General features: G+C 72.7%; 99 protein-coding genes and 4 pseudogenes (1 of these 103 running past the window's edge). 54 read left to right on the top strand and 49 right to left on the bottom strand.

What is annotated here, in order from left to right; genetic code table 11:
* From OV079_RS46790 to OV079_RS46775, 4 genes are all read right to left on the bottom strand, one after another.
* A protein-coding gene (locus tag OV079_RS46790) for a mucoidy inhibitor MuiA family protein (RefSeq protein ID WP_267776504.1) crosses the window boundary here: on the bottom strand, positions 1 to 1381 show its 5' portion. Its footprint begins 899 nt before the window's first position; the window shows 1381 of its 2280 coding nt (coding positions 1-1381); it begins with the start codon at positions 1379 to 1381; its stop codon lies beyond the left edge, outside the window.
* Positions 1382 to 1579: 198 nt separating this feature from the next.
* Positions 1580 to 3733 (bottom strand): catalase, encoded by a 2154-nt coding sequence (locus OV079_RS46785; RefSeq protein ID WP_267776503.1) that lies wholly within the window; start codon positions 3731 to 3733, stop codon positions 1580 to 1582.
* A 183-nt stretch (positions 3734 to 3916) separates the two neighbouring features.
* The gene (locus OV079_RS46780; RefSeq protein WP_420829457.1) at positions 3917 to 4975 is read right to left on the bottom strand and encodes an agmatine deiminase family protein; all 1059 of its coding nucleotides are present in this window, start codon (positions 4973 to 4975) and stop codon (positions 3917 to 3919) included.
* A gap of 38 nt (positions 4976 to 5013) precedes the next feature.
* The gene (locus OV079_RS46775; RefSeq protein ID WP_267776500.1) at positions 5014 to 5427 is read right to left on the bottom strand and encodes a molybdopterin-dependent oxidoreductase; all 414 of its coding nucleotides are present in this window, start codon (positions 5425 to 5427) and stop codon (positions 5014 to 5016) included.
* Positions 5428 to 5550: 123 nt separating this feature from the next.
* Here OV079_RS46775 and OV079_RS46770 point away from each other — a divergent pair, with 123 nt between their 5' ends.
* Positions 5551 to 6219 carry a hypothetical protein gene (locus OV079_RS46770; protein ID WP_267776498.1) on the top strand — a complete coding sequence of 223 codons (669 nt, stop codon included), beginning with the start codon at positions 5551 to 5553 and terminating at the stop codon, positions 6217 to 6219.
* On the opposite strand, the gene OV079_RS46765 is transcribed toward OV079_RS46770, so the two are convergent.
* Complete coding sequence (locus OV079_RS46765; RefSeq protein WP_267776497.1) at positions 6216 to 6554, bottom strand: hypothetical protein; 339 nt, start codon at positions 6552 to 6554, stop codon at positions 6216 to 6218. The genes OV079_RS46770 and OV079_RS46765 overlap by 4 nt on opposite strands.
* Positions 6555 to 6675: 121 nt before the next feature.
* On the opposite strand from OV079_RS46765, the gene OV079_RS46760 reads away from it, so the two are divergent.
* The 3 genes from OV079_RS46760 to OV079_RS46750 all read left to right on the top strand — a co-directional run bounded on the left by OV079_RS46760 (position 6676) and on the right by OV079_RS46750 (position 12688).
* Positions 6676 to 8826 carry a hypothetical protein gene (locus OV079_RS46760; protein WP_267776495.1) on the top strand — a complete coding sequence of 717 codons (2151 nt, stop codon included), beginning with the start codon at positions 6676 to 6678 and terminating at the stop codon, positions 8824 to 8826.
* A gap of 278 nt (positions 8827 to 9104) precedes the next feature.
* Positions 9105 to 11252: a TolB-like translocation protein gene (locus tag OV079_RS46755; protein ID WP_267776493.1), complete on the top strand. Its 2148-nt coding sequence runs from the start codon at positions 9105 to 9107 to the stop codon at positions 11250 to 11252.
* 230 nt (positions 11253 to 11482) lie between these two features.
* Positions 11483 to 12688: a cytochrome P450 gene (locus OV079_RS46750; RefSeq protein WP_267776491.1), complete on the top strand. Its 1206-nt coding sequence runs from the start codon at positions 11483 to 11485 to the stop codon at positions 12686 to 12688.
* 355 nt (positions 12689 to 13043) lie between these two features.
* Here the strand turns inward: OV079_RS46750 and OV079_RS46745 are convergent, their stop codons facing one another.
* Together OV079_RS46745 and OV079_RS46740 are read right to left on the bottom strand one after the other, a co-directional pair.
* A complete protein-coding gene (locus tag OV079_RS46745) occupies positions 13044 to 13892 on the bottom strand; it encodes an MYXO-CTERM sorting domain-containing protein (RefSeq protein ID WP_267776489.1) in 849 nt (282 codons plus the stop codon).
* A gap of 206 nt (positions 13893 to 14098) precedes the next feature.
* Entirely contained in the window at positions 14099 to 15082 is a 984-nt protein-coding gene (locus OV079_RS46740; RefSeq protein ID WP_267776488.1) for a hypothetical protein, read from the bottom strand.
* A 492-nt stretch (positions 15083 to 15574) separates the two neighbouring features.
* Between OV079_RS46740 and OV079_RS46735 the strand changes: the two genes are divergently transcribed.
* From OV079_RS46735 to OV079_RS46725, 3 genes are all read left to right on the top strand, one after another.
* Complete coding sequence (locus OV079_RS46735) at positions 15575 to 16759, top strand: vWA domain-containing protein (RefSeq protein WP_267776486.1); 1185 nt, start codon at positions 15575 to 15577, stop codon at positions 16757 to 16759.
* Positions 16760 to 17175: 416 nt separating this feature from the next.
* Complete coding sequence (locus tag OV079_RS56810; RefSeq protein WP_267776484.1) at positions 17176 to 17748, top strand: OmpA family protein; 573 nt, start codon at positions 17176 to 17178, stop codon at positions 17746 to 17748.
* Positions 17749 to 17818: 70 nt separating this feature from the next.
* Positions 17819 to 18661, top strand: a complete 843-nt coding sequence (locus OV079_RS46725) for a BON domain-containing protein (protein ID WP_267776483.1) — start codon at positions 17819 to 17821, stop codon at positions 18659 to 18661.
* A gap of 57 nt (positions 18662 to 18718) precedes the next feature.
* Here the strand turns inward: OV079_RS46725 and OV079_RS46720 are convergent, their stop codons facing one another.
* Positions 18719 to 19573, bottom strand: a complete 855-nt coding sequence (locus OV079_RS46720) for a PQQ-binding-like beta-propeller repeat protein (protein WP_267776482.1) — start codon at positions 19571 to 19573, stop codon at positions 18719 to 18721.
* Positions 19516 to 20133 carry a DUF4215 domain-containing protein gene (locus tag OV079_RS46715; protein ID WP_267776481.1) on the bottom strand — a complete coding sequence of 206 codons (618 nt, stop codon included), beginning with the start codon at positions 20131 to 20133 and terminating at the stop codon, positions 19516 to 19518. Before OV079_RS46715 ends, OV079_RS46720 begins: the two co-directional genes overlap by 58 nt.
* Before the next feature lie 286 nt (positions 20134 to 20419).
* On the opposite strand from OV079_RS46715, the gene OV079_RS46710 reads away from it, so the two are divergent.
* Positions 20420 to 22486: a cation:proton antiporter domain-containing protein gene (locus OV079_RS46710; protein ID WP_267776479.1), complete on the top strand. Its 2067-nt coding sequence runs from the start codon at positions 20420 to 20422 to the stop codon at positions 22484 to 22486.
* 20 nt (positions 22487 to 22506) lie between these two features.
* Here OV079_RS46710 and OV079_RS56805 read toward each other — a convergent pair whose 3' ends face one another.
* Positions 22507 to 24405, bottom strand: coding sequence for an IgGFc-binding protein (locus tag OV079_RS56805; protein WP_267776478.1), 1899 nt, complete (start codon positions 24403 to 24405; stop codon positions 22507 to 22509).
* A gap of 256 nt (positions 24406 to 24661) precedes the next feature.
* On the opposite strand from OV079_RS56805, the gene OV079_RS56800 reads away from it, so the two are divergent.
* The 4 genes from OV079_RS56800 to OV079_RS46685 are packed head-to-tail and all read left to right on the top strand — an operon-like array spanning position 24662 to position 28424.
* Positions 24662 to 25753 (top strand): hypothetical protein, encoded by a 1092-nt coding sequence (locus OV079_RS56800; RefSeq protein WP_267776477.1) that lies wholly within the window; start codon positions 24662 to 24664, stop codon positions 25751 to 25753.
* Entirely contained in the window at positions 25740 to 26348 is a 609-nt protein-coding gene (locus tag OV079_RS56795) for an RNA polymerase sigma factor (RefSeq protein ID WP_420829591.1), read from the top strand. Before OV079_RS56800 ends, OV079_RS56795 begins: the two co-directional genes overlap by 14 nt.
* Positions 26332 to 27087: a tetratricopeptide repeat protein gene (locus OV079_RS46690; RefSeq protein ID WP_267776473.1), complete on the top strand. Its 756-nt coding sequence runs from the start codon at positions 26332 to 26334 to the stop codon at positions 27085 to 27087. The genes OV079_RS56795 and OV079_RS46690 overlap by 17 nt, the downstream gene beginning before the upstream one ends.
* 8 nt (positions 27088 to 27095) lie before the next feature.
* Positions 27096 to 28424, top strand: a complete 1329-nt coding sequence (locus OV079_RS46685; protein ID WP_267776472.1) for a hypothetical protein — start codon at positions 27096 to 27098, stop codon at positions 28422 to 28424.
* A 16-nt stretch (positions 28425 to 28440) separates the two neighbouring features.
* Here the strand turns inward: OV079_RS46685 and OV079_RS46680 are convergent, their stop codons facing one another.
* The 4 genes from OV079_RS46680 to OV079_RS46665 form a co-directional block, all read right to left on the bottom strand.
* Positions 28441 to 28566: a hypothetical protein gene (locus OV079_RS46680; RefSeq protein ID WP_267776471.1), complete on the bottom strand. Its 126-nt coding sequence runs from the start codon at positions 28564 to 28566 to the stop codon at positions 28441 to 28443.
* Positions 28567 to 28659: 93 nt separating this feature from the next.
* Positions 28660 to 29778, bottom strand: coding sequence for a hypothetical protein (locus OV079_RS46675; RefSeq protein WP_267776469.1), 1119 nt, complete (start codon positions 29776 to 29778; stop codon positions 28660 to 28662).
* On the bottom strand, positions 29775 to 30761 hold the full coding sequence (locus tag OV079_RS46670) for a cache domain-containing protein (RefSeq protein WP_267776468.1): 987 nt from the start codon (positions 30759 to 30761) through the stop codon (positions 29775 to 29777). Before OV079_RS46670 ends, OV079_RS46675 begins: the two co-directional genes overlap by 4 nt.
* A gap of 157 nt (positions 30762 to 30918) precedes the next feature.
* Positions 30919 to 31590: a nucleoside phosphorylase gene (locus tag OV079_RS46665; protein WP_267776466.1), complete on the bottom strand. Its 672-nt coding sequence runs from the start codon at positions 31588 to 31590 to the stop codon at positions 30919 to 30921.
* Between OV079_RS46665 and OV079_RS46660 the strand changes: the two genes are divergently transcribed.
* The gene (locus OV079_RS46660; protein WP_267776465.1) at positions 31580 to 31780 is read left to right on the top strand and encodes a hypothetical protein; all 201 of its coding nucleotides are present in this window, start codon (positions 31580 to 31582) and stop codon (positions 31778 to 31780) included. The genes OV079_RS46665 and OV079_RS46660 overlap by 11 nt on opposite strands.
* Here the strand turns inward: OV079_RS46660 and deoC are convergent.
* Both deoC and OV079_RS46650 read right to left on the bottom strand, forming a co-directional pair.
* Positions 31765 to 32478, bottom strand: a complete 714-nt coding sequence (gene deoC / locus OV079_RS46655; protein WP_267776464.1) for a deoxyribose-phosphate aldolase — start codon at positions 32476 to 32478, stop codon at positions 31765 to 31767. The genes OV079_RS46660 and deoC overlap by 16 nt on opposite strands.
* 5 nt (positions 32479 to 32483) lie before the next feature.
* Positions 32484 to 32894: a hypothetical protein gene (locus OV079_RS46650; protein WP_267776463.1), complete on the bottom strand. Its 411-nt coding sequence runs from the start codon at positions 32892 to 32894 to the stop codon at positions 32484 to 32486.
* A 275-nt stretch (positions 32895 to 33169) separates the two neighbouring features.
* Here OV079_RS46650 and OV079_RS46645 point away from each other — a divergent pair, with 275 nt between their 5' ends.
* Positions 33170 to 33415, top strand: coding sequence for a hypothetical protein (locus tag OV079_RS46645; RefSeq protein WP_267776462.1), 246 nt, complete (start codon positions 33170 to 33172; stop codon positions 33413 to 33415).
* Between the two features lie 70 nt (positions 33416 to 33485).
* On the opposite strand, the gene OV079_RS46640 is transcribed toward OV079_RS46645, so the two are convergent.
* Entirely contained in the window at positions 33486 to 34469 is a 984-nt protein-coding gene (locus OV079_RS46640) for a hypothetical protein (RefSeq protein WP_267776461.1), read from the bottom strand.
* A gap of 172 nt (positions 34470 to 34641) precedes the next feature.
* Here OV079_RS46640 and OV079_RS46635 point away from each other — a divergent pair, with 172 nt between their 5' ends.
* The 3 genes from OV079_RS46635 (at position 34642) to OV079_RS46625 (ending at position 37304) form a co-directional block, all read left to right on the top strand.
* The gene (locus OV079_RS46635) at positions 34642 to 36012 is read left to right on the top strand and encodes a tetratricopeptide repeat protein (protein WP_267776460.1); all 1371 of its coding nucleotides are present in this window, start codon (positions 34642 to 34644) and stop codon (positions 36010 to 36012) included.
* A gap of 37 nt (positions 36013 to 36049) precedes the next feature.
* Complete coding sequence (locus OV079_RS46630; RefSeq protein ID WP_267776458.1) at positions 36050 to 36622, top strand: hypothetical protein; 573 nt, start codon at positions 36050 to 36052, stop codon at positions 36620 to 36622.
* A gap of 88 nt (positions 36623 to 36710) precedes the next feature.
* Complete coding sequence (locus OV079_RS46625; protein ID WP_267776456.1) at positions 36711 to 37304, top strand: hypothetical protein; 594 nt, start codon at positions 36711 to 36713, stop codon at positions 37302 to 37304.
* 157 nt (positions 37305 to 37461) lie between these two features.
* On the opposite strand, the gene OV079_RS46620 is transcribed toward OV079_RS46625, so the two are convergent.
* The gene (locus OV079_RS46620) at positions 37462 to 38214 is read right to left on the bottom strand and encodes a hypothetical protein (RefSeq protein ID WP_267776455.1); all 753 of its coding nucleotides are present in this window, start codon (positions 38212 to 38214) and stop codon (positions 37462 to 37464) included.
* Positions 38215 to 38540: 326 nt separating this feature from the next.
* On the opposite strand from OV079_RS46620, the gene OV079_RS46615 reads away from it, so the two are divergent.
* From OV079_RS46615 to OV079_RS46580, 8 genes are all read left to right on the top strand, one after another.
* The gene (locus tag OV079_RS46615; RefSeq protein ID WP_267776454.1) at positions 38541 to 41711 is read left to right on the top strand and encodes a VIT domain-containing protein; all 3171 of its coding nucleotides are present in this window, start codon (positions 38541 to 38543) and stop codon (positions 41709 to 41711) included.
* Between the two features lie 375 nt (positions 41712 to 42086).
* Complete coding sequence (locus OV079_RS46610; RefSeq protein WP_267776452.1) at positions 42087 to 42398, top strand: hypothetical protein; 312 nt, start codon at positions 42087 to 42089, stop codon at positions 42396 to 42398.
* A gap of 31 nt (positions 42399 to 42429) precedes the next feature.
* A complete protein-coding gene (locus OV079_RS46605) occupies positions 42430 to 43377 on the top strand; it encodes a tetratricopeptide repeat protein (protein WP_267776450.1) in 948 nt (315 codons plus the stop codon).
* 668 nt (positions 43378 to 44045) lie between these two features.
* A complete protein-coding gene (locus tag OV079_RS46600; RefSeq protein WP_267776448.1) occupies positions 44046 to 45104 on the top strand; it encodes a prolipoprotein diacylglyceryl transferase in 1059 nt (352 codons plus the stop codon).
* Positions 45105 to 45492: 388 nt separating this feature from the next.
* Positions 45493 to 47022 (top strand): hypothetical protein, encoded by a 1530-nt coding sequence (locus OV079_RS46595; protein WP_267776446.1) that lies wholly within the window; start codon positions 45493 to 45495, stop codon positions 47020 to 47022.
* Positions 47023 to 47046: 24 nt separating this feature from the next.
* On the top strand, positions 47047 to 48573 hold the full coding sequence (locus OV079_RS46590; protein ID WP_267776444.1) for a hypothetical protein: 1527 nt from the start codon (positions 47047 to 47049) through the stop codon (positions 48571 to 48573).
* 592 nt (positions 48574 to 49165) lie between these two features.
* Positions 49166 to 50056: a hypothetical protein gene (locus OV079_RS46585; protein WP_267776442.1), complete on the top strand. Its 891-nt coding sequence runs from the start codon at positions 49166 to 49168 to the stop codon at positions 50054 to 50056.
* 535 nt (positions 50057 to 50591) lie between these two features.
* Positions 50592 to 52274 carry a peptide chain release factor 3 gene (locus OV079_RS46580; RefSeq protein ID WP_267776441.1) on the top strand — a complete coding sequence of 561 codons (1683 nt, stop codon included), beginning with the start codon at positions 50592 to 50594 and terminating at the stop codon, positions 52272 to 52274.
* Positions 52275 to 52700: 426 nt separating this feature from the next.
* On the opposite strand, the gene OV079_RS46575 is transcribed toward OV079_RS46580, so the two are convergent.
* Complete coding sequence (locus OV079_RS46575; protein WP_267776440.1) at positions 52701 to 53093, bottom strand: hypothetical protein; 393 nt, start codon at positions 53091 to 53093, stop codon at positions 52701 to 52703.
* On the opposite strand from OV079_RS46575, the gene OV079_RS46570 reads away from it, so the two are divergent.
* The 3 genes from OV079_RS46570 to OV079_RS46560 all read left to right on the top strand — a co-directional run bounded on the left by OV079_RS46570 (position 53073) and on the right by OV079_RS46560 (position 56754).
* Positions 53073 to 55610 carry a serine/threonine-protein kinase gene (locus tag OV079_RS46570; protein ID WP_267776439.1) on the top strand — a complete coding sequence of 846 codons (2538 nt, stop codon included), beginning with the start codon at positions 53073 to 53075 and terminating at the stop codon, positions 55608 to 55610. The two genes, OV079_RS46575 and OV079_RS46570, sit on opposite strands and share 21 nt — an antisense overlap.
* Positions 55611 to 55682: 72 nt before the next feature.
* Positions 55683 to 56150 (top strand): hypothetical protein, encoded by a 468-nt coding sequence (locus OV079_RS46565; RefSeq protein ID WP_267776437.1) that lies wholly within the window; start codon positions 55683 to 55685, stop codon positions 56148 to 56150.
* Positions 56151 to 56244: 94 nt separating this feature from the next.
* Positions 56245 to 56754 (top strand): SRPBCC family protein, encoded by a 510-nt coding sequence (locus OV079_RS46560; RefSeq protein WP_267776435.1) that lies wholly within the window; start codon positions 56245 to 56247, stop codon positions 56752 to 56754.
* A 251-nt stretch (positions 56755 to 57005) separates the two neighbouring features.
* On the opposite strand, the gene OV079_RS46555 is transcribed toward OV079_RS46560, so the two are convergent.
* The 3 genes from OV079_RS46555 to OV079_RS46545 are packed head-to-tail and all read right to left on the bottom strand — an operon-like array spanning position 57006 to position 58712.
* Positions 57006 to 57305 carry a toll/interleukin-1 receptor domain-containing protein gene (locus OV079_RS46555; RefSeq protein WP_267776433.1) on the bottom strand — a complete coding sequence of 100 codons (300 nt, stop codon included), beginning with the start codon at positions 57303 to 57305 and terminating at the stop codon, positions 57006 to 57008.
* The gene (locus OV079_RS46550; protein WP_267776432.1) at positions 57298 to 57747 is read right to left on the bottom strand and encodes a hypothetical protein; all 450 of its coding nucleotides are present in this window, start codon (positions 57745 to 57747) and stop codon (positions 57298 to 57300) included. Before OV079_RS46550 ends, OV079_RS46555 begins: the two co-directional genes overlap by 8 nt.
* A 20-nt stretch (positions 57748 to 57767) precedes the next feature.
* On the bottom strand, positions 57768 to 58712 hold the full coding sequence (locus OV079_RS46545) for a S1 family peptidase (RefSeq protein WP_267776430.1): 945 nt from the start codon (positions 58710 to 58712) through the stop codon (positions 57768 to 57770).
* 118 nt (positions 58713 to 58830) lie between these two features.
* On the opposite strand from OV079_RS46545, the gene OV079_RS46540 reads away from it, so the two are divergent.
* From OV079_RS46540 to OV079_RS46525, 4 genes are all read left to right on the top strand, one after another.
* A complete protein-coding gene (locus tag OV079_RS46540) occupies positions 58831 to 59307 on the top strand; it encodes a redoxin domain-containing protein (RefSeq protein WP_267776429.1) in 477 nt (158 codons plus the stop codon).
* Positions 59308 to 60035: 728 nt separating this feature from the next.
* A complete protein-coding gene (locus OV079_RS46535) occupies positions 60036 to 61538 on the top strand; it encodes a hypothetical protein (protein ID WP_267776428.1) in 1503 nt (500 codons plus the stop codon).
* 418 nt (positions 61539 to 61956) lie between these two features.
* Entirely contained in the window at positions 61957 to 63522 is a 1566-nt protein-coding gene (locus OV079_RS46530; RefSeq protein WP_267776426.1) for a DUF4215 domain-containing protein, read from the top strand.
* Positions 63523 to 63547: 25 nt separating this feature from the next.
* Positions 63548 to 64564, top strand: a complete 1017-nt coding sequence (locus OV079_RS46525; protein WP_267776425.1) for a bestrophin family protein — start codon at positions 63548 to 63550, stop codon at positions 64562 to 64564.
* 38 nt (positions 64565 to 64602) lie between these two features.
* Here OV079_RS46525 and OV079_RS46520 read toward each other — a convergent pair whose 3' ends face one another.
* A complete protein-coding gene (locus OV079_RS46520; RefSeq protein WP_267776424.1) occupies positions 64603 to 65022 on the bottom strand; it encodes a hypothetical protein in 420 nt (139 codons plus the stop codon).
* A gap of 379 nt (positions 65023 to 65401) precedes the next feature.
* A complete protein-coding gene (locus tag OV079_RS46515) occupies positions 65402 to 66451 on the bottom strand; it encodes a hypothetical protein (RefSeq protein WP_267776422.1) in 1050 nt (349 codons plus the stop codon).
* A gap of 275 nt (positions 66452 to 66726) precedes the next feature.
* On the opposite strand from OV079_RS46515, the gene OV079_RS46510 reads away from it, so the two are divergent.
* Positions 66727 to 66879: a DUF1328 domain-containing protein gene (locus tag OV079_RS46510; RefSeq protein ID WP_267704343.1), complete on the top strand. Its 153-nt coding sequence runs from the start codon at positions 66727 to 66729 to the stop codon at positions 66877 to 66879.
* A gap of 272 nt (positions 66880 to 67151) precedes the next feature.
* Here OV079_RS46510 and OV079_RS46505 read toward each other — a convergent pair whose 3' ends face one another.
* Together OV079_RS46505 and OV079_RS46500 are read right to left on the bottom strand one after the other, a co-directional pair.
* Complete coding sequence (locus tag OV079_RS46505; protein ID WP_267776420.1) at positions 67152 to 67610, bottom strand: carboxymuconolactone decarboxylase family protein; 459 nt, start codon at positions 67608 to 67610, stop codon at positions 67152 to 67154.
* Positions 67607 to 69314, bottom strand: a pseudogene (locus OV079_RS46500) (glutamine--tRNA ligase/YqeY domain fusion protein). Before OV079_RS46500 ends, OV079_RS46505 begins: the two are co-directional and overlap by 4 nt.
* A gap of 109 nt (positions 69315 to 69423) precedes the next feature.
* Here OV079_RS46500 and OV079_RS46495 point away from each other — a divergent pair.
* Complete coding sequence (locus tag OV079_RS46495; protein ID WP_267776418.1) at positions 69424 to 70050, top strand: hypothetical protein; 627 nt, start codon at positions 69424 to 69426, stop codon at positions 70048 to 70050.
* A gap of 110 nt (positions 70051 to 70160) precedes the next feature.
* Here the strand turns inward: OV079_RS46495 and OV079_RS46490 are convergent, their stop codons facing one another.
* Positions 70161 to 70676: a hypothetical protein gene (locus tag OV079_RS46490; RefSeq protein ID WP_267776416.1), complete on the bottom strand. Its 516-nt coding sequence runs from the start codon at positions 70674 to 70676 to the stop codon at positions 70161 to 70163.
* 1112 nt (positions 70677 to 71788) lie between these two features.
* On the opposite strand from OV079_RS46490, the gene OV079_RS46485 reads away from it, so the two are divergent.
* The 3 genes from OV079_RS46485 (at position 71789) to OV079_RS46475 (ending at position 74453) form a co-directional block, all read left to right on the top strand.
* On the top strand, positions 71789 to 72796 hold the full coding sequence (locus OV079_RS46485; RefSeq protein WP_267776414.1) for a cytochrome P450: 1008 nt from the start codon (positions 71789 to 71791) through the stop codon (positions 72794 to 72796).
* Positions 72797 to 73371: 575 nt separating this feature from the next.
* Positions 73372 to 73893 (top strand): hypothetical protein, encoded by a 522-nt coding sequence (locus tag OV079_RS46480; protein ID WP_267776413.1) that lies wholly within the window; start codon positions 73372 to 73374, stop codon positions 73891 to 73893.
* A gap of 74 nt (positions 73894 to 73967) precedes the next feature.
* On the top strand, positions 73968 to 74453 hold the full coding sequence (locus OV079_RS46475) for a GNAT family N-acetyltransferase (protein ID WP_267776412.1): 486 nt from the start codon (positions 73968 to 73970) through the stop codon (positions 74451 to 74453).
* A gap of 22 nt (positions 74454 to 74475) precedes the next feature.
* On the opposite strand, the gene OV079_RS46470 is transcribed toward OV079_RS46475, so the two are convergent.
* From OV079_RS46470 to rpsT, 6 genes are all read right to left on the bottom strand, one after another.
* Positions 74476 to 74805 (bottom strand): SCP2 sterol-binding domain-containing protein, encoded by a 330-nt coding sequence (locus OV079_RS46470; protein WP_267776411.1) that lies wholly within the window; start codon positions 74803 to 74805, stop codon positions 74476 to 74478.
* A 707-nt stretch (positions 74806 to 75512) separates the two neighbouring features.
* A complete protein-coding gene (locus OV079_RS46465) occupies positions 75513 to 77840 on the bottom strand; it encodes a serine protein kinase PrkA (RefSeq protein ID WP_267776410.1) in 2328 nt (775 codons plus the stop codon).
* Between the two features lie 142 nt (positions 77841 to 77982).
* Positions 77983 to 78531: a hypothetical protein gene (locus OV079_RS46460; protein WP_267776409.1), complete on the bottom strand. Its 549-nt coding sequence runs from the start codon at positions 78529 to 78531 to the stop codon at positions 77983 to 77985.
* 10 nt (positions 78532 to 78541) lie between these two features.
* Complete coding sequence (locus tag OV079_RS46455; RefSeq protein WP_267776407.1) at positions 78542 to 81265, bottom strand: carboxypeptidase-like regulatory domain-containing protein; 2724 nt, start codon at positions 81263 to 81265, stop codon at positions 78542 to 78544.
* The gene (locus OV079_RS46450) at positions 81265 to 81672 is read right to left on the bottom strand and encodes a RidA family protein (protein WP_267776406.1); all 408 of its coding nucleotides are present in this window, start codon (positions 81670 to 81672) and stop codon (positions 81265 to 81267) included. The genes OV079_RS46455 and OV079_RS46450 overlap by 1 nt, the downstream gene beginning before the upstream one ends.
* Before the next feature lie 150 nt (positions 81673 to 81822).
* Positions 81823 to 82104: a 30S ribosomal protein S20 gene (rpsT, locus tag OV079_RS46445; protein WP_267776404.1), complete on the bottom strand. Its 282-nt coding sequence runs from the start codon at positions 82102 to 82104 to the stop codon at positions 81823 to 81825.
* Positions 82105 to 82309: 205 nt separating this feature from the next.
* Here rpsT and OV079_RS56790 point away from each other — a divergent pair, with 205 nt between their 5' ends.
* From OV079_RS56790 to OV079_RS55140, 4 genes and pseudogenes are all read left to right on the top strand, one after another.
* Positions 82310 to 83140, top strand: coding sequence for a peptidylprolyl isomerase (locus OV079_RS56790; RefSeq protein ID WP_267776403.1), 831 nt, complete (start codon positions 82310 to 82312; stop codon positions 83138 to 83140).
* 371 nt (positions 83141 to 83511) lie between these two features.
* Positions 83512 to 83817 (top strand): antibiotic biosynthesis monooxygenase, encoded by a 306-nt coding sequence (locus OV079_RS56785; protein WP_267776402.1) that lies wholly within the window; start codon positions 83512 to 83514, stop codon positions 83815 to 83817.
* Positions 83730 to 84281: pseudogene (locus OV079_RS59735) on the top strand (iron-containing alcohol dehydrogenase); the annotation flags it as partial. The gene OV079_RS56785 and the pseudogene OV079_RS59735, both read left to right, overlap by 88 nt.
* Before the next feature lie 173 nt (positions 84282 to 84454).
* On the top strand, positions 84455 to 84973 hold the full coding sequence (locus OV079_RS55140) for a dehydroquinate synthase/iron-containing alcohol dehydrogenase family protein (RefSeq protein ID WP_338089013.1): 519 nt from the start codon (positions 84455 to 84457) through the stop codon (positions 84971 to 84973).
* A 333-nt stretch (positions 84974 to 85306) separates the two neighbouring features.
* Here OV079_RS55140 and OV079_RS46425 read toward each other — a convergent pair whose 3' ends face one another.
* From OV079_RS46425 to OV079_RS46410, 4 genes are all read right to left on the bottom strand, one after another.
* Entirely contained in the window at positions 85307 to 86236 is a 930-nt protein-coding gene (locus OV079_RS46425) for a PA14 domain-containing protein (RefSeq protein WP_267776400.1), read from the bottom strand.
* Positions 86233 to 87276, bottom strand: coding sequence for a hypothetical protein (locus OV079_RS46420; protein ID WP_267776398.1), 1044 nt, complete (start codon positions 87274 to 87276; stop codon positions 86233 to 86235). Before OV079_RS46420 ends, OV079_RS46425 begins: the two co-directional genes overlap by 4 nt.
* On the bottom strand, positions 87258 to 87905 hold the full coding sequence (locus tag OV079_RS46415; RefSeq protein ID WP_267776397.1) for a glycosyltransferase family 39 protein: 648 nt from the start codon (positions 87903 to 87905) through the stop codon (positions 87258 to 87260). Before OV079_RS46415 ends, OV079_RS46420 begins: the two co-directional genes overlap by 19 nt.
* Positions 87906 to 88677: 772 nt before the next feature.
* A complete protein-coding gene (locus tag OV079_RS46410; RefSeq protein ID WP_267776396.1) occupies positions 88678 to 89265 on the bottom strand; it encodes a hypothetical protein in 588 nt (195 codons plus the stop codon).
* Between the two features lie 122 nt (positions 89266 to 89387).
* On the opposite strand from OV079_RS46410, the gene OV079_RS46405 reads away from it, so the two are divergent.
* A complete protein-coding gene (locus OV079_RS46405) occupies positions 89388 to 89561 on the top strand; it encodes a hypothetical protein (protein WP_267776394.1) in 174 nt (57 codons plus the stop codon).
* Between the two features lie 75 nt (positions 89562 to 89636).
* Here OV079_RS46405 and OV079_RS46400 read toward each other — a convergent pair whose 3' ends face one another.
* The 5 genes from OV079_RS46400 to crtI all read right to left on the bottom strand — a co-directional run bounded on the left by OV079_RS46400 (position 89637) and on the right by crtI (position 94144).
* Positions 89637 to 90107 (bottom strand): hypothetical protein, encoded by a 471-nt coding sequence (locus tag OV079_RS46400; protein ID WP_267776393.1) that lies wholly within the window; start codon positions 90105 to 90107, stop codon positions 89637 to 89639.
* A 10-nt stretch (positions 90108 to 90117) separates the two neighbouring features.
* Positions 90118 to 90837, bottom strand: a complete 720-nt coding sequence (locus tag OV079_RS46395) for a class I SAM-dependent methyltransferase (protein WP_267776392.1) — start codon at positions 90835 to 90837, stop codon at positions 90118 to 90120.
* 74 nt (positions 90838 to 90911) lie between these two features.
* Complete coding sequence (locus OV079_RS46390) at positions 90912 to 91616, bottom strand: HAD family hydrolase (RefSeq protein ID WP_267776390.1); 705 nt, start codon at positions 91614 to 91616, stop codon at positions 90912 to 90914.
* 105 nt (positions 91617 to 91721) lie between these two features.
* Positions 91722 to 92714 carry a phytoene/squalene synthase family protein gene (locus OV079_RS46385; protein WP_267776389.1) on the bottom strand — a complete coding sequence of 331 codons (993 nt, stop codon included), beginning with the start codon at positions 92712 to 92714 and terminating at the stop codon, positions 91722 to 91724.
* Positions 92711 to 94144: a phytoene desaturase family protein gene (gene crtI / locus OV079_RS46380; protein ID WP_267776388.1), complete on the bottom strand. Its 1434-nt coding sequence runs from the start codon at positions 94142 to 94144 to the stop codon at positions 92711 to 92713. Before crtI ends, OV079_RS46385 begins: the two co-directional genes overlap by 4 nt.
* 159 nt (positions 94145 to 94303) lie before the next feature.
* Here crtI and OV079_RS46375 point away from each other — a divergent pair, with 159 nt between their 5' ends.
* Positions 94304 to 94891, top strand: a complete 588-nt coding sequence (locus OV079_RS46375; RefSeq protein ID WP_267776387.1) for a Uma2 family endonuclease — start codon at positions 94304 to 94306, stop codon at positions 94889 to 94891.
* Positions 94892 to 95182: 291 nt separating this feature from the next.
* Here the strand turns inward: OV079_RS46375 and OV079_RS46365 are convergent.
* Positions 95183 to 99780, bottom strand: a pseudogene (locus OV079_RS46365) (Lhr family helicase).
* A gap of 129 nt (positions 99781 to 99909) precedes the next feature.
* Between OV079_RS46365 and OV079_RS59730 the strand changes: the two are divergent.
* The 4 genes and pseudogenes from OV079_RS59730 to OV079_RS46350 all read left to right on the top strand — a co-directional run.
* A pseudogene (locus OV079_RS59730) lies at positions 99910 to 100035 on the top strand (AAA family ATPase); the annotation flags it as partial.
* Between the two features lie 194 nt (positions 100036 to 100229).
* Positions 100230 to 100757: a hypothetical protein gene (locus OV079_RS46360; protein ID WP_267776384.1), complete on the top strand. Its 528-nt coding sequence runs from the start codon at positions 100230 to 100232 to the stop codon at positions 100755 to 100757.
* Positions 100711 to 101001: an AAA family ATPase gene (locus OV079_RS46355; protein ID WP_267776383.1), complete on the top strand. Its 291-nt coding sequence runs from the start codon at positions 100711 to 100713 to the stop codon at positions 100999 to 101001. Before OV079_RS46360 ends, OV079_RS46355 begins: the two co-directional genes overlap by 47 nt.
* The gene (locus tag OV079_RS46350; RefSeq protein WP_267776381.1) at positions 100998 to 101531 is read left to right on the top strand and encodes a hypothetical protein; all 534 of its coding nucleotides are present in this window, start codon (positions 100998 to 101000) and stop codon (positions 101529 to 101531) included. The genes OV079_RS46355 and OV079_RS46350 overlap by 4 nt, the downstream gene beginning before the upstream one ends.
* 118 nt (positions 101532 to 101649) lie before the next feature.
* On the opposite strand, the gene OV079_RS46345 is transcribed toward OV079_RS46350, so the two are convergent.
* Positions 101650 to 103179 (bottom strand): hypothetical protein, encoded by a 1530-nt coding sequence (locus tag OV079_RS46345; RefSeq protein WP_267776379.1) that lies wholly within the window; start codon positions 103177 to 103179, stop codon positions 101650 to 101652.
* A 623-nt stretch (positions 103180 to 103802) separates the two neighbouring features.
* Between OV079_RS46345 and OV079_RS46340 the strand changes: the two genes are divergently transcribed.
* Both OV079_RS46340 and OV079_RS46335 read left to right on the top strand, forming a co-directional pair.
* Complete coding sequence (locus tag OV079_RS46340; RefSeq protein WP_267776378.1) at positions 103803 to 104321, top strand: hypothetical protein; 519 nt, start codon at positions 103803 to 103805, stop codon at positions 104319 to 104321.
* Between the two features lie 1464 nt (positions 104322 to 105785).
* A complete protein-coding gene (locus OV079_RS46335; RefSeq protein WP_267776377.1) occupies positions 105786 to 106700 on the top strand; it encodes an NAD(P)/FAD-dependent oxidoreductase in 915 nt (304 codons plus the stop codon).
* A gap of 315 nt (positions 106701 to 107015) precedes the next feature.
* On the opposite strand, the gene OV079_RS46330 is transcribed toward OV079_RS46335, so the two are convergent.
* Positions 107016 to 107849 (bottom strand): helix-turn-helix transcriptional regulator, encoded by an 834-nt coding sequence (locus OV079_RS46330; RefSeq protein WP_267776376.1) that lies wholly within the window; start codon positions 107847 to 107849, stop codon positions 107016 to 107018.
* Positions 107850 to 108399: 550 nt separating this feature from the next.
* On the opposite strand from OV079_RS46330, the gene OV079_RS46325 reads away from it, so the two are divergent.
* A complete protein-coding gene (locus OV079_RS46325; protein ID WP_267776375.1) occupies positions 108400 to 109743 on the top strand; it encodes a hypothetical protein in 1344 nt (447 codons plus the stop codon).
* The gene (locus OV079_RS46320) at positions 109740 to 109928 is read left to right on the top strand and encodes a hypothetical protein (RefSeq protein ID WP_267776374.1); all 189 of its coding nucleotides are present in this window, start codon (positions 109740 to 109742) and stop codon (positions 109926 to 109928) included. The genes OV079_RS46325 and OV079_RS46320 overlap by 4 nt, the downstream gene beginning before the upstream one ends.
* A gap of 92 nt (positions 109929 to 110020) precedes the next feature.
* Here OV079_RS46320 and OV079_RS46315 read toward each other — a convergent pair whose 3' ends face one another.
* Positions 110021 to 110596: a hypothetical protein gene (locus OV079_RS46315; protein ID WP_267776373.1), complete on the bottom strand. Its 576-nt coding sequence runs from the start codon at positions 110594 to 110596 to the stop codon at positions 110021 to 110023.
* A 125-nt stretch (positions 110597 to 110721) separates the two neighbouring features.
* Between OV079_RS46315 and OV079_RS46310 the strand changes: the two genes are divergently transcribed.
* A complete protein-coding gene (locus OV079_RS46310; protein WP_267776372.1) occupies positions 110722 to 110853 on the top strand; it encodes a hypothetical protein in 132 nt (43 codons plus the stop codon).
* A gap of 259 nt (positions 110854 to 111112) precedes the next feature.
* Here OV079_RS46310 and OV079_RS46305 read toward each other — a convergent pair whose 3' ends face one another.
* Positions 111113 to 112009 (bottom strand): sigma-54-dependent transcriptional regulator, encoded by an 897-nt coding sequence (locus OV079_RS46305; RefSeq protein WP_267776371.1) that lies wholly within the window; start codon positions 112007 to 112009, stop codon positions 111113 to 111115.
* On the opposite strand from OV079_RS46305, the gene OV079_RS46300 reads away from it, so the two are divergent.
* Both OV079_RS46300 and OV079_RS46295 read left to right on the top strand, forming a co-directional pair.
* A complete protein-coding gene (locus tag OV079_RS46300) occupies positions 111961 to 112356 on the top strand; it encodes a hypothetical protein (protein ID WP_267778902.1) in 396 nt (131 codons plus the stop codon). The genes OV079_RS46305 and OV079_RS46300 overlap by 49 nt on opposite strands.
* Positions 112357 to 112377: 21 nt before the next feature.
* The gene (locus tag OV079_RS46295; protein ID WP_267776370.1) at positions 112378 to 112506 is read left to right on the top strand and encodes a hypothetical protein; all 129 of its coding nucleotides are present in this window, start codon (positions 112378 to 112380) and stop codon (positions 112504 to 112506) included.
* Positions 112507 to 113649: 1143 nt separating this feature from the next.
* Here OV079_RS46295 and OV079_RS46290 read toward each other — a convergent pair.
* Positions 113650 to 114153 (bottom strand): hypothetical protein, encoded by a 504-nt coding sequence (locus OV079_RS46290; RefSeq protein ID WP_267776369.1) that lies wholly within the window; start codon positions 114151 to 114153, stop codon positions 113650 to 113652.
* Between the two features lie 407 nt (positions 114154 to 114560).
* Positions 114561 to 115160, bottom strand: a complete 600-nt coding sequence (locus OV079_RS46285) for a hypothetical protein (RefSeq protein WP_267776368.1) — start codon at positions 115158 to 115160, stop codon at positions 114561 to 114563.
* Positions 115161 to 115343: the final 183 nt, after the last annotated feature.

Below are 115343 nucleotides of genomic sequence, written 5' to 3'. Positions count from 1 at the left end.
CGGGGTGGGCCAGACCGCCGCGCGGCGCCCCGCCTCCCCCGCCCTCGGGCCCGCCGAACAGGCTGCCGACCGCGCCCGCCAGCGCCCCGCCGAAGCCGCTGCTCTTGCGCTCGCCCGCGAAGGTCATCATCTGCGGCGCCGCGGCCGACGGCGGCGGCGGCGGTGCGGGCGGCGGGGCCGAGCGCATCGGCGGCGCCGTCGGTCGCGCGGCGCCGAGCCGGTCCATCTGCGGGCCCCCCGGCGCCGGCGGTTGGTTGCGCGCCTGCTCGAGCTGCTGCCGCAACGACAGGAGCACCTCCGACTGCTTCGGGCTCACCGTCCCGCTCTGCGTCACCGTCCCCGGCATGTCGGCGGCCGCGCCGTCGATCTCGCCCGAGACCTCGTAGTCGGTCCACTCGTCGCTCGGCGCCGGCTCGGGCGTCGGCTTGCGCTGCCGCGGCCCGCCGCCGGCGAGGAAGCGATCGTAGTCGGCGTACAGCTCGCCCGCGCCGGCCGGCGGCGCTCGCCAGCCGCGGCGCTGCACGGGAGGTTGCCGACGACCGATCCGCAGCGCCTGCATCTCCGGCAGCTCGACCCATCGCTGGGCGTCCGCGGTCGCCAGAGTGAGGCGCACGCCGGTCCAGTCCTCGCCGGTGTCCTGGGCCACCACCGCCCGCACCGCCACGGTCGCCCGGGCCATGTCGCGGGTCAGGCTCACCGCGTAGGCCGGGGCCCAGCGGGCGCCGGGCACCATGTACTCGAGGATCACGCGCACCGGCGTCAGCGGCACCTCGTGCGCGCGCAGGCTGATGAGCGCCGCCTTGCGCAGCTCGTGCGGCTTGGCCTGGCGCGCCTTCGAGGCCGCCTTGCGCCGGGCCTCGAGGTGCTCGCGGCGCTCCTCGGCCTGGCGCTGCTCGCCGCGGAGCTGTTGCAGCTGCACGTCGAGCGTAGCGAGCTGCTGCTGCTGAAACTCGATCAGCGACAGCCTCGCGCTCGTCGGCGACTGCAGCGGCGGTTGCCCGCGCTTGTTGGCCGGGCGCTCGTACACCTGCAGCCGCTCGATGCGGGCCCGCTGGGCCTCGAGGTGCGCGCGGCGGTCGGCCAGCGAGCGGACCTCGCGGCGGGCCTGTTTGAGCTCGGCGTCGTCGGGCGGCGGCAGGGCCGGGTCGGGCACCGCCAGGTCGAGCGCGATCCGCAGGTCCAGCGCCACCGGCAGCTCGCCGCCCTCGCCCTCGACGCGCACCCGCACCGAGCCGTCGTCGAGGCTGAGCGGCAGACCGAGCAGCTTGACCTGCGGCGGCACCGGCTGCGCCGCCAGCAAGATCGCCGAGCGACAGACCAGCGCGCCCTGGCGATACACCGTGACCGAGTCGATCCGCGAGGTCAGGACGGGGACGTTCATACGCCGGCGGATTATGCCCGCGTCTCGGACGGCCAGCGCCGGCAAGCCGACGCCCCGCCCCGGGTCGCAGTAAATCGCCGTTTCACGCGGTTCCACGGGCGCCGCGAGCAATCGCCGCAGCGCGTCGTGACGCCTCCGCGCGCGGAGGCACGCGGGCGAGCGCGAGCCGCAGCGCGGCCGCGCTCGTCCGCGGGGCGATCACGCCGGCACGCGCCCGACGTTCTTGCGGTCGAAGAAGCGGTGGGCCGCGATCGCCTTGACGAACTGCTGCGCCACCTGCTGCGCGTCGGCCGGCTTGCGCGAGCCGAGCACACCTGGCTCTTTGAGCAGGTCGCTCTCCGACCCGCCGGGCGGCACGATCCCGCTGGCGAGCAGGACGTCGAGGCCGTCGCCGGTGGCCGCGAGCGGCTTGTAGTGGGCGAACGCCTCGGCGACGAAGTGGAGCGCCACGCCCTCCTTCTTCAGCGCCGCCGCGCTGTCGGCCCCGCCGGGCACGTAGACCGCGTCGTAGAACACCGACGCCGCGGTCTTGAGCGACTTCTGCGGCGCGAGCGGCTTGCCGTCGCTGCGCTTGACCGGGGCCATCGACGGCGCGATCACCTCGACCAGCGCGCCGCCGGCGGTGAGCGCCGCCTTGATCGCGTCGACCTGCGCGCCGTCGACCCCGTCGGCCACCAGCACCGCGATCTGGCGGGTCTGGATGGTGTCCTTGACGGTATTGGCCATGCTGAGCTCGGGCGCCTTGACGTTGTCGTAGTCCTGGCGCAGGCCCGGCGGCGACGTCACGCCGTACTTGGCCCACTCGGCCTTGAGGCGCTTCATCGCCGACGCGGGGTCGTCGACGGTGAGGCCGAGGTTCACGGCCACGCGCTCGGCCAGCTGCACGTCGACCTGGGTCAGCACGTCGACCATCCGTTTCCGCACCGCCACCGCGTTGACCATGCTGAGCTCGAAGCTGAACGCGTCGACGATGTGCTGCTTCTCGGGCTCCGACTGGTTGCGCCAGAACAGCTCGGCCTGGCCGAAGTGGTCGCCGAACCGCGGGCTGCGCTCGCGGACCTTCTTGCCCTCCACCTTCACCGGGTGGGTGTTGAAGCCCTTGGCGCCGGCCTGGAACGGGCAGCCCTTCGCCAGCGAGTTCGGCGAGTACGCGACCGGCCCCTTGTTGACCATGTGGCGCATGTGCCCGTCGCGCTGGTTGTTGACGATCGCGTTGTCCGGGCGGTTGATCGGCAGCTCGTGGAAGTTCGGGCTGCCGAGGCGGCTCAGCTGGGTGTCGAGGTACGAGAACAGCCGGCCCTGCAGCAGCGGGTCCTCGGAGAAGTCGATGCCCGGCACCATGTGCGACGGGCAGAACGCGACCTGCTCGGTCTCGGCGAAGAAGTTGTCGGGGTTGCGGTCGAGCACCAGGCGGCCGACCTTCTGCAGCGGCACCTGCTGCTCCGGCCACACCTTGGTCGCGTCGAGCACGTCGAACGGGAACTGGCCCTCCTCGCCCTCGGGGATGGTCTGGATGGCGAATTCCCACTCGGGGTACTGGCCGCGCTCGATCGCCTGCCACAGGTCGAGGCGGTGGTAGTCGGGGTTCTTGCCGCCGATCTTCTGCGCCTCGTCCCACACCACCGAGTGCACGCCGAGCTTCGGCTTCCAGTGGAACTTGACGAAGTGGGCCTTGCCGTCCTCGTCGATCAGGCGGTACGTGTTGACGCCGAAGCCCTCGATCATGCGCAGGCTGCGGGGGATCGCCCGATCCGACATCACCCACATCAACATGTGCATGCTCTCGGGGGTCAGCGACGCGAAGTCCCAGAACGTGTCGTGGGCCGACGCCGCCTGCGGGATCTCGTTGTCCTGCTCCGGCTTCACCGCGTGGATGACGTCGGGGAACTTGATCGCGTCCTGAATGAAGAAGACCGGGATGTTGTTGCCGACGAGGTCGAAGATGCCGTCCTCGGTGTAGAACTTGACCGCGAAGCCGCGCACGTCGCGGGCCAGGTCGGACGAGCCGCGCGAGCCGGCCACCGTCGAGAAGCGGACGAACACCTTCGTCTTCTGCCCGACCTTGCGCAGGAACTTGGCGCTCGTCAGCTTCTTCAGCGAGTTCGTCACCTCGAAGTAGCCGTGGGCTCCTTCGCCGCGGGCGTGGACCACCCGCTCGGGGATCCGCTCGTGGTCGAAGTGGAAGATCTTCTCGCGCAGGATGAAGTCTTCGAGCAGCGTCGGGCCGCGCGTGCCGCCCTTCAGCGAGTTGTTGTCGTCGCCGACGGCGACGCCCTGATTGGTCGTCAGGTCGGGGCAATTGCCGGGGCCACGCGGCGCCTCATCCTTCTCGTTGCGATCGTCCGTCGACATCTCGTCCTCCCTTGGGCCGTCGGTGTCAGCGACGCGACGGCCGCCCTCCTTAGCACCCTCGTCGATCGGTGCAACCGCGCCCGCCGCGAACGACGCCCGCCGACGCGTCCGCCGGGGCTCCGCGGGGCCGCGCGCAGTCGACCCCGGACCACCGCGACGTCCTGCGACCTGTCCTTCAGGACATCAACCGGCGGTGCCGGGGCCGAGGCACAGCGGCCGCGGCAGTTGCATGGTCAGGCAGTGCAGGCTGCCGCCCTGCTCGATGAGCGGCAGGCAGTCGACGCCGACCACCTCGCGCCCTGGAAATACCCCGGCGAGGCGCGACAGCGCCTCTGTGTCGGCCGGGTCGTCATAGGTGGGCACCAGCACCGCGCCGTCGATCACCAGGAAGTTGGCGTAGGTCGCGGGCAAGCGGCGCCCGCCGAGGCCGAAGCGCGGGCGCGGCCACGGCAGCGGCACCAACTCGTAGGGCTCCCCGCTCGGGGTGCGCAGCGCGGCCAGCTCGGCGGCCATCGCCTGCAGCTCCTCCCAGTGCGAGTCGGCGGTGTCGGTGCAGCTCTGGTACGCGATCGTGCGGGCGTCGCAGAAGCGGGCCAGGGTGTCGATGTGGCCGTCGGTGTCGTCGCCCTCGAGCCAGCCGCGGCGCAGCCACAGCACCCGGTGGGCGCCGAGGTGGCGGCGCAGCGCCGCCTCGATCGCCGGCGCGTCGAGCCCGCTGCGGTGGTCGGACAGCAGGCAGCGCTCGGTCGTGAGGATCGTGCCCTCGCCGTCCGACTCGACGCTGCCGCCCTCGAGCACCAGCGGCACGATCTCGAGCGGCGCGGCGGCGAAGGCCCCGAGCGCGTGCAGGCGCTGCGGGATCACGTCGTCGCGGCTCGCCGCGAACTTGTCGCCCCAGCCGTTGAACACGAAGTCGAGGACCCGCGGCGCCCCGTCGACCATCACCGTCAGCGGCCCGTGGTCGCGGGCCCAGGTGTCGTCGCTCGGCGCCGCGTGCAGCAGCGCGCGCGCGTCGTCGACCCCGGCGCGGCGCAGCAGCTCGCGCACGTGGGCGGCCAGCGCCGCGTCGTGGCACGCGATCACCGCCACCTCGCGCAGCGCGATCTGCCGCGCGATCTCGACGAACACCGGCTCGACCTGGCGCAGCGTCGGCCCCCAGTCGCTGTCCGCGTGCGGCCACGTCAGCAGCACCCCTGCCTGCGGCGCCCACTCGGCAGGCAGCACACGTGTCTCTTCAACCATGTCCCTTCGCCCCTGTCCCTTAAAACATGTCTCTTCGCTCAGGGCGCCGCCGCCGGCGCCGCCCGCAGCGCGATCACCTGCCGGACCGACAGCCCCGGCGAGTCGGGCACCACCAGCCGCAGCGGCCCCTCGCCCGGCGGCAGCCCGAGCGCGACGATCACGTCGTCGCGCCCCACCGTGGCCGCGTTCACCGTCTTCTTGTAGCCGTCGGCGCCGACCACCTCGACGTCGACCCCGGCCGGCACCCCTGCCGCCAGCAGCGCCTCGCGCAGGCGCGGCCCCGCGTAATGCTTGTCCCCGACCGTGACCTCCGTCTGCGGCAGCTCGGCCAGGCGAGCGGCCGGCAGCGACTCGGAGCGCGACGCCGTCTGGACCTCGAGCGCCCCGGCCGGCGCGGCGGAGCAGGCGGACACGGCGAGCGCGGCGGCGAGGACGAGCGACGGGCGGGGCATACCCGCGAGCATATCCGCGCCCCGTGCGGCCCACAAGGTGCAAGTCCGGCCGGGATCATCACCTGGTCTTGGGGACAGGTCGCCGCGCTTGTCGGTGCGGGGGCGGCGTGACACCCTGGCGCGGTGCGGCGGCTCGGGCGCATCCTCGCGGTGGAAGACCTGCTGTGGGCCGGTTGGCTGGCGGTCTTGCGGCCCGCCAGCGGCGGGTCGTTCCTCGAGGGCGGGTGGGTCAGCGGCTTCCTGGTGCTGGCGGCGGCGGGCTTCTGGGCCGCGGCGCTGCTCGGCGAACGCGGGCAGGCGCGGCGGACCGGCGGGCCGTTGCTGATGAGCCTGGGCCTGTGCGCGATCATGATCGACGCCGGCCTGAAGCAGGTCGGGGCGCCGATCGGGCTGCGGATGGCGCACACGATCGCGGTGGTCGTCCTCGGCGCGGGGGCGGCGTGGCAGCATCAGGCGACCCGCGGCGGGGCCTGGCTGGACGCGCCGCGGTGGCTGCGGCGGGCGCTGTCATGGCCGTTCGTGATGGTCCTGGCCGACATGTTCTCGGGGATGCTCGAGGCGCTGGCGGCCCCGAAGGCGTGGTCGAGCGGCTGGACGGGCGAACAATGCTTCTCGCTCGGGTTCGTGTTCCTGGTCGCGCTGCCGGTCGTCTTCGCGTTCTTCGTGGTCGCTCCGCGGACGACCGTATGTCCTGATGTTCATGTCACGACCGCCACATGGTCGCTGCGCTACCTGTGGGCGGTCGCGACCGCGTTGTTCGGGACCCTGGTGCTGGGGCCGCTGGTCGCCTAGTCGACGCGCTCGATCGCCGTGCAGTCGCTCGTCACCTGCGCCTTCTGCTTGCCCTGGATCGGCTGGTAGGTCGCCAGCAGCTCGCCGTCCTTGCCGAGCAAGAAGAGCTGTTCCGCGCCGCCGGTGATCGTCTCGCGGGCAGCGTTGAGCAGGAGGACCTTGCGCCCGCTGCCCGCCGCGGCACCGACCTCGACGGTGACGTCGTTGCCGCAGGCGTTGAAGATCGACACGTGGAACTCGGTGGCCGCGGACGACGGCGGCGCGCTCGTGGTGCTCGGCTTGTCACAACCGACGACACACAGCAGCAACACGGGGATGATCGGGGCCAGTCGCATGGGTAGATCCTCTCGCTGCACACTCTATCAATTCATGGCGCCGCGCGTACACCTGTCCTGCTGCGCCCGCCCACCGCGAGCCCCCTTGACGAGCGGCGCACGCCCGCGTCTCTTGAGCGGCATGCATTCGTTACGGACCGTCGTACCTCGTCTGTCGCTCCTTCTGTGTCTTCCGGTGGTCGCCTGCGGCGACTCGAGCGGCAACGTCACCGACTCGGGCCCCGGCACCACCGCAGGCCCCACCAGCACCGCCACCGATCCGTCCGCCACCGGCCCCACCACCGCGGGCCCCACCACCGATAGCCCGCCCACCTCGACCACCACGCTCGGCACCGACACCGCGACCGGCACCGAGACCTCGCCCGGCACCGACACCTCGCCCGGCACCGACACCTCGCCCGGCACCGACAGCACCGACGGCACCGTCACCGACACCAGCGCGACCCAGACCAACACCGGCACCGACACCGGCGACGGCCTCCTCGACATCAACCCCAAGGACGTCACCCTCGAGATCATCGACGGCGCGATCGTCACTCAGCCCTACACCGCCACCTACAACGGCGTCGACGTCACCGGCGACGTCGCGTGGAGCTACAACAAGCCCGAGATCGGCGAGATCCAGCTCAACGCCGAATTCGTGCCCACGGGCACCCTCGGCGGCACCGGCACCCTCAAGGCCACCTACCAGGCCTCCCAGGCCGAGACCTCCGTCTCCGTCAAGATCATCAAGAAGCTCGACCCCGGCGGTCTCGAGCCCGGGTGGGGCAACCCCGTCGGGCCCGACCCGTCGATGACGATCGTCTACCCCTACAACGAGACGGTCTTCCCGCTCAAGGTCGCCGCCCCGGTCGTCCAGTGGAACAACGTCCAGAACGGCGACCAGTACAAGCTGCACATCAGCGAGCAGTTCTACGACTACACCATCTACTTCACCACCAACACGCCGGCCCGTCACCTCATCGACGCCGCCGAGTGGATCGCCATCAGCGAGTCCGGTCAGGGCGCCCAGAGCGACCCGATCAGCTTCGAGCTGCAGCGCAAGAGCGGCAACAACGTCTACGAGGCGGTCAAGCAGACCTGGCGCATGGCCCAGGCGCGCCTGCCCGGCCGCGTCTACTACTGGGAGCTGCCAGGAGATTGTGGCGGCAACGCCAACGGCCGCGTCCTCAGCATCAAACCGCAGGAGGCCCAGGCCAACGAGTTCTTCCAGCCCGGCTTCTGCTGGGGCTGTCACACCGTCAGCCGCGACGGCCGTACCGTCGCCGCGGTCGCCGACAACGGCAACATCCCGTTCCCGACCTTCACCATCGACGTGTCGCAGGAGCCGAGCGTCTACGCCAACATCCAGCCCAACCCCGGCCTCGGCGGCACCTTCAGCGCCTTCAACCACGACGGCACCAAGCTGCTGCAGTCCAACGACCCGATCGACGCCATCAACTCCGTGCTGCGGGTGATCGACGCCATGAACGGGTCGATCCTCAACGCCAACGTGCTGCAGCCCGGCTGCGGCGAGCCGGCCTGGTCGCCCGACGGCCTCAAGATCGCCGCCACCTGCGGCTACGAGGACGCCGGCTGGACCTTCGACGCCAACCAGGCCAACCTCGTCGTCGCCGACGTCAACCCCGACGGCATCACCGTCTCCAACCAGAAGGTCATCGTACCCAAGGGCGGCGAGGCCGGTCGCCCGGCCTACCCGAACTTCTCGCCCGGCAACGAGTGGATCGTGTTCGGCCGCCCGACCCAGGGCTCGCGCTCGACCGGCAGCGGCAAGCTGTTCCTCGTCGGCACCGAGGGCAACGACCTCGTCACCCTCGAGAAGGCCAGCTCGGACAACAAGAGCTTCAACCCGACCTTCGCGCCCCTGCGCGCCGGCGGCTACTTCTGGGTCGTATTCATGTCTCGCCGCGACTACGGCAACACCCTGGTCGGCGCCAACCGCCAGCAGCTGTGGATCACCGCCATCAACGATCCGCCGAACGCCGGCGGCGATCCCTCCAACCCGCCGTTCTACGTCCGCGGCCAGGAGGACTGCGCCCTGTCCGAGAACGCCTACTTCGCCCCCGACCCCTGCATCGAGGAGCCCAACAAGGTGTGCGAGTCGGGCATCGACTGCTGCTCGGGCCACTGCATCCAGATGGGCGAGATCAAGGTCTGCGGCGAGAAGGGCCCCTGCTCCGAGGCCGGCAACGCCTGCGAGTCCGACGCCGACTGCTGCGAGCCCGGCACCCCGTGCGTCGACGGCTACTGCCAGCAGATCTTCCCGCAGTGACGTGATATGTCCTTCGGGACATATCACCTGAGCGACCGCCGGTGCGCCCCGCGCCGGCGGTCGCTTCTGATACGCATTTTCAACACTACGATGATTTCGCGCCCGCCCCGCGATCGAGGGGACGCCACTGCCGAAGGCAGGGGATCCGCTCGTCCGCAATGTCGGCCGTCGCGCCGTCGCGCGCGTGCGGGCGGTTTGGGACTTGCACCGGGCACCCTGCCCCCGACAACGGCCGACATCGCTTGACGGCCGGCCGGCATCCGCGTCTCTTGAGCGGCATGCATTCGTTACGGACCGTCGTACCTCGTCTGTCGCTCCTTCTGTGTCTTCCGGTGGTCGCCTGCGGCGACTCGAGCGGCAACGTCACCGACTCGGGCCCCGGCACCACCGCAGGCCCCACCAGCACCGCCACCGATCCGTCCGCCACCGGCCCCACCACCGCGGGCCCCACCACCGATAGCCCGCCCACCTCGACCACCACGCTCGGCACCGACACCGCGACCGGCACCGAGACCTCGCCCGGCACCGAGACCTCGCCCGGCACCGACACCTCGCCCGGCACCGACAGCACCGACGGCACCGTCACCGACACCAGCGCCACCCAGACCAACACCGGCACCGACACCGGCGACGGCCTCCTCGACATCAACCCCAAGGACGTCACCCTCGAGATCATCGACGGCGCGATCGTCACTCAGCCCTACACCGCCACCTACAACGGCGTCGACGTCACCGGCGACGTCGCGTGGAGCTACAACAAGCCCGAGATCGGCGAGATCCAGCTCAACGCCGAATTCGTGCCCACGGGCACCCTCGGCGGCACCGGCACCCTCAAGGCCACCTACCAGGCCTCCCAGGCCGAGACCTCCGTCTCCGTCAAGATCATCAAGAAGCTCGACCCCGGCGGTCTCGAGCCCGGGTGGGGCAACCCCGTCGGGCCCGACCCGTCGATGACGATCGTCTACCCGTACAACGAGACGGTCTTCCCGCTCAAGGTCGCCGCCCCCGTCGTCCAGTGGAACAACGTCCAGAACGGCGACCAGTACAAGCTGCACATCAGCGAGCAGTTCTACGACTACACGATCTACTTCACCACCAACACGCCGGCTCGTCACCTCATCGACGCCGCCGAGTGGATCGCCATCAGCGAGTCCGGTCAGGGCGCCCAGAGCGACCCGATCAGCTTCACGCTCCAGCGCAAGAGCGGCGGCAACCTCTACGAGTCGGTCAACCAGACGTGGCGCATGGCCCAGGCGCGCCTGCCCGGCCGCGTCTACTACTGGGAGCTGCCCGGCCAGTGCGGCGGCAACGCCAACGGCCGCGTGCTCAGCATCAAGCCCAGCGAGGCCCAGGCCAACGAGTTCTTCCAGCCCGGTGGTTGCTGGGGCTGTCACACCGTCAGCCGCGACGGCCGCACCGTCGCCGCGGTGCGCGACAACGGCTCGCCGTTCCCGACCTTCACGATCGACGTGTCGCAGGAGCCGGCCGTCTACGGCAACATCCAGCCGAACCCCGGCCTCGGCGGCACCTTCAGCGCCTTCAACCAGGACGGCACCAAGCTGCTGCAGTCCAACGACCCGGCCAACGCGGTCAGCTCGCTGCTGCGGGTGATCGACACCATGAACGGCGCGATCCTCAACCCCAACGTGCTGCAGACCGGCTGTGGTGAGCCGGCCTGGTCGCCCGACGGCACGAAGATCGCGGCCACCTGCGGCTACCCGGGCGGCGGCTGGACCTTCGACCAGAACCAGGCCGACCTCGTGGTCGCCGACGTCAACCCCGACGGCATCACGGTCTCCAACCAGAAGATCATCGTGCCCAAGGGCAACGACGTCGGGCGCCCGGCCTACCCGAACTTCTCGCCCGGCAACGAGTGGATCGTGTTCGGTCGCCCGACCCAGGGCTCGCGCTCGACCGGCAACGGCAAGCTGTTCCTGGTCGGCGTCGAGGGCAACGACCAGGTCATGCTCGAGAAGGCCAGCTCGGACAACAAGAGCTTCAACCCGACCTTCGCGCCCCTGCGCGCCGGCGGCTACTTCTGGGTCGTCTTCATGTCCCGCCGCGACTACGGCAACACCCTGGTCGGCGCCAACCGCCAGCAGCTGTGGATCACCGCCATCAACGATCCGCCGAACGCCGGCACCGACCCGTCCAACCCGCCGTTCTACGTGCGCGGCCAGGAGGACTGCGCCCTGTCCGAGAACGCCTACTTCGCCCCCGACCCCTGCATCGAGGAGCCCAACAAGGTGTGCGAGTCGGGCATCGACTGCTGCTCGGGTCACTGCATCCAGATGGGCGAGGTCAAGGTCTGCGGCGAGAAGGGCCCCTGCTCCGAGGCCGGCAACGCCTGCGAGTCCGACGCCGACTGCTGCGAGCCCGGCACCCCGTGCATCGACGGCTACTGCCAGCAGGTCTTCCCGCAGTGACGTGACCTGTCCTTCGGGACACGTGCTACGATAACCGGCCCGCCGGCGCCCACGCGCCGGCGGGCTCGCTGTTTGGCCGCGTCGTCTCGACGCCGCGACGGACCTCGCATCCCGGACGACATCCGCCGTGAAGGTCGTCTCCGGAGACGCCGATCTCGATCCGCCGCCGATCGAAAGCGCGCCCGGCCGCCGGTCCCTGCGCGCGGCGAACTCCGCTAACCTCGGAGGTCATGCACGATCCGCTCGGCCTGTACGCCCCCGAGAACCGCGCCGACCCCTACCCCGTGCTCGCGCGGCTGCGCCGCGAGGCGCCGCTGTACTTCGCCGGCAACGAGGGCGCGGGCTCGTTCCTCGTCACCCGCTACGCCGACGTCGCGGCCGGCTTCCGCGACGCCCGCCTGTCGGCCAGCCGCGCCGAGGCGATGGCCAAGCGCCTGCCGCCCGAGGTGCGCGAGTGGGTGGCGCCGGTGACAAGCAACCTGGCGCACTGGATCTTGCTGCGCGACCCGCCGGACCACACGCGCCTGCGCAGCCTGCTCAACCAGGCGTTCACGCCGCGCTTGATCGAGGCGTGGCGGCCGCGGATCCAGCAGATCCTGGGCGAGCTGCTGGGGGCGATCGAGCCGGGCGAGGTGGACCTGATGGCGGCGCTCGCGGGCCCGCTGCCGGTGCTCGTGATCGGCGACATGCTCGGCCTGCCGCCCGAAGATCGTCACCGCCTCAAGGCCTGCTCCGACGCGATCGCCGGCTTCTTCGGCGCCACGGTCATGAGCCAGGCGCTGCTCGCCAGCGCCCGCGCGGCGATCCTCGAGCTCGAGGATTACTTCCGCAAGGCGCTGGCCGAGCGGCGCCAGACCCCGCGCCAGGAGCTGCTCTCGGCCCTCGCGGCCGCCGAGGAGCAGGGCTCGGTGCTCAGCGAGCAGGAGCTGCTGTCGACCTGCACGGCGCTGCTGTTCGGCGGCCACGAGACCACCACCAACCTGATCGCCAACACCGTCTACACCCTGCTGCGCTTCCCCGACCAGCTGCAGCGGCTGCGCGAAGAACCTGGCCTTTTGGCCAGCACCATCGAGGAGGTCCTGCGCTTCGAGTGCCCCGTCTCGCGCATGGGCCGGGTCGCCCGCGTCGACTTCGAGTGGCACGGCCAGCAGGTCAAGGCCGGCGACCGCCTGTTCCTGTCGTTCGCCGCCGCCAACCGCGACGAGTCGCAGTTCCCCGAACCCGACCGCTTCGACATCGCCCGCGCCGACAACCGCCACCTCGGCTTCTCCACCGGCCCGCACTACTGCATCGGCGCCGCCCTCGGCCGCCTCGAGGCCCGCCTCGCCCTCGAGGCTTTATTGAACTTTCCGCGCTGGGAGCTGCGCGAGCAGCCGGCCTGGCTCGACAACCTCACCGTCCGCGGGCCCAAGAGCCTGCGCGTCGCCCTGGGCTGACGGGCACCGGATGTCCCTCGGGACATCTGCGCAGGACACGCGCGTCGCCGGCTCGCGGCCGCGCCCCTGGAGCGCCACGGGGGCCGGCGATCGACGCATGTCCCTTCGGACACGCGATGCTCCTGCTCGTCACATGTCCCTTCGGACACGTCCATTCGGACACGCGCTGACCCTCGCTCGTCACATATCCCTTCGGACATGCGATGACCCTCGCTCGTCACATGTCCCTCGGACACGCGCTGACCCTCGCTCGTCACATGCCCCCTCGGACACGCCGTACCTCCGCGCCCGCGGATGTCCCTTCGGACGGTCAACCGGACCACCCACCGCATGTCCCTTCGGACATGCGAGCCCCTCACGCTCGCCGGCGCCGCCGCCAGGCCAGCGCCGCGAGCAGCAGCCCCGCGCCGCCGGGGCCCTCACCCCCGCCACGGCAGCCGCAGCCGGCCTCGCTGCCGTCCTGCGCCCCGTCGCCCGTGCTCGCCCCGTCGCTCGCGCCTGCGCTCGTGCTCGTGCTCGTCGCGTCGCCGGTGGTCCCCGCGCCGGTCGTCGGCGCCTCGCCGGTGCTCGTGGTCGTCTCCGGCGCGCCGGTGCTCGTCTCCACGGTGGTGGCAGGCAGCCCCGTGCTCGTCGCCTCGGCGGTCGTCGACTCACCGCCCGTGTCGTCCGTGCTCGTCCCCGGCGCGTCCGTCGTCGCGCCGGTCGTCGTCTCCTCGCCGCCCGTCGTCTCCTCGCCGACCGGCGCCGGCGGCTCGTAGGTGCTGCCGGGCTCGACCAATGTGAGGACCATGCGGACCTCGGTCGGCATGTACAGCGCCGCGGTCTCGGGCCCGACGTTGTCGGCCGACGGCTTGCCGTTCATCGTGTCCTTGAGGATGCACGCGAACTTGTTGACGCCCTGCGTCCAGTCGACGAACTCGCCCGGCGGCGACCAGAACTGCGCGAACGTCGACTCCCACTCGTAGACCCCGATCTCGGTGTAGGTCGGCGACTGCAGCGTGCACGCGTAGGTCGGGTTGGCCTCGAAGCACACCTGGAACTTGGTCTCCTGCGCCGTCGGCTTGCTCAGCACCTCGAGGTGGACCCACACCGAGCCCTGCGTCCAGTCGATCGGGCTCGTCCAGTCCTCGGGCACCTCGATCCCCGGCGTCACGCGGTAGTGCGAATCGGCCAGATCGGGCGCGTGCACCCACGTCTCGTCCATCACCACCATTGCCCCGCCCGCGCCTCCCAGCCCGCTCCCGCGACGCATGCCCCGAGCGCGAGCGCCAGTCCCTTCGTGTTCATGCGCGCCGATCATCGGCCTCGCCGCGCCCTCGCCACGGCGATCGCCGTGCGACCGGACGGGGCCGCGCCCGTGACGCGTGGGGGCGGCGATCGACTGGGCGACCGCCGGACCTGCAGGCGCGCTCACTTGCGCTTGTAGGTCAGCGCGTACTTGAGCGGGTTGTCCAGCCGCGACGACGTGATCGTCACGCTCATCGTCAGCTTGTCGCCCGAGTCGTCGAGCGTGAACACGCTGCGCCGCCCGCCGTCGTCGGCCTTGAACTCCATCACCAGGCGCCCCTTGACGATCGAGAACGCGACGGTCAGCGGCGAGCCGTCGTCGGCGGTCCACGCCACCGCCGGACCGCCGAGCGTCCCCGAGATCGTGCGCCCGGCCGCGAAGGTCGCCGTCACCTTGGTGCCCTCGACCACGAACGAAATCTGCTCGCGGATCGGGTTGGCCGCGGTGAGCCGCTTGCGGCCGATGCCGCGGATCAGCGCGTTCAGCTGCGCCACGGTCGTCTCGATCGCGTCGGTCAGTTGCTGCCGCTGCGCCTCGCCGCCCGCGTAGCGGAACGTGCCCGCGAAGCGGTTCTGCTCCGGCTGGGCCGGCGCCGCCGGGGCCGGCGCGGGCGTCGGCGTGGCCACCGGCGCGGGCGTCGGCGGGGCCGCGGGCGTCGGCGCCGGGCTGTCCGCAGGGACAGGTGGCTCGGGCGCCGCCGGCGTCGGTGACTTGTCCTTCGGGACAGGTTGCGGCTCGGCAGTCGGCTTGACCTTCTTCGCCGTCGCCGCCTTCTCGCCCTCCGCCTTGGCCTCCGGTCGGGTCTCCGCGACCGCGCTCGCCGGCGCCGCTTCGGCGGGCACTGCATCGACCGGAGCCCCCGCCTCCCCCGCTCCCGCGACGCCCGGCTCGACCGGCGCCGCCGCGGGCTCGGCCGGCGCGACCACCGGCTCGGCCTTGGCCTCCGCGGCCTTCACCTCCGCCTTCGCGTCCCCGGCCTTCGCGTCGTCCGCAAACGGATCGTCGAACTCCTCGGGCACCGCCGGCGCCGGCGGCGGAGGTGCCTCGTCACCGCAGCCCACCACGAAGACGGTCGCGCACAACAAGGCCCTGCGGAGCTTGAGCATCGCCCGCACCATACCAACGAATCGGCGCCCCCGTCGCCCGCCCTGGGGCCCGGGGTGGGCCCTAGTACACCCGGCCCGAAGTTCTCCGAGGGATGGGGCGACGCCGAACTTCGGGGCTCCCGTCGCGCAGCCGTGAAGGCTGACGAAGCGGCCATCGAGCAACCCTTGGAGAACTTCGGGTCGGCTGTAGTGGCGCCCCGTCGTCGCCGCGAAGTCTCGCTGCGCCAGCCAAGTTCGAGTCCCCGCGCGCAGGTCGAGCACCGCCTCGTGCGCGAGCAGGCCGCTCGCGCGGCGAGGCGGACGGCGTCGACGCGGCGCACGCTCTGCTCCCGGCTGCTCGCCGAAGCTATCGCGCTCTTCTACCGCCTGCCGGGCCCGGGCCCGAGCACGCGAAGGTCTTCGCTCGCGCGCCCGCCCGGGCTCCGGTCAAGGTTGTGTAAAAGCCCACGCCCGCCTGCGGCGACCCACCCGACTCGCGCGTAGCGTGCAGGCATGCGTCACCGCCCCATGGAAGTCTTCGCCGCCAGCGCCATCGCCGTCTGCTGCCTCGCCCTGGCGATTCATTCCACGATCCGCAGCCCCGCCGAGGTCGTCCCGGCGCCCGAAGTGGCGACGGCCCCGACGAAGGTCCAGTCGCCCTTGCAGGCGCCCGCGGCCGCGCGTCCCCGCATCGACGTCGTGTTCGTCCTCGACACCACCGGCAGCATGTCGGGCCTCATCGAGGGCGCGAAGCAGAAGATCTGGGCGATCGCCAACCGCCTCGCCTCGGGCGAGCCGCGGCCCGACCTGCGGATCGGCCTCGTCGCCTATCGCGACCTCGGGGACGATTACGTCACGAAGCGGTTCGACTTCTCGAGCGACATGGACGCCGTCTACGCCGAGCTGCTCGGCTACGAGGTCGGCGGCGGCGGTGACCATGCCGAGCACGTCGGCCGCGGCCTCGAGGACGCCCTCGACCGCATGCAGTGGAGCGACGGCGACAAGGTCTTGAAGTTGGTCTTCCTGGTCGGCGACGCCCCGCCGCACGACGATTACCAGGACTCGCCGACCACCGCCGAGCTGGCCAGGCGGGCCGCCCAGCGCGGGATCCTCGTCAACACCGTGCAGTGCGGCGTCTCGCCCGAGGCCGAGACCGCGTGGCGGGCGATCGCCGCCGCCACCAACGGCGAGTACAGCCAGATCGCCCAGAACGGCGGCGTCGTCGCCGTCGCCACCCCCTACGACGGCCGCCTGCAAGAGCTCAACAATCAGCTCTCGGCCACCGTGCTGACCTGGGGCAGCCACGGCGACAAGCTCAACGCCCAGGTCAAGCTCGGCAACCGCATGGCCATGTCCGCCAGCGCCGCCGCCGAGGCCGCGAGCTACAGCGCCAAGATCGGGCGCATGAACAGCGAGGACCTGCTCGGCGCGCTCGACGGCGGCCAGGCGCTGACCGACATCCCGAGCGATCAGCTGCCCGACGTCATGCAGACCATGTCGCCCGCGCAGCAGGCCGCGCACGTCGCCGACATGCGCCGGCAGCGGTCGGCCCTGAACGAGCAGATCCGCGAGCTCTCGGCCCAGCGCGACGCCTTCCTCCGCGACGCCGAGGAGGCCGCCGGCGCCGGCGACGGCTTCGACGCCACCGTCACCGACACCCTGCGCCGCCAGGCCGGCGCGCTCGGGGTCGCCTATTGACGTGGTCGCATGCCTCGAAGGACATGCCCCGAAGGCCATCCGACCTCCACCGCGCGAAGCGGCCGCGGCGGGCGGGGCGTTCGGCCCATGCCTCGAAGGACATGCCCCGAAGGCCATCCGTCTTCCACCGCGCGAAGCGGCCGCGGCGGGCAGGGCGTTCGGCCCATGCCTCGAAGGACATGCCCCGAAGGCCATCCGGCCTCCACCGCGCGAAGCGGCCGCGGCGGGCGGGCGTCCGGCTCATGCCCCGAAGGACATGCCCCGAAAGCCATCCGGTCCCCGCCGCGCCACGCGCAGCCGGAGCGGGCGAGCGGGCGCAGGTCGGGGCGGGCGCGTCCTGTCGCTGCGCCTCAGCACGCCCGGGCTTGACGGCGGGGCGCGCTCGCCAATCCTGCGGGGTCATGAGAGCCGTCCACGTGTCCCTCTGTGTTTTCCTCGCGTCTGCGGCGGGCTGCCACAAGACCTCGGCCGACCGCCCCGTCGAGCACCCGGGCGACGTCGCCGAGCGCGTCGACGAGGCGCTGATCGCCGAGGCCGAGGAGCGCGAGGCGTTGCCGCCGGCGGCCGCTGTCGAGGCCGAGCCTGCGGGCGAGCGGCGGGTCGAGATCACCGGCGTCTTCATCGACGTCCCGCTCGCCACGGCCTGCGGGATCCCGCTGTCGCCCGAGGCCTACATGGAGTTCGATTCGGCCGCGCCCGAGCCCGAGGACAACCTCCTGCTGCGGCGCGTCGCCGAGTGCCTCACCACCGGCCCGCTGCGCGAGCGCAAGGTCGAGCTGCGCGGCCACACGGCGGCGGGCCGCGACGAGTACAGCGACAAGGTCGGCATGTCGCGCGCCGAGTCGGTCAGCGATTTCCTCGCCACGCAGGGCGTCGACCCCGAGAGCATCGTCGTCCGCCCCGCCGGTGAGGCCGGCGCTGCGCCCGAGGCCCCGAGTGATTGGCCCTACGAGCGCCGCGTCGACGTCGTCTTGCTGCCGGTCGACTGACGTCGCGCGGAGCGCCGCCGCTTGCCCGCGCCCTGACCATGCACAAGACTTGGAGCGCGGAGGAAATCCGATGACCCGGCGCAGACAAGCAATCGACGAAGGATTCCGGCATAACGGCGATTTCGGCCAGGGGCCGCGATTCCCCGGCGGATTCGCCGAATCCAGAGTACCCCTCGCCGACGCCTCGTATCAGGGCTACGGCGCGTACGCCACGCTCGACGGCACCCGCGTCGACGAGTCGGAGTACGCCGAGCTCGACTATACCGGAGAGGAGCTCGAGGCCGAGCTGACCTCGCCGGACCACAGCGGACGCGGCCCGCGCGGCTACCGTCGCTCGGACGAGTCGATCCGCGACGACCTGCACGTCATTCTCACCGCGCACGACGAGATCGACGCCAGCCACGTCGAGGTGTTGGTCGAGCGCGGCGAGGTGCTCCTGCGCGGCGACGTCCGGCGCCGCGCGACCAAGCGCCTCATCGAGGACATCGCCTACCAGATCGCCGGTGTCCGCGACGTCACCAACCTGCTGCGGATCGGTCCGCCTGCCCCGGCGCCGGCGCCCGAGCGCTTCGCCGACGACAGCGTCGAGGCCAAGCCCCGCAGCACCCGCAAGGACGACCACCCTTCCCGCCGCGACGCGTGGATCAGCGAGCACCTGCGCGACCGCGGCACCGTCCAGGACGAGGTCGAGCGCGCCATGGATCGCCGCGACCTGCGGAGCCACGCCTACACCGGCCCGCGCGACACCTCGGCCGAGGAGCGCATCACCGCCCCCGAGCGGCCGCTCATCGTCCCCGACCCCCGCTGGCCCGCGCCCACGCCGGCCGACGAGGACGTCGAGCTCGACAACAAGGACCTCGACGCCGAGACGCTCACGCTCGAGACCATCGACGAGGACGCGGCAGAGTCCTGACCTGTCCGTGAGGGCATGCCCGATCGGGCATGTCCTCACGCGCAGGTCCGCGCGGCCTCACGGCCCGTACTTGCGGACCCACACGTCGCTGTTGAGGTCGGGCGCCACCGTCACGGTGCCGGTCACGACCACCCCGCCGTCGGGCGTGAACGCCACGTCGGTCGCCGCGTCGACCCCGCCGTTCATGCCCGCGACGACGTCGGTCCACACCACCTCGCCGTCGGCGTCGTAGCGGCGGATCCACAGGTCCACGTCGTCCTCGCCCACGGCCGTGCCGCCGGCCGCGACGAAGCCCTCGCCCGCGACCGCAGCGATCGCCGCGGCGTCGTCGCTCCGGCCGAACTCGCCCGCGAAGGTGTCCGTCCACAGCACCTGCCCGCCGGCCTCGTACTTGCGCAGCCACGCGTCGGCGAAGCCCCCGCCCGTCTCGACGCGGCCCGCTACGTACACCACCCCGTCGAGGTCGACCGCGACGTCGAGCGCCCAGTCGTTGCCGCCCGTCCCGCCGTCGACCTTGTCCATCCACCCGGGCGCGCCATCGGGTCCGTACTGAAGGACGAGGATGTCGAACCCCTGCGCGGCCGTCGACTCGCGCCCGACCGCGTACACGTTGCCCGCGCCGTCGACCGTCACGCCGCCGAGGCTGTCGAGCCCGCCGTTTTCGCCGACGTGGACGCGCGACCAAATCTCGCCGCCGTTCTCGTCGTACTTGCGCACGAAGCCGTTGGTGTCTTGGGCCTGCTTGATGTTACCGGCCACCACCGGGTCGTCGCCGGCCATCGCCACCGCCGCGCCGGCGATCGGCGCGTCGTCGGTGAACTGCCACACCAGCTGTCCGGTCGGCGTACACTTGCTCAGCCAGAACAGCCCCGGCTGCCCCTGCGCGACCGTCTGCCGACCGACCGCGACCATGAACCCGGTCGGCTCGGCGGCCAGCCGGATCGCCGAGTCGGCGGCGTTGACTCCGCCGTCGTACTGCTGCGTCCACTGGCTGAGCCCTCCGGGGTCGAATTCTGGATCAGCGCGTCGGGCCCGGCCGCCATGTCGACCACGCTGGCGGCGATGTAGATCTCGCCGGCCGCGTCCACCGCGATCCCGCCGGCGAGGTCCTCGCCGTTCTTGGTGCCCTCGACGATCACCGTCCAGCACACCTGCCCCGGCTCGACCTGTCCTTTGGTACAGGCGTTGGTGCAGCAGTCGTCGTCGATCTGGTTGCCGTCGTCGCACGCCTCGTCGCCGGCCACGACCCCGTCGCCGCACACCGGCACGGCCGGCTCGGTGGTTGTGGTGGTAGTGGTAGTGACAGGCGGGTCGATCGTCGGATCGATCGTCGTGGTGGTCGTGGTGGTCGGCCCGGCGGTGATGGTGCCGGCCGTCGTCTCCTCGGTCGTGCTCCCGGTGGCGCCGCCCGGCGACGCGGGCTGACAGGCGAGCAGCAGAGCGACGATCGCAGCACGAGCAGACGAGGTCATGGTCGCCGACTTTAGACCACGCCTTTCACCCGCGAAAGCCGGCCTGCTCGCGCGTTCGCGCATTTACGCGCGAGCCCTCGCGACGACCCCCCTGCGGCGGGCTCAGCAGGTCGCTCGTTCGGCCTGCACCGCGACACGCACCCGCTTCCACGATCGGCCCGAAGTCCGCCGCCTGCGCGCCCGCTGGGCCGCCTCGCAAACGGCGGCCCGTGCTTCGCGGCGCTCCGCGTTGCGCCCCGGGCGGCGCGCTCGCCGGGCTCGCGGCGCTATACCTCGCCACCTTTTCATGGCCGGCGACGTCGTCCATTACATTCAGGACCTCAGCATCATCCTGGCGACCGCGGCGGTCACCAGCATGCTGTCGCAGCGGCTCAAGCAGCCGCCCGTCCTCGGCTACGTGCTCGCGGGCGTGCTGATCGGCCCGTACGTGCCCGGCATCCAGGTCGCCCGCGACACCGGCCTGCTGACCCACGACCTCTCGGAGTTCGGGGTCATCATGCTGATGTTCAGCATCGGCCTCGAGTTCAACCTGCGGAAGATCGCCCGCATCGGCCCCGCCGCCGGCCTCACCGCCCTGTTCGAGGTCGCGCTGATGATGACGCTCGGCTTCGGCTGCGCGCGCCTGTTCGGCTGGGACCGGATCGACAGCCTGTTCGTCGCCGCCTGCATCTCGAGCTCGTCGACCATGATCGCCGCCAAGGCGTTCGAGGAGCACCGCCAGCGCGCGGACTTCGTCGACCTCGCGTTCGCGATCCTCGTGTTCGACGACATCTTCACGATCCTGGTGTTCGCGCTGCTGACCGCGGTCGCCGGCGGCAGCGGCCTGTCGGCCGGCGACTTCGCCTGGTCCGTGGGCCAGCTCATCGCCTTCTTGCTCGCCCTGCTGGCGCTCGGCCTGCTGGTGATCCCGCGCTTCATCCGCCGCGCCGCCGCCCACGAGCGTCCCGAGACCCTGCTGATCGCCAGCGTCGCCGTCTGCTTCATCATGACCTCGCTGGCCGCCGCCGCCGGCTACTCGATCGCGCTGGGCGCCTTCGTGGCCGGCATGCTGGTGTCGGAGTCGGGCGAGGGCCACAAGCTCGAGCCGCAGGTGCAGCCGCTGCGCAACATCTTCGGCGCGGTGTTCTTCGTGTCGGTCGGCATGCAGTCCGACCCGCTCGAGATCGTCACCCAGTGGCCGCTCGTGCTCGCGCTGACGGCCGTGGTCGTGGTCGGCAAGGTCGTCGGCGTGTCGACCGGCGCGTTCCTCACCGGCAACGGCCTCACCAACGCCGTGCGCGCCGGCCTCGGCTGCGCCCAGAACGGCGAGTTCTCGTTCATCATCGCCGCCTTCGCCATCGCCGCCGGGATCTTGGAGCCGAACATGTTCCCGGTGGTGGTCGGCGTGTCGCTGCTGACGCAGATCAGCACGCCGTGGCTGGTGCGCCGCTCGGAGCGGCTCGCCGGCGCGCTGCAGCGGTGGTTGCCCGGCCGGCTGCAGACGTTCGTCGACTTCTACGAGTCGTGGATCGAGCAGCTCCGCACGGCGCCGCGCGCGGTGACTGTGTGGAGCCGGGTGCGCCGCTCGGTGATCCTGCTGGTGGTCGACGCGGCGCTGCTGATGGCCACCGCCGCGGGCTCGAGCCTGATCCACTGGGACGTGGTCAAGTTCTTCGCCGACCGCTTCCACCTGCCGCCGTCCTTCGTCGACGTCGTGTGGGTCACGCTGTCGCTGGTGGTCGTCAGCCTGTTCTTCCTCGGCGTGCTGCGCCACCTGCGGGCCGTCGCGCGCACCCTGGCGCGCGTCGTCGTGCCGGCCCACGCCGACGACGGCCCCGACCTCGGCGCCGCGCCGCGCCGCGCCCTCACCGTCGCCCTCGAGGTCGCGCTCAGCCTCGCCGTCAGCGGCCCGCTGGTCGCCATCGCCCAGCCGTTCGTGCCGCTCAGCACGATCCTGTTCGTGCTCGGCCTCATCGCCGTCGTCCTCCTCTACGACGGCTGGCGCAGCCTCGCCAACCTGCAGGGCCACGTGCGCGCCGGCACCGAGCTCATCGTCGCCATGCTGGCCAAGCAGAGCCACGAGGGCGACGAGGTGGACGAGGACCGGTCGCTGCCCGGCGCGCGCGACCTGCTGCCCGGCTTCCCCGACCTCGCGCCGCTGCGCCTCGACCCCGGCGACTTCGCCATCGGCCACACGCTCGCCGAGCTGCAGCTGCGCCAGCGCTCCGGCGCGACCGTGATGGCCGTCCACCGCCGCTCGACGCCCGACACCTCGCCGGCCCCGTACGCCCCGCTCGTGCAGGGCGACGTGCTCGCGCTCGCCGGCACCCCCGAGGCGATCGTCCGCGCGCGCGAGATCTTAGAGCGCGGGTGAACCTCCGGATCGCGCCGCGATCACTGCGGCAAGATCTCGACGTCGTTGATCGCCTTGAGCGCCGCGCCGGCCGGGTACGCGTACGACACGTACGTGGTGACGAAGTTCTGGGTCGCGGGCGAGCCCCAGCCCCACACCGTCACGCCGAACGGGTTGGTGCTCGAGATCTCGTGGCGCCCGTTGGAGCAGCCGCCGACGTCCTGGAAGTTGCCGGTGACCAGGTCGACGCGGGTGTATTGATATTGGTCGGTGAGCGGCTGCCAGCCGCCCAGCGCCCCGGCGCAGCTCAGGTTGACGTCGGCGAACACCCCGTCTTTCTGCGCGCGCACCACCACGAGGTTGGTCTCGGAGTAGGTCGGGTCGGTGAAGAACACGTACTTGTCGAGGTACTGGGCCGACGGCACGACGTTGACCCACTCGGGGTCGCCGATGCCGTTGAAGCTCTCCCCGCCGGTCATGTACGCCGCCAGGTAGAACGGGTGGTCGGCGTCCTGACTCTTGACGGTGTAGCCGCCGCTCGAGGTGAACTCGACGACCTGTCCCAAAGACAAGGTGTCGGGCGCGCCCGCCGGCTTGCTCGGCGTCCACGTCAGCTGGGTCCCGTCGACCATGCCGACCACGCGCCACGGCGGCGACTCCTCCTGCCCGGTGCGGTTGCGGTAGCGGACCGCCGCGTACTCGTTGCCGAGCGCCTTGACCGGCGGGATCTGCTGGTGCGCCCCGTCGCACGCATACGCGCCGGTCGGCACGCTCAGGCAGCTCGCGCCGCCGAACATGCCGATGCGCTTGTTCGCCGCCACCGCCGAGCCGGTCAGCTCCTGCACCTGCTGCAGCTGGATCGTCTCGCCGCGGTTGAGCGTGTACGTGATCGGGGTGCCGGCCGGGCCGCCCTGGACCCCGTTGCCGCCGACCACCGCGACCTTCGGGTCGATGGTCACCTCGGTCCCGTCCTCGTCGGCCACGAGCGCCACCAGCGGGTTGCCGTCGCTCACCACCGCGCTCTTCTGGTAGGCGTTGACGGTGATGTAGTTGGTGTCCCAGACGCTGGTCGGCAGCAGCAGCGTCGCCGACGTCGCCGCCACCGAGCCGCCGCCGTACGGGAGCATCTGGTAGGCCGCGACCGGGCGGTCGGTGCGGATGTTGAACGCGTTGCCGCGGCCGGTCCCGACCACCTGGGTCTCGACCGGCAAGCCGCCGCCGGGCACCGGACAGTTCGGGAAGCTACCTGGCCCGCGGGACAGGAAGAGGATCGCCACCTCGCCGACCGGCAGGCCGGCCATGGCGTCGTAGGGGCTGTAGACGATGTTGGCGCCCTGGCCCTGGGGGATGCGCGCGAAGTTGGCGACGGGCAGCTGCTGGCCGTCGTACTCGACCTCGATGTGGACCGGCTCGTTCCAGGTGTTGGCGACGAAGGCGGCGAAGCAGGTGCCGCTGGCCTCGGCGATCAGCTCGGTCTTGACCGACCAGAAGTCGCAGCCCTCGCTGCCCTTCAGCAGCTCGGCGGCCTCGCACGGCGTCATCGGCGTGCAGGCCCCGTCGACGCAGTAGTTGCCCGGCGCGCACACCTCGACCGGCACGCCGAGGCACTCGACCGACTGCAGGTCGTCCGAACACTCGAGCTGCTGGCACGGCGGGTCGCCGGTGGTGTTGGTGGTGTCGGTGGTCGAGTCGGTGTCGACCATCATCGTCGTGCTGCTGTCGGTCGTCGTCGCGCTGACGGTCCCCGGCTCGGTCGGCGACGTCGCCGTCCCCTCGCTGTCGGTGCCGTCGGTGGTGCTCTGCGTCCCGGAGTTCGAGCCGTTCGACGTCTCGGTCGTGGTCGGGGTGTCGGTGGTGGTCCCCTCGCTGGCGCTCACACCCGAGGTCAGCGTCGTCGGCAGCGAGGTCGACGGCATCGTCGCCGTCACCGTCGCAGTCACCGCGGAGCCATCGTCACCGCAACCCATCAGCGGAACCACCAGCAGGGCCGCACACACACCCGAAAATCGAATCGAATCAGCCATGCCCGCACAGTAGAGGAAGCCCGGCCCCGCTGTCGACCGGGCCCGCGCCCCCGCGACCTGTCTTTTTCGCCATGTCGTCCCGGGCACCCCGGCGGGCGGGTGTCCGCGGCTCGGACCTGCTCGCCGGCCAGGGCCGTGCAGACGGCCGCGGGACTCGTTACTCTCCGGCCTGGTGCCAGCCCACCTCCTCGCCCTCGCCCTCGCGGCCGCGTTCGCGCCCGCGGGCCTCGACCTCGAGTGGCAGGCCCCCGAGGGCTGCCCCGTGACCGCTGACGTCGCGGCCACGACCTCCAGGTTGCTCGGCCGGCCGCTGGACGCCGGGGGCCCGGGAGAGCGCGTCCGCGCCCGCGGCGTCGTCACTCGTGAGGCCCGCGGCTTCCACCTCGACCTCGAGCTGCAGAGCCCCGCCGGCCGCGACCGTCGCAGCCTCCGCGATCGCCGCTGCCAGGTGCTGGCCGACGCGGCCGCCGAGATCTTCGCCACCGCGGTCGACCCCAGCCTGGCCGTCGGCGTCCCGCCGGCGCTGCCGCCCGAGCCCGATGGGACATGGCGCGAAGGACCTGCTCCTTCGGACATGACCCAAGTGACATCCACGCCCTCGGCCGCGCCCGCACCTGTCGCCACGCCCGCCCCTGCCCGCGCCCCCGCCCCTCTCGCCGCCGACGACCCGCTCGCCTCGCCCGCGCCCGCCCGCGTCGCCGCCGACGACCCGCTCGATGTCCCCGCGCCCGCTCCCGCTCCGCCGCCCGACCCCTCGCGCGCCTCGCTGCGCCTCGCCGGCGTGTTCGACCAGGGCAGCTTGCCCGGCCCCACCGGCGGCCTCGGCCTCGCGCTCGGCGTCATGCGCCGCGGCTTCCGCGTCGAGCTCGGCTTCGCCGGCCTGGTCCCGCGCGAGGCCCGGCCCGACCCCGCGCAGCCGCCCGGCGCCCGCCTGTCCTTGTGGACAGCCACGCTCCGCGCCTGCGGCGTCGCCGGCCTGCGGCCGCGGCTCGAGCTGGCCGGTTGCGGCGGCGTCGAGGTCGGGGCGCTGCTCGGCGCCGGCTTCGGGGTCGAGGCCGCGCGCACGCGCACAGCCGTGGGTCGCGGTGGTGGTCGGGCCCGAGCTGGCGGTCCCGGTCGCCCGGCGGCTCGCGGTCACCCTCGGCGTCGACGCCCAGGTCCCGGTGGTGCGCCCGCAGTTCGTCCTGGACGGCGTCGGACCGGTGTTCCGCGCCCATCCTGCCGCCTTCCGCGCCGTCCTCGGCGTCCAGCTGAGATTCCGTGACGGACCGGGAGCCCGGCGGCCAATCCCCGCTCGACATGCCTCCGCTCGCCGCGCGGTCCGGTCCTTCGGGGTCGCCCCCGAGTTCGCCGTCGTCTTCCGCGAACACCACGACTTCGTGTGGCGGATCCTCCGCTACTTCGGCGTCCCTGCCGAGGCCGTCGACGACAAGGTCCAGGACGTCTTCCTGGTCGTCTACCGCCGCTGGGACGACTTCGACCGCCGCAGCTCGATGCGCAGCTGGCTCTACGGCATCGCCCGTCGCGTCGCCGCCGACCTGCGCCGCGGCACCGCGCGCGCCGAGCGGAAGCTGCGGGCCGTGCCCGATCCGCCGCCCGCGGTCGAGCCCGACCAGGCGCTCGCGCAGGCCGAGGCCGCCGCGTTCGTCGAGCGCTTCCTCGCCACCCTCGACGACGACAAGCGCGAGGTGTTCGTCCTCGCCGAGCTCGAGTTCCTCACCGCGCCCGAGATCGCCGCCGCCACCGGCGCCAACACCAACACCGTCTACTCGCGACTTCGTGCCGCGCGCGCCCTGTTCGATCGCGCGGTGCGACGCTTCGCCCCCGAACTGCGGAGGACCCATGGCCAGCCACGATGACGACTCGCGCGACGTCCTGCTCGCCTATCGCGCGCGGCACGCCCCGCCGGCTCGCAGCGCCGCCGACAACTGGCAGCAGCTCCTGCGCCGCATCGACGCCGGCGAGCCCGCGCCCGCGCTCGGCCCCGTCGAGGCGCCCGCGCGGACCGGGTCGTCGTCCGCGCGCACGTGGGCGTTCGGCCTGCTCGCCGCCGCCGCCGCCGCGCTGCTCGCCGCACGCCTCGTCTGGCCCGACAGCTTCTCGGCCCGCGGACGCGACGCGGGTGCGGCCGCGCCCTACCAGCACCAGCCCGACGCCCGCCCGCAGGCGGTCGAGGTCGCGGGCCCGCCCTCCGCGGCCGCGTCTCGACCTGTCCCTTCGGACATCTCTCCGGAGCCGCCCGCGCCGGTCCCCGCGCTGCAGCGACCTGTCTCTCCGTCCATGCCCGAAAAGACAGGTCCGGAGGCGGACCTGGCGCGCGAGCTCGCCGCGGTCCGCGCCGCCGCCCAGGCCGTGCGCGACGGCGACGGCGCGACCGCCCTGCGCCGCGCCGACGAGTACCTCTCGGCCCACCCGCGCGGCTCGCTGGTCCCGGAGGCGCGGCTGCGGCGGCTCGAGGCGCTGTGCCTGCTGGGGCGCGGCGACGAGGCGCGCCGCGAGGCCGACGCCTTCCTCGCCGACTACCCCCAATCACCGCTGCGCGAGCGAGCGGCCGCGGCCTGCAAATCGTCGCACGATTCGGGCGAGCCGCGGCCATAGCCCGGCCGATGACACGCCTGCCCCTCACCCTCTCCTTGCTCCTCCCCCTCGTCGCCGCGTGCGAGCTCAAGGGCATCACGCTCACCGGCGGCCCCCCCGACGAGGAGACCACCGGCGGCGGCAGCTCCGGCAACTCGAGCGTCGACCCGAGCGCGACCACGGCGATCGACCCGACCGACGATCCCACCTCTGACACGACCGACGGCACCACCGGCGAGCCGCCCCCGGTGCCCGCGGTCGACATCCTGTTCGTCATCGACAACTCCGGCAGCATGGCGCGGCACCAGAGCCTGCTCGCCTCGAGCATGCCCGCCCTGCTCTCGGACCTCGACGGCGCCGACCTGCGGATCGCCGTCACCACCACCGACACCGGCAACCCGCGCTGCCCGAACGCGCAGACCCTCCCCGAGGGCGGCAAGTTCGTCCTGCGCAGCTGCATCGACGCCGCCGCCGAGGGCGAGTTCGAGTTCAACGGCCAGGACTTCTCGACCGCCTGCACCAACAAGTGCTCGTTCACCGGTGTGGACTTCACGATCACGCCGACGATTACGGCCGTCGACCCCGAGCCGAAGCCCCGCGCGTGGATCGAGCGCACCGGCGGCGACCGCAACATCCCCATCGACCTGGTCGACGCGCTGGCGTGCGCGCTGCCGCAGGGCGTCAAGGGCTGCGGCTTCGAGTCGCCGCTGCAGGCGATGTACATGGCGCTGGCGCTGTCGAGCTCGCCCGACAGTCCCACCAACTACGGCTTTTTGCGCCCCGAGGCCGACCTGCGCATCATCATCGTCACCGACGAGGCCGACTGCAGCTACGCCCCGGAGTTCGACGACATCTTCACCAGCAACAAAGTGTTCTGGGAGAACCCCGACCGCCCCGACGCCACCAGCGCCGTCTGCTTCAACGCCGGCGTGAAGTGCGAGGGCGCCGGCCCGAACTACGCGAGCTGCGAGTCCGAGGACTTCGCCGACGACGGCTCGCCCACCGCCGATCCCGCGCAGGCGGTGCTGCACCCGGTGTCGAACTACGTGCAGGTGCTGCAAGACATCCAAGCCGGCAAGACCGGCGGCGCCACGGTGCGCCTGTTCGCCGTCGCCGGCGTACCGGTCGGCTTCGAAAGCGGCAACGTCCCGCTGACCTACGCCGACGACCCCGACCCCGCGCAGCAGGAGCTGTTCGGCATCGGCCCCGGATGCGTCGTCCCCACCGACGAGACCGTCATCGCCATCCCGCCGACCCGCCTGCTCAGCGTCGCCGAGGCGCTCGGCACCCCACAAGTCTTCTCGATCTGCGAGGGCAGCTACGACGCCGCCATGATCGCCGCCGGCGCCGCGCCGTGATCGGCCCGCGCCGGGCTCAAGGCCCGGCAGGGCTCACCCCGAGCGCCACGCTGGACAGGTACCACAGGCCGTCGTCCGCGGGGTCGGGGCTGTCGGTCCGCGCGAAGTAGACGCCGCCGTTGACGTACCGCAGACGACGCATTTGGAGTTCGTCAGGCTAGCAAGCCGAGACGCCCCCGGCCAGTCATCTCGCGCCTGCCGCGTCGCAAGCCGCGATGCCGGCGTCACGAACGTCCTATCCATAGAACACGCGCACCGTGACGACGAAGAACAGCGCGAAGCTGACGGGCCAATAGGCCAGCTTCGGCAGGAGCACGTCGCGGTAGGCGATCAGGCGCGGGTGCGGCCCGGGCGTCGCGGTGATGAAGACCACCACGGACACCGCGAGGATCATGAAGTACGCCACGAAATAGAAGTACTCGAGGTAGAGTATCTGCGGCGTCGACACTTCCTCGCGGATCCGCAGGTGCCCGACCAGGGCCACGAACAGCAGCGCCGCGTTGGTCGCGTAGGCGGCCGAGCTGGTGAAGCCGTGGTGCTCGGCCTTCTCCCGGTCGAGGCTGGCGGTCATCAGCACGCCGAACAGCAGCGTGGCGACGATCATCAGCGGCAGCAGGTTCGAGACGAACGCGTCGGTGAAGTTGCGCGTCAGCCGGACCTCGAACCCGAGCTCCGGCGCCTCGCCCTCGGCGGCGAACCCGGGCAGCCCGAAGCCGGTCCGGCGCTCGGTGGTCGCCAGCGAGAACTCGCTGGTCTCCACCGTCCACCCCGGCACCTGCATTCTGTCCCTGAGGCCAGGTTGCAGCGCGGGGAACATCGCATGGTACGCGGAGAAGTTCGGCACCAGCACCACGTCCTCGGTCGGGTCGGCGTGCCACATGCGCAGGACCACGCGGCGCTCGTCGATGGGGAACTTCGCGTAGTCGACCCGGCGGTACAGCGTCGTGCGGAAGTACCAGCCGATCACCTCGCCGCGCGGCGTGTCGACCCGCCAGGCCCGCCGCATCACGTCGTCGTCGACCGGCACCGCGTCGGGGAACACCACCCCGCACTTCAGCTTGCGCGGCGCCGACGGCGGGTAGAGCTGCCAGATGTGCCCGGTCAGGATCACGTCGTGCGGCCCCGGGAACACGATCGCCTGCAGCTCGATCCCCGTCTCGATCCGCACCGGCGGTGGCAGCCCTGCCCGGCCGGTCCGCTGCGTCAGCGCAGCGACGAAGCGGTCGACCGAGTCGGGGTCGAACACCGGCGTCGCGCGCGACGGGTCGACGCCCTCCAGCTCCAGCCGCCACACGAACACCACCCCGAACGCGAACGGAAGCGTCGCCGCGATCGCCAGCCACCACGGGCTCATCGTCGACCTCCCGCCAGCAGCAGCCCTCCGGTCGCGGTCAGCGTCGCCAGCACGGCGACGACGATGTCGATCTGTCGCCGCCGCAGCGACGGCTCGGCCGCGACGATGTCGTCGCGCAGGATCACCGCCACCAGCGAACCGCCCGAGGCCGGGATCGGCGCCTGGATCATCACCGCCTCGCGCCCGGTCAGCGGATCGGTGGCCTGCAGGCTGCCGGTCGCGCCGTCGGCGGCGCGCCGCCCGACCTCGCGCAGCCGCGGATCACCTGTCTCTTCGGCCATCTCATCGGGCGTCCTGGCCGCGCGCACCCAGTCGACCTTCGGGTGCGACAGCGACCGGCCCTCGCGCGACAGCACCCAGGTGTAGCCGAAGCGCCCGGCGGGCAACGACTGCCGCAGCGCCTCGAGATCGTGCAGCGACAGGCTGGCGCACACGTGGCCGCGCGCGTCGGCGCGAGCGGGCGGCGCCCAGGCCCCGCAGTACAGCGTGATGTAGTGCCCCGTATAGGAGCCGCGGATGGGTCCGCCCCAGCCCGCGTCCCCTATCGCGAGCGCGGCGGCGTACCAGTCGGTGGCCCGGACGTCGAGGACGCGATCGAGCCGCACGAAGCTCCGCCCTTGCCCTGCGCGGAGGTCGGCCGGGGCCAGCAGCGCGCCGCCCGAGCCGGGGAACACCACCACCACGCCGAACAGGTGCGGGTGCGTCGCGGTCTCGCGGGCCAGTCGGCGCTCGACCCCGGCGAGCGCGAGCCGCCCCGCCTCGAGGTCGGCCACGAGGCCGCGCACGACCGCCATGCACTCGCGGTGATCGCCTTCGACCGCGGCCGCGGCGGCCCTCGTCGCGGTCGCCACGTCCTCGTACACCGCCTGCAGCAGCGCCGCCCGGGCGCGGAAGAACTCGCGGGCGCGCAGCGCCACCAGCACGAGCCCGAGCGCCAGCACCAGCTCCGCCGCGACGGCGCGCCTGGGACTGCAGGGCCACATCCGCCCAAGCCTACGCGCGGGCGCGGCGTCGGCCCCGCCGCGAGGGCGATCGCGCTCCGTCGGTCGGCGCGCGCGGAGATCGTCGGTCCTCGCGCGCCGACGCGGGCGCGGGTGCGCGGCTCTCGACCGCTCGCGCCCGCGCCGCCCGCCGCGAGCTTCAGCCGCGCTGCTTCAGGCCGAGGCCCGGGTGCCAGATCGGCCGCGTCCCGCGGGCCCGCTCCATCTCGTCGAGCGTGTGCAGCGCCCCCAGGCCGGTGGCGATACATGCCTTTTCGGCCATGTCCTTTTGCGCAGGCGAGATGAACACGTCGTCGGCGCGGGTGGCATAGACCGCGCACACCGCCCCGGCCGAGAACCCGCGCAGGGTCGCCAGCGTCAGCAGGCACGACGTCTCCATCTCGAGGTTCTTGACGCCTTGACGGGCCAGGCGCTCGACGATGTCGGGCTCGCGCGGCGGGAAGCCCATGATCGAGCGGCCCTGGCCGGCGTAGAAGCTCGGGGACGTGGCCGTCACGCCGACGTGCCAGCGCTGGCCGATCGCGTCGGCGGCGGCCGCCAGGGCCATCACCGCCTGCGGGTCGGCGACCGCGGGGTACGAGTCCTCGACGTAGAAGCGGGTGGTGTTCTCGAGCCGCAGCGCGGCCTGCGAGATCACCAGGTCGCCGAGCCCCATGCCCGGCTGGAGCGCCCCGGTGCTGCCGCAGCGGATCATCACCGGCCGCTCGACGCACTGGCACAGCTCGACGATCGCGATCTCGGTGCTCGCGGCGCCCATGCCGGTGCCCATCACGCTGACGCGCAGGCCCTGGTGGACGCCGGTGATCGTCACGTACTCGCGGTTCGAGCGCTCGAGCTCGACCTTTTCGAAGTTGCCGGCGACCCGGCGCGCGCTCGGGGTCGCCGACGAGGATCACGTGGCGGGCCACCTCGCCGGGCTTGAGGGCGATGTGGTACTGGCGGCCCTCCGCGTCGCGGACGTTGGTGGCGGACTCGTAGCCTTGCGTCATGTCTGCTCCTGACCTGTCCCGACGACCCTGTCGAAGGGGACATCTTCGTCCCAGCCGGCGACGATCGCCACCGACGCGCTGGCGCCCAGGCGCGAGGCGCCGGCGGCCAGCATGGCCCGGGCCGCCGCCGCGTCGGCGATCCCGCCGCTCGCCTTGACGCCGAAGTCCGGGCCGACGGCGGCGCGCATCCGCTGCACCGCCGCGACCGTCGCCCCGCCGGGCCCGAAGCCCGTCGAGGTCTTCACGAAGCGGGCCCCGCCGGCCACGCTGAGGCGGCAGGCGACGTCGATCTCCTCGGGGGTCAGCAGCGCGGTCTCGAGGATCACCTTGGTGAGGTGCCCTCCGCCGGCCGCGCCGACCACTCCCTGGATGTCCGCGAGGACAGCCGCCTCGTCGCCGTCGCGCAGGGCCCCGAGCGCGATCACCATGTCGAGCTCGTCGGCCCCGTCGGCCACGGCCTCGGCCGCCTCGGCCGCCTTGATCGCCGGCGTGTTGGCCCCGAGCGGGAAGCCGATCACCGTGCAGACCTTCGTGCTCGCGCCCAGCGTCGTCAGCGTGGCGCGGGCCAGCGCGACGCGGGACGGCTGCACGCACACGCTGAAGAACCCGCCCGCGTGGGCCTCGCGGCACAGCTGCTCGACCTGCGCCGCGGTCGCGGTGGCGCGCAGCAGCGTGTGGTCGATGGTGGCGGCGAGCTCGGCGCGGCGCATCGGCCTCAATCGAGGCACTGACGCAGCTCGTTGTTGATGTCGTTCGGCAGGTCGGGGCAGTCGGCCTCGTCTTCGAGGGCTTCGCCGGCGCAGCCGAGGCGCGCGAGGTCGGTGCAGGCTTTGCTGTTGAGGCAGTTGGCGAGGCGGTTCTGGACCGCGGTGCGGCAGTCGAGCTGCGCCTCGTAGTTGGCCTCGGCGTTCTTGAACAGCGCCTCGACGCAGGCCTGCTCGCCGGCGTCGGGCGGCGCCTCCTCGCGGCACTCCTCCTCCGACGAGTAACCGATGTTGCCGCAGGCGCAGCCCGCCAGTGCCGCGGCGACCAGGGACTCGTTGTAGTCGTCGACGTGCGGGCCGACCCCGCAACCCGCGGCGAGCGCGACCAGGACGGACACGATGGGCATGGAGAGGCGCTTCATGGGCAGTTCGCTCCTGCGGCCGTGACGGGCCGGCGGGCGGACCATAACAGCAGGGACCGCGTGCGACAACCGCGTTGTCTACCCGGTGACCGCCGCCGACCTGGTACATTGCGCGCACGTGATGGTCGCTCGCTGGTTCTGGTCCTTCGCCTTCACCCAGCTGGTGGAGGTGCCGATCTACCTGCGCGCTCTGGGCGGACCCGACCGCGTGGCGCCGCTCCCGTGGCCGCAGCGGGTGGGGCTTGCCTTCCTCGCCTCTGCGCTCACGCACCCCTATGTGGTTCGTGTTCTTCGGGGTGTTCTACTCGCGCGCCTACGAGGACCTCGGCTACCGCTGGCCGTTCCTCGAGGTCCACCGCTACACCATCTACTTCATCCTCGCCGAGACCTTCGCGGTGGTCGTCGAGGCCCTGCTGCTGCGCGGCTGCGGGCTCCGGCGCGCCTTCTTGTGGTCGCTGCTGGCCAACGCCACCAGCGCCGGCCTCGGCTTCTTCAGCCGCCACTTCATCGGCTGGCCCTGACGACATGTAAAGGGACAGGCCCGTCGAGACCTGTCCCCTCAAACATGCCCTATAGGGCATGCCCGATCGCTCAGTAGCGGCGGGCGGGCGGCGGCGGCGCGTACTGGTTGTGGCGCTCGCTGGCGGCCGGGAACGGCCGCGGGTCGTGCGGCGGCGCCGGCGAGTAGTACGGGTCGACGATGATCCCGCGGGCGCGCAGGTTCTCGGCGCTGTCGTAGTAGACCGTCATCATCACGTCGGGCCGGCGCTTGTGGCGGCGCTCGAACGTCACCTCGCGCACCGAGCTGTAGGTCGTCTCGCCGTACTGCGTGCCGAGCCGCGGGCTGCGGCTGTACTCGGCGGCCGCGTCCTCCTGCGCATAGCCGCCCCCGCGCGGGGAAGCGCTCTTGGCCGCCGGCGCGTCGGCCGGCGCGGGCGCGGGCGCAGGCGCCGAGCGGCTCTGGCTCTCGGCCCCGCGGGCGTCGTAGTCGCCGTAGTACGGCTCGTAGTAGGGCCGCGTGGCGATCGGCGGCGGCGGCTCGCGCCGCTGCCTGCGCGGCTGGTTCTCCTTGAACACCGCCACCCCGATCACGCCGACGTGCTGCGGGGTGCCCCAGCGGCCCGAGTAGCTGTTGCCGACGTCGGTGAAGCGGAACGCCGCCACGCTGTCGAGCGACTGGCGGAAGCCCTCGATCAGCACCGAGCCGTACGGCTCGAGCACGTAGCCGCGCTGCGTCTTGTAGTTGCCGAGCTGCTCGCTCACCACGTCGCGCCCGTCGACCGTCACCACCGCCTCGACGCGCTCGCCCGAGTTGTTGCGGACGCGGATGTTGTAGCGCTCGCCCATCTGCCCGGCCACGAACACCGAGCCGCGGTGCTGGTAGGTCGGCAGCGCCCCGCCGTACCCGCTCTCGATCGACAGCGACACCTCCTGGCCCCACGGCGGCGCCACCTGCTGCCCCGAATCGCTCCACGGCCGGTGGGCCTCGGCGACGCCCGGTCCGCAGGCGAACACCGCCGCGCCGAGGAGAAGGGTCGCCATCAGGCCGAAGGACTTGCTGCTGGGTCGTCGCATGATCGTCTGTCTCCGCAGGCCCCGAAACGCCGCCCGGGGCAGGGCGAGGCCGTTCGCCGGCCTCGCGCCCCGAACGCCCCCTGTCCCCGCGGCTTACAGCCGGCGAATCCGTGAAGATCGTCACGCCTCCGGCCCCGAGGTCGCGAGCGCCCGCGCGCTACCCTTCGCAGCCGTGCCGCCCCGCCGCTCCGTCCTCGCTGTCGCGCTCGCCTTTGGCCTGTCTCTCGGGACAGCTTGCAAGGGCCGCCCGTCCGCCGCGCCCGAGCCCGGCGCCGCGCAGGTCGCCATGGGTTCGTGGCAGGAGTGGCTCGCGCTGACGCCCCTGGTCGAGGCCGCTCGCTCGCACGCCGGCCCGACGACCGTCGCCGCGCTCGAGAAGGCCAGCAAGCTGCTCCGCGACGGCAAGGCGCGCACCGCCGACGACACCCTCGCCGCCCTGGCCGACAGCGAGGGCCGCCACTGGATCACCGTCGCCCGCGCCGACCTGGCCGCGCTCTACTTCACGGTCTGCATCCGCGGCGTCGCCTGGCGGCTGGTCGACCTCGACGCCAAGACCCCACCCACGCGCAAGAGCGACTACAGCGAGGACACCAAGCTCGGCCCCGGCGACATCGCCGTCGAGGCGATGCTGACCAACCTCGACGCCGCGCTCACCGCCAAGGAGCCGATCCTCCAGACCCAGGCGCGGATCGCCCGCGCCCGCGCGACCGCCTACGTGTCGCGCTGCCCGCCCTCGAAGGAGGCCGCCGAGATGGCCCAGGGCATCCTCAAGGGCGACCTCGCGGCCCTCGCCGCCGAGAACCACCTCACCCCCGACCTCGCGTTCCTGTGGGCCGGCGTGCAGATGGGCGAGTACTCCGGCGCCGCCGCCAAGCCGTTCCTGCTGCTCGCCCGCGAGGGCGGCTACGACGAGCCGACGATCGCCACCATGCTGGCCGTCATCGCCCTCGAGCAGCGCGAGTTCGCGGCCGCCGACAAGCACGCCGCCGAGGCCGAGGCCAACTACAAGAAGCTCGGCGACACAGGCCAGCAGGCTCAGGCGCTGTTCCTCCGCGGCGAGGTCGCCCGCAACAAGGGCGACCTCAAGGCCGCGCGCGGCTTCTACGAGGCCGCGCGCAAGCTCGACGGCTCGCACCTGCCGTCGCTGCTCGGCCTCACGCGCATGACCCTCGCCGCCGACGGCCAGAGCGCCGCGATCCGCCAGCTCCAGGCGGCCTTCCCGTCGATCCTCCTCGACGGCCCGCTGGTCGCCGACAAGCTCGAGCTCGCCCTCGACAACCTCGAGGCCTACGTCACTCTCCCGGCCGAGAACGACCTCATCACAGTCTGCCGCGACGCCCTCCTCGCCGACGTCGAGCTCGAGAAGGACCTGATGCGCCGCGGCCTGCGCTACTTCTTCGCCGCCACCATGGACGCCCGCCTGGCCGAGTACGACCACGCCCGCTCGCACGCCGTCCTCGCCCGCGACGAGTTCGAAACCGCCAAGCTGACGCCGCCGATCGACATCAACGCCTTCATCGAGCGGCTCGACCGCGTGCAGTGACGGAATGCGCCGCGGCGTCGCCGGGTACCGTCGGCCTATGCGAACAGCAACGGTCCTCCTCTCGCTCGCCCTCGTCGCCGCGTGCGGCGAGGAGAACAGCGCCCCGGTCCAGCCCGAAGTCCTCACCGACCAGAGCGGCGCGGTGTTCGGCTGGGAGTGCGACGACGACGACGTGTGCCGGCTGAGCCTGCTCGAGGACTCGCCGCCGCTCCCCGTCGACGAGTGCGGCCCGAAGCTCGAGCCCGCCTACAGTTATTCGTGGGGCGACATGATCGAGCTGTCGGCCGTATGCGCCGACTCGGAGGGCTGGGTCAGCTTCCCGCGGCTCGGCCGGTTCGTCGTCTGCGAGTCCGACAGCGAGTGCCCGACCATCGGCGACGACGTCTTCGAGTGCAACGCCGGCTTCTGCAAGAACGCCGCCCACGCCGAGTCCTTCGACCAATTGCCGAACCGCTGGGCGATGGAGCAGATCTGCCTCGGCGACATCCCGCGCTACGAGCCCTACGAGGCCTCGCCCGAGCTCGCCGCCGCGATCGACGAGGCCTGCCCCGGCGGGCCCAACGACCCGTGCCTCGACCTGCCGGCGAGCTGCCCCGACCCGCGGGGCTGAACGCCGGCGGAACGGCGCTCATCGCCGCCCGCGGACCTCTTGCACGCCGCTCGCCTGCGCCGCGGCGGGCTCGTGTTAGGCTGCGGCCATGCGACGTCTCGCGGTCCTCCCGCTGTTCGCTGCCGCCTGCATCATCGGCGAAGATCCGGTCGAGGAGCTCAACCCCGAGCGGTTGACCGATCAGAGCGGCGCCGTGTTCGCGTGGGATTGCTCGCAATACGCCGGCTGCGAGGTGCGGCGGATCTCCGGCTCCGCCCCGCTGCCGAGCTGCCGGGGCGACGACCGGCCGTGGTACGGCTACTCGTGGTCGCGCTTCATCTCGATCGACGGCGCCTGCGTCGACCCCCGCGGCTACGGGTCGTGGGACTTCGTCAACGAGTGGAGCCGCATGGTCGTGTGCGAGACCGACGCCGACTGCCCGCAGCTCAACTTCTTCCTCGAGCCCGACGAGTTCGAGTGCCGCGCCGGCTACTGTCAGAGCACCGATCGCGTCGCCTATCCGCCTGCCGCGCTGCCGCGCCGCTTCGAGATGATCGACCTCTGCCTCGGCGACGTCGCCCGCGAGGACGGCTGGAACGACAGCGAGGAGTTCTGGGCCGCGCTCGACGAGGCCTGCCCCGCCGACGCCCCGCGCCAGCCGTGCAAGTCGCTGCCGCCGGGCTGCCCCGACACCCGCGAGTGACTCGTCCGCGAGTCACCCGCGCTCCTCCGAGTCACTGCGCTCGAGCCGCTCTTGCGATGAACCGGTCCTCGCTCGCTTCGAGCGCGCCCGCCAGTCACTCGCTCGCCGAGCTTCAGGCGATGAAGCTCGCGCCCGCGAGCGACTCGAGCCCGCGGCTTCAGGCGATGAGGCCCGAGCGCGCGTCCTCGGGCAGGTGCTCGAGCGCCGCCGCTAGCTGGTCGCGCACCGCCGCCGCGATCTTCTTGAGCAGCGCCTGCGCCTGCTCCTTGTTGCCGCCGGCGTCGATGAACGCGTCGTACTCCACGCGGGCGAACTCCAGCATCACCACGGGACCTGGCTGAAGAGACAGGAGCGGCCACGAGTAGCGCTCGACCGAGTGCTCGGCGTTGGGCGACAGCCGCCAGCGGTTGGCCAGCATGAAGCGGTCGTGGCCCTCGAGCGCCGCGGCGAGCGGCCCGCCGAGCTTGGCGATCACCGCGTCGCGGCTGGTCAGCAGGCGGTGCTGCAGCTTGAACGCCTCGAGCCGCTCGCGCCGGTCGTGCGGCGGGTAGCGCGGGTCGTCGCGGCGGAACGCCAGCCACGACAGGAACTCGTGGTTGTGCCGCCAGGCCAGCCGCTGGGCCTCGATCTCGGCGACCAGCTTGGCGATGCGGTTCGAGTGGCGGCGCTTCAGCGACACGCCGGTCTCGGTCATCATCTCGCGGATCTCCCGCGAGAACAGCGACAGCGAGGTGTGGCTGCGGGTCTCGTCGATCGCCTCGAGCGCGAGGCCGACGCCGAGGCCGACGTGCGCGGCGATCTGGATCGTCGTCACCACGATCCGCTCGTACAGGATCGGCATCACCAGCTTGAGCTCGTCCTGCGCGACCGTGCGCGCCTTCTCGAGCGCCTCCTGCTTGGCCGCGGTCAAGCTGCGGCGAGCTTCGCAACCGTGGGGTCGTACGCCGGGTTGTCCGCGTGCGAGAGGAAGACTTCCCTTGCCGAAGCCATGGGGCGCTAACAGTAAGCAACATCGCCGCGCCTGGCTATAACCTGGCGAGATCCGGCGCGGATCATCGACGCGGCGCACATGCGGGCGGCCGCGCGCGGGCCCGCCCGGCCGTGCGCCCCCCGCGAAGGCGCCCCCGCGGCGCTTCCGACTGTGTAAGGATGGCCCGCTGCCCCGCGTTTTCGGGGCGAGCGCCGGGCGAGACCACTCCCACCCCAGGGACGTTCCCCGCCCCGCCGGAGCCACCCATGCCGCACGCGCGACGCCTCCTCTGTTCGACCCTGTCCCTCGCGCTCGTCACCGCCTGCAACCCGCCGGCGCCAGCCGCCACCGAGGGCCCCGTCGGCCCCGGAGGTACCCCCGTCGCCCCTGCAGACCCCAAGGGCGAGGCCGTCGCCGAGCTTACCAACTCCTCCGGACCGGTCGGCGCGCGCACCGAGGACCTGCCCGAAGGGACATTCCTCGGCCCCGGCGCCAAGCTGCGCGCCGGCCAGGTCCTCGTCGTCCCGCGCGGCACCATCGTCGAGCTCCGCCTCACCGGCGGCACCGTCCTGCGGATCAACGAGGACACCCGCCTCACCCTCCCCGACGCGCCCGACGCCCGCGCCCTCGACCTCGACCGCGGCGAGCTCGTCGCCATCGTCGCCGCCGGTCAACCGCCGCTGGCCCTGCGCGCCGGCGCCGACACCTTCGACGTCTCGACCGGCGAGGCCCGCGTCCTCGCCCGCGGCGACCGCCGCAGCTACGACGTGGTCTATGGGTCAGCCCGCCTGCGCACCGCCGGCCAGGACGTCCCGCTCGGCCCCGGCGCCCACGTCGACACCCCGCTCGCCCCGCAGCAGCCGGCCCAGCCCGAGGTCAGCCTGCGCCCGCTCGAGGACACCGCGTGGTCGCGCGCCTTCGAGGTCGCCGCGCGCATGGCCGACGCCGTGCCCGCCGGCGTCGGCAGCTTGACCGCCCGCCGCGCCGGCAGCCAGACCGAGCTCTACAAGCTCGCGCTCGTCGATCAGAAAGTTCATGTGGCGATCTCCGGCCGGATCGCGCGCACGGAGATCGAGCAGACCTTCTACAACGAGGCCGCGGAGGTGCTCGAGGGCACGTACCGCTTCCCGCTCCCGGCCGACGCCTCGATCTCCGGCCTCCAGCTGCTGGTCGGCAACACGTGGATGAACGCCGAGATGCTGGAGAAGGAGCGCGCCCGCCAGATCTTCAAGCAGATCGTCGACGCCACCATCCCGCGCGACCCGGCCCTGCTCGAGTGGGAGCGCGGCAACATCTTCAAGCTCAAGATCTTCCCGATCCCCGGCCGCGGCGAGCGCAAGATCCGTCTCAGCTACACGCAGGTGCTGCCGGTCGTCGGCGACGACCTGCGCTACCGCTACCCGATGACCGGGGCCAGCAGCGGCGCCAGCGGCACCGAGATCGAGAACTTCGAGTTCGCCATCGAGGTCGACAAGTCGGAGCTGCCGGCCAGCGGCGAGCTCGTCACGCCGATGGCCGCGCTGCAGCGGCGCGACCTCGGCGACCGCGTCGAGCTGGCCACCAAGTCGCAGCGGTTCCGCCCGGTCCACGACCTCGGCGTCGACATCCCGCTGCCCGAGGGCGAGCGCCGCGTCCACACCGAGACCCACCTCGACCGCGACGGCCAGGCCTACTTCATGCTGGCCTTCAAGCCAGATCTGAAGCTCGCCGCCGGCGACCGCCCGCGCCACTTCGCCTTCGTCCTCGACCGCAGCCACAGCACCACCCCCGACCTGTGGACCGTCGCGCGCAGCCTCGTGCAGTCGACCGCCGCCACGCTCGGCGCCGACGACCGCATCACCGTGCTCGCCTGCGACGCCGCCTGCGACGTCGCCCCCGGCGGCCTCGGCCCTGCCTCGGGCGCCCACCTCGCCGAGGCCGAGCGCTTCCTCGACGGCCAAGTGCTCGCCGGCGCCAGCGACATCGGCGGCATGATGCGCGCCGCGGCCGGGGCTCTCGGCACCGATGCAGCTGACCCAAAGGCCAGCCAGGCCGAGCGCGTCATCGTCTACCTCGGCGACGGCAGCCCCAGCGCCGGCGCCCTCGCGCCCGACGAGCTGCTCCGCGACGTCGAGCGCCCGCTGGCCGGCACGCGCGTGCAGGCCGTCGCTCTCGGCGCCCGCTCCGACCTCACCGTCCTGTCGGCGCTGGCGCGCAAGACCGGCGGCGACCTCCTGCGCGCCGACGCCAAGGACGACCTCCGCGGCCTCGCGCGCGAGCTCGGCCTGCGCGCCGCTCTCCCGGTCGCCCGCAACGTCGACATCAGCCTGCCGCAGGGCATGGTCTACGCCCACCCCGAGCAGCTCGCCGGCGTCCGCCCCGGCGAGACCATCACCCTCGTCGGCAAGCTCAGCCAGCCGGTCCACGGCCCGCTGACGATCCAGGCCACCGGTCCCGACGGACAGGTCGTTTCGGACAGGATCCAGGTCGACCTCGAGGCCGTCCCCGGCCCCGACGCCTCGCGCCGGGCCCACCTGCCGCGCACCTGGGCGCGCGAGGAGATCGAGGCGCTCACCGCCGGCCGCGGTCACGCCGCGCGCTCCGAGATCATCGAGCTCTCGCGCCAGTACACCGTCCTCTCGCGCTACACCGCGCTGCTCGTGCTCGAGAACGACGCCATGTACCGCGAGTTCAACGTCGTGCGCCAGTCGGGCCGCACCACCGGCTGGACCGGCAAGATCGAGCCCGGCACGGTCGACGCCAAGGGCACCGTCGCCCCGACCGGCGGCGTGCCGGTGACCACCACCCCGGCCCCCGTGCAACCTGCCCCGAAGGACATGGCCGCCGGCGCCGAGCCCCGGCCCGCCGAGGCCCCCGCGCCCGATCCGGCCCGCCGCCGGCGCCGATGGCCGACGCCGCGAGCAGCACTCGCCTCAACAAGGGCAAGAGCGCCGAGGAGGACCTCTACGACAGCCTGGCGAACGAGCAGCAGCGCGACGAGAGCCGCCGCGCCCGCGGCGAGACCGAGGCCACCCCGGCCGCCGAACCCGAGGCGTCGATCGAGCTCGAGGAGGCGCCCGCCCAGGAGAAGGCCGCCACCACCGCCCCGTCCTCGCCGCCCGCCCCCGCCAAGAAGGAGGCCGCCAAGCCCAAGGCGGACATCGCCGAGCCCTGGGACGGCGACTCGATCGCCGGCGGCTACGGCAGCGGCAGCGGCTACGGCCGTGGCCCGCGCCCGCGCCACCCCACACCTGTCTGGAAGGTCAGCCCGGCCACCGCGCCCACCGCCGCCACCACCGCCAAGCTCGACGTCCTGCGCCGGGCCGTCGACGCCGACCCGACCAGCCGCTCCGCCCACCGCAAGCTGGTCCAGGCGGCCATCCGCGCCGGCGCCACCGACAGCTTCACCTACGCCCGCGCCTGGGCCGAGGCCGACCCCGACCACGCGCCCGCGCTGATGGCCGTCGCCGACCTCCTCGCCGCCCGCTCCGACCCCGCCGCCCCGCGCGCCTACGCCTCCGCCGCCGAGGTCAAGCCGTTCGACAAGGCGCTCCACCTCCAGCTCGCCCAGGGCTTCGCCAGCAAGGGCGACCTCGCCCGCAGCTGCGCCCACCGCCGCGCCCTCGTCAGCATCGACCCCGCCCGCGCCGGCTACCGCGTCGACCTCGCGCGCTGCCTCTCGGGACAGGGCTTTACGGACATGGCCCGAGAGACACTCTGCCGCGCCCGCGCGCTCGACCGACCTCACCAGGGCCCTGCGCGACCTCGACCTCGGCACCCTGCGGCCGCGGCCCCTCGACCTGCCCGGCGGCGGCGACCTGCACGCCAGCCTCGTGTTCACCGGCGCCGGCGACGTCGACATCGCCGTCGTCGACGCCAGCGGCCGCCGCCTCAGCGCCCTCCGCCCCGACGGCGTCCTCGTCGCCGAGACCGCCAACGCCGAGGAGCTGATCTACCGCACCGTCCGCAAGACCCTGGCGATCGAGGTCTCGCGGATCTCCGGCCAGGGCGCGGTGACCGGCCAGCTGACCCTGCGCACCCCCACCGTCACGCGCACCTACCCCTTCACCCTCGACCAGGGCAGCTTGCGCCTCGCGACCGTCGGCTACAGTCTCAACTACGGCCGCGTGTACTACTACGAGTGACGCACGACCGCCCCTCCGCCGACCTACCGACGTGCCCGCTCGTCTCGCCACCGTCCTCCTCCTCGCCGCCGGCCTCGTCGGCTGCAAGACCGCCGGCCGCGCCGGCGCCTCCGAGCCGGCCGTCGTGCTCGACCCGGAGGGTCCCGGCACGACCGGGGTCGGCGACCTGCCGATCTTGCGGCAGAAGGCCGCGATGGGCCTCGTCGACGTCGTCCGCGCCGAGCTGGCCCCGCGGCTCGCGGAGGCGCCCGCGGCCGGCCCCGACCCCGGGCGCGACGCCCTTCGGGCCCTCGCCATCGAGCTCGCGCTGCGGCAGGACGACCAGCCGGCCGCGCTCGAGCAGCTGCAGCTCCTCGCCCGCGACCTCGACCGCCTCGGGCCGAGCGCCAGCGGGGCCGAGCGGGCCCGCTGGCACATCCTACACGGCGCCCTGCTGAGCGCGCAGCAGCGCTACGCCGAGGCCCGCGGGCAGGACCTCGAGGCGCTGGCCGCCATCGACCTCACGCGCGAGCCCGGGCTCGCCGGCGACGCCTTCCGCGGCCTCGCGCGCGGGCAGCTCGGCCTCGGCCAGCCCGACAAGGCGCTCGAATCGGTGCGCCGCGCCATGGCTGTCCACAAGGACAGCCTCGCCCTGTTCGAGGACGGCGTGCTCGCGGTCGACATCCTGCTCGCCGCCGGCCAGCCGATCGAGGCCGTGATCACCGCCGGCAAGCTCTACGACGACGCCATCGCCACCGTCGGTCCCTCGACCCTCGCCCACGCCGAGGCGCTCGCCGCCGCCTCCTCGGCCACCTTCGCCACCGGCGACCTCGAGGCCGCCATCACCTTCCTCACCGACGCGCGCAAGATCTGGGGCGAGCTCCAGGCCGCCCGCAGCGACCCCAGCCTGCCCCTCAGCGCGCACCTCGAGCGGCGCCTCGGCGAGCTCGAGGTCGTCACCCAGCGCGCCTCCGCCAACTCCGCCGCGCCCGCGAAGTAGCCGCAGCGCCAGACTCAGCGGCTCGCCCCGCGCTGGCACACATGTCCCCGAGGACAGCTCGGGCCGCGCCACCGCGTCGGGTCGGCCTCGCTCGGCCGCGCGATCCCATGGCGCGAGACACGGCCGACCTCTGCATGACGGCCGAACCGCCATGAGTCCCGAAGGGCAATCGAGACTCGGCGCACCTCGCGTGGCAGCCGAGCCTGCCGCGCGGCAGCGTTGTCCCGTGTCCCGCAGGCCAGCCATGATCTCGCCGCACCTTCTGCGCCGCCGTCGGCGAGCCGCTCGTCGCGGTCGCATCGCACCGGTCCCGCGGACAGCGAGTCGCCGCCGTCTCTCTCGTCCTCGCCTGTCCCCGAGGACAGCCGCGTCCGGCCGAGCTCGCCACCTGGCCCGAGGGACAGCTCGCGGCGCGCCATTTTGACCCGGGGCGTGGGCGCGCCGATCGGGCTTTTTGGACAGGCGTGTAACAACCGGAGGCGGTGACCGAGGTCACTCGGTCATCGGTGGCGGCGTGACGCTTTCGCGACGAATTGGGGCCTACGGGGCCGTTGTCGCGGGAATAAAACGCCACCGTGGATCCTGGGCCTCAGGGGATCCCCCGACGAAGGTTCGCTTCGGTCGTGGACTTGAGCCCAGCGGCGCGGGCGGGTACCTTGCCGCGAACCATGTCCGGAACCACCCGCCACGCAAGCATCGACCTCGAGGCTCCGCGGACTGGGCTTCTCGCCTTCCTCCGCGACTTCCACAACAAGACGATCTTGTTCCGCGCCGGTGACTGGATCTTCGTCACCTACGGCATGATCGCCGGCTTCGCGTTCCTCGTCGGCGTGTCGACGGCGACCTGGTACATGGGCATGGTCGGGGCCGACACGGCGCAGACCGCCGCGTTCTACCTGTTCTTCGCCATCCCCTCGATCCTCATGGTCTCGCGCCTGACGAGCATCCTGCTCGAGTGGCGCGAGCTGTTCAGAAAGCCGCTGCAGACGCTGCTCAAGCCCGGCTACATGCTGCACGGCGGCATCTTCGGCGGCATGATGGCGTTCGCCGGCTACTCGCTGTTCACCAACATCAGCCTGCTCGCGCTGCTCGACGCCGCCGGCTTCTGCATGCCGCTGGGCGAGGCCATCGCCCGGCTCGGCTGCTACGTCTACGGCTGCTGCTGGGGCCGCCCGACCGACAGCCGGTTCGGCGTCGCCTACACCAGCCCGCACAGCAAGGTGCTGCGCTTCCGCCCCGACCTGCAGGGCGTGAAGATCCACCCGACCCAGCTCTACGCGCTGACGGCCCACCTGATCCAGTTCACGATCTTCTACGCGCTGCTGCCGGTGAAGGCGTTCGACGGCATGTTCGCCGCGCTGTACCTCATCACGCACCCGATCATCCGCTTCGCGCTCGAGCGGTTCCGCCAGGACGATCGCGGCCAGGTCGGCCGCTGGACGCACACCAACATCTACAGCCTGATGATGATCGGCTTCGGCCTGCTGGTCCTGGTGTTCGGCCTCGCCAGCGGCGCCAGCAACCTGCCGATCAACCTCCAGCTGCGCTACGTCCACGTCATCGGCAACACCTCGTCGATCGCCTACTTCGTCTTCATCTTCCTCGCGGCCTGCGCAGCCTTCGGCGTCCACTACAAGTCGGTGGGCTCGTGGCTGAGCAAGCCCTCGGGCGGGGTGAAGGTCGACATCAACGAGATGGGCCTCGGCGCCAACGACCGCGATCGCTGACCTGTCCCCGTGAAAATCCCTCACGGCCCGCACCCGCAAGGGGCGGGCCGTCGTCGTTTCTGCGGGCATCTTCCGCCCTCGCCGGCGCCCCGGGCGAACGCGCGCACTTGCCCTGCGGACGCGCGCGGGACAACCTCGAAGAGTGCGCCCGTCGATCCGTTCGGCTCGCCTGCATCGCGCGGCGTCTCCATCCGACGAGCCGGCCCGTGCTCCAGAGCTCGCGCTTGCCCGATCTGCGGTTGCGGCGAAGCGAGGCGTTCCGGCGGCCGGGGCCTGGCCCGTCGGCCCGACCGCGATCATGCCCCGATCGCGCTCCGCGATCGCCTCGGCTCCAGGTCCGACGTGTAGGGCCGCGTGCGAGCCTGCTCTGCCACCTGCCCGTTCGACCATGTCCTTGGGGACCCTCAGCATCGCCGCCGTCTGCACGCTGCTCGCCGCCTGTCGCGAGCCGGTCGACGGTGGTCCCCCCGAAGTCCTCGCGGAGGCCTGCGCGATCACCGAGCCGACGCGGGTCGTCGCCGCCCCGCCCGGCTTCGTCGCCGATCCCGACGCCTGGTACGGCCTGCGCGTCTTCGGCGATCACGTCCTCTTCACCTTCGATCGCTTCGACGCCCCCGACCGCGTCTACTGGCGCTTCGATCGCTGCACCGGCGAGCTCGCCCCCTACCCCGCGCTCGCGCCCGGCCTGCACAACCCGCACGCCATCACCACCGCCGACGGGCTCGTCGTCTACGCCAACGACGCCATCGGCAGGCCGTACATCCTCGGCCGCCTCGACGGCGAGGAGGACCGCGCGGCGCGGCCCGTGCCGGGCCTGCCCGAGAGCCTCGACGGCGCCGCCTTCGGGGGCGTGAATCCGGCCCCGTTCGAGCTCTTCTTCGAGACCCACGCCAGCGAGCGCGGCGCTTACGCGGCCGGCATCGGCGGCGCCACCACCACCTGGTACCGCCACGACGGCGACCCCGACGTCCCCGCCGTCGCTCTCGGCGAGTTCGTCCTGTTCCGCGGCGTCGCCGGCGAGTTCGGGCAGTACCACGTCCTGCACGACGACGGCGAGCTGCACCGCCTCGACATTCTCACCGGCGACAGCGAGCTCCTCCTCACCGGCGTGCGTCACTTCCAGCCGCTCGCTCAGCAGCACAAGATCGCCTGGCAGGAGCTCGGCGACGACCTCGTCGAGACCATCTACGTCCGCGACTTCGCCACTGGCGACGACCTCGCGATCGCCGTCAACGACTTCGCGCCGCGGTCGTGGCTGCGCGACCCGGAGCAGAGCGACCTCGGCACCCTCCGCATCAGCGCCAGCGGCGACCTCTTGGCCCAGCCGGGTCCGGATCGCGTCCTCCTCGAGGTCGTGCGCACCACCGACGCCGAGGCCTTCGCCATCCCCGAGCACCTCAGGTTCATCGGCTTCGCCGGCGAGCAGATCATCCTCCTCACCGAGGACGACCCCGAGCGAGTCCTGGTGCTGTGGGACCCGGTCGGCGGCGGCGTGCGCGAGTGGTACCGCGGCGCGAAGGTCACCGTCGCCCTGCGCCGCGTCGACGGCGACCGGGTCGAGTACTTCCAGGCCGACCCCGGCGACTCCGCCTCCGGCACGCTCTGGCGCGCCGATCTGGGCACCGGCGAGCGCGAGCGGCTCCTCGTGCGCACCACCGGGAACCCGCTCGAGCTGGCTGACGGCCGCTACTTCATCGCCTTCGACCGCAAGATCCTCCTCGGCCCGCCGCTGTCCGGCTCGGCCTTCGTCGCCGAATCCACCCGCGACCTCAAGCTCGTCGATCCCGGCGACAGCCTCTACACCGCGATCGCCGACGACGTCACCGCCTACGCGCTCATCCCCGACCAGGGCCTCGTCTACCTCGCCCCGCAGGGTCCTGCCCCGGGCGTGTGGGTGCACCCGCTGCCGCTGAAGTGACCCGAACCACCTGTCCCCAAGGCCATGTCTCTTCGACCCGCTCACCTCGCCGCCCTGTCGCTGCTGCTCGCGGCGTGCGGCGAGGATGTGGTCGCCCCGGAGAGCTTCGCCGCGGCCTGCCCCCTGCGCGAGCCCGTGCGCCTGGCCGCCCCGCCCGCCGGCTGGCAGCCCGGGCCCGCCCGCGTCTACCCGTTCAAGCAGCTCGGCGATCACCTGCTCTACAGCTTCGACAACGCCGGCGACCCCGACCCCGGCTACTGGCTGGTCCACCGCTGCGGCGGCCCGCCCAAGCGCTTCACCACCTTCACCCCCGGCACCGTCCTGCCCTTCGCGCTCTCTACCGCCGAGGGCACCCTCGTCTACGCCGTCGACCGCGAGGGCCGCCACGTCGTGCTCGACCGCCTCGACGTGCCCGGCTTCGACGTCCCGCGCCCCATCGACGGCCTGTCCCGCTACGACGTCCCCGGCGGCAGCCCGCACGAGGCCGGCTACGCCCTGTTCGCCAGCGTCAATCGCCCCACCGGCGACGCGCGGCAGGCCGCCGGCGTCGACGGCGGCTCCGCGGTCGTCCACACCCACGACGGCGACCCCGAAGCGCCCGCGCTGCACCTCGGCGACCACGTCGTCAGCCTCGCCCAGCACGGCAGCGCCGTGTTCGTCCTCGACGACGACGGCGCCCTGCGCAAGGTCGACCCGTTCACCCGCGAGAGCGAGCCGCTGCAGGACGGCGTCCGCTACTTCACCCTCGCCGCCGACGGCCGGCACCTGATCTGGCAGGCCATCGGCGACGACGACGTCGAGCCCGTCTACCTGCGCGACCTCGAGGCCAGCGCGCGGCTCGCCGTCGCCGACTTCGGCGTCGATCGCGAGATCGCGGTCAACGACTTCGCCGCCCGCTCGTGGAACCGCATGCCCGCCCACGGGCTAGCCGTCGGCCGCTGGACCTGGACCGAGGCCAGCGCCGCGGCCGCGCTCGTCGGCCCCGACGACACCTTCGTCACCGCCGTGCGCACCGACACCGGCGAGTCGCTGGCGATCCCCGAGCACCGCCAGCAGCGCGGCGCGCTCGGCGACGACTTCGTGCTCGTCATGCCCGACCCGAACAACCTCGTGCTCGCGCTGTGGAGCCCCGAAGACGGCGACGTGCGCGTGTGGTACCGCGGCCCGGCCGACGCCACCGTCGAGGCGCGCGCGCGTCGGCGACGAGCTCGAGTTCTTCCTCGGCGAGCCGACCGACGAGACCACCGGCAGCCTCCTGCGCGTCGACCTGCGCACCGGCGAGCTCACCGAGCGGGCCCCGCGGATCGGCCGCGACTACCGCCCGCTCGACGCCCGCCGCTACTTCACCGCCGTCCGCGCCGAGCCGGTGCAGGCCGGCGCCCAGGTCAAGTGGACCTACGACCTGCTGGTGTTCGACGCCGAATCCCGCGTCTACTCCACCGTCGCCGAGCGCGTCGACGACTTCGTCCTCGTCCCCGACCAGGGCGTCCTCTACCTCGACAGCCGCGGCGACGAGCCCGGCCTGTGGGCCGCACCCTGACCTCGCGTTGACATGCCTCTTTAACCATGTTCTTGAAAACATGTCCTCCTAGACATCTCATCCTCGCCGCGGCCCTGCTCGCGTGCGACCCTGGCGCCGACGCCGGCCCCGTGTCCACCTGTCCCCTCGACCAGGTCACGCGCATGGCCGCCCCGCCGCGCGGCTGGCGGGACGACCTCGACAGCCTCTTGTTCCAGACCTTCGGCGACCACGTCTTCTACCGCTTCGTTCGCAGCGCCGACCCCACGCCGACCTACTGGATGATCGACCGCTGCGGCGGCGAGGCGGAGCGGTTCACGTCCGTGACCCCGGGCATGAAGCGCTTCACCGAGCTCGAGACCGACGAGGGCTGGGTGCTCTACGCCCAGGACGACGACCGACACTTCATCCTCGACCGCCTCGACGTCCCCGGCTTCGACGCCCCGCGCCCCGTGCCCGGCCTGCCCGCCGGGAAGTACGGCGCCAACGCCAGCGCGCTCGGCATGCACTTCTCCAGCCTCCCCGAGGAACAGAACAACCTCGGCGGCGCCGCCGGCATCGGCGCCCCGACGCGCGCTCTACCTGCACCGCGGCGTCGCCGACGCGCCCGTCGTCACGCTCGGCGTGCGGATCGTCCAGCACCAGCTCGTCGGCGACCGCGTCTTCACGCTCGACGACGACGGCGACCTCCGCGACGTCGACCCCGTCACCGGCGCGCCCGAGCTCGTGCTCGCCGGGGTCCGCCGCTTCAACGTCAGCGACGCGGCCCGCCGGCTGATCTGGCAGCAGCTCGGCGATGACGTCAGCGAGCCGATCTTCCTCCGCGACCTCGACACCGGCGAGGACCGACAGATCGCGGTCAACGACTTCACCGCCCTGTCGTGGAACCGCCCCGGCGACCCCGACTCGCCCGCCACCGGCGCCTGGGCGTTCGCCGCGGAAGGCGACTACGCGGCCTTCTACGGCCCCGCCCACGCCCTCGCGGCCGTCGTCCGCACCGCCGACGGCGCGCCGATCGAGCCGCCCCCCGGCGCCCGCCTGCGCGGCAACCTCGGCCGCGGCTTCGCTCTCACGCGCGACCACGACGACGAGACCGCGTGGCTCCGCTGGGACCCCGCGACCGACGTCTTTCACGAGTGGTTCCGCGGCCCCGTGGGGACGGCGTCGCTGCAGCTGTTCGCCGTCGACGACGACTTCATCGACTACGTCGACCTCGACGAGAGCGGCCATTCCGGCGTGCTCTGGCGCGTCGACCACCGCACCGGCGAGACCACGATGCTGGTCCCGCGGGTCGGCGCCGGCACCACGGTGCTCGCGGACGGCCGCTACCTCACGGCCTTCCCGTCGCGCTCGTTCTTCCCCTTCGACGTGGTCGTCTTCGACCCCGACACCGGGCGCTACACCACAGTCGCCGCCGACGTCGACAACTTCCGCTTCTTCCCCGACCAGGGCGTCCTCTTCCTCGGCGGCGACCACGGCCCCGGCCTGTGGGCCGCCCCGATCCCGCCCAGGTGAGCGCTCCAGGACATGCTCCGCGAAGCATGTCTTCATGGTCATGTTCTACCGAACATGTTCTTGAGGACATTATGAAACACCTCGCCATGCACGGCGCCGCGCTCGAGGTCCCCGCGCACGACACGCGGGAGCGGTGGTCGACGGCGTGGCCCTCTCGCAGAAGCACGAGGCCGACGGGCGCGTGACCTTCGCGCTCCGGGACCCCGTCGGCGGCGCCGAGCACGTGGGATACCGCGGCCCCGTCGCCGACAGGCCGGCCTTCTTCACCTACGAAACTTCGTGTTCGGGTTTTCGACCACGACGACCTCGTCCGCATGGGCCGCGACACCCGCGGCCACGCCCCTCGCCGAGCGCGTCGACTCACCCTGTCCCGTGCGCACCGACGAGGACCACCTCGCCCACGCCGACTCGGACCTCCTCGGCCCGTGGATGACGCCATTGCCGCCGAAGCGACGGTGCGTCCGCGCGCCGTGCGCGACCTCGCTCCCTGCGGGGCTGGCGGTGATGCCTCACCTCTGCTACCTCCCCGCGGGCCGTGAACGAGCTCGCCGCCGAAGTCGCCCGTCGTCGGACCTTTGCGATCATCAGCCACCCGGACGCCGGCAAGACCACGCTGACCGAGAAGCTCCTGCTGTACTCGGGCGCGATCCAGCTGGCGGGCGCGGTGCGGGCCAAGAAGGCCGGGCGGGCCACCACCTCCGACTGGATGGAGATGGAGCGCGAGCGCGGGATCTCCGTCACCACCTCGGTGATGAGCTTCGAGTACCCGCACCCCGAGCTGCCGCCCACCGCGCCGCCGGTGCAGGTCAACCTGCTCGATACGCCAGGTCACGCCGACTTCGGCGAGGACACCTACCGCGTGCTCACGGCCGTCGACGCCGCGCTGATGGTGATCGACGGCGCCAAGGGCGTCGAGGAGCGGACCGAGAAGCTGATCGAGATCTGCCGCCTGCGCGACACCCCGGTCGTCACCTTCATCAACAAGCTCGACCGCGAGTGCCTCGACCCGCTCGATCTGATGAGCGACGTCGAGAAGAAGCTCGGCATGACCTGCGTCCCGCTGACCTGGCCGATCGGCATGGGCAAGCGCTTCAAGGGCGTCTACGACCTGATCCACAACCGCCTGCACCTGTTCCAGGCCCAGGGCCACGACAAGATCCAGCAGGGCATCCTGGTCGAGGGTCTGCACGACCCGCGGCTCGACGAGCTGCTCGGCGACCAGGTCGAGGAGCTGCGCCAGGCCGCCGAGCTGCTCGGCGAGGCCAGCGCCCCGCTCGACCGCGCCGCCTTCCTGGCCGGCAAGCAGACCCCGCTGCTGTTCGGCTCGGCGATGAACAACTTCGGCGTCCGCGAATTGCTCGAGGCCTACATCCGCCTGGCGCCCGGCCCGCTGGCGCGCGAGGCGATCACTGGCCCCGCCGCCACGACCGCGCCCGCGCCCGGCGAGCCCGTCCCCACGCGCACGGTCGAGCCCACCGAGGAGGCCTTCACCGGCTTCGTCTTCAAGATCCAGGCGAACATGGACCCGAACCACCGCGACCGCATGGCCTTCCTGCGCGTCTGCTCCGGCGTGTTCGAGCGCGGCATGCGGGCCCATCACTGCCGCCTCGGCCGCGAGGTCGGCCTCGGCAACGCGACCATGTTCATGGCCCGCGACCGCGAGATCGTCGAGGCCGCCTACGCCGGCGACATCATCGGCCTGCCCAACCACGGCACCATCAAGATCGGCGACACCTTCACCGCCGGCGAGCAGCTCCGCTTCACCGGGATCCCCAGCTTCGCCCCCGAGCTGTTCCGCCGCGTCCTGCTCAAGAGCCCGCTCAAGGCCAAGGCGCTGGCCAAGGGCCTGCACCAGCTCGCCGAGGAGGGCGCGATCCAGGTGTTCAAGCCGCTCGTCGGCAGCATGTTCATCGTCGGCGCCGTCGGTCAGCTCCAGCTCGAGGTGATGAAGCACCGCCTCAAGAGCGAGTACGACGTCGACGCCGACTACGAGAGCATCGAGTACACCACCGCCCGCTGGATCACGCCGAAGCCGACCTCGAAGAGCAAGATCGAGGTGCAGAAGATGCTCGAGGGCTTCCAGCAGAAGAACCAGGGCAACCTCGCGCACGACAGCCACGGCGACCTGGCCTACCTCGCGCCCAACAAGTGGAACCTGGCCAAGGTCGAGGAGCGCTTCCCCGACCTCCGCTTCAGCTCCACCCGCGAGCACACCTGAGCCCGGCGCGGCCCGCACCTGTCCCTTCGGACATTTCGCAAGCACGGCCGAGGGCGCGCCATCAGCCGCGATTCCGGCGCGGCCTGCACCTGTCCCTTCAGGCATCTCGCAAGCGCGACCGACCGCGACGCCGAAGCGCGCGCCATCGGCCGCGGTCCGGCGCGGCCTGCACCTGTCCCTTCAGGCATCCCGCAAGCGCGACCGACCGCGACGCCGAAGCGCGCGCCATCGGCCGCGGTCCGGCGCAGCCTGCACCTGTCCCTTCAGGCATCTCGCAAGAGCGACGGACGGCGACGCCGAAGCGCGCGCCCTCGGCCGCGGTCCGGCGCGGCCTGAACCTGTCCCTTCAGACATCCGCAGGTGGACCGCGGACCTCTGTCCGCCCGCGCCGCGAGCGATCACGCCCCGCTAGCGATGTCGCAGCAATCACCTGTCCTCGAGGACAGGCTCGAAGCCGGACGCGGACATCTGTCTGCCCCCGTCGCGAGCGATCGCGCCCCGACGCGCGTCACGGTCCTCACGGTGAGCCGGTGATCCGCCGGGCCCCTCGCGGTCGCTCATGGAGGCCATGCCCGTGCAGCCCGGGATCGACGGCGACGCCAGCACCATCTGCGCCGACTTGTTGTCGGCGCGCTCGCGGCCCGAGCCGACCGCCGAGTCCGGCGGCGAGTCCGCGCTGAGCACCGAGGCCGCGGCCGAGGAGCCGGCGGCGCGCGCCGCGTCCGCGGCCCCGCGGCCGGCGACGAGATCGGCGACTTCACCCTGCAGCGGCGCCTCGGCGAGGGCGGCATGGGCGTCGTGTTCGCCGCGTGGAGCCACAAGCTGGCCCGCCGCGTGGCGATCAAGATCCCGACCCGCAGCCTCGACGAGGTCGTGCGCGCCCGCATCGTCCGCGAGGCCCAGAGCCTGGCCCAGGTCGACCACCCCAACGTGGTCCGGGTGTACGAGATCGGCGAGGAGGGCGAGAACCTCTTCATCGCCATGGAGCTGGTGGAGGGCGTCACCCTCCGCAAGTGGCTGTCGGAGGCGCCGCGCGGCTGGCGGGAGATCGTGCAGATGTACCTGCAGGCCGGTCACGGCCTGGCGGCGGCGCACCACCAGGGGCTGCTGCACCGCGACTTCAAGCCGAGCAACATCCTGGTCGACGGCGAGGGCCGGGTGCGCCTGATCGACTTCGGCCTCGCGCGCATGCGCGACTCCAGCCGCGACATCGCCGCCACCGTCGACGGCGACGAGCCCTCGGGCCCCGAGTTCGTGCTCACCAGCCGCGCCGGCACGCCGCGCTACATGGCGCCCGAGCTGTACGACACCGGCGCGACCGTCGACGCGCGCAGCGACCAGTACTCGTTCTGCGTCGCCCTCTGGGAGGCCCTCTACGGCGAGCTGCCCGACTGGCGCCGCTCCGCGCCGCACTCCCGCGCGGTGCCGGCGTGGCTGCTCGCGGCGCTGCGCCGCGGCCTCGCGCTCGACCGCGGCGACCGCTTCCCCAGCATGGACGAGCTGCTGGCCGAGCTGACCGCCGGCCTGCAGCCGCGCCGCCGCCGCCCGCTCGCGGTCGTCGCCCTCGCCGCGGTGGTCGGCGCCGGCGCCGGGGCGGCCCTCCAGAGCGGCGGCGACGCCGACGCCTGCGCCGACCCGGCCGCCCTCGTCGACGCGGTGTGGCCGGCCGAGCAGCGCGCGGCCCTGCGCTCGGCTGGCGATTCGGGCATGTCCCTAGAGACATGGTTCTCGGAACATGTCCTGCAGTGGGCCGAGGCCAGCGCCCAGGCCTGCCGCGCCGGCGCGCGCTGGGACGAGGCGGCCCGCACCCGCGCCCGGTCCTGCCTCGACGAGCGCGAGCAGGCGCTGCGCGCGGTCGCCGACGCGCTGGCGGGGCCCGCCCGCGCGCCTTCCGCGGGCGCCGGCCTCGTCGTCGACGGCGCCGGCTCCGGCTGGGACGGCCGCCTGGCCCTGTGGGACCGCGCGCTCCCGCCGGCCTCCGACTGCGTCGACCCGCGCCGCCTGGCCTTCACCGCCGATTCACCTGTTCATTTCGACCTGTCTGAAATGACATGGCTCGAAGACCAGCTTCAAGCCGGCGCCGCGCTCGCGCTCGCCGGCGACCCGGCGTCCGCGGCCGCGCGGCTGTACCCGGCCCGCGCCCGCGCCGAGCAGGCCGGCGACCGCTGGCGCCAGGCCCGGGCCGACCTCGCGCTCGGCGTGGCCGCCATGCACACCGGCGACGAGGCAGCCGCCCGCCGCCGCTTCGAGGCCGCGGCCAGCGACGCCGGCGCCGTCGGCGACGACTTCCTGGTCGCCGACGCCTGGCGCTGGCTGGTGTTCGTCGACGCCGCCCGCGACCCCGACCCCGAGCACGCGCTGCTGCTGCTGCCGCACGCCGAGAGCACGCTCTACCGGATCGGTCAGGCCAGCGGCGCGCGCATGGTCGACCTGCAGCTGTCGGCGGCGTGGGCCGAGCTGCGCCGCGGCGACCTCGACGCGGCTCACGCCCGCCTCGCGCGCGCGCTGCAGCACGGGCAGGTCGACGAGGCGCTGGCCGTACGGATCTTGCGTCACCACGCAGAGCAGGCCCACCAGCGCGGGCAGCACCTGCCGGCCGTCGACCTGGCCCGCCAGGCGCTGAGCCTGCAGCTCCGTCGTGAAGGCCCCGACTCGCGCGCCGTCGCCGACACCCGCCAGAGCCTGGCCCGCTACCAGCTCGCCGCCGGCCAGTACGCCGAGGCCGAGGCCAACCTGCGCGCCGCCCTGACCGTCGCCGCCGACGACCCCGACGCGCGCGAGCGCGCCAGCCTCGAGCTCGACCTCGCGGTCGTCCACTACACCCGCGGCGACATCGCCGCCGCCCGCACCGCCGCCGAGCGCGCCGCCGCTGCCTTCGCCGACGTCGCCGATCCCACCGCCGGCAGGTCCGACCGGATCGCGCTCGCCAAGCTGCGCGGCGACCTGTCCCTCGGGACAGACGATCACGCCGCCCTGCGCAGCTACGAGGCCGGCCTCGCGCTCGTCGCCGCCGGCCCCGCGCTGCCGGAGACGCGCGACAACGCGGTCGCCATGCGCGTCGGGGTCGCGGCCGCGCGCCAGAACCTCGGCGACCTGCCCGGCGCCGCCGACGCGATCGGGCGCGCGCTCGCCGAGCTCGCCGGCGTCTCGCCCGCCGTCGCCGCCTACGCGTGGGGCACCGCGGCCGAGCTCGATCTCGTGCGTGGCCTTCGGCGCGAGGCCGAGGCGCACTGTCGCCGCGCGCTCGCGCTGCTGCCCGACGACGACGCCACCGCTCGCGAGCTGCGGCAGCTGCTCGTACGGATCCGAGCCTCCGGCCACGTCCGCCGGAAATAACGCGGACGACGTCGGATCTGCATGATCCGATCGACCTCGTCGCGCCACCCATATGCGCCGATGTCGACCCGAATGACCCTCGTCCGCAGCCCCCGTCCGCTGATCGCGTCGTTCGTGCCCGTGACGCTGCCGGACGGCCTCCTCACCGTCCGCTACAGCACGAGCGGCGGCCTCCCGGTGTTCGAGTGCGTCGGCCAGCGCGTCAGCGGCGGTCGCATCAACCTGTCCCCGGAGACATGGATCGCCTGGCAGGACCGCGGCATCGACCTCGTGATCGAGCCCGGCGCACCGAGCCCGGCCCGCACCGTCCGCGTCACCGCGACCAGCGGGCGCAGCCTGCTCAGCACCGCGGGCGACCCGGTCCCGCTCGTGGCCACCGCGCGGCTGGGCGCCCGCCTCCTGTTCGATGGCGACGCCGGCATGAGCTTCAAGATCGCGCTCGACGGCCTCGGCGCCGTCGAGCTCGACCTCGGCGACATCAGCAGCCAGATCCGTCCGCCCCCGCCCAAGCTGCCGCCCGACTGGCCCAAACCGAACTGATGGGGCCGAACGGACGCGGCCCGGCTGACGCGGCCGACCTGTCTCAAATGCCACGTCTTGACGGCCGCTCGGCGCGCGGCTATTCGCGAGGGCGATGCCCCGCCGCGCCCTCCGCGTCGTCCTCTGGCTCCTCGGCGTGTTCGTGATCGTCATTACCTGCGGCTCGTCGATGCCGCGGGAGCACATCGCCATGGAGACGGTGGTGCTGCCGGCCGCGCCCGAGGCCGTGTACGCCGCCGTGCGTGACGTCGAGTCGCAGCCGAGCTGGCGCTCCGACCTGAAGCGCGTCGAGGTCTTGCCCGACAAGGGCGACCGCCGGGTCTACCGCGAGATCGGCGACGACGGCGCGACGACCTTCGAGATCACCGACGACGTGGCGAACGAGCGCCTCGTCAGCGAGATGGCCGACCCCGGCCGCGCCTTCGCCGGCCGCTGGGTGTTCCAGTTCGCCCCCGCCGAGGGCGGCGGCACGCGCCTCACCCTCACCGAGGTCGGCGACGTGCCGAACCCCGCGCTGCGCTTCTTCGCCGCCACGCTCTTCGGCTGGGAGGGCTCGACCAAGCGCTACCTCGCCGACCTGCAGGCCCACCTCGCCAAGTCCTGAGGCGCGCTCGCGTCAACGTCCCGCGCTCGACCTGCGCGAACCTCGAGGCTCGCGCTCACCGCAGCGCCCCGCGCTCGACTTGCGCGAACCTCGAGGCTCACAGCAGCGCCACGCGCTCCTCCGATGCACTGCGCGAGCCTCGAAACTCGCGCTCAAGGCGGCGCCCCGCGCTCGACTTGCGCGAACCTCGAGGCTGACAGCGGCGCCCCGCGCTCGACCTCATCGTCTGCCTCGGACCGCGAGGCTCACGCTCACAGCAGCGCCACGCGCTCGACCGGCACGCCGCAGCGGCGCGCCGCCTCGACTTCGAAGCGGACCCAGCGCGACAGCCGGCTGTGCGGCGTCGCCACGTAGATCACGCGGTCGGCCGAGCGCACCCACTCGGCGATCGTCCGCTGCGCCGAGGTCGACCAGCGCTGCGGATAGTCGAGGAACACGAACTCGTCGCAGGCGCGCAGGCGCTCGAGGCACGCGCGCGACAGCGGCAGGTCGCGCACCGCGTAGCTGATGAACGTGCGCCGGCGGTCGAACCGGCGGAGCGGGCTAGGCATGGTGCGTCAGCGCCAGGGCGACGAGGATGACCACGCCGACGAAGAAGTAGAACAGCTGCGACGTGTTGAGCAGGCTCGACAGCACCGAGCCGACGGCGTCTTTCTCGAGCCCCAGCGGCGACACCGAGTTGCCGAGCCCGCGGGCCAGGCGAGCCCGCCCGAGCGCCGCCGCGATCCCGCGCCGGGTCTTGCGCTGGTAGTAGAAGTTCTGCGCGTCGGCCAGCCAGAAGAACGCCAGCAGCGCCAGGGCCACCACCGCGCACTCGATGAAGCGGATGTCCTTGTCGGCCAGCCACACCACCAGCGCCGCGCACAGGGCCACGCACAGCTTCTTCAGCTCGAGGCACTTGCCGGCGAACTGCAGCGTCGCCGCGTGCAGCTGGTCGACCTCCTTCCAGGCCACTTGCTCCTCGAAGCGCCGCCGCTCGGCGGCATTCTCCACGGCGCGGGACGGCTCGGGTTTCATCGGCGAGGCGATCGAGTCTGCCGCCTGCGCCGCGCGAACACCAGCAGCGGCAGCGCCCACGCCAGCGACCCCCGCTCGCGCGAGATCGCACAGCCCTCGGCCGGCTCGGCCATCACCAGGCAGTCGCCGTCGGGGCACTCGTCGGGCAGCAGGTCCGCACCTGTCTCTTCGCGCAGCCAGGTGAGGATCGGGTACGGCGCCCCGTAGACGCTGTCGCCGGTGCCGCACGGGCGCACCCCGCGGGACGTCACCCCAGCCAGGCGGTACGCGCCGCTCGACAGGCGCACGAACGCCGGCCCGCCCGAGTCGCCGCCGCACGCGTCCTGGCCCTCGCCGCCGGCCCGGAACTCGCGCCGACTCTTGCTGAAGGTGTCGATCGGCGTGGTCATGATCCGCTTGTGGCCGACGTCGTCGGTGGTCTGCAGCGGGTCGTCCTCGGCGTCGCGCACGGTGCCGAAGCCGACCACGTGGATCTCGTCGCCCACGTGCATCGTCTCGTCCCACTCTTCTTGCGTCGTGAGCGGCGGGATGATCTCCACCCCGTAGACGTCCTGGGCCAGGATCACGTAGCCGAAGTCCCACGCGTCCGACTTGCAGTCCTCGACGCAGGCCGTGGGATAGATGCCGTAGCGCTCGACCGCGGCCACGCGCCGCGCGTCCTTGGTGTAGATCGAGTCGCCGAACACCACCGCCATCTCGCCGAGCTTGGGCTCGTGCGACAGGCAGTGCGCGGCCGTCAGCACCACCCGCGGGGCCACCAGCGTGCCGGTGCACAGGCTCGCGGTCGAGACGGTCTCCTGGCTGAGGATCGCCACCACCGAGGTCCACTTCTCGACCGGCACCGCCTCGCCGCCGACGATCGGCACCGGCCGCGGCGCCCCCGCGCCGAGCGGCAGTCCGCACAGGACGGAGAGCAGCGCCGCGGTCCCGAATGCGAGCATCGCCGCCAGCATATCACTGCAACATCGTCCGCGCCCGCTCGCCGACGTCCGGGTTCCGCTCGGCCCCTTGCGGGCGGCCCCGCCCGCGGGTAGTAGCCTTCACTCCAAGGAGCGTCCCATGACCGTCGCCGTCGGCAGCCCCGCCCCCAACTTCGACCTCTTCGACAACGCCAAGCAGCGCGTCAGCCTCGCCGCCCAGAGCGGCAAGACCGTCGTCCTCGCGTTCTTCCCGGCCGCCTTCACCGCCGTCTGCGAGAAGGAGCTGTGCTCCTTCCGCGACTCGCTGGCCGCCCTCAACGGCCTCAACGCCACCGTGTTCGGCGTCTCGGTCGACGCGCCGTTCGCCAACAAGGCCTTCGCCGAGAAGAACGGCCTCAATTTCCCGCTGCTGTCCGACTACGCCCGCGAGGCCGTGCGCGCCTACGGCGTCGCCCACGACGACTTCGCCGGCATGCCCGGCTACACCGCCGCCAAGCGCTCGGTGTTCGTGATCGACCCCCAGGGCGTCGTCCGCTACGCGTGGGTCGCGCCCAACCCCGGCGTCGAGCCCAACTACGACGAGGTCAAGGCCGCCGTCGGCCAGCTCGGCGCCTGAGCCGTCTGCCCGCGCGCCGCAGCCCGCCCGTCGCGCTGCGGCCCGGTCTCGGTCCGCCGCTCCGGTCACCCGGCAGCGGCACTCGCCGCGTCGAACGCCGTGCTCCGGCCCGGTGACGACACCTTCGACCTCGTGCAGCGCTCGGCCGTGGATCGGCCCCGCGGGGTGCCAGCGGTCTCGCCGAGCGCGATCCCTCGGTCGCCGCCGATCTCGGGGCCGCGGCCTCTTGATCTCCGGCTCGGCCGCCCTGTCCGCGCGCGAGGTCCCTCGCGGTGGCTCACCCGCACGTGACCGCGAGCCGCCCGCGCGCGGGCGCCCTCGCGGTCGTCGACCCGCACCTGCCCGCAGCCGGCCGTCACCGGAGCCGACGACCCGCGCCCTGGCCTCGCGCGCTCGCCTGCTCGCCGGAAAACATGTATCTTCAGACATGTTCGAAGCACCATGCCTCTTCGGACATCCACTGTCGTCGCCGGGCGACGTGGGCGGCGACCCGACCCGCGTCGGCGCATGCGCGCGACCACACGCGACCCTCGCGCCAGTCGGCCTGGCGCTCGGAGTAAAGTGCCCGGGATGAGCGCCCGTCCCGTCGCAGCCCGGCCGCGCGCACGGCAGCCCGCCGGGTCGCGCCCGCGCGTCGCGTCGCGCCCCCTCTCGCGCCCGCCGAGGCCATCCCCTCGCGCGCTCCCCGGCCGACGGCGATCCCCTCGCCCCCGCGTCCCTGCGCCTGGTTGCTCGCCGTCGCCGCGCTCGCGCCCGCCTGCTTCAGCGACGGCGGCTACCACCCGGCCGGCGCCACCGCGCTCACCACCGACGACGCCGGCACGAGCACCACCACCACGAGCACCACGAGCACCGCCACCACCGGACCCGAGGTGCCCGCGACCACGACCACCGGCGAGCCCCCGCCGGTATGCGGCGACGGCATCGTCGACCCCGACACCGAGGCCTGCGACGACGGCAACGCCGACGACGGCGACGCCTGCCTCGGCACCTGCGTCGCGGCCAGCTGCGGCGACGGCGTCGTCTGGCTCGGCGTCGAGGACTGCGACCTGGGCGCGGGCAACCACCCGACCGCGCCCGACACCTGCCGCCCCACGTGCGAGCTGCCCGCCTGCGGCGACGGCGGCCTCTACGTCGGCCCGCTCGGCCCCGACCTCGAGCTCCCCACCGGCGAGGAGTCGATCGACGGCGGAGACGACGCCCCGCGCATGATCGGCGCCGCGGCCGACGGCAGCTTCGTCGTCACCTGGCACCTCACCGGCTTCCTCGCCAAGGTCCAGGCCCGCCGGGTCGACGCCGCCGGCCTGCCGTTCGGCGGGGTCGTGGAGCTGCTCGAGCAGCCGTTCCTGCAGGCCCGTGACTCCGTGATCGCGGTCGCGCCGAACGGCGACTACGCGGTCGCGTGGCAGAGCCTGTTCGAGGACGAGCAGGTGTTCGTCCGCGGCGTCGCTGCCGACGAGCCCGCCCCCGCCTTCAAGCTCACCGGCGCCGTCGCTTCCTCGCCCGCGGTGGGCCTCGATCCGGCCGGCGCCCTGATCGCCGCCTGGCGCGCCGGGGGCGGCAAGCAGACCACGCAGATCTACCTGCGCCGCTTCCCGCTGTTCACCGACCCGGAGAGCCCGCCCGAGCAGGCGATCAGCGACCACCCGCTCGGCGCGGCCGGCTCGCCGACGATCGCGGTGCACGAGGACGGCAGCTTCCTGGTCGCCTGGAGCGACCCCGACGGCGCGATCGTCTACCGCCGCTTCACCCCCGACCTGGTCGCCGCCCCGCCCGTCCCCACCGGCCTGTTCGTCGGCGGCGGCACCAACAACAGCGCCCGCCCGTGGACCGGCGCGGCCCTCCAGCCGGACGGCGCCGCGGTGATCGCCGGCCGCGACGCCGACGGCCTGCTCGTCCTGCAGCGCTTCGACGCCGCCGACGTCGCCGGCCCCCGCGTCCAGGTCGACGACGTCGCCGCGCTCCACGTCCCGTTCGTCGACGTCGCCCGCGACACCTGGGGCCACCTCGCGGTCGCCTGGTCGACCTGCGGGGCCCCCGGCGACGACGCCTCGAACTGCGCCGACCTGCCGTCGGTCTCCTGGTTCCGCCGCTTCCGCGTCGACCTGACCCCGCACGAACCCGCCGCCGAGGTCACCACCCGCGACGGCATGCCCCGCCCGCTGTCGCTCGCGGTCGCCCCCACCGGCGCCGCCGCGGTGGCCCGCGTCGAGGGCGACAAGGTCCTTTGAACATGTCCCCGGTGCAATGTCCTCCGTGACATTTTTCTAAAGACATGTCTTAAAGGTCATAGCCGAACGAACTCGACGGTCACGTGATCGCGGCGGCCCGCTCGCGCAGGTGCGAGACGACGCGCCGCGCCACGGGCTCCTCCGACGCCGGCCCGCTGCGGACGAAGCCGCACGCACCGTCACCGCCCACGCCCCGGGGCCACGAACAGAGGCAGAGGCGGCGAGAGGCGCGAGCTCGCCGAAGCCTCGTGCGCGCGGCCTCTCGCGGCTCCGGGCCTTCCCTTTAAAACATGTTCTTCTCGCCAGTTTGCCGGCGGCAGGGGCTGTTCGACCTCGCCGGGCGCGGCCGCGCCCGCGCGAGCGGAGGCACACACCGGGCCGCCCGCGACGACCGCCGGCCCGGGTTAAGCTCGCGCGCATGTCGTCCCGGGCGATCGGAGCGCTGGTGCTGACCTGGGCCGTCGCGGCCTGCTTCAGCGACGGTGGCCTGCACACCAGCGGCCCCGCCACCGACCCGACCCCCACGACCTCGACCTCGACCACCGGCAGCACCACCACCGACCCGACCGGCGGCGAGCCGACCACCACCGCCGCGACCTCCACCACCGGCGAGCCCGAGCCGTCGTGCGGCGACGGTCAGCTGGATCCGGGCGAGCAATGCGACGACGGCAACGACGACGACGGCGACGCCTGCCGCAGCGACTGTCAGCCGGCCACCTGCGGCGACGGCGTCGTCCAGCGCGGCGTCGAGGAGTGCGACGACGGCCCGAACAATCACCCGAGCGAGCCCGCCGCCTGTCGGCCCGACTGTCACGAGCCCGCCTGCGGCGACGGTGCCCTCTACGTCGGCCCGCTCGGCGATCCCGTGATCGTGGCCAGCGATCCGAACGCCGAGCAGGGCGACGACGTCCCGCGGGCGATCGGCGTCGACGCCTCAGGCACCTTCTCCGTGGCCTGGCGGATCAACGCCCTCGTCGATCGCCTCGACGTCCAGACCGTCGCCGCCGACGGCACCCTCGTCGGCGCCCCGCTCGACCTCTCCGACCCGCCGGTCCAGCTCCTGCGCGACCCCGTGATCGCCGTCGCGCCGGGCGGCGACCTCGCGGTCGCATGGGAGGTCAACGCGAACAACGGCGACATCTTCGTCCGCGGCGTCGTCGCCGGCGTCGCCGAACCTGGCCTCAACGCCATCATCGCCAAGAACCCCAACCAGCAGTCGCCTGCGATCGCCCTCGACGACGCGGGCCGGCTCACGCTCGCCTACGTCGGCGTCGCCGGGCTCAACCTCTCGCAGGTCTATGTCCGCCGGATCGCCAACTTCGATCCCGTCTCCCCGGCTGAGTTTGCGATCGGCGAGCACGCCACCGGCGTCCCCACGCCGCCCACGATCGCGACCTGGCCTGACGGCGCCTTCGTGGTCGCCTGGGGCGATCCCGCCGGCGCCATCGTCTATCGCCGCTTCCCCGTCGACGGCCCTCCCGGACCGACGATCACCAGCGGCCTCGTCACCGGCGGGATCGCCCTCGCCGACAGCGCCAACCCGTGGAGCGGCCTCGCCGTGACACCCGATCTGCGAGTCGTGCTCGGCGGTGTCGGTATCGACGGTCGTGTCTCTCTGCAGACCTTCGACCTCGCCGACGTCCCCCAGGCCATCGTGCCCGTCGCCGACGCGCCGCGGATGCACGCTCCGTTCGTCGACCTCGGCAGCGACGCGTGGGGCAACCTCGCGGTCGCCTGGGCCGAGTGCGGCGACGTCGTCGACCCCGTGGCGGCCGATTGCAGCGCGCAGGCCTCCGACCTGCGCCTGCGGTGGTTCCGCGCCGACCTCACCCCGCACGGCGCGGTCACCGACGTCCACGGCATGCTCGGCGCGCCGCCGGCGATCGGCCTCGCGGTCGCGCCCTCGGGGATCACCGGCGTCACTTACCTCGTCGGCGGCGACGTCGTCGTTCGCGTCGCCGGGCTGCAGTGTCCGGCCCCGTGATACCGTCGCGGCTTCACGCCTCTCGATGCACGCGGGCCGTCACTATCCCCTCAAGCACGTCATTCTGTGGACCCGGCGCGAGACCTTCGCCTTCGCGGTCATCGCTGCCGTCCCCACCGTCCTTTACGCCACCGGATGGTCGTGGATCACCGTCCCCTGGCTGCCGATCGCCCTCATCGGCACCGCGGTCGCCTTCATCACCGGCTTCAAGAACAACGCCTCCTACGCGCGCCTGTGGGAGGCGCGGCAGATCTGGGGCGGCATCGTCAACACCAGCCGCTCGTTCGGCGTCATGGCCTGCGACTACCTGCTCCAAGAGCCAGGTCTCTGCGGCCCCGCGGTCGACCTCGCGGCCGCGCGCGACGGCCTGATCGCCCGCCACATCGCCTGGCTGACCGCCCTGCGCTTCCAGCTGCGGGAGCCGCGGGCGTGGGAGAACATCGGCCTCGTGCACAACGCCGAGTACCGCCGGTACTACCAGATCCCCGAGCGGGACAACGACTACCTCGGCATCGAGCTCGGCAAGCTGCTGACCCCGGCCGACTGCGCTGCGATCCTGGGCACCAAGAACCCGGCCGCGCAGCTGCTGGCCCAGCAGTCGCACGCGCTCCGGGACCTGCGCGAGCGCGGCTTTTTGTCCGACTACCGCCACGTCGCCCTCACCGACGCTCTGGTCGAGCTCTACGAGCACCAGGGCAAGTGCGAGCGGATCAAGAACTTCCCGTACCCGCGGCAGTTCGCCACCTTGAACCTGCTGTTCGTGTGGCTGTTCATCGCCCTGGTCCCGCTCGGCCTGCTGCAGGAGTTCTCGAAGCTCGGCGACGGCTTCGTGTGGCTGACGATCCCCGCCGGCGTCATCGTCGCGTGGGTGTTCCACACGATGGACAAGATCGGCGAGAGCACCGAGAACCCGTTCGAGGGCGGGCCCAACGACGTGCCGATCACCGCGATCGCCCGCGCCATCGAGGTCGACCTGCGCGAGATGGCGGGCCAGAAGGACCTCCCGCCGCTGCTCCAGCCGCGCGGCGAGATCTTGATGTAATCTTGATAATGCGCGGACCTGTCCCGAAGGACCTATCTTCACACCAGCAGGTCGGGGTCGTCGGGGTAGAGCCGCGCGGCGATGGCGGCGGCCCGCGACGACTCGCGCGGCAGCTCGAACACCATCACCTGGGCGTCGCTGACCGCGATCGACCACACCAGGCGCTCGTCCTTGCAATAGGTGCGAAGTAGCGCCTCGGGCTCGCGGCTGGCCAGGGCCTCGGCGAAGTTGGGGCCCATGGTCAGCGCCAGCCGCTCGCGCAGATAGGCCTGGATGGTCGCCCAGGTGCCCTTGTAGCCGCGCTCGGCCGCGTCGAGCAAGCGCGCGTCGGTGGTCCCGAGCGCCAGCGCCAGCCGCTCGCGGAAGCCCTCCGGCGCGTCGGCCGGGGGCGGCGTCACGACCTCCACGTCGATCGGCACCTCGAGCTCGCTGTCGGCCTGGGCCAGCCGGCGCAGCAAGATCGGCGCGGACGGGGTGCGATCGCGACGCGAGGGGGTTTACTTCGATCGGTTCCATGGCGGTTCTCCGGTCCGCGGCGTGAGGGACCCGCGGGACACATGTCCATGCAATGATCCATTTCCTCGTGCGAGCAATGGACAAACGGCGCGATCCCGCGAGCCGGCGCGCCCACGCGCCCGCGCGATCGCGCCCGACCGGCCCCGATCGGCGTTCCGAGGCGCCCAGAGACCAGGTGCGGCCTGCGCACGCAGACGCACCGGTGTGACGGGCCGCGTCCCGAGCGCCGCGGCGCGGTACCGCGGAGCCCGGCTCACACCCATCCCATTCGGCGCGAATCAGCGGACCCTGTGCGACGTTTCTCCGCTCCCCCTCGGCGCCTCACAGCCGGCGACGCGGCTTGTCGCGGCGCAACCGCGGTCCGGCCCGGCGAGCCAGCTCGTCCATGAAGTGGTTGTCGTCGAGATCCGGCACGCGGGTGCGGATCTGGGACATCAGCTCCTCGACGTCGGGCTTGTCCGAGCCGCGGTGGAGCTCGTCGACCAAACTGAGCAGGAGCCGCTCGGAGCGTGCGCGGTCCGCCTCGATGCGGCGCCGCAGCACGGACCCGCGCACCACCAGGCCGATCACGACCGCGAGCGCGAGGCCCAGCACCCAGGCGATGATCTGGCTGATCTGGATGCCCTTGTGCAGCATGTGGTCGAGGCGGGTCCAGATCGACTCCTCGAGCTGGCCGAGGTCGCGCCTCACCTCGAGCTCGGCCAGCGCGTCGGCGGCGCCGAGCACCAACTGCTTGCTCGCCTCGCGCGAGACGATGCCGATCACCGGCACCAGCTCGTCGCGCACCGCCTCGCGCAGGGCCGGGGCCAGGTCCGCGCGCACCACCTTCTTCAGCCCCGGGCCCACGTCCTGCTCGAGCACGTGGCGCAGCGCCGGCCCGAGGTCCTCCTGCAGGCCCTTGCCGGCCGACTGCGTCAGCGCCGTCACCGTCGTGCGCGTGAGGTCGTTGACCATCGCGCTGGCCTCGCGGCGCGTCCTCGGCGACAGCGCGCTGTCGAGGGTCTGTTGCACCGTCGCGGCCAGCGCCGGGCTGATGTCCTCCTTCAGGCCCTTGCCCGCCGCCTTGGTGATCGCCGCGAGGTAGCGCGTGCTCATGTCGCGCAGCGCGGTCTGCCGCTGCTCGTCGGTGAGCCCGTCGAGCGCGCCCCCGACCAGCGACTCGGTCAGCTCTTTGCTGGCCGCCTGGATCTGCGGGTCGTGCAGGAGCTTCTGGATCCGCGCCTGCGACTCGGGGTCCTCGAGGAAGGACAGGGTCTCGTCGAACGTCGCCGGTACCGCTTTGCGGACCACCCCCTCGGCGGTGATACACCCCGGAGCGACCGAGAGGAGGAGAGCGATCAGAGAGACGCCGCGCAGGTCGTTGAGCCGCATGTCAGAGCCATGCGACGAGTCGCCGCGCCGGCCAGCGCGTCATTGTACGCACCCCGGATACGCGCGAGCCCGCGGGCTGGAAATCACCACAGATCGAGCGCCGATCGCCGCGATCGAACCTCCGCGACCAGGGCCCGCGCCCGCGTCGCGATCGCGTTCCAGGCCGCTCCGGCGGAGGACGCGCGGGCATTTCACCGTCACCGCTTGACTCTGCTCGCACCTCGATCACGGTTCCGGAGAGGGAGCCGCAAGGCCCCGAGGAATGGAGGTCCACCGTGCTTTACTGGTCCATCGTCTTCTTCATCGTCGCCCTCGTCGCCGCCGTCTTCGGCTTTGGTGGCATCGCGGCCGAGAGCGCCTACATCGCCAAGATCCTGGCCTTCATCGGTCTCATCCTCGCCGTCGTCACCTTCGTGATGCGGCGCTGAGCGACAACCTGCCAACTTCCAACCTGTCCTGCGGGACAGCTCGCTCCGTCCGTCCCGCGGAGCTCGAGCTGTCCCGCAGGGCGCTTCGTCGCGAGGCCGTGCACACGCACGGTCCCGCACGCGCTCTCGGGCGCGCACGAGCCCGCTCCGCCCGCCCGTCGCTCAGGCCGCGGGCACCGCACGGCTCGGTGCCGACGACGCGGCGGTCGAGCTCGCCGCGCCGCGCCCGCCCGGTCCGCCGCGAATCACATGTCCCCGAGGACACGCGCGCTTCACGGCCCGACCGGGTAGCGGCTGGCGATGGCGATCCGGTTCCACAGGCTCATCTGGATCGCCAGCCACTCGACCGCGGCGATCTCCTCCGACGACAGCACCGCAGCGGCCTCGGCGTAGACGGTCTCGGGGATCTGGTCGTGGGCGACCAGGGTGACGGCCTCGGTCAGCTCGAGCGCCGCGCGCTCCCTGTCGGTGAAGTACTGCGTCTCGCGCCAGGCCGGCAGCACGCTGATGCGGTCGCTGGACTCGCCGGCGGCCAGCGCGTCGCGGGTATGCATGCGCACGCAGAAGGCGCAGTGGTTGACCTGCGACGCGCGCAGGCGCAGCAGCTGGCAGAAGCCGTCGCCGAGCCCGGCCGCCCGGGCCCGCTGCGTCACCTGCCCGTCGAGGGACACCACCGCCCGGTACAGCTCGGGGGCGATCTTGCCGAGGTTGACGCGGTCGTCCTGGTTCATTTCCCGCCGCCCTTGGCCTCGAGCTTGGCCCACGAGTCGCGCAGGCCGATGGTGCGGTTGACGACCAGGCGCTCGTCGGTGCTGTCGCGGTCGACGCAGAAGTAGGCCAGGCGCTCGAACTGCACGCGGGTGCCGGTGGGCGCCGCGGCCATGCTCGGCTCGACCTTGGCGCCCTGGACCACCTCGAGCGACTTCGGGTTGAGGTTGTCGAGGAACGTCTTGCCCTCGGGCGCCTCGTTGGGGTCCTCGGTCATGAACAGGCGGTCGTACAGGCGCGCCTCGACCGGCAGCGCGTGCGCGGCCGAGACCCAGTGGATCGTGCCCTTGACCTTGCGGTTCGCGTTCGCCCCGCCCGGGCGCGACGCGGTGTCGAGCGTGCAGCGCAGCTCGATGATCTCGCCCTGCGCGTCCTTCACCACCTCGTCGCAGCGGACGATGCCGACGTGGCGCAGCCGCACCTCGGCGCCCGGGCTCAGGCGGAACCAGCCCTTGACCGCCTGCTCCTTGAAGTCCTCGCGCTCGATGAACAGCTCGCGGCCGATCGGCACCGGCCGGGTCCCGCGCGCCGGGTCGTCGGCGAAGTACGGCGCGTCGATCCACTCGACCTCGCCCGCGGCCCAGTTCGTCAGCGTCACCTTCAGCGGGTAGAGCACGCCCATCACCCGCGGGCTGGTCGCGTTGAGGTGCTCGCGCAGCGCGTGCTCGAGCAGCGTCACGTCGATGAGCCCGTTGCGCTTCGACACCCCGACGCGCTCGCACAGGTTGCGGATCGCCTCCGGCGTGTAGCCGCGGCGGCGCAGACCCGCGAGCGTCGGCATGCGCGGGTCGTCCCAGCCCGACACGATGCCCTCCAGCACCATCTGCTTGAGCTTGCGCTTGCCGAGCAGGGTGTAGCTGAGGTTGAGCTTGGCGAACTCGATCTGCTCCGGGTCGCCGGGCACCGTCAGCTGCGCGAGGATCCAGTCGTACAGCGGGCGGTGGTCCTCGAACTCCAGCGTGCACAGCGAGTGGGTGATCCGCTCGAGCGCGTCGGAGATGCAGTGCGCGTAGTCGTACATCGGGTAGACGCACCACGCGTCGCCCGTGCGGTGGTGGTGCGCCTTCTTGATGCGGTAGATCGGCGGGTCGCGCATGTTGATGTTGCCGTGCTCGACGTCGATCTTGGCGCGCAGCACGTGCTCGCCCTCCTCGAACTCGCCGGCGCGCATGCGGCGGAACAGGTCGAGGTTCTCCTCGACGCTGCGGTCGCGGTACGGGCTCGCGGTGCCCTTCTTGTAGAAGTTGCCGCGGTAGGCCTTGATCTCGTCCGCCGTGAGGCTGTCGACGAACGCCTTGCCGGCGCGGATCAGGTCCTCGGCGAAGTCGTACAGCCGCTGGAAGTAGTCCGACGCGAAGTACTTGTGCTCGCCCCAGTCGAAGCCGAGCCAGCGGATGTCCTCCTGGATCGACTCGACGAACTCGACGTCTTCGGTGGCCGGGTTGGTGTCGTCGAAGCGGAGGTGGCAGCGGCCGCCGAACTCGGCGGCCATGCCGAAGTTGAGGCAGATCGACTTGGCGTGGCCGATGTGGAGGTAGCCGTTGGGCTCGGGCGGGAAGCGGGTGCACGCGTCCCTCGCGCCGGCCCTGGGCGATGTCCTGGGCGATCCGCTCGCGGATGAAGTTCGAAGGTCCATCGTCGACGGGCGGCTGGCTCTCGCTGGTCATGGCGACGAGATCCGTACTCCAGGTGGGCCCGCAGGGTCAAACGGCGGCCCGCGGCGGCTTTGTGGCGGGAAATTGCCCCGCCCGCGCGGCCCGTGTTTCCCTCGCCCCCGTGAGCCCCGGATCTCCGCGCTGGACCGCCGTTCGGGCCTTCCTCGGCCGCCACGCCTACGTCGCCCTGGCGGCCGGTGCGCTGCTCGTGCTCACCCGCACCGTCGACTTCGCCCCGCCGCCGCTCGTCCGCCCCGACCCGTCCGCGCACGGCGGCGCCGGCGAGCCGGTCGCCGTCCAGGAGTTCTCGCCCGAGCTGCGCAACCCCCGGGTCGTCCAGCTCCGCCTGGTCCTGCGCCGCTACGACGACCCCGCCCTGCCGGTCAAGGCCGACGACCACGCCCTCGACGACCGCGGCGACGTGCTGTCGTCCCCGCTCGTCACCGCCGTCGTCGGCACCGAGGCCGCGGTCGACCAGAAGGTCGCGCTCGAGGGCGGCGACCTGCAGGTCCGCCTCGGCCTGCGCGCCACCCCGCGGCTCACCCTCGGCGACGCCACCACGCTCGAGCACACCCTCGAGATCCGCAGCGAGCGCACCGGCTGGCGCGGCCACCCCGAGATCCTGGTGTTCATCGCCGGGGGCACGATCGGCGACCTCGACGGCCGCGGCCAGCGCTGGGTGTTCACCGTCGACGACCACCTGTTCAGCCTCGACCTCGAGGCCGTGCGCCCCGGCGGCCCGGTCTGAGCGCCACCGCCGCGGCCGCGCCGGAGGACCTCCGGGCATGACTCATCGAGCATGCTCTCGAGGACATGTCTCCAATCACATGTCCTGAGCGACATGCCCCTTCGGCCCGGTCAGCGCCGATACGGGTCCGTCACCCGGGCCAGCAGCGTCGCCTCGAACGTCCGCAGGGCGATCATCGTCCGCCGCAGCTCGGCGAACACATGCGCGACGTCGGGGGCCTCGGGGTACAGCACCTCTTCCCACAGGTCGTCGCTGCGGTCGAACACCCCGGGGCGGAACAGCGCCGCGTAGAACGGCGCCGGCGACAGGCCGAGGCCGAGCAGGACCAGGCGCTCGCGCTCGTCGAGCCAGCGGAACAGCAGCAGCCACTCCCACAGCGCCCGTCGGGCCTCGCCGATCGCGCGGTCGTAGGCGTCGCAGCGGGCCCGCCGGCCCCACGGCGTCTCCGGGGCCAGCGGGTTGTCCCAGTACGACAGCGGGGTCGCCAGCGCGTGGCGGACCACGCGTGCCTGCCGGGCCAGCTCGCCGAGCCCGCGGCTCAGGTGCGCGGTGCTGAGGTGGTCGTCGCCCTCGCTGAGGGCCAACAGCTCGCGCAGCCGGGCGTCGCGCTGGCGCTCCGGGACCACCAGCGCGCCGCTGCCGCGGCCGTGACCCCTGCGCCGACGGTGATCGCCCAGCTCACTGCAGTCAATGTGACCGATGCCGGGCCCCCGCTCAAGGCCGTCCGCCGGCGCACATTCGCCCACGACCTGGCTCTCGAGACATGTACTGACATTGCCCCGCGCGCCTCGCGTGCGCCCGCTGTCGTGATTCACAGCCGCCATTCGCCGGCCGCGGCGCCTGGCGGCTCGGACGCCCGAGTCCGCGCGCTCGGCCCGAGCGCCCGCGAGCCTGTCCACCCGCGACCCCACCCTCGCTCCGGCTCCTGGAGGAGGCTCTCCGCCCGCGACCTCCGCGTGAGGCGACCTCTCGCGCCTCGGACCCCCGCCGACGAGCCCGACGAGGGACGACGCGGAGGCCAAGGGTTCGATGCTCGCGTCCGGAGGTCCCGGAGTCTCCTCGCCGCCACGAGGAAAAGACCCTGGACGAATCGCTCGATGCTCCCGCCCTGGTCATCCCGCAGGTCCCTCCGCCAGCGCCCGCGAGCCACGCCCGCGCCCCATGCCGCGCCGTCACCTCGCGCGACCCGTTGCCTCTACAAGCTCCAGCTCCTCGCGCCCGCGGGTCGTCGACAAGCTCCAGCTCCCCGAGCCCCCCGCCGTTTCGCCGTCCCCCCCGAGACGTTGCCGCTACAAGCTCCAGCTCCCCGACCGCGTCCCCTCGCAGGCGCCGACGCACACCGCTGGAGAAGCCCGAGCGCCACGACGCCGCCGGGCTCCACGAATCGAACTCCCACGCATCACTCCCCGCTCGCGTCATACCTATGTCGTGACCGACGCGGACGGACGACCGCGGACAACAGACGGTTGGCTCCACTCGGCCTCGGACAAACGTGAGGCACACCGCTTGCGACGCTGGTACCGTGCGAACTCTGGATGACTGCGAACTCCGACGTTCGTCCTTTCCTCGACCTCCACGGCGCCGAGTTCTCGCGTGACCCACACGGCGCGCTGCGGGCCGCACGCGAGCAGAGCTGGTGCGCGGACACGGCCCTGGGCCCGGCGATCCTGCGCTACCACGAGGTCCAGGCGACGCTGGCCCAGCGTACGCTGCGGACCCCGGACCTGACTTTTTGGCCATGCAGGGGATCCACGACGGCCCGCTGGTCGAGATCATGTCCGGCTTCCTGCTCAACACCGACGGCGCCGCGCACGATCGCCTGCGCCGGCTCATCAGCCGCGCCTTCACCGTCCGCCGCGTCGAGGCGGTGCGCCCGCGGATCGTCGCCATCGCCGAGGAGCTGACCGCCGCCCTGGTCGCCAAGGACCGCTGCGACCTCGTGGGCGAGTTCGCCGACCCGTTCGCGCGCCGCGTCCTGTGTGCATTCGTCGGCATCCCCGCCGACGCCCAGGCCCGCGTGCGCCGCTGGACCGCCGACCTCGGTCTGCTGTTCGGCCTCAGCGTCGCCACCCACCGGGCCCGGATCGAGGCATCGATGCTCGAGCTGCGCGCCTTCATCGACGACCTGATCGCGCTGCGCCGCCGCGACCCGCTCGACGACCTGCTCAGCAAGCTGGTGGCGGCCCAGGCCAACGGCGACGCCCTCACCGACCTCGAGCTGCGGGCGATGATCGTCACCTTCATGTCGGCCGGCAGCGACACCGTCCTCAACCAGCTCGGCCACGCGTTCGCGGCCTTCCTCGCCCACCCCGAGCAGTGGCGCCTGCTCGCCCGCGACTCGTCGCTGGCAGCGCCCGCCGCCGAGGAGGTGGTCCGCTTCTCGCCGGCCTCGCTGCTCGGGGTGCCGCGGATCGCCACCGCCGACGTCGAGGTCGCCGGCCACGTGTTCCCGCGCGGCAGCTTCCTCCTCCCGATCACCGGCTCCGCCAACCGCGACGCGCAGGTGTTCGCCGACCCCGACCGCTTCGACATCACCCGCAAGCGCGACGTCCACCTCACCTTCGGCGGCGGGATCCACTATTGCCTCGGCGCCGCGCTGGCCCGCGTGCAGCTGCAGATCACCCTGCCGATGCTGGCCGCACGCCTCGGCGAGCTCCACCCCGACGGCCCGATCCCCTGGCTCCCGCCGACCGAGGCCGTGTACGGCCCCCTGCGCGTGCCGGTGGGCTACCGCGCCCGCGCCTGAGGTCATTTTTTCCCCGGCGACCCGGTCCGCGGCCTGCGCTTCAGGCGTGACCTCCGCCTGTCCCGGCATTCACGTGACATGACCCTTCGGCCATGTCTCCGCACCCGGACGCCTCGCCGCGCCCGCATCACGAGCACCGTCGAGGCGCGACAGCCCCGCTCGTCGGCCACCGCGCCTCGAGCCCGCTGAGCCGCCCGACGAGCCCGGCGGTACAGGCCGCCGGATCGCGCGGCCGGCCGCTCGCTCCTGCGAAAGGCCGAGACCCCGCGCGTCCGCTCGTCCGGCCGTACGCTCATTGGAACTTCGGGACATATGCGCATACCGCTGCGCCGCAGCGGCGCCGACCGGCGCGCCCAGCGGACCGCGAGCATTCGAGCGCCCCGCGGCGGCGACCGGCGCGAGCCCGGTTTCGCCCGCGACGGGCCGTCGTCGCGGCGATTGGGGCGATAGGGCGGTTCAAGCTCGAGTTCGCTGTATTGGTGCCAGTCGTGGCTCCGGGTCATAAGCCATCCGACCCTTTGGCGCGCCTCGGTCGCGACCGGCCGGCGCGGCGCCCAGGTTCAAGGAGATCCGCCATGCTCGCACGTTCATGTCTGACCTTGCTGCTCTGCTGCACCTCGACCCTCGCGGCGGCGAAGGAGCCCGCGCAGGTCGCGGCCACGCAGGCTCCCATCGCGCGTCCGCTGGCGGCGCGCAATGTGGAGCCCGCGAATCAACCGGGGCTCATCTCGCCCGGCAAGGAGCCGGATATCGTCCCGCCCGACTACAAGCGCGACTGGAAGACCGAGCAGCGCTTCCTGCAGGCCGGCACCGGCACCTCGTGGGCGCTCGCCGGCCTCGGCACCGTCGGCCTCATCGTCCCGCTCGCCATGCTGAGTCGCTGCAACAACGCCCAGGACGCCGGAGCGATGCTCGACTGCAGCCAGGAGCGCCGCACCGCCGGCATCATGGCCCCGATCCTCGGCGTCCTCACCGTCGCCGCGCTCGTCCCCGCCGTGATGTTCACCCGCCGCCTGGTCAAGCACGACGACAAGAAGCCGGGCAAGCAGCGCACCGCCTTCGGCGTCAGCGCCGGCGGCCTGCAGCTGAAGTTCTGAACGGCCGCGGACGCGGCGTGGCAGCGACCCCGGGCCGCTCGCGCGCGCAGGGCTCGCGGCGTATCCTCGCGGCCATGCCCGCCCGCCTGCGCGCCGCCGGTCCCGCCGACGCCGCCGACATCCACCGCTTGATCGTCGACCTCGCCACCTACGAGCGCGAACCGGACGCCGTGGAGGTCACCGTCGACACGCTGCGCGACCAGCTCGCGAGCGAGCGCCCGCCCTTCGAGTGCCTCCTCGCCGAGGACGACGACGGCGCGGTGGTCGGCTTCGCCCTCTACTTCCACAACTACTCGACCTGGCGCGGCCGCCCCGGCCTCTACCTCGAGGACCTGTTCGTCGACCCGGCCGCGCGCGGCCGCGGCATCGGCAAGCAGCTGCTCGTGCGCCTGGCCCAGCTCGCCGTCGAGCGCGGCTGCGCCCGCATGGACTGGGCCGTGCTCGACTGGAACGCCCCCGCGATCGCCTTCTACGAGTCGCTCGGCGCCCGCGCGGTGGCGGACTGGACCATCTTCCGCCTCACCGGACCCGCGCTTTCAGACCTGGCCCGCACGACATGACCTTTCGGTCATTGTCGTGACCTCACAGGCGCGACAGCTGGCCGACGCGGGCGACCAGCGACTGGCTGCCCATCACGACCAGGCGGCCGGCGGTGGCCAGCGCGTCGGCGATGTTCGGGTCGCCGGTGACGAGGCTCTTGAAGTCGGCGCTGTCGATCGCCAGCTCGCACTGGGCGCCGGGCCAGTAGCCGGGCCACACGCCCGTTTTGGTGCGAGTGACCTCGACCCACCATTCGCCGCCCTCGGGGCCGGAGATCCGGAATTGATAGGTCCCGCCGATCTCGGCCGCACCCGCCGGATTACGGCGGAGGGCCGCCGGCAGGTCCTCGTTGAAAAAGCGCTGGACGTTCATCCGCGGGTGCCAGCGGTCACGCTGCCACGCTGTTCCGCTGGAGTCAACGTTCCGCGCCGGGTCCGCCGGTATCGCAGGAGCGCCGCTCGTGGAACGCCTTATCGCCGCGAGCGGCGCCGCCGAGTACGTCAGCGCCCGGCCGTAGAACCATTGGTAGCACCCTGGCGCACTGCGACGTATCGCGCGCTACCGCGCGAAATGCGATGTCCGTCCAAGCGTCGCAAAAATCGAACCCCGCGCGCCCGCCGACGCCCCCTGCGGCGCGCCGTGCATGGCGCACCACGAGGCCGCCGACGCGGCTCGCGTCGCCGCCGTGACTGCCCCGCCCGCGCCGTCCGAGGCGCGTCCTGAAGCGCCCCACGAGCGGCTCGCGGGGTCCGACGCGCCAGCGCGAGCTGCATCAGCGCGAGCGCAGCTCGTGACCTCTCCCTGCGTCGTCCGGTGCGCGCCCCGAAGCGCTGCACGGCCCGCGCGGCTCGCTACCTCTCCCTGCGTCGTCCGAGGCGCCCTGAAGCGCTGCCCGGCCGCGCAGCTCGCGAGCTCGGCCCGTGCCGTCCGATGCGCGCCCTGAAGCGCCGCACGACCCGCTCGCGCAGCTCGTGACCTCGCCCCGCGTACCGGTGCGCCCCCCGACGAATGGGGCGAGTCGCTCGCGACCCACCGGCCCGCGCCGCCTCTCGGACCGCGCGGGCCGCTCGCGCAGCTCGTCAGTAGCGCGCCTTCGACAGCTGCACGAGCGTCTCGCGCAGCGTCTCGCGGGTGTGACGCTCCCGCTTGATCCCGCCGTCGTGACCGCCGAGCAGGATCTCGAGCGCCCGGCGGGCCACCTGCTCCTCTTGCGGGGCGAGCGGGTTGTCGGCCCGGCGGTCGTCGGCGAGCAGCTCGAGCATGCGCTGGATCCCGCGGGCCACCACGCCCTTCTGCTGGCGATAGTAATCGTCGCGCAGGCGGTAGAAGTAGTCGGCGAAGATCTCGGCGTAGGCCGGCTCCTCGTCGGGGTGGCTCAGCGCCCACGCGCCGATCCGCGACAGCAGGTCGGTGCGGAAGTGCGGGCCCGCCTTCGGGTCCATCGTCTTCTCGAGCCCCTGCATGAACTTCTCGTCGGGGTCGCGCAGGTTGCCGGTGACGGGGTCGAACATCTTCTCGCGCTTGACCGCGTGCTTGACGTGGACCACGTACTTCTTGAAGACCTCGAGGTAGCGGGCCTCGTCGACCAGGCCCATCGCCTCGCGGACCTCCCAGTCGGACGCGCTGAGCCAGTAGTTCCAGGCCGCGGCGGTGATGCTGCCCTCGCCGTCGAGCAGGTGGAACCCGCTCGCCGCCTTGGGCAGCAGCATCCAGCGGTGGTTGAGCGCGTCGCCCATGAACTTGCGCAGCTCCTTGAACAGCCGCGGCACGGTGACGCAGGTGGTGCCCGGCTCGCTGGCGGCCGCCAGCAGCACGCGCTTGAGGTCGCGGACCGAGGCGCCGAAGCTGCCCTCGTAGTCGCCGAGCAGGTGCTCGGCCCCCTCGGCGCGCACGACCGCCTGGGGGAACCGCTCCTGATGCATCTGCGGGACCGCCAGCAGCAGCTCGCGGGCCTCGTCGCTGGTGAGGCCGGCGGGCACGCGGCCGTAGGCGTAGAGGTCGGCCTTGTCGAGCGGCCCGAGGCGCGACAGCACCGCCTGCAGCTTGGGCGAGTACTCGGCCGCGTTGGGCGGGCGCAGCCGCGTCATCACGCCCCACAGCGCGAGGATCCGCGGCACGTGCGGGGCGATGTGGATGCCGCGCAGCACGTCGCCGACCTGCTCCTGGTAGACCTTGCGCTCGACCCGGTAGTCGAGCAGGTACGGCACCGGGATCAGCTCCAGCCGCCCGCGCAGGCTCTGGTACTCGCCCGAGCGCAGCGCGCGGAACTCGAGCAGGTTGAGGTCGTTGGCCGAGCCGCCGAACACCACGTCGAGCGCCAGCACCACGTGCTCGAGCGCGACCTGGCCCGACTCGGTGGCCGTCAGCAGGTACTTGTAGTGCTCGTACGGCCGCTTCAGCAGGTCGCTGAAGTTGATGAGCCCGCGGTTGGCGTCGACCAGGTCGCCCTGACAGGCGAACAGCACCTGCCCGCCGACGGCCGGCGGCAAGCTGGCGTAGGCGCGGTCGCCGGTGACCGGGAAGCTGCGCGCGTCGGCGGTCTGCTTCGGCTCGACGGTGACGAGCCCGCTGCGGTACTGCCGGCTGAGGAACAGCCGCTCGACCTGCACGTGCTGGTACACCTTGCGCAGGTCGCCCTGGTAGATGTTGAGCAGGGCGTCGAAGATCCGCCGGTTGCGCTGCGACAGGTCGCCGCGCAGCGCCGTCTCGCTGACGACGAAGTGCTCGAGCCGAGCGTCCTTCGGCTCACGCGCCTGGGCCCCCTGCAGCTGCGACTGCAGCAGCGCCGCCCGCTCCGCCACCGGGATCAGGTAGAGCGGCGGGTCCTTGTTCTCGTCGCTCAGCTTGGCGTCGATCGCCTCGGCGCCGAGCTTGGCGAACGTCGCCTCACCGATCCCCGAGCTCCACGGCCCGCTGCCGAACCCGATGCCCCCGCTCTTCGAGCTCTTGCTCGGGAACACCCACGAGAAGCGATACAGCGCCCCGCCGTCGGTCTCGGAGTACGCCTCGAGCGCGCGCATCACCGCGTCGAGGAAGGTCGTCTTGGCCGAGCCGTTGGGCCCGTGCAGCAAGAGCAGCTTGTTGACCCGGCCGATCCGGACGAAGCTGTCGAGCGCCTCGTAGAAGGCGTTCTGGGCCGGTTCCTGGCCGACCAGGCGGCCCGAGCCGCCGTCGAACTCGCAGTCGAACAGCTTGAAGCGCGCGACCTTGCCGCTGGGGATCCGCACGTCCCTGCGGCCGTAGAATTCGAAGCAATCGCGCAGGTACTGGGCGGCGTTGCGCGCGTGGACGTGCGGCTGATCGCACAGCAGCTCGAACCACTCCTCGAAGCTGAGCACCCGCCGGGTGCTCTCGAACTCCTGGGCGACCGCGGCCGCCAGCGCCTCGATCCTCGTCTTGGCGCTCACTGGCTCGTCCATCGCTGCCTCCGTTCGCGTCACTTCGCGGTGACGAGAAGCCCCATGGTAATCGAGCTCGCCGCGCTCGGCAAAAGCCGGGGCGACGGGGGCGCGAGGCCGACCCCCGCGAACAATGTTCGCGGGGCGCGCGCTACTTCACGGCGACCTTGAAGTCGACCTTCTGGGTGACCGGCGAGCAGGCCTCGTCCTGGCACACGGCGAACTTGAACTCGCCCGTGAACGCCTTGTCTCCGGCCGAAGTGGGCGTGAACTTCACGGCGAATTCCGCGCTCTTCTCGTCGAGCTTGGCGGCGTCGGCCTTCGCCAGGTCGGCCTTCGCCAGGGTGACGCCCTCGGGCGCCGACAGCGCGAGCTTGGTCGGGAAGTCGAGGTTGATGTGCCAGGGGCCCTGCGGCACGGCCGCGACGGTGATCACGCCCTCGCGGCCGACGGCGGCGTCGGCGGGCGGCGTGATGCGGAGGGCGAAGCGGTCGTCGCCGGGGCCGTCGACGAGCTTGACCTTGTCGCCGGCCGGGGCGGCGTCGGCGGTCTTGGCCGGTTCGGCCGGCTTCGCGGCCTCGGCGGCCGGCTTGACCTCGGGGCTCTTGGCATCGGGACCCGCCGGCTTCTTCTGGTCGCCTCCGCAGGCGGCAGCGAGACCGAGCACCAGCAGCGCGTAACGCGGCGAACGAATGGTCATGGCGCGCGAATCATAGCCGATCGAAGCGCAGGTCAACCTCGCGGGTCACGTGGCCGCGGCGGACGTCGGTCTGTAAAGTCACGGGTGCCAGCAGCTCGGCGAGCCCCGGCGGTGGGATCGCCTCGACCGTCACGTCGCCCTCGGGCAACCCCTCGACCGACCAGCGCCCCTCGGTGTCGGTGGTCGTCTCGGCGAGCACGGTGTTGCCGTCGCGCGTGCGCACGTAGAGGCGCGCGCCCGCGACCGGCTCGCCGCGCTCGTCGGTGACCTCGCCGTCGAGCCCGGCCGCCTCCTCGAGGTCGACCACCAGCGTGCCCGGGGCGCCGCCCGCCGGCCGCGCGAACGAGGTCGACGCGCTGACCCAGCCGGGCGCCTCGACGCGCACCCGCACCCGCTCGCGCGCCAGCCGGGCGGCCCGCACCTCGCCGGCCTCGTCGGCGGCCCACACCTGGCCGTCGACCTCGACGCGCGCGCCGGCGATCGGGTCGCCGCTGCCGGTCGCGCGGACGACGACCTCGAGCGACCAGCCGCGCGCCAGCGCGAGCTCGACCGGCGCCTCGCCGCGGCTGGTCTTGCCGATCTTCACGCGCTTGCTCGCCGGCCCGTAGTCCGGGTGGTCGAGCTCGAGCGTGGCTGTCCCCGGGACCAGGCGCGACAGCTCGAACAGCCCGCGCGCGTCGGTGTACGTCACCTCGGTCGGCGCGAGCTCGCCCGCCGGCAGCAGCGTCACGCGCACGCCGGCGATCGGCTGGTCGTTGCCGTCGCGCACCCGGCCCTCGAGCCCGCCCTCGGCTGGTTGCAAGATCTGCTCGATCGACGTCGGCCGGCCCTCGAGGTCGACCTCGACCACCGCCGGCACCATCCCCGCGGCGCGGATGATGATCTTCTGCTTGCCGCGGCGGTGGCCCGCGCTCCACATGCCGAAGCCGTCGCTCGTCACCTCCGAGCCGTCGGCCAGCTCGATGCGCGCGCCGGCGATCGGCTGGCGGTTGCCGTCGAGCACGCGCCCGCCGAGCGGCACCCCGTGGCCGAGCGTCAGCACCACCCCGTCCTCGCGCTCGCCCGGGCTGAGGTCGACGATCACCGTCGCCGAGCCGGCGTGGTCGCCGTGCACCGCGTGCAGGCGGTAGCGGCCGGGCATCAGCGTGTCGAGCGAGAAGTCGCCGCGCTCGTCGGTCTCGGCCCAGGTGCCGACGGCCTCGTCGTCGCCGACCAGCGGGATCGGCGGGACCGCCCCGCGCGTGACCCCGAGGCTGCCGCCGCGCTGCAGCGCGCTGAACGTGCGCGCGCGGATCATCGCCTCGCCGGGGCTGTAGAGCGTGTCGGCGTCGACCACGATGCTGGCCTCGGGGACAGGTCGTCCGTCGTCGTCGATCACCGTGCCGGCGATCCGCCCCGGGCGCACCAGCGTCAACGTCTGCCGCGCCCCCACCTCCTTGCCGACGTCGACCGCCACCGACTCCGAGGGCAGGTAGCCGTCGGCGTCGGCGCGCACCACATACGGACCGGGCACCACCGGGCCGAGGTCGGCCAAACCGGCGTCGTCGGCCTCGGCGATCTGCTGCAGCAGGCCGACGCTGGCGTAGCCGAGGGTCACGCGGGCGCGCGGCACCGGCGAGCCGTCGGGGCTGACGACCTGCACCGGCACGCGCTGGGCGGCGATCAGCGCCAGGCTGACGTGCGCGCCCGGGCTCAGGTTCTCGAGCGGGATCGAGGCGTACTCCTGCTCGCCCGGCCTGTCGGCCCGCACCTGCGCGACCAGGCCGTAGACCCCGTCGACCAGGTCCGAGAACAGGAACTCGCCCGCCTTGCCGGCCGGCTGCACGATCGGCGGCCACAGCGACGAGCCCTCGAGCCGCACCTGCGCGCGGCTCACCAGCGCGGGATCGCCGACCACCGCGCCGCTCAGGTCCTGCAGCGAGTCGACCACGATCACCACCCCGGCCTCCGGCGCGAACGCCTCGACCACCGACAGCGCCAGGCCTTGCCCGGTCGCGCGCAGGCGCAGCGGCCCGCTCGGCACCGTGTCGAGCACGAAGGCCCCGGCCGCGTCGCTGTCGACCCGCCACGGCTCCGGCTCGCCGAGCCCCGGCAGCGGCGCCGCCTCGATCCGCACGCCCGTCACCGGCTGGCCGCGGCGATCGATCACCTGTCCCTTGAGCCAGGACGCCGGCCCGAGCGCCAGCGTCGGCAGCACCGCCTCGGTGCCCGCCTGCGCCGGCGCCGTCAGCACCCCGCGCAGGTGGCCCGGCACCAGCGCCTCGACCGTCACCGCCGCCGCCGGCCCGGCCGGCAGCGCCAGGTCGAGCACGAACATCCCCTCGGCGTCGCAGCTCGCCTCGGCCAGCAGGAACCCGCCGCGCCACGCCCGCGCCTTGCACTCGCGCGGCGCTGCCAGCGGCACCGGCGGCCCGTCGGCACCTGGCTCTTTGTCCAGGGCCGAAGGGTCATAGCCGTCAGGACCGGTCCCATCGGCCATGTCCTTCGGATCAGGTGTATCCGGCGGCGCGGCGAGGGCTCCGCCGACCTCGACCATCACCTTGCCGCGGACGCGCGCGGGCGGGGCGGCCTCGGCCGGGGCCGCGGTCGCCTCGCCGGGCGGCTCGTCGGGGCCACCCGACGCCTCGCCCGCCTCGCCCGCCTCGCGCCCGCAGCCGCCGCGCAGGAGCAGCCCGCCGGTGGCCGCGAGGGCGACGACCAGGCCCGCGAGCGCCGCCTGGGTTCGTCGCTGCATCAGCCGACGGCGATGGCGTCGATCTCGACCAGCACGTCCTTCGGCAGCGTCGCCACCGCGACCGTCGAGCGGGCCGGGCGGTGGTCGCCGAAGTGGCGCCCGTAGACTGCGTTGACCGCCGCGAAGTCCTTCATGTCCTTGAGGAAGATCCCGCAGCGCACGACGTTGGTGAAGTCCATGCCGGCGGCGCGGAGGATCGCCGCGAGGTTGTGCATCACCCGCTCGGTCTGGGCCGTGATGTCGCCCTCGACGATCTGCATCGTCTGCGGGTCGAGCGGGATCTGGCCGGCCGTGTAGAGCGTGCGGCCGCCGCTGACGACGATCCCCTGGCTGTACGGGCCGATCGCGGCCGGCGCGTCGGGGGTGGAGATGACCGTACGGACCACGGGCGGGGCGTCGTGCTGCATGGCCGCAAGGGTCGCCGATGCGTGCGGCTGGGGCAAGGCCCGATCACCGCGCCGCGACCCAATACGAGGAGCGCGCCGGGCCATGGACCCTGCGCGCTCGACTCGAGCGGTGCTTTCTTCACCGCCGCGCCTGGGCGCGGCGGCCGACGCTCAGGCGGCCGCCGCCGGGGCGTTCTTCTTGTTGAACGCGAGGCGCACGCGCGACGCGTAACGCGACGCGGTGTTGCGGTGGATCACGCCCTTGCTCGCCGCCTTGCCAATCGCCTGCAGCGCGAGCGGCAGGGCCTCCTTGGCACCCTCGAGGTCGTTGCCTTCGAGGGCCTTGCGCAGCCGCTTCATGTACGTGCGCATGGTGGACAGGTGGAACACGTTACGCTCGCGCCGCTTGAGACGTTGACGGTTGCGCTTCTCTGCCGACTTATGGTTCGCCACGGCTCTTGCTCTTCGTTTCCTGGAGGGAGGGAGCTTATGGACCCGAGCCCCGGCCCTTGTCAAGGCGAGGACCGGCTGCCACTGTACGCCCCGCGCGCCGCGGCCATGGGCCCCACGGGTCATTACACCCGAGTTTTGACCGTGCACCGACGTGCCGACGCGTGTAGACCCTCACAACCATGCCGATCGCCCCTTCGCCGCGCCCGTGGAGCCTGCTCGCCGCCGTCCTGGTCGGCTGCGTGTTCGTCCCGCCGCCCCCGCTGCCGGAGGAGATCGCCGCGATGGAGGCCGCCAAGGCCGCCCGCAAGTCCGGCCGCCCGTCGGCCCCGGGCGAGGCGGGCGCCGAGGAAGGCGGCGGCGGTGCGGAGATCGCCTTCAAGAAGGGCGACCCGGCCCCGAGGGCCTCTCGCCCTCCCAGCTCAAGGCCTACAACATCGCCCAGGGCGACCCGGAATCCGGCGAGTTCACGCTCGAGGAGGCCCTCGCCGGCCTGCCGGGCCGCCCCGACGACGCGCTGTGGGTCCTCTTCAAGACCCCGCGCGGCGTCCTCGAGTGCGAACTCGAGGTCGAGCGCACGCCGAAGACCATCGCCAACTTCGTCGGCCTCGCCCGCGGCCTGCGGCCCTGGTACGACAAGGCCTCGGACGCGTGGGTCAAGCGGCCGTACTACGACAACACCACCTTCCACCGCGTGATCCCCGGCTTCATGGTCCAGGCCGGCGACCCGACCGGCACCGGCCTCGGCAACCCCGGCTACCTGATCGAGGACGAGATCGATCCGGAGCTGATCCACGACGCGCCCGGCGTGCTGAGCATGGCCAACCGCGGCCCCAACACCGGCAGCGCCCAGTTCTTCATCACCCTCAACCCGACCCCGCACCTCGACGGCAAGCACACCGTGTTCGGCCACTGCAACGACGCCGCCATGCGCCTGGCCGACGACATCGCCCTGGTCCCGCGCGACGCCAACGACAAGCCGCGCGACCCCGAGCTGCTCAACTCGGCCGAGATCGTCCGCCGCCCCAAGGTCCGCTGACGCGCCCCTGTCCTCGCGGACAGGCCCCATGGGGCATGTCCCGTGGTGCATGTCTCGAAGCAGCGCGATGCGCCCGATACGCCGTTCGCGCCGGCCGATGTGAAGCCTCGGCCGGTCCAAGCGGACTCTCGGTCACCGGCGCCCACGTCCGTGGTCGCCGCGGCGACCTGACCCAAGGGACAGACCCGGCCGCGCCCTGCCCAGTGACATGTCCCCGAGGACATCTCGTCCGCGCTCGCCCGCTCCTGGGACCTCGCGCCCGAGCGGCGGCCGAGCTGCCGCCCGCCGCCCGTGGCCCACCGGGTCGTGCACGGAGCCACGAGCGGCGAGCCGGCCCGGCCGATCCCGCCCGACCTCTGCTATGGTGGGGCGTGCTCGTCGTCCATGTCCACGTCCACGTCGTGCCCGACCAGGTCGAGGCGTTTCGGACCGCCACCGTCGCCAACGCGTCCGCGAGCGTGCGCGAGCCCGGCATCGCCCGCTTCGACGTCCTGCAGCAGGACGACGATGAGACCCGCTTCATCCTCGTCGAGGTCTACCGCGACGAGGGCGCCCCGGCGCGCCACAAGGAGACCGCGCACTACCAGCAGTGGCGGGACGCGGTCGCGCCGATGATGGCCAGCCCGCGCACCAGCGTCCGCCTCGCCAACGTGTTCCCGGCGGACGACGCGTGGTGATCCCGTTCGAGCTGGCGACCGCCGCGCGGATCGTCTTCGGAGTCGGCGCCGCCGCCCAGGTCGGCCCGATCGCCGGCGAGCACGGCCGCCGCGCCCTCGTCGTCACCGGCCGCGACCGGGCCCGCGTCGAACCTGTCCTCGAGGACATGCGCGCCGCAGGCCTCGCGGTGACCGTGTTCACGGTCGCCGGCGAGCCCACGGTCGCCGACGCCGAGCGCGGCGTCGCGGCCGCGCGCGCCTGCGACTGCGACGTGGTGGTGGCGATCGGCGGCGGCAGCCCGCTCGACGCCGGCAAGGCGATCGCCGCCCTCGTGCGCAACCCCGGCCCGCCGCTCGACTACCTCGAGGTCGTCGGCCGCGGCCGTCCGCTGGTCCACGACCCGGTCCCCTTCGTCGCCGTCCCGACCACCGCCGGCACCGGCTCGGAGGTCACGCGCAACGCCGTGCTCGCGGCCGAGGCGCAGCGGGTCAAGGTCAGCCTGCGCAGCCCGAAGATGCTGCCGCGCGCCGCGATCGTCGACCCCGCGCTGACCCTCTCGCTGCCGCCGGCCGTCACCGCCGACTGCGGCCTCGACGCGCTGACCCAGCTGATCGAGCCGTTCGTGTCGCGCAAGGCCAACCCGATCACCGACGCCCTGTGCCGCGACGGCATCGCCCGCGCCGCGCGGGCCTGCCGCGCGCCTTCGCCGACGGCCGCGACCTCGAGGCCCGCGGCGACATGGCCCTCGCCAGCCTGCTCGGCGGCCTCGCCCTCGCCAACGCCGCTCTCGGCGCCGTCCACGGCTTCGCCGGCCCGATCGGCGGCGCCTTCCCCGGCGCCCCGCACGGGGCCGTGTGCGCCCGCCTGCTGCCCGAGGTGCTGCGGATCAACGCCCGCGCCCTCAAGGCCCGCGAGCCCGAAAGCCCCGTCCTCGCCCGCCTCGACGAGGTCGCCCGCCTCGTCACCGGCGACCCGACGGCCACGCTCGACGACGCGATCGACCACCTGCGCGCCCTGGTCGGATCGCTGCAGATCCGCCCGCTCGCCGCCTTCGGCCTGCGCCCCGCCGACCTGCCCGACCTCGTCGACCGCTCCCGCCGCGCCAGCAGCATGAAGGGCAACCCGCTCGACCTCACCGACGCCGAGCTGCACGAGGCCCTGGCCGCCGCGCTGTGAGGCATGTCCTCCGGGACATGCTCACGAAGACATTTCTTTTCGAGCATGTTCGAGAGAACATGCTCTGAAGCTCGCCCGCGAGCCCGCCCGCCGCAGCGGGAGCCGTGAACGCACGGCCTCGCGCGGCGCCACCGGCGTGCGACGCCCGAGGCCGCGACGGCCATGCGGAACCGTCGTCCTCTTTCGAGAGCTGCACCGCAGCGCGAATCCTCGCCGACCGTGCCGCCTCCCCGCGCTCGGCGAGGCTGCTCGCGCGGCCTGTGGGCAGCATCCGCTCGCGCCGCACAGGAGCGCCGAAGGCTCGCCGCACGCCCCGCGGTCACCCGGGGAAAATCACTCGCACGGGTCTTCTTCGCTCGCCGGCCCGCGCGGCGCGTGCAGCATCGACACCGGGATCGGCGCCGGCGGGGCGTCCGCCTCGAAGCTCGCCAGCACCTGCACGTGGGCGTCGCCGGAGAACTCGCTGTAGTCGACGCGGACGTGGTGCACCCCCGCCTCGAGCTGGGCCTCGCCGCCGCGCGACTGCGTCTTGCCGCGGGTCCGGTTGAGCACGATCAGGTCGCCGTCGACGTACACCCGCGAGCCGTCGTCGGAGATCGACTGGAAGATCGCCGTCGTCGGCGCGTCGAGGTGCAGGCAGCTGTCCCAGCGGACCGAGAACTGGTCGGCCGGCACGTCGTCCATCGGCGCGTCGCGGCCCCAGTCGAAGTCGATCTGGCGGTCGTAGCGGATCTGCCACTTCCCGCTGTGGTCGGAGCGGGCGTAGTAGGTCCCGCGCCACGGCTGCAGCGTCAGCGTCCACCACGGCCGCACCGCGAGCAGCAGCACCACCGCGGCCGCCGCGGCGATCGCCGCTCGCCGGTGCCACTTCGGCCGCGGCGTCGCCTCGCCGCGCGCCAGCGCGATCAGCTGCCCCAGCCGCCACGTGTGCGCCTCGACCTCGCCGCGCCCGAGCGCGAAGCTGTCCGCCTGCCACGCCGGCCGGCGCCGTTCGGCCTGCAGCGCCGGCAACGCCCGCCCCAGCTCGGCCACCGCGCGCGGGCCGACGGCCGCCTGCAGGCGCGCCGGCAGCCACCCGCCCACATTTTCGATGTCCTCTGGAACATGTCCCTCGGGACACACCGCGCGCGCCAGCGCCTCCCACGCGCCGACGAGGTGGTGGGCCGCGCTGCGCGGCTCGCACGAGGGGTCGACGGTCACCGCGCGCGCGGCCCGGTGGGCCGCCTCCGCCACGGTCAGGGCACGTTCGGTCTCGGTCATCATCCGCTCACCTCCTGGTCCTTCTCGCTCGCTCTCGGCGCAGCAGCCTTGGTCGGCGGCAGCCGCTTGCGCGCGCCTTTCTCGGTGCGGTGGGACACCGGCAGGCCGCGCAGATCCTTCACCACGTTGAGCACCCCGCCGTCGCGCTCGACCGCGAAGATCTGCGGCGCATCGGGGAAGCGCGTGTCACAGTGGTCGCGCAGGTAGCCGACGCTGAAATCGGAGTACTGCTCGCCGGGCCGCGTCTTGAACGAGCGAAAGTTGCCCGGCACGTGCAGGTGCATCGCCTTGCCCGAGAGACAGCCGGTGAAGTAGTACACCGAGTCGAGGTACGTCGCGCGCTCGTGGTCCCACAGCCAGCGCTGCAGCCCCAGCATCGCCTCGGGGTTGGTGTTCCCGTAGTAGTCGGTGTCGTAGCGGCCGATCGCCCCGGCCACCCCGCCGATGAGGCGGTTGAAGTAGACCACCTGGTGCGGGTGCAGCCGGATCGACTGCACCAGCAGGTCGACCAGCAGCGCCCCCGTCAGCGCCCACGCGGCCGCCCGCGCCCACCGCCGGCGCAGGCGCACGATCAGCGCCTCGGTCGTCACCGCCGCCAGCGCGACCATCGGCGGGACCACGAACAGGAAGTGACGATAGCCGTCGTACAGCGGCGAGCCCTTGTAGACCGCGTAGATCGGCGGCACGAAGATCGCCATCCCCAGCAGCAGCAGCGCCAGCGCCGGCCGCACGTGCTCGGGCCGGCCGCCGCGGCGCAGCAGCGCGGCCACGCCCCACAGCGTGCCGATCGCCAGCATCACCAGCACCAGCTCCGGCGTCTGGAACCCGAAGTAGTGCGGCAGGTACTCCCAGCCGATGTCGTAGTTCCACACGTACGCGTCGCCGAACGGCATCTTGCGCTGGTGCGCGTCGAAGCTGCTCATGCGCCGCAGGGCGATGAACGGCCGCGTCAGCGGGTCCAGCTGCGCCCAGGGCCAGCCGATCAGCATCACCGCCCACGCGCCCGCGGTCACCGACGTCCCGATCACCAGCGCCCGCCGCACGTGGGCCGCCAGCGCCGCCCATTGCGCCGCAGCCAGCCGGCGTGGGCGACGAACAGCCCCAGCACCAGGGCGAGGAAGCACAGCAAGATGAGCCCCGCGATCCGCACGCTCAGCGCCAGCCCGATCGCCACCGCCAGCTTGGCCAGGGTGCCCCGCGACGGCCGCGGCAGCTCGCCGATCGCCGCCACCATGTAATAAAGGCTCCACGCGTACGCGACCGCGAACGGGCTGTCCTTCGGATTGTTGAACATGTGGCCCCACCACACCGGGTGGAGCGTCAACATCACCAGCGCCAGCAGCCCCGCGCGCGGGCCCGCGAGCGCTCGCCCGAGCTTCCACGTGCCCACGAGGCCGAGCACGCCGACCAGCCCGCCGAGCAGGTGGATCGCCGGAAAACCCTCCATCGGCCGCGCGATGCCGCGGAAGATCGCCCCGAGCAGGTCGTAGCCGCCGCCGTAGAGGTAGTTGATCCGGTAGGTCAGCGCGCCGGTGTCGGTGAAGCCCGAGCCGTACCACTGCGAGATGCGCGAGCCGTACGCCAGGTGCCACGCCTCGTCCCACGTGACCCCGTACTGGCGGAAGGTGCACAGCACCGTCACCAGCGCCGCCGCGAGCCACGCCCACGCCACGCGGTCGTACCACCGCGCGGACGCGGCGGAAGTCGACGGTAACAGGCGCGACAGCAACGACGATGATGCGTGTGACAAGCGGCCCCGACCTCGAAATTGCCCCCAGTGTGGCGAGCAGCGCGGCCGGTTCAAGCACCCGCGTCACTGTTCGCGAGCTCGCGACCTGCAGGTCACGCGCGCCGCCGCAGTTCGCGACGATGAAGCGGTGCTGTGACAGATCCCGCGCGTCCACGCACGCCCGCCCATGCACCCCGCGCCAGCAAGAACTGCGCGAACCCATGATCTGTCCCTCAAAACATGTCTCAAGAGACATCTTTTATAAGGCACGCCGCGACCGCCGCCAGCTCGTGGCGCACAGGGGACATGTCCCGCGAGACAGGCACGTCTCGGACGCGACGCATGACTCGCCGCCACACCTCGCGATCCGCCTTCTTCGCCGCCGCCACACCTCGCCCATGAACCTGTCCTTCGAGGCACCCCCTCGGTCTGTTCTCCGACCACCGCCCTCCCCTTGTCTCTCCGGGCCGCCGACCGAACGCCCAGCCTCGGCCACCTGTCCCACGGGACATACCCGCAGCGCCTGGGGAGCCCACCGCCGCTCCGTCTTCCGGTCACCGCCATCCTCGTCCGGCCCGAAGGGAACCATCCGCCGCGCCCTCAGGCGTCCGGCCCCGCCCTCTACCTGTCCCATGGGGCAGCCGCCCTGCGCCTCCGCTCGCTCCCGCCCGCGCCTGCCCCCGCAATTGCGCCCTCCGCCGCTCACGCGCGCGTGCTAGTCTCGCTCGCGCCTGTGACCGCCCCCGCCTCTGCCCCGCCGGTCCTCGCCCCGCGCACCTGGTTCGCCCCCGGCCCGCTCCCGGCGCGCCGCGGCCTCGTCCTGTTCGCCTGGGGCCTCGCGCAGCCGCTGCTCGGCCTGCGCGTCGTCGTGCGCGAGCCGGCCCTGCTGCGGGCTGCCGCCTTTCCGGTCCTGCTGTTCGCCGGCTTCTGCCTCCTCGTGGCCCTGGGCGCCGAGGACGACGCCGGCGGCCGCCTCGACGTCTTCCTCGCCACCCTCGTCACCCTCGCGCCGGCCCCGGTGCTCCTGTTCGGCAAGACCTACCGGCGCCTCGCCGCCGCCGCCCGCGTCCCGCTCGGCCTGTCCCCGAGGACAGCCGACATGCCCAGGCTGCGCACCGCCATCGCCGACGCCGTCCGCCAGGCCATCCTCCTCGGCGTCGGCCTCGTCCCGGTGTGGCTCGCCTTCCAGCTGGTGCAGGAGTTCTGGCCCGCCGCCGCCCCCGGCTTCGAGTGGCTCGCCTGGGCCGTCGCCGGCTCCTGGGCCCTGCACTGGATCGTCGTCGAGGCGCTCGACAACGGTCACACCGTCGACCCCGCCGCCCCCGTCGACCCCGCCGCCCCCGCGGTCGACCCGTGGTTCGTGCGCCTGTGGCAGGTCCCGCTGCTGCGCAAGTTCTCCGGCCTGCTGCGCCGGCTCAGCCGACCGTGGCGGCGCGAGCTGCGCTCGTCGCCCGCTACCCCGAGCTCGCCCTCGGCTTCGGCCTCGGCGTCGCCGCCATCATCGCCGTGCCGTTCGCCGCCCTGGTGTTCCGCCCGGCGGCAGTCGTCGCCGCGGTCCACGTCCTCGGCCGCGTCGACGAGGCCGCCCTGCCGGCCTGACCTTCGCAACATGCCTGAACGACCATGTACCTCGGTACATGTTCATTCAGACACGGCCCGAGAGGCCAGTCGCCCTCACTCGACGTGCGCCGCCATGAACTCGAGCGCCGCGGTGCAGGGGAACGTCGTCTGCGTCGCCGCGGCGACCAGCGGGCACTGCCCGCCCGTGCACACCACCCGGGCGTCGCGCCGCCCGCTGCCCTCGGTCTCCGACGCGAAGCTGCCGACCTCGGTCATGCTGGCGTCGAGGATCGCGTCGGTCCCCTTGATCGTCACCCGCACGAGGTGCTCCGGGCACTCGAACTCCATGCCCGCGAGCTCGCACGGGCTCGCCCCGGAGCCGTCGACCGGCTCGACCGTGAACCGACCGCCCCGCTTCGTCTCGAGCCTGAAGTCGACCGCCAGCCGCTCGGTGATCTCGCCGCAGCCGTCGTCGAGCACCTCGCCGACGACGAACTCCCACCGCCCCTCGCGCGGCTCGAACCCCGGGCTACAGGCAGACGACAGCGACAGACCGACCAGCCACGCCCGCGTCATCTGCTTCATGACGCGCAGCCTAGCAGACCTCAGCCGGCCTTTCGCATGAACACCAGGTACTGGTAGGGCAAGAGCTCGCGGTCGGTGCGCTCGTGGGAGAACCCGAGCTTCTGCAGGTGCGCCGCCACGATCGCGTCGTCGACGCGCATGGCCGCCGGCGGCCCAGGGCGTCCTCCGGCGCGTCTTTCTTGAAATCGACGACCACCAACAGGCCGCCCGGCTTCAGCGCGTCGCGGACCTTGCCGAAGAAGCGCGAGGGCTCGTCGATGTGGTGGTACGTGTCGACCATGAGCGCCACGTCGAGCCCCTCGGGCAGCTTCGGGTCGGCGCTGGCGCCCTCGACGGTGGTCACGTTGGCGAGCCCCTCCTTGGCCGCGCGCTCGCCGATCCACTTCACCATGGCGGGCTCGAGGTCGTTGGCGATCACCCGCCCCTCGGGCACCGCCTTGGCCAGGCGCACCGTGAAGTAGCCGGTGCCCGCGCCGAGGTCGGCGACGGTCATCGCCGGCGTCAGCTTCAGCGCCGCCACCACCTCGTCGGGCTTCTGCCAGGCCTCGCGGTCGGGGCTGTCGAACTGGGCCGTCCACTCGGCCGCGTCGGTGAAGCGGTGGTGCTTGTGGTGCCCGCGCCCGCGGTGGTCCTCGTAGGCCTGGGCCTGCTCCTCGTGCTCCTGCGCGTGGAAGGCCCGCTCCTTCTTGGCGTCGTGGTCATGTCCTTCCGCGCCTGCCTGTTTGGGCATGTCCTTCGCGACATGTCCTGAGGGCGGGCTGGGCTGACGATTGCACCCGACCAGGGCCCCGGCGAGCGCGACGATCACGGCTCTTCGCATACCCCGGACCATACCCTCAGCGCAGCAGCGCGGAAAGCCGCGCGCACCCCCGGCCACGGCGTCCACGCCGGGTCCGGCGGGTCGCCGCCGGCCAGCACGCCGAAGAAGCGCATGCCGCAGGTCTCGGCGAACCGCTGGTCGGCGAACGCCCGGTCGCCGACCATGACCATGCGCTCCCCGGGCAGCCCCATGCCGGCCAGCGTGCGCGCCGCCATCCGCGCCGCCGGCTTCATCGCCCCGTGCTCCTCGGTCACCAGCGAGAAGTGGAACAGCGCCGGGTCGATGCCGAGCGCGCGCAGGCGGTCGTGGGCGCCGCGGTAGTCGCTGACGAGCCCGAGCCGCAGCCCGCCGGCGCGCAGCCGCAGCAGCACCTCCGCGACCCCCGGGTAGACCCGCCCGGCCCGCTCGACCGCCCGCAGCACCTGCGGCTCGTAGCTGTCGGCGATCCACCGGCGCCAGGCGTCCTGCCCGCGGTCGTCGCTCGCCAGCCGCTGCAGCGTCTCGCGCGCCAGCGCCCCGGCGTCGTCGAAGTCGACCCCCGCCAGCCCGGTCCGCACCTTCGTGTAGCGCCACAGCCGCGGCAGCGCCGGCAGCATCCGCGTCAGCACCCACCGCTCGACCGGCCGCTTGTCGTACAGCGTGCCGTCGAGGTCGAACACGACCCCCTCGATCGCCCCGTCACTCGCCATCGCGGCGCTCCCCTTCGCTCATGCCCTTTACGACATGTCCTCCGGTGCATGCCCGGAGCGACATGTCTCGAGCGACATGCTCCATCCGCCAGGCACGCCGCGTCATCAAAAGACCTCGCGGACCAGCGCGAGCACGCGGCCGCCGCGGGTCACCCGCGACGGCCGGCGGGTCCCGGCGTCGGCGCCCGGCAGGTCGGCGATGAAGCGGTGCAGCTTCGGGTCGTGGGCCTCGCTGCGCGGGCGGAGCGCCCCGCGGACGAACCCCAGCAGCGCGACGCCGGTCCACAGCGCCTTCTCGAGCGCGGGCACGATCGTGCGCCCCGCCAGCGCGTCGCCGCCGCGCCGCCGCAGGCGCAGGCCGATCGCCCGGTAGACCCGGCTCGCCACCACGATCGCCAGCCGCGTGCGCCACGGGATGAAGCGCATGCCCGCGTCGGCGCTGGCGTAGTAGCGCTCGGCCAGCGCCAGCACGTCGAGCACCACCCCGGCGACGGCCTCGCGCCCGGCCGTCCCGGCCAGCAGCGCCTCGGGGCTCGTGCCCGCGAAGTCGAGCCGGTGCGCCGGCAGGTAGACCCGGCCGCGCGCAGCGTCCTCGGCGACGTCGCGGGCGATGTTCGTCAGCTGCATGGCGATCCCGAGGTCCAGGGCGAACGGGCTGGCCAGCGGGTCGCGGGCGCCGATCACCCCGCACATCATCAGGCCGACGGTCCCGGCCACCTGATAGCAGTAGCGCAGCAGCGCCGCGTCGTCGGGCAGCGCCACCGGCCCGGCGTCGGCGCGCACGCCGGCGATCAGCTCGTGGGCCACCTGCAGCGGCACGCCCCAGCCGGCCAGCAAATCGCGGTAGCAGGCGACCAGCGGCCGCGCCTCCGCCGTGCCCGCCAGCTCGGCCTCGATCGCCTCGACGGCCGCCAGCCCCTCGCCCGGCGCCTGCGCCAGATCCACCACGTCGTCGACCAGGCGGCAGAACGCGTACACCACCGCCGCCTCGTCGAGCCGCTCCGCCGGCAGGAACCAGCCCGCCAGGTCGAACGTGCGCGCGTGCCGGGCCAGCGTCGCCCGGCTCTCGGCCACCACTCGGACTCGGTCGTAGCTCACCGCCCCGCTCCTCGCATGTTCGGGGGGACATGTCCCTTGCGACCTGGCCCCGGCATCACCCGCTCGAGCACCTTGGCCGAGCACAGCACCCCCGGCATGCCCGCGCCCGGGTGGGTGCCCGCGCCGACGAAGTACAGCCCGCGCACGTCCTCGGAGGTGTTGTGGTAGCGGAAGTAGGCCGACTGCGTCAGCCGCGGCTCGGGCCCGAACGCCGCCCCGCCGTACGAGCGCAGCTCGGTCTCGAAGTAGCGCGGCGTCACGTGCTTGCGGGTGACGATGTGCTCGCGCAGGCCCGGCACGTGCTGCTCGCCGAGGAAGTCGACGATCTTGCTGAAATAAGCCTCGCCGAGCCGGTCCCAGTCGAGCCCCTCGGCCTGCGTGTTGGGCACCGGCGACAGCACGTAGAACGCCTCGCAGCCGGGCGGCGCGAGGTTCGGGTCGGTCCGCGTCGGCGCGTGCAGGTACAGCGAGAAGTCGTCGGCCAGCACCTTGCGCTCGAAGATGTCCTCGAGCAGCTCGCGGTAGCGCGGCCCGAGGATGATCGTGTGGTGCGCCAGCTCGGGCCAGGTGCGGTCGGCCCCGAAGTAGCCGACGAACAGCCCCATCGACAGCTTCTTGCGACTGATCAAAAAGTCGCTGTTCCACCGGCGATGCCGCCGCGCCACCAGCTTGGTGTAGACCGTCGCCGGGTCGGCGTTGCTGACCACCGCCGCGCACGCGATCCGCTCGCCCGCCGCCGTGCGCACCGCCGTCGCTCGCCCGCCCTCGACCTCGATCTCCGCCACCGGCGTGCTCACCCGCACCTCGACCCCGAGCTCGCCGAGCACGTGCACCATCGCCTTGACGATCGCGGTCGTCCCGCCGACCGCGAACTCGACGCCCCACTTGCGCTCGAGCCAGTGGATGAGCGCGTAGATCGCCGGCGCGCGGAACGGGTTGCCGCCGATGAGCAGCGGCTGGAACGTGAACACCTGGCGCAGCCGCTCGTCGTGGATCGACGCGCTGACCCACTCGTACATCGAGCGCCAGCAGCCGAGCCGCGCCAGGTCGGGCACGATCTTCAGCATGTCGGTGAAGCGATCGAAGGGCCGGTCGACCAGCTCGGTGTAGCCGATGTCGAAGATCTCCCGCGCCTGGGCGGCCAGCCGGCGGTAGCCGTCGACGTCGCGCGGCGAGAATTGCTCGATCTGCGCCAGGATCCGCGGCTCGTCGCCGACGTAGTCGAAGCGCGAGCCGTCGGGGAACAGCACGCGATAGAACGGATCGACCGGCACGAATTGCACGTAGTCCCGCCGCTCGCGCCCGACCAGCGCGAACAGCTCGTCGAACAGGTGGCTCGCGGTGACCACCGTCGGCCCGGCGTCGAACGAGAACCCGTCCTGCTCGAACACCGCCGCGCGCCCGCCCGGCTGGTCCATCGCCTCGAGCACCAGGACCTCGTGCCCGCGCGCGCAGCCGCATCGCCGCCGCCAGCCCGCCGAGCCCCGAGCCGATCACGATCACCCTGTCCTGCTCGCTCATACCGTCGCGCGAGTGTATCGCCGCGGCCCGCCGGCACACGCCCAGGGGACCCGTGGTATCCTCACTTCGTGACCGCCGCCACGAAGCTCGCCACCTACGCCGACCTCGTCGCGCTGCCGGAGGACGTCAAGGCCGAGGTCCTCGGCGGCGAGCTCATCGCCCAGCCGAGCCCGACCTTTAGCCACCAGCGGGCCCAGGTTCGCATGAGCCGCTATCTGGGCAACTTCTTCGACGATGACGACCAGGGCCCTGGCGACTGGTACATCATCCCCGACATCGACGTCCGTTTCACCGCCCACGACATCGTGAGGCCCGACCTCGCCGGCTGGCGTCGACACCGTCTCGTGGGCGACCAGCAACGGCTTCCCATCGAGGTCATCCCTGACTGGATCTGCGAGGTCCTCTCCCCCTCCTCGACCAAGCGCGACCGGCTGCACAAGTTCCAGCTCTACGCCCGCCACGGCGTCCCGCACTACTGGCTCGTCGACCCTGCCGCGCGCCTGCTCGAGGCCTACGCGCTCGACGGCGGCCACTGGAAGAGCATCGGCGTCTACGACGAGACCGCCCACGCCCGCATCGCCCCCTTCGAGGCCGTCGAGCTGCCGGTCGGTCGCCTGTTCCCGAGCGAGCCGACGCCAACGGTCGAGCCCGGTTGACCTCGCCCGGCTCCTCGCCGACCGACGCTTCGTGCTGCCGGAGTGCAAGTGCTGCGCGTATCGTTGCTGGTGACGAAGAGCCTGGAAGCTGTCCGTATCTGACCGCCGAAAGCCTCGGCGAAAGCGGCGGCCCGGATCTTGGCCGCCGCTTGCCCCCCAACCGCCTTCAAACGACGGCGAAAGCACGGCCGCAAGCATCCCGGACGTCGCCATCGAACCGCGCACGCTAGTTCGCTGAACATGTCCAAAAGGACATGACCGAAGGGCCGCTCGTCGAAAAAGTGCGTGTCCTCAGACCTCGCCGCCGGCCCAGCGAGCGAACAGCCCCTGGCTCGTCGCCGCGAACCCTGCTCGCTCGAACAGCGGCACCCACGGCGACTCCTGCGCCGGCGTCCCGTCCACCTGGCCGACGAGCAAGGTGCGGCGCACCGGCGACAGCAGCCCCGTCAGCGCGCGCGCGCCGCCTCGGCCACGCGTGAGCGCTCGGGTTCGTCCGCGGGCGCGAACAGCACCAGGCTGCGGGCGTCCCTGCCGACGTGGGCGGCCAGCAGCCCGTCGACCAGCACCACCGACGTCCCGGCAGCGCGGCCGACCCGCACCCCCGGGTGCTCCGGCCACGGCAGCGCCGCCCCGTACGGGTTGGCCGGGTCGGTGCTCGCCAGCACGACAGCCTCGGGCTCGGCCGGCGGGTCGCGCAGCGCTCGCAACCTGTCCTCCGCGCCAGGTACTGCGAATTGCGCCGCCCCCAGCCCGTCGACGAAGTAGCCGCGGCGGACCTTGCCCGCCTCCTCCATCGCCTTCAGCACCTCGTAGACCGCCGAGAACCCGCCGGCGATCTCCTCGGCCTGGACCGCCTCGCGCGTCACGATCCCGTGCCGCTCGAGCAGCGCCTGCGCGAGCGCGTGGCGCCGGCGCGTCTCCCACGCGTTCACCGCATCTGCCCCTTCGGACATGCCCTTCAGAACATGTCGCGGCGGCCAGACCAGCGACCAGCGGCCCTCCGAGCCGGGCGGCCCCAGGCGGCGCGCGCGGAACGGGCTCGACGGCGGCGGCCCGCGGCGGCGGTCGCTGGCCGAGCCGAACACCAGCTTGCGCAGGGCCACCAGAGTGTCGTTGCTGACCTCGCCGGCCCACACCATGTCCCACAGCGCCTGCAGCAGGTCCGGTTCGAAGCCGCCGACCAGCGGCGCCAGGTCGCTGAAGAACAGCGCCCCGCGCTCGCGCAGGGCCGCGCGGACCTTCGCCGGCAGCTCCCCGGGCACCTCCGCACCTGGCCTTCGGAGCATGTCCATTTGGTCCGCCAGGTACAGCGCGATCCGCCCGTCGCCGGCACCGACCGCCTCGACCCCGAGCCAGCCGATCTCGCCCGCCGCGCACAGACCATCGAGGTCGCCCACGCGGTAGTCGATCAGGCGCGCCGGCAGGACCTCCGTCTCGAGCGCCGATGCCAGCAGCGGCGTCCCCTGCAGCTGGCCGATGACCTGCAGCAGCGCGTCGCGCCCGCGCAGGCGCGGCTGCAGGTGCTGCCAGCGGCTCAAAACCGGGCGTAGGCCGCCTGCGGCGCCGGCTCGACCGCCTTGCGCAGGCGCGCCAGGCTGCGCCGCTTGATCTGCCGCAGCACCTCCGGGTCGCACCACTCCGCCCCCGTACCGCCGGGCGTGAACTCGCCGGCGATCGCCCGCCCCTCCGCCGCCATATTTTTTAGAACATGCTCGATCGGACCTGTCCCGATGCCCAGCCGCGTCGCCACGGCCGCGGTCGTGAACGGCCCGTGTGCGCGCGTAGCGGCGGACCAGGTCGCCCAGCGGATCGGCCACGGGGGCCTTGAGCGCCGGCGGGATCGTCGGCGGCAGCGCCACCCCGAGCGCCCCCGCCAGCCGGCCCGCGTCCTCGACCGCCGCGAAGCGACCTGTCCCATCGGCCAGCTTATCTGCCAAAAAAACTCGCCGCGCCGCGATCAGCTCGCCGAGCCACTCGCCGGCCGCCTCCGGCGGCGCGCAGCGCTCCGCGATCTCGGCCCGCGACAGGTCGCCGAGCGCGATCAGCAGATCGTGCAGCGCGTCGGCCGACGTCGCCGGCCGCGTCAATCGCTGCAGCCCGTGCTCGACCTCCGCGATCGCCTCGGCATCGAGCAGCTCGCGCAGCGACGACTCGCCGAGCAGCGCGCGCAGCTGGCCGGTGTCGATCGCCAGCGCCTGGGCCCGGCGCTCGGCCAGCGGCGCGTCGCCCTCGTACATGAAGTTGCCGACGTAGCCGAACAGCAGCGAGCCCGCGAACGGCGACGGCCGCTCGCTGTCGACCGTCACCACCCGCAGCTCGCGGGTCTGCACCCGCCGCAGCAGCTCGCGCAGCGCCGGCAGGTCGAACACCTCGCGCAGGCACTCGCGGAACGTCTCGAGCACGATCGGGAACGAGCCGAACCGCCCGGCCACGCTCAGCAGGTCGGCCGCCCGCTTGCGCTGGGCCCACAGCGGCGCCCGCCGGCCGGGGAAGCGCCGCGGCAGCAGCAGCGCCCGCGCGGCGTTCTCGCGGAACCTGGCCGCAAAGACAGCCGTCTGCCCGAGCTGCTGCACCACCAGGTCCTCGATCACCTCCGGCCCCAGCAGCAGCGCCGACATGTCCGGCGCCGCCTCGGCGTCGGGGAAGCGGAACACCAGGCCGTCGTCCGACCACAGCCCCTCGACCTGCTCGCCCCGCTGCTCGCGCAGGCGGGCCAGCGCGGCGGTCGCCCACGGCGCGTGCACCCGGGCCCCGAACGGCGACAGCACGCACACCCGCCAGTCGCCGACGTCGTCGCGCCAGCGCTCGACCACGATCGCCTCGTCGCTCGGCACCTCGCCGGTCGCCGCTCGTTGCGCCTGCACGTAGTCGAGCAGATCGTCCGCCGCCTTGTCGTCGAGGAAGTGCTCGCGCGTCAGCTTGCGCCGGCCCGCCGCCGGGGTCGCGGCCGCCAGCTCGCGCGTCAGTTGCCCGATCGCCCGCCCGAACTCCGCCGGTCTGCCGGCCGCGTCGCCGCGCCAGAACGGCATCTTGCCCGGCTGCCCCGGCGCCGGGCTGACGATCACCCGGTCGGGCGTGATGTCCTCGATGCGCCACGACGACGCCCCGAGCAGGAACACCTCGCCGACGCGCGACTCGAACACCATCTCCTCGTCGAGCTCGCCGACGCGCCGCATCGTCGCGCCCGGCTCGCCCTGCAGGAACACGCCGTAGAGCCCGCGGTCGGGGATCGTCCCCCCGCTGACGACCGCCAGAGTGCGCGAGCCGGCGCGCGCGGTCAGCCGGCCCGAATCGCGGTCCCAGGTGATGCGCGGCTTCAGCTCGGCGAACTCGTCCGACGGGTAGCGGCCCGACAGCATGTCGAGCACTCCCTCCAATGTCTCTCGGGACAGCTCGGCGAACGGCGCCGCCCCGCGGAGCTCGGCGTGCAGCGCCTCGACGGTGGTCGCGTCCATCGCCACGCTGGCGACCACCTGCTGCGCCAGCACGTCGAGCGGGCTGCGCGGGTAGGCGATAGGCTCCACCTCGCCGGCGGCGATCCGCGGGGCCGCGGCCGCGCACGCCAGCAGGTCGCCGCGGAACTTCGGCACCAGCACCCCGCGGGACACCGCCCCGACCTGGTGACCCGCCCGGCCGATCCGCTGGATCCCCGCCGACACCGACGGCGGCGACTCGATCTGGATCACCAGCTCCACCGCCCCCACGTCGATCCCCAGCTCGAGCGACGACGTCGCCACGATCGCCGGCAACTCGCCCGCCTTGAGCCGCGCCTCGATGATCTGCCGCCGGTCGCGGGCCACCGCCCCGTGGTGCGCCAGCGCGATCTCGGCCTGCGCGTGGTCGTTGATCGCCGCGGCCAGCCGCTCCGCCAGGCGGCGGTTGTTGCAAAAGATCATCGTCGAGCGGTGGGCCCGGATCCGCTCGACCAGGCGCGGCACGATCGACGACCAGTTCGACCTCCCCGCGCCCTGCAGCCCGCCGCCGCGCGCCCCCGCCTTGCGGCCTCGCCCCGCCTTTCGCGCGGATGGCTTCGGGGACATGCCCTCCGGGACCTGTCCCTTCGCCCCTGCCCCTTCCGACATGCCCGATGAGACCTGTCCTTCGGAGCTATCCTCGGCCGGCACCTCGATCGTGAGCTCCCACGCCTTCTTGCCTGGCGGCGCCGCGATCGTCACCGGGCGCGGCCGCCACTCGCCGGCGGCGTCCGTGGTCCCGCCGCCGAGCAGGCGCGCCACCTCCTCGAGCGGCCGCTGCGTGGCCGACAGCCCGATCCGCTGCAGGGGCGGCGCGGCCGGGTCGTGGCGGCGGCGCAGCGCCTCGAGCCGCTCGAGCGTGAGGAACAGGTGGGCCCCGCGCTTGGTCGCCGCGACCGCGTGGATCTCGTCGACGATCACCGACTCGACCGCGTGCAGCCCGTCGCGCGCGCTCGACGTCAGCAGCAGGTACAGCGACTCCGGCGTGGTGATGTAGATGTCCGGCGGGGCCCGGCGCAGCTGCCCGCGCTCGGCCTGGGTCGTGTCGCCCGAGCGCACCCCGATCGTCGGCCGGTGGATCGCCGCGCCCGTCGCCGCCGCGACCTCGGCGATGCCCGCGAGCGGCCGCTGCAGGTTGCGCTCGACGTCGGCCGCCAGCGCCTTGAGCGGCGACACGTAGATCACGCGACAGCGCCGCTCCGGCGCGGGCTCGGGCGCGAACATCAGGCGATCGATCGCCGCCAGGAACGCCGCCAGCGTCTTGCCCGAGCCGGTCGGCGCCAGCAGCAGCGTCGACCGCCCCGCCGCGATCTCCGGCCACGCCGCCGCCTGCGCCGAAGTCGGCGCCCCGAACGCGTCCGCGAACCACCGCCGCGTCGGCGGATGAAACAGCGAGAGCGGGTCCTTCGGGCTCACGGGCCCGCGAGTGTACGCGCCCGCCCGCCGCCGCGCACGCGCGGCCCGAGCAAGATGCGCGAGAGCCGTTCGGCCTTCCGTCTCGCGCTGGCGCAACCTGGGCCCTCATGATACCACCGAGCTCGAGCCATGCTCCGGCGCCTCTACATCGACAATTACCGCTGCTTCGTGAACTTCGAGCTGCGATTGGGCCGACGCACGCTGCTTCTGGGAGACAACGGTTCAGGTAAGTCTTCTTTGTTCGACGCCCTCGACGCACTGCAGAGCTTGCTGATCACTGAGACTGAGGTCTCGGAGGCATTTCCCCCGACACCCTCGCCCTCTTCGCCGGCTCGAACATCCAGCGCTTCGTCCTCGAGATCGAGGGTCAGGGCGGCAAGTTTACGTACGAGCTCGCGGTCGAACACGATCCGGACGAAGAAGAAGTCCGGATCGCCAGCGAGTCCCTCGTGTTCGAGGGCAAGCCACTCTACCGCTACGTCAATGCCGAGGTTCAGCTCTTCACCGACGACGGCAAGCCGGGCTCTTCCTTTGCATTCAACCCTAGGCGTTCTTTCCTGGCCGCGCTCGAGCCGAAGAAGATCAACCGTCTGGCGACCTGGTTCAAGTCGTTCCTGGAGGCGATCCTGATCTTGCGGCTCGACCCGAAGGGGATCGATGCCACGACGCGCCGAGACTCTCCCTTCTTGGAGCTGGACGCTTCCAATTCTTCGTCGTGGTACCGGTTCATCGCCGACGAGGAGCCGGCCGCAGTCGACGCCGCGCTGTCCCAGTTGCGGACGATCATCCCCGGCTTCCGCCACTTGAAGAAGCCGACGTTCGGCCGCGCCAAGCTGCTACAGGCCGAGTTCCTTTTTCCTGGCGGAGACCCCCTACACGATCGACTTCGATCACCTCTCGGACGGACAGCGGGCGCTCATCATCCTTTACGTGGTCCTCCACGCCGCCCAAGGGGAGGCGAGCCTGCTGTGCTTTGACGAACCCGACAACTTCGTGGCCCTCCCCGAGATCCAGCCCTGGCTGGTCGCCTTCTGTGACGCGCTCGACGAGCATGAGTCGCAGGGGATTCTGATCTCGCATTCGCGCGAGATCATCGACTTCATCGGCCACGAGGACGCCGTTCGACTCACTCGCCCGCAAGGGGGACACGTGCGAGCCGAAACCGTTCCCAAACCGGTCGGTCTCACCCTCGGAGAGACGCTCGCGCGAGGGAATTCATGAGTGAGCTGGCGGTTCTCTTCGAGGATGATGCCCACGAGTCGATGCTGCGCCAGCTCCTTCGACGCGTCTACGGTTTGACGCCACCGAGAGTCCGCTATCGCCGCTGCGTCGACTGTAATGGCGTCGAGAAGGCCGTTCGCGAAGAAGTTCAATATCTACGAAGCAAGAACTTTCAGAAGGATCGAGCTTTGTTGGTGGTGATCGACGCCGACCGCTTCGGTGTCGAAGGCCGCAAGCGACGGTTCGATCAGCTCCTCGAGGCGGCAGGGCTATCCGGACGACAAGATGGCGAACGCATCGCATACGTCGTGCCCAGGCTCGAGGCTGAAAACTGGTATGTCCACTTCTGTTGCCCCGAACGCCGGCCTGTCAGCGAGGAGCAGGATTTCAAAGGCGACACCGACTGGCGACGGCTGGAAGCGAACCTCGGCGCCGCAGCCCGTGAGCTCGCGCGAGCATGGCCTCGAGCGACGAAGGAAGAGCTACCTTCGATACGCGATGCGAGGCTTGAGCTGAAGCGCGTGATGTAGAGGTAGGCCACCCGCCGTGGATTCCGGTTGACGGCCCTTGTCGCGCCCTCGGTGAACCCCATACGATCGCCGACGCCAAGCACTCCCGCCTGAACAGGCTGGAGCCTCTCTTTTGTCGTCACGGCGTCAGCACGCCCGTCATCGCCCGCGACACCCAGATGTCGTGTGAATCGGCGTGGGCCTCGGTGAGGCCGCGGCCGCGCTCCGCGGTGACCTGAACGTAATAATGGCCGCCGGGCTCGAGGAAGCCGTCGGGGATCGTCACCTCCGTGAATTCGGTGCGGATGCTGCCGAGCGAGCGGCGCTGGACCGGGCCGTCGATCCCGTCGACATCGTCGAGCGTGCGGATCGTGATCGTGTAGACATCGGGCGCGCCGAACTTCGGCGCGGTGAAGCTGATCGTCGGATTGACCCCGACCCCCTCCAGCGACTCGTCGGGCGGGACCTCGACCCCGTTGACCGCGAGGTCGCGCACCAGCCCCAGCTTCGGCACGATGGGCCCCGCCGCCAGGTCTGCCAGGCGCCCCTGCACGCTCAGGTCGGCCGCCAGGTAGTCGAGCACGCTGCCGCCGCCCGGATCGGCGACGAACACGTAGCGCGAGCACTGCACGATCAACGTCGGCGTCCCGTCGCCGGGGTACGGGTTGCCGACCTCGAGCTCGACCACGCGGTCGCCCGGCGTGACGAACATCGTGTCGCATTGATCGCCCATGCACTCCGGGTCGACCGGCGCGTCGAGGCCGTACACGTTGATCCCGCCGAGGTTGGGCGTCATGCCGACGATCGGGTGATCCGTGCCGGGCTCGAGCACCGCCGCGACGAAGCAGCCGACCGACTTGAGGTCGGCGTCGTAGATCTGCAGCTCCGCCATGAACTCGCCGGCGCGCACGTCGAGGCTGACGACCTCGCTGGCGACCGTCTCGAACGCGCCGGTCACCGCAGTCGCCGCGCCGGCCGTCATCGGCGACAGCGACAGCTGGGCCGCCTCGCCCAGCACGTAGCGCTGCGCGAACGACCACGGGTCTTGCAGCTCCGCACCCATCGGCTCGGGCACCAGCGGCCCCGCGACCAGGTGGCCGAGCCACAGGTCGTCGCCCTTGCCGGGATCGATCAGCGGCCAGCCGACCCGCCCCGTGTCCGGCCGCCACGCGATCGTCCATGCCCCGATCTCCGTCGCGTCGGGCTGCGGCGAGCCCGACATGTCCGAGGGGTTGAAGTTGGGGAACACCAGCAGCTGCGTGTCGGTGTTGTACGAATACAGCTCGAACTGGTCCTCCGGTCCGAGCGGCAGCATGTCGCTGGCCGACACCGTCACCGCCGTGGCGCCGTCGTCGGTGGACGCGACGTCGGGCCGTCCGGCGAAGGTCCGCGCGTAGATGTCGAGCACGCGCGCCGGGCTGACCGTCACCTGCTGCGGCCCCGGCAGCCCCGGCAGCTCGGCCTGCGCCGGCAGCCGCGTGCGCAGCTGATACACCGCCTCCGGCACCCCCGCGAACTCGAGCCGCGCCGCGGCCTCGGCGTAGACCCCCGCGTACGTCTGACCCACCGCGACGATCGCCAGCTCCACGTAGTCGAGCAGAGGGTCGCGCGCCGCCGCGATCTCCGGCCCGCCGAGCGGGCGATACGTCCGCGTCGCCGGGGCGATCACCCCGTCGAATTCCTCCTCGTCGCCGGTCGTCGGCGTCGGCGTCTCGCTCGTGCTGGTCGGCGTCTCGCCGGTGCTGGTCGGCGCCTCGCCGGTGGTGGTGCCGCTGCTGCTGTCGCTCGCGGTGCTCGGCGTGTTGGCGACCGGCGGCGGACAACCTGCGAGGACGACCGCGAGGCCGAGCGCGCCGCCGCCTTTTTCAAATAAGCTCAGGGAGAGGGCATGCGCCTCATTGCAGCAGATCGGCGCAGGCGTACAACCCTCTCGCGGACGCGCGACCTCCCGGCCGCCATCGCTCCGACCTGCCTGGATCGCAGTCCGCCGCGAGCGCGGCCGACCTCGGCCCTGTCGCGGTCGCCGTTCCTGCTCGCGGGCGTGGCCGACCTCGGCCCTGTCGCGGTCGCCGTTCCTGCGCGCGAGCGCGGCCGACCTCGGCCCTTTCGCGGTCGCCGTTCCTGCGCGCAGGCCTCGGCCCTGTCTCGGTCGCCGTTCCTGCTCGCGGGCGCGGCCACCTCACCCGGCCCCGTGCCTGCGGCGCAGCTGCCCGCTCCACGAGCGTTTCCGCGCGATCACCTGCCGGCCTGCGGAGGGCCGCCGGCCCCGCGACTCGGGCATCATCGGCGCCCGTGCTCGCCCGCCGCCACATCGGGGCCGCGCTGGCGATCGCCGCGATCGCCGGCATCTCCTGCCTGATCCGCCTGCCCGGCTTCACCGAGGGCGGATTCGCCTCGCACGACGTCGGCGGGATCCTCTACGAGGCCATGCTGCTGCGCGCCGGCGGCCTGCCTTACGTCGACGCGATCGAGCTCAAGGCCCCGGGCACCTTCTACCTCGCCACCTTCCTCGCCGGCCCCGAGGCGCGGGACATCGCCGCGTTCCAGATCGCCGCCAACCTGGTCGCGGTCGCCTCGCTGCTGGTGCTCGCCGCGCTCGCCTGGCGGCTGTGGGGGGCGCGCGCGGCCGTCGTCGCCGCCGCGCTGTACGCCCTGCACGACGCCCACCTCGACAGCATGGACGCCAACTACGTCACCTGGGCCCAGCTGCCGGCGGTGGCCGCCGGGCTGTGCGCGGCGCGGGCGGCGACATGGCGCGAAGACCATGCCCTTCGAGCAGGTCCTTTCGGACATGGCTCTTCGGCGGGGTGATGTGCGGCCTGGCCGCGCTGTGCAAGCAGCCCTCGGGCGTGGTCCTGCTGCCGGTCCTGTTCTGGGCGGTGTGTCCGCCCGGGCGCCGCGACCTCCGCGCCGGCCTCGCCGTGCTCGCCGGCTTCCTGCTCGCGCACGTCCCTGTCGCCCTGCACTACCTCGCCCGCGGCCAGCTCGGCGCGCTGCTCGGCGGCTACGTGTGGAACCCGTGGGGCTTCGAGTACATCGCCCACAACGCCGCCGGCACCGGCCCGGCGCGCGCGGCCTGGGAGTTCGCCGCGGCGGCCGTCCACTTCCTGGCCCTGCCGCTGGCGCTGGCCGCCTTCGCGGTGGCGGCCCGTCCTCGAGGACATGCCCCGAAGGACATGTCCCAGGCCCCCGCCGACGCGTCCGCCCCGGCTCCCCGAGGACATGACCCGAAGGACACGTCACCGCCCCCCGCCGACGGTCATGCCCCAAAGGACATGTCACAGGCCGCCGCCGATGTTTCCTCCCTGCCGGTTTCAAGCCCCCTAGGACATGTCCAGAAGGACATATCATCCCTTTCCCTCGACGCCGCCCCGGCTCCCGGCCCGTCAGAAAAACATGCCCCAAAAGACAGCCGACATGTCCCCGGGGCCATGCGCTTCCTGCTCGCCTGGACCGCGGCCGCCATGCTCGCGGCCGCCACCGGCCTGCGCTTCTACAAGGGCTACTGGCTCGGCGTGCTGCCGCCGCTGTGCCTGCTCGCCGCGGCCCCGTGGGGGGCGAGCGCGCCGGCCCTGTGGCGCCGCGGCTGGCCGCGCCTGATCGTCGCCCCCCTGGTCCTGGCGCTGACGATGCGGGCAGCCTGGGCCCTGCGCCTGACGCGAGACGATCGCGCTCGCCCCCACGACGAGGGCGCCCGCGCGATCGGCCGCTGGCTCGGCGAGCGCACCGGCCCCGACGACGCGATCTGGGTGTGGGGCTGGCACCTGTGGGGCGTCCACGCCTACAGCGGCCGCCTCTCGGCCAGCCGAATCTACAAAACCCTCGGCCTGCTGACGACCACGCCCGACGACACCTGGCGCAGCCCCGCCGGACCGGCCAAGGTGCTGACCGACGGCCGCGCCGCGCAGCAACTCCTGAGCGACCTGGCCGCCGCCCCCGGCCTTCGTCGTCATCGGCGGTACGGCCCCCAAGCACGAATTCCCGGCCCTGCGCCGCTTCCTCGCCGATCGCTACGTCCGCGACCACGGCCTCCGCTTCGGCAAGGTGGAGATCTGGCGCCGCGCCGACAGGTGACGCGGCGAAAGATCGACCGATCGCAGAGAAACCCGCGCTCTGGCGCCGTCCCGCGGCGGGGCCGACATTCACGGCATGCGGACGCGGCGGAATTTTCGTCGAGGCTTAACCCGGCGCGCGGTGCTCGGATGGGCCGGCCTGACCGGCCTGGCCGCGTGCACGCCCCGACCCTCGCCTGCCGCTCCGCAGGAAAGAATTTCGATGGATCTCGACATCGTCATCGTCGGCGGCGGACCGGCCGGCCTGAGCGCCGCGCTCGCCCTCGGGCGCGCCCGCAAGCGCACCCTCCTGTGCGACGCCGGCGAGCCGCGCAACGCCGCGGCCGCCCACATCCAGGGCTTCGTCACCCGCGACGGCACCCCGCCCGCCGAGTTCCGCCGCATCGCCCGCGCCGAGCTGACCGCCTACCCGAGCGTCGCCGTGCGCGACACCCGGGTCCAGGACATCGCCGCGCGCGGCCCCGACTCGTTCGCCCTCACTCTCGGCGACGGCAGCCGCGTGACCGCGCGGCGCGTCCTGCTGTGCACCGGCCTCGTCGACGAGCTGCCGCCGCTGCCGGGCATCGCCGCCCTGTGGGGCAAGAGCGTCCACCTCTGCCCCTATTGCCACGGCTGGGAGTTGCGCGAGCGGCCGCTCGGCTACCTGAGCCCGAGCCCGGAGATGCTCGAGTGGTCGCTGCTCCTGCGCGGCTGGACCCGCGAGCTGGTGGTGTTCACCGACGACGCCTTCGCCGTCCCCGACGACACGCGCGCCCGCCTGGCCCGCGCCGGCGTGGCGATCGAGACGCGCAAGCTCGCCCGACTCGTCGGCGACGACGCGTTGACCGCGGTCGAGCTCGCCGACGGCGCCCGGGTCGCCATCGAGGGCCTCTTCGTGCGCCCCAGGCAGCACCAGGTCGGGCTCGTCACCGCCCTGGGCCTCGCGCTCGACGAGCACGGCTTCGTCCAGGTCGACATGCACAAACAGACCTCGCACCCGGGCGTGTACGCGGCCGGCGATCTCACCACCGGCCTGCAAGGCGCCGTGTTCTCCGCGGCCGCCGGCTACCAGGCGGGCGCGATGATCAACCACGCCCTCACGATCGAGCTGGCGCTGGCCGGCCAGCTCGACGCATGAGCGCATGGACGATGCTGGCGCTGCCGCATCCGCATCGCTTCGAGTGACGCGAGCCGCCACCGCGAGTGATGCTCGCGCCCGCCGCGAGGGATGCCGCATCCGGATCGCTTCGAGTGACGCGAGCCGCCACCGCGAGTGATGCTCGCGCCGCCGCGAGGGATGCCGCATCCGCATCGCTTCGAGTGACGCGAGCGCCGCGAGGGATGCGGCATCCGCAGTGATACGAGTGACGCGAACCGCAACGGAGGATGCTCGCGCCGCCGCGAGGGATGCCGCATCCGCGACGCTCGCGCGATAATCACCCGCATCCCCACTTCACGCCCGCGGGCGGCGATGCTCCGCGCGCCAGGCTGCCGGCGTGCAGCCGTGCTCGCGGCGAAACATGCGGATGAAGTGCGTCGGATCGAGGCCGCCGACCCGCCCCGCGATCGCCTCGACCGTCTCGTCGCTGGTCAACAGGCGACGCCGCGCCTCCGCCAGTCGACCGACCGCGATCCACTGCTGGGCGGTGCGCCCGGTGGCCACGCGCAGCGCCGTCGTCACGTAGGCCGGCGAGCGGTCCAGCGCCGCCGCCACGTCGCGCAGCGAGATCGGCGCCAGACAGCGGCGCTCGATGTACCGCAGCGCCTGCGCCACCAGCGGCGCCTGCGTCGACTCGCCGCCGACCGGCGTCGCGCGCACCACCTCCGCCAGCACCAGCGTCAGCAGGCTGCGCTGCACCTGCGCCTGCAGGGCCGTCGGCGCCTGGGCCGACTCCTCGCGCAGCTCGGCGATCACCCGCCGCAGATGCTCCTGCCGCTCCGCGGGGATCGGCAGCACCGCAGCGGCGCCGGCCCGCACGCGCTCGAACGGATCGAGCAACCCCGCGTGCTCCGAGGCGGCCAAATAGACCGGATCGAAGCCGACCCCCCACGCCTCGGCCCCGCCGCCGCAGATCGTCCGGTGCGCCTCGCCGGCCGGCACGATCTGCACGTCCCCCGCCGCGACCCGCACTCGCCCGCGCTGCTCGACCTCGGCGCGGCCGTCGACGTAGAACACCACCGCCGAAAACCCGTGCACCACCGGCACCTGCGGCCCCGCGCACCGGCCGACGTGATGGTGCCGCACGAACACGGGGCGGTCGTCGGGCCGGCGATCGTCGATGCGCATGCTTCAGGCGTAATGCAACCGGGAAGCTTTTGCAATCCGATTGCAGGTCCGCGCCATTCCGTCGCAGCCGCCCGCCTCCGCGCCGACGACGCCTCCGACTCGCCGGTCCGACGACCCGGGCTCCAGCGACCGTACGCGAGCGACCCCACGCGAGCGAAGGAGCGTTCGCAAGTCCCGGCGAAATCGCCTCACCAAACCCAGGCCGCTCGCGGCGAGTGATTCAATCCTCGACCCACTCACCCGCGGACCACCTCCGGCTCTCGTCCCACCCCCAAGTCACCCGGTCGGCTTCGCGCTGGCCGACGACAGGCTCTCGGGCCCTGGAAGCATGTCCCCGCCGAAAGCTCCGCCGACGCCCCCCGAGCGCATCTCCGGCCCCGTCTCGTACGCGCATGTGAGCCGCTGCACGGCCCGCCCCGCGCCTCGCCGCCGCGCTCGCGGTGCGTGATCGATCGGCCCCGCGTGTCCGCACGTCCGCTGCCCTCGCGCCCGTGAGCCTCGCCCCCTGGCGAGCGCCCGCGGCCTTCCGCTATGGTCACCGTCCACTCCTATGTCGACACCGCGTCTGCTGTTCGTCCCGCTCTTCTTCTCCCTCGCCTGCGGCGGCAGCGACCCGGGCGGCAGCACCGGCGGCACCGACGATTCGACCACGACCGGCCCCGGCGCCTCGACCGGCACCACCGACACCCCGGGCCCGACCAGCACCGGCGTCGACCCGACCACCCCGACCTCGACCACCTCCGCCACCACCACCACCGGCGACACCGACACCACCTCGACCTCGAGCCCCGTCACCTCGACGACCACCAGCACCACCGACGGGCCCGACACCACCGCGACCACCACCACGAGCGACACCGACACCACCACCGAAGGCCCGGTCGACGGCTTCCTCATCGGCGTCCACACGGCCGACGTCTCGCCGAGCGACGCTCACCTCGACCAGAACGTCTACATGGGCGCCTACGGGGCCCCGTTCACGCGCGGCCCGGCCCAGGGCGTGCATGACGCGGTCTTCGCCCGCAGCTTCGCCATCGAGGGTGACGGCGGCGGCGTCATCATGGCGATCGTCGACCTCCCGGGCATGGGCAACCAGAACACCCGCGCCGTGCGGCAGAAGGTCGCCGAGCTCACCGGCCTCGACGAGGCCCAGATCCTGGTCGGCACCACCCACAGCCACTCGGCCCCCGACCTCATGGGCCTGTGGGGCGGCGTGCCCGGCGACTACCGCGACTTCATCAACGACGAGATCGCCCACAGCATGGCGGCCGCGTGGGACGCCCGCGTGCCGGCCACGCTGGCGGTCGCCACGATCAAGGCGCCGAACAACAACCGCCGCGGCTGGGGCTTCACCGACGACGACATGACGATCCTCGACGCCAAGGACCTCGAGGGCAACCGGATCGGCACGCTCGTCAACTTCGCCGCCCACCCGGTCATCCTCGGCGAGGACAACAAGGAGATCTCGTGCGACTACGTCGGCTACTCGGTCCAGAAGATCGAGGCGGCCCTCGGCGCGCCCGCCAGCCTGTTCAACGGCGCCCTCGGCGACGCCACGCCGAAGGTCCCCGACGGCCAGTACCCCGACGACTTCGCCCGCGCCCAGGCCTACGGCGAGCTGCTCGCCGATATCGCCATCGCCGCCGTCGAGACCGCCGAGCCGGTCGAGGGCTCGCTGGTGTGGTCGCACACCGAGTGGGAGCAGGGCGTCGACAACCTGCTGTTCCAGATCGCCGCCCAGCTCGGATCCTCCAGTTCGACTTCGAGTCGATGGGCCTGTCGCAGGTCGTCACCACCCAGAGCACCTACTTCCGCCTCGGCACCCAGGTCCAGGGCGTGGCCTTCCCCGGCGAGTCGCTCACCCGCAACGGCCTGGCGATCAAGGAGACCATGAAGGCCCCCCACAAGATGATCCTCGGCAACACCGGCGACGCCCTCGGCTACTTCATCCCCAGCGACGAGTGGCAGACCGGCAAGAACGACAACTACGAGGAGACCGTGTCGCTCGGCAAGACCGCCGGCGACACCGCCCGCGACAAGATCAACGCCCTCGTCACCGCCGACAACGCCAACTTCTGAGCGCGGCAAAAAACCTGCGCCCAAGGACATGTCCTCCGGGTCAGCCGCTTCTGGGCCGGACATGTCCCTTCATGCCGGCCCGGAGCGCCCGCTCAGCCGGCCCCGGGCACCCGGGCCGGGCGGCCACCGCCGGGCGAGATCACCCGGAACGTGACGCGCACGTGGTCGACGTGCCCGGCGCTGTCGGCCACGGTGATCGGCAGGACCCAGTCGCCCGGCGCGGAGAAGTCGATGTTGAGCGTCCACTGCGTCCCGTCGGAGTTGGTCGGCCAGGCGTCGGGGTAGAACGTCTTGCCGATCGCGGTGGCCGGCGGGACCGCGGCGTCGAACGTCAACATCAGCGGGAGCGTCGGCATCCCCGCCTCGGCGGTCTCGTCGACGGCGGCGTCCTGGTCGTCGACCACGAAGCCGGACCCGGTGCGGACTTCGAGGGAGATCCGCGTGCGCCCGGGGGCCGAGGGCCAGGCGAAGTTGCTGTTCGGGAACGGCGAGAACTCGAGCACGTACAGCCCGTCGTCGGTCTCGATCGGTCGACCGGCGACGACGAAGTTGACCATCCCGCCCGGCTCGCCCGACGGGCCCGGCGACGACTCCGGCGGGGCGCACCCGCCCGCGAGCAAAAGCGCCACCACAGTCCATCCCATGAGCCCGCCGAAGACGTTCGACATACGACCTCCTGGCGCCCAAGCGTAGGCCCGAGCCCGCGCCCGACCACCGCAGCGCTTGCGCGAGCCGGCCCCGCCGCCGGTACGATTTACTCGCGGCGCGCCCCCGCAGCGGGCGAGCGAGCGACATGCCCCAAAACCATGTCCTCGCGGCCATCGGAGCCGACGAGGTCAGCCGCCGCCCGCCCGACCCCGCGGCGCAGCGCGCCCTCAGCGGCCGCGCCGCCGGCTCCGGCAAGGACATGTCTTTTCGGACATGACACCCCGGCTCCCGCCGCGCACCCGCCGCGGCCGCGCCGCCCTCATGTCCTCTCGGACACCCCCGCTCGGTGACCTGCCTCTTCGGACATGTCGCCCGGCCCGCCGCGCGCCGTGCTCGCGCCGGGCCGAGCATGTCCTTGCGGGCAGGCTCATCTGTCCCTCCGGACAGCTCGGCTCATCCGGTGATGTCGTGCTCCTCGCGCCGAGCCGACATGTCCTTTCAGACAGCCTCGTCTGCCCCGCCGGGCAGCCGCCCCCTCAGGTGATGTCGTGCTTCTTCAGCAGCCGCTTGAGCTGGTCGCGGCTGCGCAGCCCGAGCTCGCGCCAGGCCCGGTCGCGCACCCCGCCGACGCGGGCCAGGGCCGCGACGATCTGCTCGCGCGACAGCTCGCGCGGGTCCGTCGAGTCGCTGCTGATGGGCGTCAGCGCCGGCGCCGGGCGAGCCACGAAGTCGGCGGGCAGGTCGATCAGCGGGCCCGAGCTGGTCGCCACCGCTCGCCACAGCAGCTCGGTGAGCTCGCGGGTGTGGGCGGTGAAGCGGTGGTGCGCCAGGGCCACCACCAGGCGGGCGCTCAGCGCCGGCTCGCCCTTGACGAAGAAGCGCTCCGCCAGCGTCGGGTCGCTCGCCGCGAAGCTGCGCAGCAGGTGCCGCGCCACCAGCACCACGTCCTCCGGCCGCTCGCCGAAGCCGGGCACGCGCACGCGGTGGAGGAAGCGGGCCAGGAAGTCGTGCTTGAGCTCGCCGGGCTGGCGGTTGGTGGCGGCCAGGATCCGCACGTCCGTCGCGCGCATCGACGAGTCGCCGAGGCGCTGGTACTCGCCGCTGTCCATCACCCGCAGCAGGCTCGCCTGCAGCGTCTCCGACAGCTCGCCGATCTCGTCGAGGAACAGCGACGAGCGGTCGGCGTCGCCGAACAGCCCGCTGCGATCGGGCGTCCCGGCGCTCGGATAGTCCTTGAGGTTGCCGAACAGCTCGGCGTCGATCAGCGGCTCGGGGATCGTCGCCGCGTTGCGGGCGATCAGCGGCCGCGCCCCGCGGTTCGAGGCGCCGTGGATCGCCCGCACCACCAGCTCCTTGCCGGCCCCGCTCGGCCCTCGACCAGCACGTGCCCGTCGCGCTGGGCCAGGAACAGGATCTGCTGCCGCAGCAGCCACGCCGCCGGCGACTCGCCGACCAGCCCGAACCGATCGGCCGCGCCGAACGGAATGGGTCGGGCCAGCCGCCCGTCCGCGGCCAGTCGAGCGGCCGCCGCGTCGCTTGCAGCACGAACCGCCCGACCGCCTCGATCGTGTCGCCGGGCCCGACCGTGGCCCCGCGGGTCGCCTGGTCGTTGATCCGCAGCTCGCCCTTGCCGATGCCCTCGATCGCCAGCTCGTCGCCCTGCTCGACGGTGATCCGGATCTGCCAGCGCGACACGCGGGCCGACTGGAACGGCCCGCGGTCCTCGCTCGCGAACGGACGCAGCCGCCGCAGCGTCAGCGGCAGCGAACCATCCTCGTAGCTCTCGACCGCCCGCCCGAGCGTGAAGCTCATCCCGCGCGCCGTCGGCGGCAACACCACCACCTCGCCGACCCGCTCCGGCTCGTCGTGCGACCACAACACCACCAGCGCCGGCGCGAACCGCTGCGGCGCCGTGAAGTCGCGGTCGTAGTTGGTCTCCGCCGTCTCCGACAGCGTCGACTCGTGCGGTTCTCGTCGACCCTGCATGCGTCGGCCGAAGTTATGCAGTTCGCCCGCGCGATGCCAGCGGGAAGCGTCCTTCCGCGAAATGCGCGATCACGCCCCCTGGGGCTGCGGGCCCGTTCGCCGCCGCCCCGACGTTCCCCGCGGACACCTGCTCGCCGACCTCTGCCCCGCGCCATCGGCCCGCTGCAGCCCGATCCGCCGCCGCCGCCGCCGCCCGACCTCGTCGCCGCGGCAGCGACTGCAGTCACACGGGGTCTCGCGCCGTCACTCGCCGACCGCACGATCGCTCGCGCACCCGCTCGGGCATGGGTCTCGAGCGCTCGCCTGACCGAAGGGTCGCGCGGGACGGATCGACGGGCCAGCGCGCCGCTCCACGGCCGACCGCAGGGTCCTCAATTTCGCCGCGCGGCTCGTCGACTGCGACGAGGGCGGGCGACGCCGGCGCGTCGATCGCCCGCGCCGGCCCGAGGTCCTGCACCCGCACGCGGCCGGCGTCGCCGACCCTCCCGTTGTCGAGCCCCGGGCCCCGATCGATCGGGCTCACGAGATGCCCGGGGCCCCGCGCCCGCCACCGCATTCAGCCCCGCCCGCCGGCAGACGCGCTCGCACGCCCCCGGACGCGTCCGCGCCCGCAGCCCCCGGGGCGCTCGTCCGCGGGAGCAACCTGTCCCTCGAGACATGCACCCTCGGCCCGCTCGCTGCGCTGTCTGTCTTTCGGGACATCCCACAAGACGCCGCGCGCCGGGCGGCGCGGATCGAGCATGTCACTCGGGACATGTCTGCTCCGCCAGGCCCCGCGCCGGGCCGGCGGGTCGCCGGCCCTCGCCTTCGCCCCGCCGGGCTCGCCGCCCTCGCCGCCCTCGTCCCGCGCCCGCGCCCGCCGCGGGCGCCCGGTCGCGCCGCGCAGCTCCGCGCGGCGGACATCGGCCCGTCGCGCCACCCTATGTCTCTTCGAACATGTTCGTTTCGACATCCTCGACTCCCCTCTCTCGACGCGCGAACGACCCGGAGCGCGGAGCGCCCCGGGGTCCTGGAAGGCCGTCCGGACGCCGCGGGGCCCGCTCCCTGGCGCGAGCGAAGCGGCGGCCCGAACGGTGGGCACCGGCGATCAACCCTTCAGATCGAGCCAGACGCACACGCCGACGTCGATGAAGATCGGCCCGCCGCCGCCCCCGCCGTCGTCGTCATCGTCGTCGTCGTCGTGGCCGTCGTCCCAGCGCGCCCCCTCGCTGCAGAACGCCGCGCCGTCGCCGTCGCACTGGCTGCGACAGGTCGCCGCGCGCTCGGCCTGACAGGCCTCCAGCGCCTCGGCCGAGCGCACGCGGTCGCCGAGCTCGTTGAGGCACAGCGGCGTCATCGCCTCGGCGGTGCAATTCGCCAGGCACTGCGGGCCCTGCTGGATCTCGCACTCGTAGTCGCGGTCGACCGCGAGCTGGACCTCGACGCAGATCATCAGCTTGATCGACTCGTCGTGGTCGTCGCAGCTGTCGCCCCAGCAGAACTCGGCCGTGGGCGCCGGCGTGGCCAGCGGCCGGGCCGCGCTCGCCGAGGGCGTCGCGAACGGGAGGGCGAACGCGAGGAGCGGAGCGGCCATCAACATCTTGCGCATCATGTTCAGTCCTTTCAGAGCGGCGCCGGTGTCCATTCCGTCGCCGCCCCGAATCGTACGTCGATGACCCCGAGGCGCAACCGCGTTATGTGGAGAGCCTCACGATTTATCATAGGAGTCACGGACTATCGACATTCACGCGGCGTCGGACGCCGAAGACGGCGCCGCCGGGGGCGTCATTCCGACGCCCCCGGCTCGGCTCCGTCCGCAGCGCCCCTGCGGCCGCGACGATCCGCCCCGAAACGCGGGGTCTACCCCCGCTCCGCCGCACGCCCGGGAGGACCCGAGACCCCCGACCTGTCCGTACTCCCCAGAACGTCAGGTCGCACCGGCCCCGGGACCGCCCGCGACGGGCCCTTCATCCGCGTGCAGGACGCGGACCCGTCACGCGCGCGGCGGCTCCGGGACGATTAACCGGCCTCGATGCCGACGCCGATGCACGCGAGAAGGTCCACGAACACCACGCCGCCGCCCCCGCCGTCGTCGTCGTCGTCATGATCGTCATGATCGTCGTAGTCGTCGTGGTCGTCCTTGTCTTTGTGTTCGCAATCCTCGTCGTACTCCGGATGTCCGGGGTTGCCGACGTTCTTGCAGTGGCCGAGCCCCGGGCCCGGGTGCCCGCGCTCGCAGAACGCGGCGCCTCCGGCCTCGCACTGGCTGCGGCACACGGCCACACTGTCGGTCTGGCACGCCGCCAGCTCGCGCGGGGTGGCCCGATCGCCCACCTCCGACAGGCACGCCGGGCCGACCGCGTCGAACGTACACGCGGCCAGGCACACCGGCCCCTTCCGCACCTCGCAATCGCGGTGCTCCTCCTCGCCGACCTGGGCCGCCACGCACAGATGGAGGTCGATCTCGATCGGCCCGCCGCCGTCGTCGCAATCGTCGCCCCAACAAAAACCGACCTCGGAGGCCGGGCTCGTCAGCGGCCGCGCCGCCGTCGCGCCCGGCAGCGCGAACGGCAATCCGAACGCAAAGGTAGTGGCTAGCATCAGGGTAAAACGAAGCATCTCTCGCAGGTCCTCCGGTCGCCGGCCATCCGCCGGGACGCACGGTCCGAATATTTCGTCGACCCTCCGCGGCCGCCACGAAACGGTGTGGAGAGGCGCAAGCGAGAGGCGAAGCGCGCGCGCCACAGAAGGCCGCGAAACCTCGCCAGATCGCCGAAGAACAGCGTTATTTGGCGGCGCGGC

Source organism: Nannocystis pusilla (assembly GCF_026626665.1).
In the GTDB taxonomy this organism is placed as follows: Bacteria; Myxococcota_A; Polyangia; order Nannocystales; family Nannocystaceae; genus Nannocystis; species Nannocystis pusilla.
This window is presented reverse-complemented; position numbering and strand designations above follow the sequence as displayed.

What these genes read in the sequence shown, in the direction of transcription:
- OV079_RS46450 (WP_267776406.1), bottom strand. Translation starts at nt 81,672, where the DNA reads ATGCAGCACGACGCCCCGCCCGTGGTCCGTACGGTCATCTCCACCCCC.
- OV079_RS46555 (WP_267776433.1), bottom strand. Translation starts at nt 57,305, where the DNA reads ATGCCTAGCCCGCTCCGCCGGTTCGACCGCCGGCGCACGTTCATCAGC.
- OV079_RS46350 (WP_267776381.1), top strand. Translation starts at nt 100,998, where the DNA reads ATGAGTGAGCTGGCGGTTCTCTTCGAGGATGATGCCCACGAGTCGATG.
- OV079_RS46750 (WP_267776491.1), top strand. Translation starts at nt 11,483, where the DNA reads ATGCACGATCCGCTCGGCCTGTACGCCCCCGAGAACCGCGCCGACCCC.
- OV079_RS46475 (WP_267776412.1), top strand. Translation starts at nt 73,968, where the DNA reads ATGCCCGCCCGCCTGCGCGCCGCCGGTCCCGCCGACGCCGCCGACATC.
- OV079_RS46735 (WP_267776486.1), top strand. Translation starts at nt 15,575, where the DNA reads ATGCGTCACCGCCCCATGGAAGTCTTCGCCGCCAGCGCCATCGCCGTC.
- OV079_RS46480 (WP_267776413.1), top strand. Translation starts at nt 73,372, where the DNA reads ATGCTCGCACGTTCATGTCTGACCTTGCTGCTCTGCTGCACCTCGACC.
- OV079_RS46400 (WP_267776393.1), bottom strand. Translation starts at nt 90,107, where the DNA reads ATGAAGCAGATGACGCGGGCGTGGCTGGTCGGTCTGTCGCTGTCGTCT.
- OV079_RS46505 (WP_267776420.1), bottom strand. Translation starts at nt 67,610, where the DNA reads ATGAACCAGGACGACCGCGTCAACCTCGGCAAGATCGCCCCCGAGCTG.
- OV079_RS46715 (WP_267776481.1), bottom strand. Translation starts at nt 20,133, where the DNA reads ATGACCTCGTCTGCTCGTGCTGCGATCGTCGCTCTGCTGCTCGCCTGT.
- OV079_RS46650 (WP_267776463.1), bottom strand. Translation starts at nt 32,894, where the DNA reads ATGAAGCGCCTCTCCATGCCCATCGTGTCCGTCCTGGTCGCGCTCGCC.
- OV079_RS46285 (WP_267776368.1), bottom strand. Translation starts at nt 115,160, where the DNA reads ATGCTTCGTTTTACCCTGATGCTAGCCACTACCTTTGCGTTCGGATTG.
- OV079_RS46765 (WP_267776497.1), bottom strand. Translation starts at nt 6,554, where the DNA reads ATGCGACTGGCCCCGATCATCCCCGTGTTGCTGCTGTGTGTCGTCGGT.
- OV079_RS46670 (WP_267776468.1), bottom strand. Translation starts at nt 30,761, where the DNA reads ATGTGGCCCTGCAGTCCCAGGCGCGCCGTCGCGGCGGAGCTGGTGCTG.
- OV079_RS46690 (WP_267776473.1), top strand. Translation starts at nt 26,332, where the DNA reads ATGGCCAGCCACGATGACGACTCGCGCGACGTCCTGCTCGCCTATCGC.
- OV079_RS46755 (WP_267776493.1), top strand. Translation starts at nt 9,105, where the DNA reads ATGCATTCGTTACGGACCGTCGTACCTCGTCTGTCGCTCCTTCTGTGT.
- OV079_RS46625 (WP_267776456.1), top strand. Translation starts at nt 36,711, where the DNA reads ATGCGACGTCTCGCGGTCCTCCCGCTGTTCGCTGCCGCCTGCATCATC.
- OV079_RS46720 (WP_267776482.1), bottom strand. Translation starts at nt 19,573, where the DNA reads ATGGTCGCGGTCGGTCGGCAGACGGTCGCGCAGGGGCAGCCGGGGCTG.
- OV079_RS46530 (WP_267776426.1), top strand. Translation starts at nt 61,957, where the DNA reads ATGTCGTCCCGGGCGATCGGAGCGCTGGTGCTGACCTGGGCCGTCGCG.
- OV079_RS46725 (WP_267776483.1), top strand. Translation starts at nt 17,819, where the DNA reads ATGACCCGGCGCAGACAAGCAATCGACGAAGGATTCCGGCATAACGGC.
- OV079_RS46320 (WP_267776374.1), top strand. Translation starts at nt 109,740, where the DNA reads ATGAAGGCCCCCCACAAGATGATCCTCGGCAACACCGGCGACGCCCTC.
- OV079_RS46390 (WP_267776390.1), bottom strand. Translation starts at nt 91,616, where the DNA reads ATGGCGAGTGACGGGGCGATCGAGGGGGTCGTGTTCGACCTCGACGGC.
- OV079_RS46560 (WP_267776435.1), top strand. Translation starts at nt 56,245, where the DNA reads ATGCCCCGCCGCGCCCTCCGCGTCGTCCTCTGGCTCCTCGGCGTGTTC.
- OV079_RS46395 (WP_267776392.1), bottom strand. Translation starts at nt 90,837, where the DNA reads ATGCCCAAACAGGCAGGCGCGGAAGGACATGACCACGACGCCAAGAAG.
- OV079_RS46780 (WP_420829457.1), bottom strand. Translation starts at nt 4,975, where the DNA reads ATGGTTGAAGAGACACGTGTGCTGCCTGCCGAGTGGGCGCCGCAGGCA.
- OV079_RS46685 (WP_267776472.1), top strand. Translation starts at nt 27,096, where the DNA reads ATGACACGCCTGCCCCTCACCCTCTCCTTGCTCCTCCCCCTCGTCGCC.
- OV079_RS46680 (WP_267776471.1), bottom strand. Translation starts at nt 28,566, where the DNA reads ATGCGTCGTCTGCGGTACGTCAACGGCGGCGTCTACTTCGCGCGGACC.
- deoC (WP_267776464.1), bottom strand. Translation starts at nt 32,478, where the DNA reads ATGCGCCGCGCCGAGCTCGCCGCCACCATCGACCACACGCTGCTGCGC.
- OV079_RS46335 (WP_267776377.1), top strand. Translation starts at nt 105,786, where the DNA reads ATGGATCTCGACATCGTCATCGTCGGCGGCGGACCGGCCGGCCTGAGC.
- OV079_RS46615 (WP_267776454.1), top strand. Translation starts at nt 38,541, where the DNA reads ATGCCGCACGCGCGACGCCTCCTCTGTTCGACCCTGTCCCTCGCGCTC.
- OV079_RS46775 (WP_267776500.1), bottom strand. Translation starts at nt 5,427, where the DNA reads ATGCCCCGCCCGTCGCTCGTCCTCGCCGCCGCGCTCGCCGTGTCCGCC.
- OV079_RS46645 (WP_267776462.1), top strand. Translation starts at nt 33,170, where the DNA reads ATGTGGTTCGTGTTCTTCGGGGTGTTCTACTCGCGCGCCTACGAGGAC.
- OV079_RS46595 (WP_267776446.1), top strand. Translation starts at nt 45,493, where the DNA reads ATGTCCTTGGGGACCCTCAGCATCGCCGCCGTCTGCACGCTGCTCGCC.
- OV079_RS46455 (WP_267776407.1), bottom strand. Translation starts at nt 81,265, where the DNA reads ATGCAGCGACGAACCCAGGCGGCGCTCGCGGGCCTGGTCGTCGCCCTC.
- OV079_RS46710 (WP_267776479.1), top strand. Translation starts at nt 20,420, where the DNA reads ATGGCCGGCGACGTCGTCCATTACATTCAGGACCTCAGCATCATCCTG.
- OV079_RS46470 (WP_267776411.1), bottom strand. Translation starts at nt 74,805, where the DNA reads ATGAACGTCCAGCGCTTTTTCAACGAGGACCTGCCGGCGGCCCTCCGC.
- OV079_RS46460 (WP_267776409.1), bottom strand. Translation starts at nt 78,531, where the DNA reads ATGACCATTCGTTCGCCGCGTTACGCGCTGCTGGTGCTCGGTCTCGCT.
- OV079_RS46590 (WP_267776444.1), top strand. Translation starts at nt 47,047, where the DNA reads ATGTCTCTTCGACCCGCTCACCTCGCCGCCCTGTCGCTGCTGCTCGCG.
- OV079_RS46600 (WP_267776448.1), top strand. Translation starts at nt 44,046, where the DNA reads ATGTCCGGAACCACCCGCCACGCAAGCATCGACCTCGAGGCTCCGCGG.
- OV079_RS46785 (WP_267776503.1), bottom strand. Translation starts at nt 3,733, where the DNA reads ATGTCGACGGACGATCGCAACGAGAAGGATGAGGCGCCGCGTGGCCCC.
- OV079_RS46630 (WP_267776458.1), top strand. Translation starts at nt 36,050, where the DNA reads ATGCGAACAGCAACGGTCCTCCTCTCGCTCGCCCTCGTCGCCGCGTGC.
- OV079_RS46760 (WP_267776495.1), top strand. Translation starts at nt 6,676, where the DNA reads ATGCATTCGTTACGGACCGTCGTACCTCGTCTGTCGCTCCTTCTGTGT.
- OV079_RS46485 (WP_267776414.1), top strand. Translation starts at nt 71,789, where the DNA reads ATGCAGGGGATCCACGACGGCCCGCTGGTCGAGATCATGTCCGGCTTC.
- OV079_RS46540 (WP_267776429.1), top strand. Translation starts at nt 58,831, where the DNA reads ATGACCGTCGCCGTCGGCAGCCCCGCCCCCAACTTCGACCTCTTCGAC.
- OV079_RS46315 (WP_267776373.1), bottom strand. Translation starts at nt 110,596, where the DNA reads ATGTCGAACGTCTTCGGCGGGCTCATGGGATGGACTGTGGTGGCGCTT.
- OV079_RS46745 (WP_267776489.1), bottom strand. Translation starts at nt 13,892, where the DNA reads ATGGACGAGACGTGGGTGCACGCGCCCGATCTGGCCGATTCGCACTAC.
- OV079_RS46515 (WP_267776422.1), bottom strand. Translation starts at nt 66,451, where the DNA reads ATGCGGCTCAACGACCTGCGCGGCGTCTCTCTGATCGCTCTCCTCCTC.
- OV079_RS46425 (WP_267776400.1), bottom strand. Translation starts at nt 86,236, where the DNA reads ATGATGACCGAGACCGAACGTGCCCTGACCGTGGCGGAGGCGGCCCAC.
- OV079_RS46545 (WP_267776430.1), bottom strand. Translation starts at nt 58,712, where the DNA reads ATGCTCGCATTCGGGACCGCGGCGCTGCTCTCCGTCCTGTGCGGACTG.
- OV079_RS46640 (WP_267776461.1), bottom strand. Translation starts at nt 34,469, where the DNA reads ATGCGACGACCCAGCAGCAAGTCCTTCGGCCTGATGGCGACCCTTCTC.
- OV079_RS46325 (WP_267776375.1), top strand. Translation starts at nt 108,400, where the DNA reads ATGTCGACACCGCGTCTGCTGTTCGTCCCGCTCTTCTTCTCCCTCGCC.
- OV079_RS46565 (WP_267776437.1), top strand. Translation starts at nt 55,683, where the DNA reads ATGACCCTCGTCCGCAGCCCCCGTCCGCTGATCGCGTCGTTCGTGCCC.
- OV079_RS46675 (WP_267776469.1), bottom strand. Translation starts at nt 29,778, where the DNA reads ATGAGCCCGTGGTGGCTGGCGATCGCGGCGACGCTTCCGTTCGCGTTC.
- OV079_RS46310 (WP_267776372.1), top strand. Translation starts at nt 110,722, where the DNA reads ATGCCCCAAAACCATGTCCTCGCGGCCATCGGAGCCGACGAGGTCAGC.
- OV079_RS46740 (WP_267776488.1), bottom strand. Translation starts at nt 15,082, where the DNA reads ATGCTCAAGCTCCGCAGGGCCTTGTTGTGCGCGACCGTCTTCGTGGTG.
- OV079_RS46525 (WP_267776425.1), top strand. Translation starts at nt 63,548, where the DNA reads ATGCACGCGGGCCGTCACTATCCCCTCAAGCACGTCATTCTGTGGACC.
- OV079_RS46290 (WP_267776369.1), bottom strand. Translation starts at nt 114,153, where the DNA reads ATGATGCGCAAGATGTTGATGGCCGCTCCGCTCCTCGCGTTCGCCCTC.
- OV079_RS46330 (WP_267776376.1), bottom strand. Translation starts at nt 107,849, where the DNA reads ATGCGCATCGACGATCGCCGGCCCGACGACCGCCCCGTGTTCGTGCGG.